The organism is Acinetobacter sp. AND/436 (assembly GCF_049546925.1).
GTDB classification, from domain to species: Bacteria; Pseudomonadota; Gammaproteobacteria; order Pseudomonadales; family Moraxellaceae; genus Acinetobacter; species Acinetobacter indicus.
In genome coordinates, this window is sequence record NZ_JBMXBO010000001.1 from 115344 (window position 1) to 230686 (window position 115343).

Genomic DNA, 115343 nt, shown 5'->3' on the forward strand with positions numbered 1-115343 from the left:
TTGATAAGCAATATTCAGAGGCATCCAAAGATTTTGCTACGTTTCATCGATGAGGCGTAGCACCTCCTCCAACTGTAATATATTTCTTCTCGCTTTCACTGATACATAACGCTGTAAACTCCCCCAAGAATCGTGCAAACTTACTTTCTGAATTTCAGGAATAGTAAAACTCTGTTCAGCTAATCGAGTACAGCCTTCATGTCTCAAGTCATGAAATCGTAAATCTTCAATCCCCAAAATTTTACAAGCTTCTCTAAACTCTTTACCCAAACTTTTGGGATTCAAAGGCAATAACAAATTTTCATTATGTCCAAGCTTTAGCATCCGGTCACGGACTTCTGAATGCTTTAATCTCTTAATTATTTCCTTAGAAGAATCAAGAACATCAAATGATTTGTGATTGCCTTTAGAGCCATTCGGATTCTTTAGATCATGCACTTTCCACGTTGAATGATGTGGGTCATAATCTCGAAGATACAATCGTGTTAATTCAGCTTCACGTCTGCATGAGAAAATTGCAAACCACATAATCAAATGCATTGGGTATTTAGAGCCATAACGATTTAACTTCCATCGTTCTGCAAAATACTTCGTCAATGCAATCAATTCATCTCTTGAAGGCAGTCGGTCTCTTTTTTGACTGGAGGATATTTGACGTGTTTTTCTTAACTGAGCAGTAGCCTTATCAAAGCTATTTAAATCAATATCCATTTCCCACATAACAGCAGCATGAGAAAGAACACCTCTGATATGTAAAAGCTCATGTTGCAGTGTACTAGTCGCAATAGGTTCAAGCTCGAGGTACGGAATTCCACCCTTCCTTAAAGCCACATGCTCGGCCAAATGTACTGATTTTATTTTTGTGATAATATTGCGCGCAATTGGTAGCTTCTTAATTAAGAGCAGAGAATAGCGTTTCGTCCTTCCGTACTCGCTCCCGACTTCATCCAAATATTTATCTATGGCATCTGATAAGGTCAGATCAATCAACTTTTCTTTGCCAAGCAAAATATCAGGATTTTCTTGAATTTCGACTTCTCGTTTCTTAATCCAGTTTTCAGCTAATTTCTTTGAGTGAAATGTTTTACTTTCAGAAAAAGCAGGAAAGCCCTTTCGAGTGATTCGAATCGCAGCACGATAGTTAACTTTACCATCTGCACCTTTCCTTGCTGTAATTGACCCCATAATTTACACCAAAAGCTATTTTTCCTATTATGGTGTAAAATTTGGTGTAAATGCAAACGGATTCACCCACCTAAACACAGGTTCAAACAGATTCTCGCAGGTTGCAGAATATAGATTAAAGGTATGATTTTTAATGACTATTAACAAAAACATTGAAAACACTCAATCTCCGAGAATCAGTGTTGCCCCGATGATGGACTGGACCACCCGGGATTATCGTTTCTTTGCGCGTCTGTTTAATCCAAACGTGATTTTATACACAGAAATGGTCACCACCGGCGCCATTATTCATGGCGATGCCAAACGCCATCTGGAGTTTAATCAGGAAGAACATCCAATTGTGCTGCAACTCGGCGGCTCCAATCCTCAAGATCTGGCCACCTGTAGCAAAATGGCGCAAGACTGGGGCTATGATGAAGTTAACCTGAATGTCGGCTGCCCAAGCGACCGCGTGCAGAACAATAAAATTGGCGCCTGCCTGATGGCCGAGCCTGATCTGGTGGCAGAATGTATCGCAGCAATGCGTCATGCGGTGGATATTCCAGTGACGGTTAAACACCGGATCGGGATTGATGACATGCATTCGTATGAAGAAATGCTGCATTTTGTCGATACCGTTGCCAAAACCGGCTGCAATAATTTTATCGTGCATGCCCGGATTGCACTGTTACAAGGCCTATCACCCAAAGAAAACCGTGAAGTGCCGCCTTTACGCTATGAAGATGTTTACCGTTTAAAGCAGGATCGCCCGGAGCTGATCATTGAAATTAATGGCGGCATTAAAACCCTGGCAGAAACACAGGCACATTTACAGCATGTCGATGGGGTGATGATTGGCCGCGAAGCCTATCACAATCCGTATTTACTGGCCGAACTGGGACATTTCTGGAATCTGCCCCTCCCGGACCGTTTCGAGATTATGCAGCAGATGATGCCATATATCGCACAGCGCGTGGCTGAAGGTGCACCGCTGTCGATTATCACCCGTCATATTCTGGGCCTGTTCCAGAACTTGCCAGGCGCACGCAAATGGCGTCAGGCCTTAAGTGGCGGCAATGCCAAAACCTTAAAAGATGTGGAAGTGGCCATTCAGAATATTCAGGCCGCGATGCAGCGTACTGAAAACTATCTGCAGGAACACGCTGTTCAGCCTTAAAAGATCAACAAAAAGCCCTCAATTGAGGGCTTTTTTTAGAATCAGATCGTAACCGGATTATGCCTGTTTGGCTTTTAGCTGATCGAGTTTTTTCAGAACTTCGGCCACGGCCACCATCGCAAAACTGGAAGTAACCACTACCGCCGAACCATAGCCACCACAGCGCAGCCCGGCACTGGCACAGACATCAGCACTGGAAAACGGATTATCAATTGAATAGATGCAGGTAATCCCGAACTTCTCTTTCGGCTTTTTACAGATGCCTTTGCTACGCAACTGGGCACGCAGTTTGGCCAGCATCGGGTCCTGTTCGGTTTTAGATAAATCAGCCACACGAATTTTCAGCGGATCGAGTTTACCGCCGGCACCGCCGGACACAATCAGCGGCACTTTATTAAAGCGGCAATACAGCATCAGCGCCAGCTTGGCTTTGACATCATCAATACAGTCCAGCACCACATCGGGCGTATGCGCCAGCAGGTCTTTGACATTGTCCGGGGTCAGGTAATCATCAATCAGGTTGATCTTGATGCGTGGATTAATAGCACGGCAACGCTCGGCCATAATTTCAATTTTTTCATGGCCCAAAGTGCTGCTCATGGCCGGTAATTGCCGGTTGATGTTGGAAGCGGCCACCACATCCATATCCACCAGGGTCAGCTCACCAATACCAGTTCGTGCCAAGGCTTCAACCGCCCAGGAACCGACCCCGCCGATACCAATCACCATGACATGACTGTTGGCATAATACTGAAAGCTGTCCTCACCATAAATTTTGGCAACACCGGCAAAACGGCGGTCATATTCATCATCTTGGAGCAGTTCAGTCATTGCACAATCAAATCTTATACAGGAGGGCTTATTTTAACGGTTTTTTCACATGGCGTGTGAGATTGGAGGATTTTTGCACGGCGCAACATCAGCGAGAGATTTAAATTTTAGGCCAGATGTAAAGCCTGTAACGAATTCTGCCAGATCATCTCAGCCAGTGCTGTCTGCTCCATCTGCAGGCTTTGCGCCAGTCCTTCAAGTACATAAGGCAAATTGGCCGGCGTATTGCGGGTGCGCTGCTCGGTCGAGGACTGGCAGCACAGCGGTGTCATATCCGGACAATCGGTTTCAAGCACCAGATGTTCTGGGCCTAATTCCTGCACCACCCGATGCAGTTTCTTGGCATTCGGATTGGTAATTTGTCCGGTCACGCCAATTTTAAAACCCAGTTTGACAAAGGCTTTGGCTTCTTCAACACCACCGCTAAAGGCATGGGCAATTCCGCCATAGCTAAAATTCTGCTGTTTTAGCAGCGCCAGCACATCGGCATGGGATTTACGAATATGTAGCAATACCGGACGCTGAAACTGGTGTGCCAGCTCCAGCTGGGCGGTAAAATACTTTTGCTGTTTCTGATACAGCTCGGGCTGTTTATGCTGCTTTAAAAAGGTATCCAGGCCAATTTCACCAACCGCAACACAGTCCTGTTTACGCAATAACTGTTCTACATCCAGCAGATGTTGCGGCTGATGCTGCTCGATATAAAACGGATGTAATCCCGGTGCCAGATGGCTTCGCGGCGCCTGGCTTAAACGGTTCAGCCATTGATGGGTATTCAGTAACTGCTGAAAACGCGACTGCACAAAGCCAATTAAAATCAGCTGTTCGACACCCGCCTGCTTCGCCTGATAGGCCAGTTGCTCCCGATCGGCATCAAAATCCGCCACATCAAAGTGGGTATGGGTATCAAACAGTGCCAATGCCATTAGATGGTTTTCGCGTCAGCGCTGGACGCAGCTGCTGTAGTGGCTTCGCTGGCTGGCGCTTCGGGTGCCGGCAAATACGGTTTTTTCAATACCTGCTGTAGCTCTGTATAAGGAATCATCAGCCGTGGCAAACCGACCACATACGGACCAATTTCATATTCAGCATATTGCAGAATCAGGCCCTGCTGCCCCAGATAGAAATTATCCGACAGCTTGAATTTCCAGGCCTGCTCGTACTCGGCAACATTATTGGCCAGTTTGCTGTCTACCACCCATTGCTTAAAGGCTTCATAGGCGGCAGCTTCCAAAGCGGCTCGTTGCTTCGGCTGCAAGATGTCAGCCAGTTTGACCTGCTTTTTCTGCTCCAGATCAAAATTAAAATAGGTTTGCGCAGTAGCGCCATGTGCACCGCCCAGATAGCTGCTGCTATTTACTACCACGGTGGCCAGCGGCCCTTCCGAGTTTAAAATTTTTGGTTTAATCATCAGGCTAATCTGATGATTGGCACTCAGCGCCTTGATTTCCTGATCCAGACTTAAGAAGGCCGCAATAAAGGGCTGCACCTGCTGTTCCAGTTTCTGTTTTGGCGTTGGAATTTGCGTTAGTGCCTGTGCCGAGGAAGCTGGCTCTGCCGCAGAGGCTGGTGCTTCAACATTCAGAGGTTTATCTGCCGGAGCAATTTCTAGGGTCTGGTTCAGTTCTTTAAGAATGTACTGATCAATCTGCTCATCAACAAAAGGCTGGTTACTCTGCAAACGCTCAACAGAAAGCTCGGGGCAGTTTTTACCTTCACATTCCGGCAAGTTCAGCTGCAGCTTTTCCGGCTCGCCAATCAGTTTTAGCGCCTGCTGTTCAACTTCTGCAGCCTGCGCCTGCTGTTCCTGTTTCGGTTCATTATTTTTGGGCTGACATGCGGTCAATGCCATGGACACGGCCAAGACACTCATCACCCATGCTGTTTTTTGCTTTAACATTGAATAACCTTTATTGCCTTTTGTGCATCTCAGATTCAAAGCGGATGTTCTGATTATTAAAACATGCGCGAATAAATTTCAGCTTTTACAACTTGTTGAGTTTGTGCTTTCGTTAAGTAAATATCAAGCTGCGTTCCATCTTTCACAATTTCATGAGTGCGATAATGCAGCCCCATGCCTTCATGATCAAAGAACCAGTCGGCCTGTCCCCAATATAAGGTTTTCGGTGCGGTATTTTGCACCTCTGTACTCTGTTCTTTCAGCCATTGCTGATAGGCCTGCTGCACGATTGCATGCATCGCGGTTTGCTGCTCGGGCTGAATAATATCCAGTGCGGTTAAAGCCTGCTGCTGTTGACGATCAGCCACGAAAAAATAATAACGCTCTTTAACTTTTACTGTTTCCTGATGGCTATCCACCCCAATCTGCAATAACACATACTGGTTGCGCTGATAGGCTAGCCGGGTATACAGCGCCAGTTCATAGGCCGGATTTTTGGCAAACTCGGCCTGCCAGGCATCAGATTTTTTTACATAGGCATTCACCGCCTGCTGCAGGCTCATGTCCTGTTTCAGCCCGATCTGGTCCTGAATCACCTTGGCCTGACTTTTGGCAATCCACTGGTTCAGCCATGGATCCTGCGTCTGAATAGTTTGAATATCCAGATCAATACAGTTTTTCTTTTCACAAAATGGCAAAGCAATCTCTGCCGGCTGCTGCTTAATCTGCAGGAATGGCAGCACCTCGGCTTTTTCCTGTTGGAAGATATTGTTTTCAGGACGCGCATCTTCAGCCGATTCATTGTTCTGGGAAGATGAGTCGCAGCCCCCCAAAGACAGTGCCAGCACGGCACAAGCGATAAAACTGATTTTTGTTTGCATTGTGGTTCTCTCTTCCTGAAATTTTCCCCATCCTAGAAAAACAGCTTCACGAAGAAGCTGTTTTAACGGCGATGACCATTTAGTGTTCGCGGGTGTTACTGAACACGATGTCCGGATAACGCTCCTGCATCAACTGCAAGTTGACGCGGCTTGGCGCCAGATAAGTCAGATGACCACCACCATCCACCGATAACTGGTCATGGGCTTTTTTCTTGAACTCGTTGAATTTCTTCTCATCTTCACAAGAGACCCAACGTACCGTGTTGATGCTGACCGGCTCGTAAATACAATCGACCTTGTATTCTTCTTTCAGACGATAGGCCACCACTTCAAACTGCAGCACACCGACCGCACCCACGATCAGGTCATTGCTGTTTTGCGGCATAAATACCTGGGTCGCACCTTCTTCCGACAGCTCTTTTAAGCCTTTTTGCAGCTGCTTCGATTTTAGCGGATCTTTTAAACGTACACGGCGGAACATTTCCGGTGCGAAGTGCGGAATACCGGTAAACTGCAGGTTTTCACCTGAGGTGAAGGTATCACCAATCTGGATGGTACCGTGGTTGTGCAGACCAATAATATCGCCCGGCCATGCTTCTTCCAGATGCTGACGGTCACCGGCCAGGAAGGTTAAAGCATCTGAAATACGCACGTCTTTACCAATACGCACATGCTTCATCTTCAGGCCTTTTTCATATTTGCCTGAGCAGATCCGCATAAAGGCAATCCGGTCACGGTGTTTCGGGTCCATATTGGCTTGGATTTTAAAGACAAAGCCCGTGAAACCTTCTTCAGTCGCTTCGACCACACGGTCCTGAGTCGGATGTGCTTTTGGTGGTGGCGCATAGTCGCTAAAAGCATTCAGGACATGGTCAACACCAAAGTTACCTAGTGCAGTTCCAAACAGTACCGGGGTTTGACGACCTGCCAGGAATTCTGCACGATCTAACGGTTCATTGGCCATTTGCACCAGTTCTAAAGATTCTTCAAATGCCGCCCAGGCCAGTTCACCGACTTTTTCACGCAGGTCAGCATGGTCATAGCCATCACGCACTTCAATTTCAGGAATAGTCGAGCCAAAACCGGCTTTATAGACGTAAAATTTTTCTTCCAGCAGGTTAAACACGCCAGCAAAATCACGCCCGGTGCCCAGCGGCCAGGTAATCGGTACACATTTAATTTTCAGGACGTTTTCAATTTCATCCAGCAGCTCTAAAGGCTCACGGATTTCACGGTCCATTTTGTTGACAAAAGAGATAATTGGCGTGTCACGCATACGACACACCTCCATCAGTTTGATGGTCCGGTCTTCGACACCTTTGGCCCCGTCAATCACCATAAGTGCCGAGTCTACTGCGGTTAAGGTCCGGTAGGTATCTTCCGAGAAGTCTTCGTGCCCCGGGGTATCGAGCAGGTTGATCATCTTGTCTTTATACGGGAACTGCATGACCGAGGTGGTAATCGAAATCCCACGCTCTTTCTCCATTTCCATCCAGTCCGAGGTCGCCGCCCGATCCGATTTACGGCTTTTCACCATTCCCGCCACCTGAATCGCCTGCCCCCATAACAGCAGTTTTTCTGTCATGGTGGTTTTACCGGCATCGGGGTGGGAAATAATCGCAAAGGTCCTGCGCGCCGCGACTTCTTTCGCGAGTTGATCTTTAAACATAAGGGAAATCTTCAATATATACACAGTTTGCGACACACATTTTCATGTGAATCCAAGCCGTGAAGGGATAACTTAAAATTGGCGCAATTGTAGCAGATTTCAGCCAACAATCATTAGAGCACTTGGGCCGGAATCGGTTTAAATTTTAAGTGGAAAATAAAAGTATCTTGAGATCATCACTTTGCGATAAAAACAAACAAGCCCCGCATCTGTTTCACTTTAAAAGACTTAGGCTTTTCACCGCAGAACAGAACTCCCCATATTTCTTTATCATTTGGAAAAATCAGGGAAAATCAGCATCCTCTCTGCGGATATTTTTGATTTAAATATCTCATTAAAGCCAATTAAATAATAATTATTATCAATAGAGAGTGATATTCAATATCATTTACAACGGACTGTTTATTCCCCACACTGCATGCACTTTTTTCGGGGTCCATCCAGAGCATGTTATGAAATCTTCTCTTTTTTTTGCTGTCTTCACTCAGCTTGATGACAGCGCAAGCCTATGCCAACGAAACAGCCAGTACTGTGACTTTACCCACACTCAACTCTTCGGCACAGGCAAGCCTTAGCCTGAAAACGCAAGTAGAGCAAGCCTCCACCGCCAGCAAAGGTATGGCACCACTGAAAGATATTCCTCAGATTGTGAATGTGGTTCCGCAACAAGTCTTAAAAGAACAGAATGTGACCTCCCTTCAAGGCGCATTGCAGAATGTAACAGGCTTAAGTTTTAGCGTCGGAGATGGCCAGCGTGATCAGGTCATGATTCGCGGCTTTTCGGCGATTTCCGATCAGTATGTCGATGGGGTACGCGATGACGCGCTGTATTATCGTGATCTGTCAAATGTAGAACGGGTGGAAGTGCTAAAAGGGCCGGGATCGGTGTTATATGGCCGGGGTTCAGCAGGTGGTCTGATCAACCGGATCAATAAAAAACCCCTGGATGAAGCACTGCATGAAATCAGCCTGATCGGCAGCAGCCTGGGGCAAAAACGTGCCGAACTTGATTTTGCCGATGCTCTCAATGACCAGCTCAAAGTCCGCCTGACCGGTGCGCTTGAACACTCAGATGGCTATCGCAATCAGAGTTTCGTCAATCGGGAAACTGTAGCACCGTCTGTGCAATGGGATATTTCAGATCAAACCACTCTGCTGCTGCAAGCCGATTACCTGCACGATGACCGTTTGGCTGATCAGGGCTTTCCCATGGACCCACTGACCGGCAAACCGGTACGTACCAATCCAAAAACATTCTATGGCGCCTCCAACGCAAAAGATGTGGGCAATGTCGATACTGAAGTGTCCAGCCAGACGGTTACACTAGAACATCAGTTTAATGATCAGCTAAAATATCGCGGTGTCGCCCGGCATTATAATTATGCCTTGGACCGGGAATACAGCAACGCCAGTCCAGCAGCAGATCAGGTCACGCTCAGCCAGATTAAACGCATGCGCGATGAAGATGGCATCTTCTTGCAAAATGAACTGTCCGGCGTCTTTCATACTGGCCAGATCAAACACGATACCTTAATCGGCACGGAATACAGCCAGCAGCACAAAGATGAAATATTCTGGTTAGGGTCAAAAGCCACGACCGATTTGTATGATCCGGTCTTGCCGCACTGGTCACCGGTCGATACCTCTGCCATTCCAAGAGTCAATACCGCCAGCGAATTTGAAAATTATGCCGTCTATGTACAAGACCTGATCAGCCTGAATGAACAGCTCAAGGTTTTGGCCGGGGTACGTTATGATCATCTTTCCCAATACAGGCATGATCAGAAAAATAACAGCAGCATCCAGCGCGATGACCAGACCCTCTCCCCTCGCCTGGGCGTGGTCTATCAACCGACCAAAAATTTATCCTTATATGCCGCCTATAATCAGTCGTTTCAGCCACTTGCAGATTCATTCGTGTTTTATAGCAACAGTGCCGACCTGAAACCAACCAAAACCAGAAACCTGGAAGTCGGGACCAAATGGGACATCAATGATCGGCTGAATATGACCCTGGCCGTATTTGAAATGACGCAGAGCAATATCCAAAATAAAATTCCGGACAGTAATCCGCCGCTGGCGATGCTGGCTGGGGAACAAAGCACGCAAGGCGTTGAAGTGTCCTTGACCGGTCAGCTCAGCGATCAATTATCCCTGTTGGCGGGTTATGCCTATATGGATGGAAAAATTGAAAAATCGACCATCGGTCTGGCCGGCAAACAGGCCGCATTAACGCCCAAAAACAGCGCCAATCTCTGGTTAAAGTATCAACTGGATGAACACTGGTTTGCTGCCGTGGGTGGTCGGGCAGAATCCTCCCGCTTTAGTGCGCCGGACAATAAAAATGTCTTGCCAGGCTATGCGGTTTTCAATGCCGCGCTGGGTTATCAGACCGCGCAGTATGATGTAACACTAAATCTGAATAACCTGTTTGACCGTGATTATTTTGTCTCAGGACATGGTGAGGGGAACGATTCCAATATGATGGGCGACCCACTGAATGCACAGCTCGCGCTTCGTTATCGTTTTTAATATGTGAGGTAAATAGATGTCATCTGGCATCCATTTTTAAACCATTTTTTCTTGCAACATCGACCGTGATTTTTTAAACATCTGGCTATCTAAAAACAGTACCTTAATCAGACCCGATAATTTCATTTTGTACTTGCGGCAAGTCTTCCAAACGCTCGACCTCAACCGGCATCGACAGCAAATAACCTTGTAATTGCTGACAACCCAAACGCGCCAGAATTTCGGCCTGTAATGGCGTTTCCACCCCTTCTGCGGTAACCGTCAATCCCAGTTTGGTCGCCAGCTGGATAATACTTTCCAGAATCATTTCTTCTTTGGAATCGCGATACAGGTCTTTAATAAATGCGCGGTCAATTTTTAGCTCATCCACCGGCAGGTCTTTTAAATACAGGAAACTGGAATGGCCCGTGCCAAAATCATCAATCGCCAGTTTCACGCCCATTTCTCTTAAGCGCCTAAAACTGCGAATACTCGATTCCACATGATGCATGGCAGTGGTTTCGGTAATTTCAATCATGAGATGACTCGGGTCAATCGCATAACGGCAGAATAAGGTTTCCAAGGTACTAAACAAATGTTTATGCTCGAACTGCACCGCCGACAGATTGACTGCCAATGGAAACAGGTTCAGCCCCTGCTGTTCCCATTGCTGAATCTGTTTGCAGGCCTGCTCGAGGGCCCAATAGCCCATCTGGATAATCAGGCCGGACTTCTCCGCACCTTTAATAAACATATTCGGGGTCAGCAGACCATGCACCGGATGCATCCAGCGAATTAATGCTTCAACGCCACAAATCTGCTGGGTGCTGGTGGTAAATTTGGGCTGGTAAAACAGAATAAACTGCTGTTCATCGACAGCTTTATATAAATCATTTAACAGCTTGGTCTGGCTTTTGGTTTCCTGCTGGTCAATGCTGTAATTAAACACCGAATAGGTGTTACGGCCCTGATATTTTGAAGTCAGCATGGCGGCATCGGCATTCATCAGTACATCTTGCAGGTTGTTGCCGTGCTCCGGGTACATAGCAATACCAATACTGGCCGAAATATTAATACTCTTGCCGGCAATCAGGAAACTGTCCTGTACACTGTGCAGCACATTTTCTGCCGCCTGAATCGCATCCTCAACCGTGGCCTGCTCCAGCACCAGCAAGAATTCATCACCGCCGATTCTTAATAATTTTTCCTGTGATTTCAGCTGCTGATGCAGTCGTGTGGTCAGCTGAATCAGCAACTGATCACCAACATGATGGCCAAATACATCATTCACCGCCTTAAAACGGTCCAGATCAATATATAAAAACGCGACATTCTGCTGATTGATGCGCTGGGCGCTAAACAGCAAATGCGCATATTCAGCCAGATATAAACGGTTGGGTAATTTGGTCAGATTGTCCTGCACCGCCTGATTGGCCAGCTCACGGTTAACCAGCGACAGCTGGCGGTTACGTTCTTCCAGACGCTGCTCCAGCACGGCCACACTAAAGGCGGCAACCATCACCAGACTGGTCACAAAAATCACGGTAAACAGCAAGATGCCATTACCGGTTTTATAGATCGCATCCAGACGTTCTGTATCAATCGGATAGTAAGACACCGAGGCCATGCCGGTATAATGCATCCCGACAATGGCCAGCGACATCATAATGGCAATCATCACCTTATAGTGACGATGGTAAAGCAAGGTATTTTTAAAACGAAACGCCAGCCAGAAGGTCAGGCCGGAACCACTAATGGCAATGAGCACCGAAAACACCACCAGTAGCGGATCATAATAGGTCCGATGATTCTCTACGACCATGCCCAGCATACCGGTATAGTGCATGCCGGAAATGCCGAGTCCCATTAACACCGCCCCAATCACCAGACGGGCAAAAGGCAGGGTGGGTTTGGTGGTCAGCCAGATGGCAAAGGTGGAAGCAATAAAGGCAATAACACCAGAAAAAATGGTTAGCGGCAGATTAAACGCGTAATTGGCTGGTAACTGGCAAGCCAGCATCCCGACAAAATGCATGCCCCAAATAGCAACGCCAAGGCATAGGCCACTGAGCAAGAGCATGGCTTTTTCAGATTTCTGGCGGATTCCCCCGAGCAGGAACTGCTGGGTTGAAATAGCCAGATAACTGGCCAGAATTGCAACCGCAATTGAACCTACCACCAGGCTAAAGTCATAGTGAATATGAACCATAAAAAGCTTCCGTATAGGTTATTTTTTTGTTGTTACTATACTCAACGCTAAATACTCATGAATTTTCCGCTTTAAAAGATAACAATAAAACAAGGAATTAAAACTCAAACTAGAATCTTATACTATCGCATTGAGGTCAAGCCTAAATGCGGTTTTTCCGCCCTGAAAACCGTCATTTTTCATGTTGATTTGCCGGCTCATCTGCCTTTTGAGCCATTCAACTCAAGCGCATCAAAAAAGGCCAGTACATCTACCGGCCTTTTTCTCACACCCAAGGTCTTATTTGGCTGTGCCTGATTGTAACTGACTATAATCCAGTAACACATTGGCCGCTTCGCTCACAAAGACTTCTTCTTCCGGCAGTGGTGGACGCTGGTTGGCTTTCATTTTGGCCCGTGACTCGGCTTGCGCTTCCAGTGAGGCCTGATAGCTTTCCCAGTTTGGATACGGCGCCAAACCGGTCGCCTGACGACGCATGTTTTCAGCAGCTAAGGTTTTTCGTTCCAGCTCAATCAGCTCGGCACGGCGCTGATCTAAATCCAGTACCGCCGTTTTGCGCTCTTCGGCCTGTTTGGCAATACTTTTACGCTCAGTCAGATACTTGAACTGCGGATCAATACTGACCCGGGTCTGCGAAGATTTGGCCAGTTGCGGCACATAAGACTGCACCACGCCCTCACGTTTAAATGGTGCGGTGGCAATGGTATCCCACTTCAGCGCATTCTTGGCCTTACGCTCACCAAATTCTTCATTGTAGATATCTACCAGTTTAATGTCCGGAATCACCCCTTTGTTCTGGGTACTGCCGCCGGTAATCCGGTAGAACTTACGCTGGGTGAGCGTGGCCTGACCATAGGCCAAGGTATCCAGCTGCACCTGTGCTGTCCCTTTACCGGTGGTTGTGCTACCAATCACAATACCGCGCTCATAATCCTGAATCGCGGCTGAATAAATCTCGCTGGCAGAAGCCGAAGCCAGGTTAATCAGGACTGCTAGCGGGCCAGCATAGGTCTGTTCACCGCCATCATTGTCTTCAAACACGCTCACGTTGCCATTGCCATCACGGATTTGTACTACCGGACCCGATTTAATCACCTGACCCAGCATACGTGCCACCTCTTCAAGTGAGCCGCCCGGGTTATTGCGTAAATCGACAATAATCCCGTCGACATTTTTGGCAGCCAGCGTTTTCAAGGCATTGTTGGTGTCTTCCGATACCGAACGGTATTCCACTCCGGCACGGCGCGCCCGATAGTTCAGATAAAATGATGGAATTTCAATCACGCCATAGGTATAGGTTTTGCCATCACGTTGAATTTGCACGGTTCGGTTACGCACCCCGGCATCTTCTTCCTGAATAATGTCACGTACCAACGTCACGGTACGTGCCTGACTCATCGAGGCACCCGGACCGAGTAAACGCAAGGTCACTTTGGTGCCACGTTTACCGCGAATCAGACCGACCACTTCATTGCTTGGCCAGCCAATCACATCCACAATTTTCTCGCCATCCTGACCGACACCAATAATCCGGTCGCCAGATTTGACCTGACCAGATTTACTCGCCGGTCCGCCTTCAACAATGGTTTCAATCTTGGTGTAATCTTCATTGCTGCGATCCGGACGAATCGACACCCCAATCCCTTCCAGCTGCAAGGTGGTCTGACGGTTCAGCTCCATTGCATCAACAGGCGGGAAATAGTTGCTGTGCGGATCATAGGTCAGCATCATCGCATTTAAGGTTTTGTCCAGCACATCGTCGCTTTTCAGACGGCTCATGCGTTCCAGCTGACGAGTATAACGCTTGGTCAGGGTTTCCACCGGCGTCATATCTTCCGGGCCGGATAAATCTTGCCCATTGGCCAGTTCTGGATTTTCCTTGAGGGCTTTTTGTTTGGCCTGCTCTTCTTCTTTGCTGATGGTCAGGTTAATCAGCTGGGACACCAGCATTTTTTGCCAGTGGGCTCGCTGCTCGGCCTGGGTCTTAAAGAACGGTGCTTTTTCACGGTCCAGCTCAATGGTGACATTCGGCTGTTTTAAATTCTGCGGTTTTTTCAACTCGGCCAGCATAAACTGATAAAAGGCCTGCATGCGTTCACGATAATGCGCATGAATCTGATACGGGCCCGATAAATCACCGGCTTTTAAGGCGGCTCCAAAATTGGCGCCATATTTTTTCTTGTACTGTTCGACTTCATCGGCCAGGAACAAGGTGTGCTCCGGGTCCAGACTATCGATGTAAAAATCAAAAATGCGATTGGAGGTGTTGCTGTCTAAACGCTGGTTCAGGTAATGCTGACGGTCAACCAAGGTCGCTAACTGGCGTGACACCAAGGCCTGTTCCCGGGTTGGAACAATGGTATTGGAAACAGCAGCAGTATTATTGGCAGCAATGGCTTCGTTGATTGCGTGACTAAAGAAGAATCCCCCAGTTGCCACGGCAACTGCACAAGCTATCGTTTGAAGTTTCATAAATAATGTGTATTTCCTTGGTTTTCGACCAGTAGTACAAGGTTGCTTAGCGACGAATCAAGCAGATTCAAAATCTTAAACAACTTAATCTGTTTATGTCGTGTAGTTTTATCATATTCTGTGCTGACAAAATGTAGCAAATCATTGCAGAATTCAGGTATTGTTTTTCGATAAAAATTTGAATCCGGAACCGATATGATTGGCGCATTGATGCTCGACATCGCTGGCACAGCACTTACTCAAGAAGATATTCAACTCTTACAAGCTCCGCAAGTCGGTGGCGTCATTTTATTTGGTCGAAATATCGAATCACCGCGGCAGGTACGCGCCCTGACCGATCATATGCGTCAGGTACGTCCGGATATTTTAATTGCAGTCGATCAGGAAGGCGGCCGGGTGCAGCGTTTAAAACAGGGTTTCACCCTACTGCCGGCCATGGGCCGTTTTGGCGAGCTGTATCAGCAGCAGCCGGAACTGGCGGTCGAGCTGGCTGAACAGTGCGGCTGGCTGATGGCCACCGAAGTATTAGCGGTCGGTATTGATTTCAGTTTTGCCCCGGTGCTGGATTTAAATGACATCAGCGATGTCATTGGCGACCGCAGTTTTGCCCGCAATATGGACGATATTATCGTACTGGCACGCGCCTTCTTAAGTGGCATGCAGCGCGCTGGTATGGCCACCACCGGCAAGCATTTCCCCGGTCATGGCTCGGTCAAGGCCGATTCGCATGTGGCTGCTGCGATTGATTCACGTTCTTATGCAGAGATTCAGCAAAAAGACATGCAAAGCTTTATCCAGCTGCAAGCCCAACTGGATGCCCTAATGCCTGCGCATGTAATTTATGATCAGGTCGATCCGAACCCGGCCGGTTTCTCTCCGTACTGGATTCAGACCGTGCTACGTCAACAGCTGAATTTTGATGGCGTGCTGTTCTCGGATGATTTAAGCATGCAGGCCGCCTGTGTGGCAGGTGGTGCCGATGCCCGCATTCAAGCGGCCTTAAACGCCGGTTGTGATATGGGACTGGTCTGTAATGACCGTGCCGCCGCCTGTCTGGCACTGGACGGCATTCAGGATTTACCGTTACCAAATCAGGCCCGTTTAGCCCGTATGCGTGGCCAGATTCCAGAAATTCAGATCGGTGATGTACTCGAGCTCGGCCCGGAATGGCAAGCAGTACGCGACCGTATTGTCCGCTTTAAAGACAGCGGCCAGTAATACCGACAAAGGAACAGGACAAGCTGTTCCTTTTTCTTTATGATGCAAATACATAAATCCACCCCGAATAAATAAAAAGAATAGAGGACCTTGCATGAGCCAACCGCTTTCCGAACATCGCCATATATCCTTTACTGCCCACTATACCGGCTATATCTGGTTTCAAATGGGCATCTCGCATCCGGTATTTGCTACTTCAAAAGGCAAGTTTCTGGCCAAATTGGTCCATCCGCTGGAAAGCTGGGCCGAAAAATATGTCGGTGGCAGTATGCGCACCACCCTGAAAGAACGCCACACCATTATTGACCAGCAACTGACCGAGCTGATTGCCCGCAATCCTCGTACCCAGGTGCTGGAAATTGCCTGCGGCCTGTCCCCACGGAGCTGGAATTTCCGCCAGAAATATCCGGAACTGAATTACCGCGAGCTGGATTTACCGGATATGGCCAGGGTGAAAACCGCCGCCTTGCAACAACTGGACCAGCAGGCACCGGAAGTCTTGAGTGCCGATATTTTCAGTGAAGAATTTGCCCAGATTTTTCAGCATTTTGACCCGCAGCAACCGCTGGTAATTATTAGTGAAGGCTTAATCAATTATTTCGACAAGCCGATGCTCAGCAAACTGCTGCATGGGATTTATCAATATGGACAACATTTTCAGGAACTGCATTACTTGAGTGATATTTATCCTGAACCGGTGAAAAACAAACTGGCCAGCTTTATGTGGACCAGCAGTAAATTACTGAAAGTCATGTCTCGCAGCGCCTTTAGTTTTCATTTTCAAAGTCCGGGTGAAGTCCGTGACTTTGTTAAAGCCAGCGGTTTTGAGCGGGTCGATATTCTGCAGCCGCAGCACTATTTCCACACTCCGGACCTGCCCGCCCCTGAAGAACATTTGGGTGATATTGTCTGGGTGCTGCACGCCTGCCATAAACAGCCCAGTGCCTAAAAGAGAGTTCTGAGCCTCATCAGCCCATAAAAAAACAGCGCCTTTGCGCTGTTTTATTTTTAGATACCTCAATTTAGGCAATTGCTGCCAGACAACCTTTTTGACGCTGGATATAACGCAGCAAACGCTCGGCAATATCAAAGCTGCCATGTTTTAATAAAGCGCGAATCTGCTGATCCTGCACTTCAAAAATCAGGCACTCAATCTGGAAACTACCCTCTTCATCTTGGAGTGTCAGGGCCAAATCACGCTCATACTGCGCAGCCCGTTCTGCCTGTCCGTCTTCAAAACGTAGCAATACGCCAAAAAAGTTCAGATCGACAATTTCCGTGGCAAAGCTTAAATCGGAATGACGGTGCGTTAACTGACTAAATGGCTGTTGTACAGCAATGCGTTCTTCTCCACGGCGCTCCATGGTCAAGAGCTGGGCACGGGTCATGGGGATAATACCTTCTAGCGACTGAATTGGTTCATCTCTTAAGAAGGTGGCAAACAGGCGCATGGTTTCTTTACGGCGCTGCAACTGCGGCACATGGTCGGCATTGGCAATCATGGCAAATTCCATGTCCGGACATTGCAAGGCAAAATTGGCATTTTCATGTGGCAAGGTAAAACTGTCATACTGACCACAGGCCACCAGCACCTTGCACTGCGGAATAGGAACGTGAGTCAGGCGCAGCAGACGATTACAATTGATATCATAGCGTTCCTGTTCGGTGGCGGTGAATTCGGCCATCTGCCGGAAGAACAGCCGCTTGGCGGTTGGCGACATGCGGGTCGCTTCCAGCTTGGCATGATTGACTAGATATAAAATTACCGCCTGACCAAACTCATCCATGCGCTGCTCTTTCATTAAATGCAGCGATTCTTCCAGCAGCATACGCCAGCTTTTCCGGGTCTTTTGCATGACACCCATCAGAATCATGCGGTCTATCAGTTCCGGACGCTGATGCGCCAGGCAAGAGGCCACCACCGAACCGAGGGACATGCCCAATACCGCGACCTGACTCAAGCCAACAATATCCAGCCAGCGACCGAGCATGGCTGCCAGATCTTCCAGCTCCAGCGTACCGGCAGATATGCCAGTATCGACATTGCTGATTTGCTGGTTGGCGCCCATGGAAGGTAAATCAATCAGGATAATCGGGCCGGCATCAAACAGTTGTTCAACACAGTATTTATAGGAGTTAAAATTCTGAAAAGCGCCCCCGATAATCACCATCGGCGTCATGTGCAAGGTGTCTGGGCGAGCAATCGCCATGTATTCAATCTTCCAACCGTCAATCCAGGTTGTACGCGCTGGCTGTTTGAAACTGTGCTTATCGTAAAGATCAAAAAAACCAAAGTGAGCACTTGACTGCCCGACTTCCGAGTCCATTTGGATAATGGAATTCATATTCCTTTCCTCCATTCTCGCGCTTATTTTTATTGTGCAAGAGATGATTTCTAAAATTGAGCAAAAATCGCATCCTGCTCTTTCATTGTTATTTGTATGACTTCAATGTCCATCGTGTTTCATTCTATACAGGTGTCGTTTTGACACGCAACCTCTTCTGCAACCACTTGTCTGCTTTTAAACAGGAAACAATTTCAAAATGTTTAGCGCTTTTCCGGCTTTCCTGCGGAAAATTCCATCAAACTGCTTCATTGTCCCGACCTAGACTGTTAATATCGAGGAGAAATTTCTAAGTGATCAAACCGCTATGCACGAGTCTATTGAACAATATATGCAAACGGTAGGACAACAAGCGCGCCAAGCTTCCGCAGTTCTGGCAAGTGCTTCTACCCAAACAAAAAACCATGCTTTATCTGCTATTTACACTGCGCTTGAAAACAGTGAAACAGCAATTTTAGCTGCCAACCAGATTGATATGACCAAAGGTCGCAACAACAATCTGGATAGCGCCCTGCTTGATCGCTTAGAACTGACTCCCCCGCGCTTTAAAGGCATGTTACAGGGCCTGAAAGATGTGATTGGCCTGCTTGACCCAATTGGTGAAATTACCGATATGGCCTATCGTCCGTCGGGTATTCAGATTGGCAAAATGCGTGTGCCTTTAGGCGTGGTCGGCATGATTTATGAATCCCGTCCGAACGTGACCTTAGAAGCAGCTTCGCTGGCGCTAAAATCAGGCAATGCCATTATTTTACGTGGTGGTTCAGAAGCGCTGGAATCGAATAAAGCCATTGCCGAAGCCATTCAGCACGGTCTGAAAACCGCAGGCTTGCCAGAAACGGCGGTACAGGTCATCAATACCCCAGATCGTGCCGCTGTAGGCCAGTTAATTACCATGTCGGAATATGTCGATGTGATTGTGCCACGTGGCGGCAAAGGCTTAATCGAGCGCATCACCAATGAAGCCCGTATTCCGGTAATTAAACATCTGGATGGTAACTGTCATGTCTTTGTCGAAGCACAGGCTGACTTGCAAAAAGCCCTACCGATTGCCCTGAATGCCAAAACCCATCGTTATGGCGTCTGTAATGCCATGGAAACCTTGTTGGTGGATGAAGCCATTGCAGATGAGTTTTTACCGCGCATTGCCGAGCTGTATGCGGAAAAACAGGTCGAGCTCCGTGGCTGCGCCGAAACCCAGCGTATTTTAGGCGACAGCGTTCAAACGGCTACCGAAGACGACTGGTATACCGAATATCTTGGTCCGGTTCTGGCCATTAAAGTGGTGTCGGGTCTGGATGAAGCGATTACCCATATCAATAAATATGGCTCACACCATACCGATGCCATTATTACTGAAAACTTCAGTCTGGCGCGTCAGTTCCTGGCCCGTGTTGATTCCAGTTCAGTGATGATTAACGCCTCTACCCGCTTTGCCGATGGCTTTGAATACGGTTTAGGGGCTGAAATTGGTATTTCTACCGATAAAATCCACACCCGCGGCCCAGTCGGTCTGGAAGGTCTGACCTCGCAAAAATGGGTCGTGTTTGGAGATGGCCAGATTCGCCAATAACTCACTTTTCTAAAGATATGAATGTTCAGCCTTTGCGGAGGCTGAACATTTTTATGCTGTTTTCCCTGTCTATTCCACCGTACACTGTCTTAAGAATGAGAATAAGAGGTGGACAATGTTCTATTATTTAATTGTGACCACATTTGTTCTGGCACTGCTGGTGTCATTTGTGGTGATGCGTATTTTTTCCAGTTCCATTAACCGTATTCTGGCGCGTATTATTCATGATCCGATTCATGAAGCCTGGGCCAGATATACCAAATTTGCCGGCATGGTGGTCGGGACTTCCTCCGGAATCCGGATTTATGACATGGAAAAATACATTACCCCGCTCACCTATAGCGAAAACGACCAGAAAATTATTATTGAACTGACGCAGGAACGCTGGTTTCTGGAAATTTACCGCACCTTAATTGAAACCCTGCAAGGCTTGGCCTGGATGATGCTGGTATTTTTTATGGTGGCGCTATTTGCCTATGTGATTGTGCGCTGGTCGGAAATGAAGTATCAGAAACCTTAAATATGAAGGAATAAGAAATATTTTCAAACAGTTCTGTCACATGCTTTGATTCAAGGCGTGTTATGGTAAACAGAAGAACAACGCGACTGGACATGACTACTATTTTATTAATAAATGAAATCTATCAACCGATAAATTTTAGTTATTATTCCCAAAAGGGTCGATAGTGCTTAAGTCTAATCTCCTAAAGTCTATCTAGAAGCGATACCCATCCCATGATAAAAATTAGTTATTGATCAAGATTGCACCGTGTTGGAACAGGTGCAGATCAATACGGGATACAAATATTTCAATTAGAATTCGGGTAAAACAACGTGTCTACAACTGTATTAGTAATTAACTGCGGATCTTCTTCAATTAAATACGCGCTTGTTTCTGAACGTCGCGAAGACCGTATTTTTGGTTTGGCTGAAAATTTAGGATCTGCCGAGGCACGTATTAAAGGGATCACTGTCGGAGGTGAACCGCTCGAACTTTCTATTCCGCATGCAGATCATGAAAAAGCCTTAGAAACTATTTTATCGCGCTTGTCACAATACAATCCTCAAGCGATTGGCCACCGTGTGGTACATGGCGGCAGCTTGACCAAAGCCGAGCGCTTAACCCCAGAAATTATTCAACGCATTCGTGAAGCAACCCCACTGGCACCGTTACATAACCCGGCGCACCTGGTAGGCATTGAAGCGACCATGCGTTTATTCCCTGAATTACCTCAGGTTGCTGTATTTGATACCGCATTCCACCAGACCATGCCAGCACATGCTTATCGTTATGCTGTGCCAAAATTCCTGTACACCGATCATAACGTACGTCGTTACGGCTTCCACGGCACCAGCCATGCCTATGTTTCTGAACGTGGTTCAGAACTTGCCGGCAGCCTGAAACAAGGCGGCTGGTTAACAGCGCACCTGGGCAATGGTAGCTCGACCTGTGCCATCTGGAACGGTGAAAGTGTAGATACGTCTATGGGCCTTACCCCACTTGAAGGTCTGGTGATGGGTACCCGTAGTGGTGATGTAGATCCATCTTTACACACTTTCCTGGCCAGCAACCTGGGTTGGGATATCTACAAAATTGACAAGATGCTGAACAGCCAAAGCGGTCTACTCGGTTTATCTGGCCTCTCTAACGATATGCGTACCCTGATTGAAGCTTCTGAACAAGGCAATGAAGATGCAACCCTGGCCATTGAAGTATTCTGCTACCGTTTAGCGAAATCTTTAGCAGCCTTAAGCTGTGGCTTACCGCGTCTAGATGGCCTGTTCTTCACAGGTGGTATTGGTGAAAACTCGGCTTATATCCGTGAAAAAACCCTGTCTTACTTACCACACTTCGGCTTTAACTTTAGCAAAGAGAAGAATGACAGCCTGAAACGTGGCACCGAAGGTCGTATCGATAACGGTACCGGTCCACAAATCTGGGTAGTTCCAACCGATGAAGAAGGCCGTATCGCCAAAGAAACCAGCGCGGTGGTGGAGTCTGAGTTGGGAGCAACTCCGGCAAAAAAGTCTGAATTAGAAACTGCGATTGCTTAAGCAATCGCAGTTTTACCCTGTTTACTTTTGGCTGATTTGAATAATACCTTATGAAAACAATTCTACTTGTCCCAACTGGAGAAGGTGTTGGTCTAACATCTGCATGTTTAGGTCTGGTGTATGCTTTGGAATGCCAGGGCATTAAACCCGGTTTCGTCAAACCTTTCTCTCAAGAATTACAGCCTGAAAACGAACGGACGACAGCGCTGTTTGAGCATGTCTCTAAAACCAAAACGGTTCAACCCATTCCTTATGCACAGGTGGTGCATCAACTAAGCCATGACCAGCAAGATGAATTGCTGGAAGAAGCGGTTCGCTTACACCGCCAAGTGGCCAAACAGCATGACCTGATTATTGTCGAAGGCCTGTTACCGAATTTCCGTGACAGCTTCGCAGATGACCTGAATGCCCTGCTGGCTCAAGCCCTAGATGCACAGGTAGTGATTGTCAGCGGTGCCGACATCAACAATCCGCTTCGTTCTGCTGAACGAATTGAACACCAGATTCGTAACTTCGGTGGTGCAGAATCGAACCGTTTACGCGGTGTGCTGTTTATGCGTACCAAAGGTTTGCCAGAAGATTCTGCGCAAATTCCTGTGACGATTGATCCAAACCTGCGTTTACTGTCAGATACCAGCAAGTTTGTGGCCAGCATTCAGCAAACTTATAGCTACATTGGCACAGAAAAACTGCCAGTGATTGGTTTGGTACCATTTAGTAATACCCTGAGCGTGCCGCGCCTGTCTGATCTGGCGGCGCATATTTCTGCCCAGTGGATTCATGAAGGCGAAGCCAATACACGTCGTGTTTTACACAGCAGCCTGATTACTTCGAATATCGAGCATGAACTGCACAAATTTGTGGCCGGCGAACTGATTATTACCGCAGCTGACCGTACCGATGTGCTTCTAGCCAGCAGCCTGGCCAACAGCAACGGTATTCCTTTAGCAGGCTTAGTCTTAACCGAGCAGCATCAACCGAATGAGCAGGCCTTAAATTTCTGTCAAACTGCCATCAAGCAAGGTTTGCCAGTATTACATACCCCTTTAACCACCTTTGAAACGGCGCAACAGCTCTCGACTTTCGGTAACGAAATTCCGGTCGATGATATTGAACGCGCCGAACAGGTGACCCGTTTTGTGTCCAGCCATATTGATCCGCAATGGTTAAACTCGCTGATTAGCGGTGCGCATAGCCCACGTTTATCGCCTTCTGCCTTCCGTCATGAGCTTGTACAAAAATCAATTGCAGCGAAAAAACGCATTGTTTTACCTGAAGGTGATGAGCCACGTACAGTTCAGGCTGCGGCCATCTGCCAATCGCGTGGTATTGCGCACTGTATCTTGCTGGCCAAACCTGAAGCCGTAGTTGAAGTGGCCAAAGCCCGTGGTATTGAATTGCCGCATGACTTAGAAATTATTGATCCGGATCTGATTCGCGAAAACTATGTCGAGAAAATGGTTGAGCTGCGTAAAGGCAAACTTAACGAATTACAGGCACGCGAACAGCTTCAGGATACGGTGGTTTTAGGTACCATGATGCTGGCACTGGATCAGGTTGATGGCTTAGTTTCAGGTGCAGTACATACCACGGCCAATACCGTACGTCCGGCCTTCCAGCTGATTAAAACTGCACCTGAATATTCACTGGTATCTTCAGTGTTCTTTATGCTGCTGCCAGATGAAGTTTATGTGTATGGTGACTGTGCGATTAACCCGGACCCGGATGCAGAACAACTGGCTGAAATTGCCATTCAATCTGCTGACTCGGCCAAAGCCTTTGGTATTGACCCGCGTATTGCCATGATCTCTTACTCAACCGGAACTTCAGGTGCCGGTGCCGATGTAGAAAAAGTAGCGCAAGCGACTGAAATTGCCAGACAGCGCCGTCCAGACCTGCTGATTGATGGCCCGCTGCAATACGATGCTGCATCGGTTGAAAGCGTTGGTCGTTCTAAAGCGCCAAACTCTCAGGTGGCTGGTCGTGCCAATGTGTTTATTTTCCCTGATCTGAACACGGGTAATACCACTTATAAAGCAGTACAACGCTCTGCCAATGTGGTGAGTGTTGGCCCAATGTTGCAAGGTTTGAACAAGCCGGTAAATGACCTGTCACGCGGTGCATTGGTCGATGATATTGTGTTTACCATTGCACTCACTGCAATTCAGGCTGAACAGCAGTCTGCTTAAACAACTGTTTTTAACAAGCTCCGCTTCACCCACCCTGTCGAAAGATAGGGTGGTTTTTTAATTTAGACCAGACGTATCAAATACATCTCATTTTCCGTATAGGTTAGGTGGTAATCACATGCCTTTAACATTAAAAAATAACAACGAAGTTTTTAAACAGATCTTTGAAATCGCCAATCAATTTGACAAAGAGCAAGAAAATTATCTCATTGCGTATTCCCATTTTTTAAATTATTTCAAAAAAACAGATGTACTCACCCTGGATGACATTGTTATCGGCATCAGCTTTACCTATTCGTGGATGCCGACTATTTTGAAAAAAATTGATTTAACTGCAGCAGATGATCTGATCAAAATATTTAACAAAGCAAAACAAGGTCATCAATTAACAGTACCAGAACTTCAAACACTCAAAAGTGCATTCAATAACTCTCTTGTCGGTGTATCTAAATTGTTGCACTTTATTCATCCTGAACACTATGCGATTTGGGATAGCCGTGTATTTAGATTCTTAAGCGGCAACGAACCCCATAACTTCGCATTTAAACGTCCTGAAACTTATCTGGAATATCTAACGCTTCTGGACGAATTAAAAAATGAGGCGGTTTTTGAAAGTTTTTATCGTTTAATGCAAGACAAAGTGGGTTATCAGATTTCAGCATATCGAGCTTTAGAACTTGCCTTCTTTAAAGGAGGATAAAGCAAAGCTATAAACAAATTTTGAGAATTGAGAATTGAGAATTGAGAATTGAGAATTGAGAATTGAGAAAAATATTATTTTTATCAGCCTAAAATGAAAAAAGAAGATAAAGCTTAAGCTTGATCTTCTTTTTGGCCATACATCCAAGTTGCAGCGATATATACACAAAAGCCCGCAACCATCAAAATACCTGTTGTCATCTTTAAGGTCTCGTTTTTGGATGTGACAATTATGCGAAAGTTTTATGACAGTTATATGACAAAGTTGAAATATTTAAATTTTATTAAATAATTAAAATTCAACAACTTAATAAAATTTTATCTAAATTTAAGCTGTAATATGACATTAATTTCAGCTCAAATATGACAAAACCACCCGCCAAATACAGTAAAAATCACCCAAAATCCCGTGTAAAAGCACCACTATAAACTTTCGGCCAATCCACTTCTAAAACGCCCACAATGCCGTCATTTTGTCTTATAATTTAGCCCGCTAGCTATCAGCCCGCTCAAGAGAATTTTGATATGACAACTATTATCAAGCAAGATGACTTGATCACATCGGTTAAAGATGCGCTTCAGTTCATTTCTTACTATCACCCACAAGATTTCATCCAAGCGATGAGCCGTGCGTATGACCGTGAAGAAAACAAAGCTGCAAAAGATGCGATTGCACAAATCTTAATTAACTCTCGTATGTGTGCAGAGGGTCACCGCCCAATCTGTCAAGATACCGGTATCGTCAACGTATTCGTTGAAGTGGGCATGGATGTTAAATTTGATTTAACAATGAGCTTAGACGACGCGATTAATGAAGGTGTGCGTCAAGGTTACCTAGAAAACTCAAACGTCCTTCGTGCATCTGTACTTGCTGACCCTGCATTTGGTCGTAAGAACACCAAAGACAACACCCCTGCGGTGATCTACCACAAACTGGTTCCAGGCAACAAAGTCGACATTACTGTTGCAGCCAAAGGTGGCGGTTCAGAAAACAAATCTAAACTGGCAATGCTTAACCCATCTGACTCTATCGTAGACTGGGTACTGAAAACTGTTCCAACCATGGGTGCAGGCTGGTGTCCACCAGGTATGCTCGGTATCGGGATCGGTGGTACTGCCGAAAAAGCCATGATGCTGGCCAAAGAAGCACTCATGGAAGAGATCAACATGGACGAACTGCTTCGTCGTGGTCCACAAAATAAACTTGAAGAACTTCGTATTGAAATCTTCGAAAAAGTAAACGCGCTGGGTATTGGTGCACAAGGTCTGGGCGGTTTAACCACTGTACTTGACATCAAGATTAAAGATTACCCTTGTCACGCTGCGGGCAAACCAGTCGGTATGATTCCAAACTGTGCTGCAACGCGTCACGCACACTTCACTTTAAATGGTTCAGGCGTTGCCCATATTCAGGCACCACGTCTTGAAGATTATCCTGAAGTTACTTGGGACTCATCTTCGTCTAAACGTGTTGACCTCGACAACATCACCCAAGAAGAAATGAACTCTTGGCAGCCAGGCGATACACTGCTGCTAAACGGTACCATCTATACCGGCCGTGATGCTGCACACAAACGTATGGTTGACATGCTCAACAATGGTGAAGAATTACCGGTTGATTTAAAAGGCAAGTTCATCTACTACGTAGGTCCTGTTGATCCAGTGGGTGATGAAGTGGTTGGTCCTGCAGGTCCAACAACAGCGACTCGTATGGACAAGTTCACTCGTCAGGTGTTAGAAGCGACTGGCCTTTATGGCATGATTGGTAAAGCAGACCGTGGTCCTGCGGCTATTGAAGCGATTAAAGACAACAAAGCAACGTACCTGATGGCTGTCGGTGGTGCTGCGTACCTGGTATCTAAAGCAATCCGCGAAGCTGAAGTAGTTGCTTTTGAAGACTTGGGTATGGAAGCGATCTACAAGTTTGTAGTAAAAGACATGCCTGTATCTGTCGCAGTTGACGTAAACGGTACTTCTGTACACGCGACTGCACCAAAAATCTGGCAAGCTAAAATTGGCAAGATTCCAGTGGTTGATGCCGCTGCTGGCTAATGAATGCTGTTGAAGCGATTAAAAAAGCACCCAAATCTGGGTGCTTTTTTTTATTTCTCGATTCAAGCATTTTTACCAGGTGCGTGGGTCCCACAATTTAAATGGCTTAGTCAACTGCACATCGCTGGCCGGGTCATAATCGGCATGTTTGATTTTTTGTGCCTTAGAGCGAATTTTACCGGTGCTCTGGTCTTCAGCCACAAAATTATAACTGTGCGATTTCAATTGAGTAAAAGCAATTTCATTGAGGCCTACCGTTTCCGGCATCATGATTAAGGGACCAGAAATCGTGCGGCGGGTACTGCTATTTTCTTCATCATATTTAATAAAATAGGACTTGCCTGCTTCAACGGAAAAATCCAGATACTTCGGCTTTTGGAAATGCTGCACACCTAAAGGACGGCTGGTAGATAAACGATAATCCCCGGCAGGCAATTCAATCCAGTAATAATGATTATGCAGCAGGCTTGGAATGCGTTCGCTATTGATAAATAGGCTGGAGGCTACAATTTCCTGACGGTTCCAGCGTGAATCCGGACGATATAAATACACCACGGCGGCCTGATCATGCTGCGGCTGAATGGCTTGAAAGCGCTGGCCTAATTTCTGATTGACCCAACCGCCAATGGTAAACATGCCAAAGCGGTACTGTTCCAGCAAACTCAGCTTTTCGTTCTGATCAATAGCTTTTAACGTAGAGGTGGGCGGCAGTTGCGCCTCGGTTGACGACTTCCCATGACAGCCAGCCAATGCGACAGCCAGAAATACGATTGATATAGCACGCATGAACATCCCTCATTCCTTCGTTTTTATTTTTACACTTAACACTTTTTCAATATTTTTATTGGGTTGGGCATCCAGGCCCTGATGCAGAGATTAGCACTCTGTCTTATTTTTTCAAATAAAAAACGTGCGAAAACCGTTGATTTCCGCACGTTTCTGACGAATAGCGTCTTAAGCCGTTTTTGAATTCACGACTTTTAAATCGGCTTTCGGCTGTTCTACCACAGCTTCTTTGCTTTGACGTTCCGCTTTTAATTCTGGCTTGGCCTGACCATTAATCACTGCTTCAGTGATGATGACCGTGCCTACATCACTACGACTTGGCAAGTCATACATGATTTCAAGCAAGGCATTTTCCAGAATTGAACGCAGACCACGCGCACCTGTATTACGCTCCAAGGCTTTTTTCGCCACTGCACGTAATGCGGCATCATCAAAGATCAGGTCGACATTTTCCATCTCGAACAGATATTCGTATTGACGCGTCAAGGCATTCTTCGGCTCGGTCAGAATCTGCATTAATGCTTCTTCATCCAGCTCATCCAGCGTTGCAATGACTGGCAAACGGCCAATAAATTCCGGAATTAAACCGAATTTCACCAAATCTGTTGCTTCAACCTGACGGAACAGTTCAGACAGCTTTTTACTTTCATCCTTGTTACGTACTTCAGCGGTAAAGCCAATACCACCTTTTTCCTGACGTTGCTGCACAATTTTCTCTAGACCCGAGAATGCACCACCACAGATAAACAGGATGTTGGAAGTATCAATCTGGATAAATTCCTGCTGCGGATGCTTGCGGCCACCCTGCGGCGGAATAGACGCCACTGTGCCTTCAATCATTTTCAGCAAGGCCTGCTGCACACCCTCGCCCGATACATCACGGGTAATCGACGGGTTTTCAGACTTACGGGTAATCTTGTCGATTTCATCGATATAGATAATGCCTTTTTGCGCCTTTTCGACATCGTAATCGGCTTTTTGCAGCAGCTTCTGCACGATGTTTTCTACATCTTCCCCCACATAACCGGCTTCGGTTAAGGTGGTGGCATCGGCCATGGCAAATGGAACATCCAGCAAACGCGCTAAGGTCTGTGCCAATAAGGTTTTACCCGAACCGGTTGGACCCACCAGCAGGATATTACTTTTGGCAATTTCGACTGCATCATTGGTTTTCTGACCGTTATGCGTGACTTTCAAACGCTTATAGTGGTTATAAACTGCCACCGATAAGGTCTTTTTCGCCAGGTCCTGACCAATCACATATTGATCCAGTGCAGCGCGAATTTCATGCGGTTTTGGCAACGGACGGGCGGCCCAGTCACTCGACTCAACTTGTTGACTGGTCTGAACCAGATCCAGGCATACGTCCACACATTCATTACAGATATATGCGTCCTCGCCTGCAATCAGCTTCCCGACTTCAGACTGCGTTTTACCGCAAAATGAACAATGTTTTTGTCCTTGAGGATGTTCGGACATATTCTCTCCAATTTAAATCTTTAAAACTTATGGACGCTTAGATAACACTTCGTCCACTAAACCGTATTCTTTGGCCTGCTGTGCAGTCATAAAGTTATCACGGTCGGTATCTTTGGCCACTTTTTCATAGTCCTGGCCACTGTGCTCTGCCATCAAACGGTTCAAGCGCTCTTTAATGAGCAGGATTTCACGCGCATGAATTTCAATATCAGAAGCCTGACCACGGAAACCGCCTAAAGGCTGGTGAATCATGACCCGGGCATTTTCCAGGCAGTAACGTTTGCCTTTGGCACCGGCATTCAGCAGGAATGCACCCATGGACGCTGCCTGACCCATACAGTAAGTCACCACATCTGGCTTGATAAACTGCATGGTGTCATAAATCGCCATACCGGCTGTGACTGAGCCGCCTGGCGAGTTAATGTATAAATGAATATCCTTATCTGGGTTCTCTGCTTCTAAAAACAACATTTGCGCCACAATCAAGTTGGCCATGTTGTCTTCAACCTCACCCGTTAAAAAAATCACCCGTTCACGCAAAAGACGTGAATAAATATCAAAAGAACGCTCACCACGAGATGATTGCTCAACGACTACTGGAACCAATGCGTTATCAATTGATGGAACATACATACGTTTATTTATTCCTAAATTCTTGTGAGTTCACCCATGATCACAATATGAGGGATAATCATCTAAATTGCAAAATATTCACCCACAATTCATGGATATTTTTTGCATAAGCTTTGTAAACTTTAAAACCATCCAAGTTTTTATATTATATAAAAAAGGCGCCTTAGGCGCCTTTTTTACTTCAGCTGAAATTAGCCTTGTTGACGAGCTTGTTGCTCTTTCAATAAGTCTTCGTAGCTGACTTGTTTGTCAGTCACTTTTGCAGCTGCAAGAATGTGATCAACCACCTGGTCTTCTAACACAACTGCTTCAATTTGAGCACGTTGCTGTTTGTCATTTTTGAAGTATTCAATTACTTCGTTTGGATCTTCATAAGAAGATGCCATGTCTTCGATGTAAGCATCAACACGTGCAGCATCCACTTCAAGTTTCGCGTCTGCTAAAACTTTGCTCACCAATACGCCAAGTTTTACAGATTTTTCAGCTTGTTCTTTGAACAGTTCGTCTGGAAGCATGCTTGAGTCAAATGCTTTCGCACCTTGCGCACCAAACTGCTGCGTGAACTGTTGGATCATTTGTTGACGTTGACGGTCAATTTCTTGCTTAACCATAGATTCTGGAACTTCGATTTCGTTCGCAGCAACCAGCGCATCAAACGTTGCACCTTTCACCTGGTTACGAAGACCGTTTTTCACTTCACGTTCCATGTTTTTACGAACGTCAGCTTTTAACTTTTCAACGCCTTCTTCTTCAGTTAAACCGAAGATTTTTAAGAATTCAGCATCAACTTCTGGAAGCTTTTGTTTTTCAACCAGTTTTACATTGATTTTGAACTGAGCTGCTTTACCTGCCAGCTGTTCAGCTTGGTAGTCTTCCGGGAAAGTTACATCAATAACTTTCTCTTCACCTTTTTTCATGCCCACGATGCCGTCTTCAAAGCCCGGAATCATACGGCCAGAACCTAATACCAGTTTGAAGTCTTCAGCAGAACCGCCTTCAAATTTCTCGCCATCTACTGTGCCTTCGAAATCAAAAGTCACTTGCATGTCTTTTTTCGCCATGCCTTTGGTTTCAGCCCAAGTTGCGCGCTGCTTTTGCAGGTTTTCGATCATTTGATCTACATCTTTGTCGCTAACTTCAGATGCTTTACGCTCAACTTCCAGACCTTCGAATTTCACTTCAACTTCTGGATAAACTTCAACAGTCGCTTCATATACTAAAGCGTCGTCTTTCATTTCAGTTTTTTCAATATTTGGCATACCAACAGCATTGATTTTTTCTTGTTGGATTGCTTCAAATACGGTGTCACGAATGATGTCGTTTACAACTTCTTGATAGATACCCGCGCCATATTCACGACGTACAACGTTTACAGGCACTTTACCTGGACGGAAGCCGTTAATCTTCGCAGTTTTAGCTGTGCGTTTTAAGCGAGCTTCGAACTGCTCGTTAATACGGCTCGTCGGTACAGATACATTTAAACGACGGGCAACGCCCGAAACCGCTTCAGAAGTTACTTGCATGGCTTCCTCGATATTTAGTAATAACAGTTTTTAAAAAAGTGCCATATTATATGACAACATTTAAAGATATACAAAATAACAAGCGATCAGAACAATTTTTCGGCTTAAATTCTTCATATTCCCTTCGCTATTTTTATCTATTGTCTAATATTTGTTGCAAATGATAAGTACTATCATTAATATTCAATGGTTTTTAACTCATATTTTTAACTATTCTTCTTATATCCCAATACTGGAATTCGGTTATGCGCACCTTTAACCTTCGCCCGCTTTCGCTCGCGATTCTTGGAATTTCTGCTAGTTCCGCATTTGCAAATACAACCACTGAAACAACAGCCGACCCGACACATCAATTATCTACGATTGTGGTCTCTGCGGCGGGTTTTGAACAAGATATTAAAAATGCACCTGCTTCTATTAGTGTGGTCACAAAAGAAGATATTGAAAAGAAAAATGCCACCAGTATTGCTGATTTGTTAGTTGATGTACCTGGTATTGATATTCGTGATGGTGTAGGCAAAACCTCCGGCTTAAATATTAAAATGCGCGGTTTAGGTAACGAATATTCTTTGATTTTAATTGATGGACGTCGCCAAACCACCTCTTCTGATGTTGCGCCTAATGGTTTTGGTGAATCATCAAATGGTTACTTACCGCCTCTTTCATCAATTGAACGTATTGAGGTCATCCGTGGACCAATGGCAACCCGCTATGGCTCAGAAGCGATGGGTGGTGTAATCAACATCATCACCAAAAAAGTCAGTAATGAATGGAATGGCAATGTCACGGTTAGTGGCAATGCAATGGAACATAATGGTGAAGCTGATTCCTGGAAAACTAGCGTTGTTGTTAATGGTCCGATTATCAATGATCGACTTGGTATGCAACTACGTGGCTCATATTTAGACCGTCAACGTTCAGAGCGAGTACCTGGCTCAACAGGTCGTGATCCACGCCCAAGTAAAGCAGACAATTATGATGCAGGTGCTAAGCTTACTTACCAGTTAAATGATACAAATACTTTATGGATAGACGGCTTCCATTCCAGTCAAAAATATAAAAATGAAGACAACCGTTTAGGTAATATTGATAAACCTAACAAAGCAAATGGCTATAAAGATGAATTAGAGTTTAACCGTACACAAGTTTCTGTAGGACATGATGGTGACTATAGTTTTGGTCAATGGAAAACTTATGTTAGCCATACTGAAACAGAAACTATAGGCCGTACGATTCCTAATGGCACCTTCCCAAACAATGCATATGAAGGCCAAGATCGTACTTTAGAAAATACAGACTTAGTTGTTGACTCACACATTGTCATGCCTTTGGCAAATCACACCGTGACTGCAGGTGCTGAATATAAAGATGCAACAGTTGCTGATGATATTGCAGGTATTGGCCAAGAATTCTCTAAAGATTCTTGGTCGTTATACGCAGAAGATGAGTGGGCATTACGAGATAATCTCCGTTTTACCTTTGGGGGACGTTACGAAGATCACTCAGGTTTTGGTGGACAATTTAGTCCACGTGCTTACTTAGTTTGGAACACCAACGATATCTTCACTGTGAAAGGTGGTGTGAGTACAGGTTATAAAGTTCCATCTCCAAAAGCTTTACATGACGGAATTATTAACTACAGCGGACAAGGTGAAACTCCGACTTTAGGCAACTCAAACTTAAAGCCTGAAACTTCGATTAACTATGAATTAGGTTTTAATTTCCAACCTAGTGATCAATTAAATCTAACTGCAACAGCTTTCTTTAACCAAATTGAAGACAAAATTATATCTTCACGATTCAACTGCCCGGCCTCTCCTGAATGTGCCAATTTAGCTACAGGTGTGACCGAATACACACAAAGTGCCAATGCAGATGAAGCTGAAACAAAGGGTTTAGAAGTTAGCCTAAATTATTCAATATTGCCAGAATGGGATATTAAAACAGCCTATACGCTGATGGAAACTGAGATCACCAAAGGTAAAAATAAAGGCGCTTACTTCAGCAACGTACCAAAACACGCGCTGAATACGACCTCGACTTGGCATATTAACCCTGCTTTAGATATCTGGTTACAACACGAATATCGTTCAAGTAAAGACCGATTCCAGACCCAACCCAAAACACCAGCATCTGGACTTGGTTCTTCAGACTATCAAGAGTCTTTGATTTTTGGAGATAAATTTGCAGGCTATAACGTGTTTAACTTAGGTGCAAGTTATACAGTGAATGATCAGATCCGAATTAATATGGCGGTAAATAACTTATTAGACAAAGATTTTACTGAAGACAATCAAACCTACCAATATGATTCAACTGATAAGAACGGTAATCCAATTATCGCCAGCGCAACTGCTTACAAATACTTAGACATTGCCTCTGGTATGTCTGGTACTTACCTCCCAGGCCGCAACTACTGGTTATCTATCTCTTATGACTTCTAATCCAGATTTCACATAAGAACCCAAAACCCTGCCCCGGCAGGGTTTTTTAATTCTTAAAACCGATCAAATTAAATCAAAAATACGATTATTCAAATATTCTTATTGATTTATTTCATTAAATGCGAGCAATCCATAAATATTTTCTTGATTGTTTAGCTTGTTTTAACCAACTTCCATATTGTTACTGAGAATTATTATCACTAAAATTCGCATTACTTATTGAACGCATACAACATACAATAAGTCCATCATTACTCTGCATTTGAACTGCGCACTCAAATCATTGTGGTAAGGGAATTTTGTCATTCATATCAGGAAATACACCACCATGGCACAGATTAAGAGCCGTAAACATCAACGCACTGCATCATTCGTTGCCCTTGCAGCCACCCTGCCGCTCATGGCACATGCAACCACAGCAACCGAAGAAGTCACCCAGCTTCCTGAAATCACGGTGAAATCTCAGGCTGAAAATAAATATAAAACCAATCAGCTCAGCTCCGCGAAACAGACCCAGCCACTGGTCGATACCCCACAAACAGTTTCTGTTATTAATCAAACCTTATTAAAAGAACAAGGCGCGACGTCACTGGTCGAAGCGCTACGCAATACCCCGGGCATTACCTTACAAATGGGTGAGAACGGCAATACCAGCGCTGGTGATACCTTCCAGATGCGTGGTTTCTCTACCCAAACCTCTACCTATGTCGATGGCATCCGTGATTTGGGCGCAGTCAGCCGCGATGTATTTAACCTGGAACAGGTTGAAGTCGTGAAAGGCCCGGCCGGTGCCGAAGCCGGTCGTGGTTCGGCATCCGGTTATATCAACCTGGTCAGCAAACTGCCACATCTGCAAAACAGCAGCGAAGTCTCTGCCAGCTACAATACCGCAGAAAATGCCCGCCTCTCGGCCGATATCAACCAGGCCATCAATGACAATACCGCTTTTCGTCTCAATGTCATGGGACAAGAAGGCGGCGTGCAAGGCCGTGATGTGCTCGAAAACAACAGTTATGCCATTGCCCCATCTGTTGCCTTTGGCCTGAATACTCCGACCCGCCTGTATTTATATTCACAACACGTCCGTCAGCGTAATATTCCAGACGGCGGTATTCCAACCATTGGTATGGAAGGCTTCTGGAATGCCAATCCGGATATTGCCCAAGCTGGCAAGGTTAATCGTGAAAACTATTATGGCCATGTAAATGACTACGAAGATGTCGATGCCGACATGTTCACCGCGAAAATTGAAAGTGATCTGGCAGATAATCTAAAACTGACTAATATCACCCGTTTGGGTCAAACCCAGATGAACCGAGTCCTGACCGGGATTAACACCATTTCTGCACATGATTCGACCAATCCAGCCGACTGGACCATCAGCCGTTCACGTCAGGGGGTTGATCAGGAAAATAAAATTCTGGCCAACCAGACCACTTTAAATTTGAACCTGAAAACCGGTGCTATTGAACATGATGTGGTAGCTGGCCTGGAATTTTTAAAAGAGCAGCAATACACCCGCAATCTGGCCACCCAAATGCCGGATGAGCCTGCAGTATCCACCACTGAAGCCAACCTGTATAACCCAAACCCCAATGATCCAATGGCCGACCTGATCTATAACGGTGCTTATAGCGATGGTGAAACCCAGACGGCTGCGGCTTATCTGTTTGATACCTTAAAGTTTGGCGAACGCTTCCAGTTAAACGGTGGAGTACGGGTAGATTATTACGAAACCGACTATCAAGGCTTATCTTTACCTCGCGGCACAAATGCCCTTGTAGCTTCAGATATCAGCGCGCATGACACCCTGCTGAGCTGGAAACTTGGCGGTCTGTACAAACCAACTGCTTACAGCAGCGTTTATGCCTCTTATGGCAAATCCTTAACCCCACCGGGCAGCGCCAACTTTGTAATGTCTGAGTCGGGCATTAACAGTGCAGCGGCAGAACCGCAAGAAACCCATCATTATGAACTGGGTAGCAAATGGGATCTGCTTGATGGTCGTCTAGCCCTGAATGCCGCAGTCTATCGCACGGAAAATGAAAACCAGTTTACCCAGGATGCGATTACCCAGGAATCCATCCAGGAAGGTAAAACTATTGTCGATGGGGTTGAGCTGAGTGCAGTCGGCCAGATTACCGATGCCTGGAATATTTCTGCCGGTGTGGCGCATATGAAAACCAAACAGGAAGATCAGCAAAGTTTCCGTGACAATGTCATGACCCGTACCGATAGCGTGCGCTGGTCACCGGAATGGACCGCCTCATTATGGACCACCTATGACATTGCCGGCTTTAAACTGGGTCTGGGTGCACGTTATGTCGATGAGCAAAAACGTGTCGTCACCGACAGCACTGCTCCAGCCAATATGCCAAGCATTCCAAGCTATGTGGTATTTGATGCCATGGCCGGTTATCAGTTCAATGAAAATGCCTCACTGAACCTGAATGTCTATAACCTGGCAGATGAAGAATACATCAGCACCTTGAACAACGGCGGTTCGCGTATGACGCTTGGTCAGGAGCGCAGTGCCAGCCTGACCTTTAACTATAAGTTCTAAGTTTTATTTTGTTCTGTTGAAGCAGCATTTATCTGAAATGCTGCTTCATTTTTTATTTGGCTTTATGATGACAGACAGCGCTCTGCCTGAAGGATGATTCAAGTCTCATGATGCTGCATGTTCCTCAAGTTCTCAGTAAAGCGGCCGTGGCTGACATCCGTCAGCAGCTCGACCAGCACACCGCCTGGATTGATGGCCAGCACAGTGCCGGGCCACAGGCCAAGAAAAGCAAACACAATCTGCAATTTGACCCGCAGCATCCGGTGTATCCAGCGCTGGCTGAACAGATTGAACAGGCACTGAGACAGCATCCGCTGGTACAATCTGCGACCTTAGCCAAACATATTCTACGGCCGATGTTTAACTGCTATCAGCAGCAAGGGACGTATGGCAATCATGTCGACAGCGCCGTGCATTATTCGGCTGCACATCAGCAGCTGATTCGTACTGATGTTTCCATGACCTTATTTTTGTCTGAACCGGAAGAATATCAGGGCGGTGAACTGGTGATTGAAGACACTTACGGGGCTCATGAAGTCAAGCTGGATGCCGGTGATGTGATTCTCTATCCCGCCACCAGCCTGCACCGGGTAGAACCGGTCACTGCCGGGCGGCGCATTGCCGCCTTTACCTGGGCACAAAGCATGATTCGCGATGACTGGCAGCGCAGCATGCTGTTTAATCTGGATATGACCATTGGCCAACTGCGTCAGCAACTTGGCGATAATGAACAAGTGCTGCAACTGACCGCGCATTATCATAATCTGCTGCGTCAATGGGGCGAACTATGACATCTGCCCAGCCACTGCCGCCACTTACCCAGATTCCAGCCTATCTGCAAACCATTGCTGACTATGAAGCTCAGGCCAGCAAACATTTAACGCCGGCCACCTGGCACTATTTACAAGGCGGCGCCATGGATGAGCGCAGCCTGCAACAGAATCTGGACCAGTTTCAGCAGCTGCAACTGCTGCCCAGAATGCTGCGTGACCTAAGCCAAGGCCATACCCGCTGCGAACTGTTCGGGCAGGAATTTCCCCATCCAATTTTTCTCGCCCCGGTTGGCCATCAGCAACTGTTTCATCCACAGGGTGAACTAGCCACTGCCCTCGCAGCAGAAGCAGTGGGCAGTAATCTGGTCCTGAGTCATTTAAGTACTACCGATCTGCGTGAAGTTGCGCCAACAACCTCTCTTAAATGGTTTCAGCTGTATTGGCAAGGCAATCGCGAACAATCGCTGGCACTGGTGCAACTGGCAGAGCAACAACAGTTTAAAGCCATTGTGGTGACCGTCGATTCACCGCATAGCGGCGTTCGTGACCGTGAACGTCGGGCCGGTTTTCAAGTGCCGGCGCATCTGCCTCATCCGCATCTATCTTCCTTTACATCCCCCATCCTCAGGCCAGAGCAACATCCCCTGTTTGATGGTCTGATGCAACAGGCACCGACCTGGGAAGATATCGCCTGGCTGGTACAGCAAACGTCTTTACCGGTGCTGCTCAAAGGCATTGTGCATCCTGAAGATGCTCAACTGGCATTGCAATACGGTGTACAGGGACTGGTCATTTCCAATCATGGTGGCCGGGTGCTAGATGACTGCATTAGCCCACTGACAGCTCTACAGATGATACGCGCACAACTGCCGGCAAATTTTCCCTTAGTGCTGGATGGTGGCATCCGCCGCGGCTCCGATATTTTTAAGGCGCTGGCCTTGGGCGCATCCGCCGTGCTGATTGGCCGGCCGTATATTTATGGTCTGGCAGTAGCCGGTGCGTTAGGTGTGGCGCATGTGATTAAAATTTTGCGGGAAGAACTGGAAGTGACCATGGCTTTAATGGGAACGGCGCGCCTGCAAGAGATCAATAATCGCTATATTTTTCACAAAAACCAGATCCAGTGAAATTTTTTATCTCCACAACCTTTAATGATGCAGATTAAGAGAATAATTTCCACTTCAGTTGGCTTATATTTATCTTAGGAATTTGCAAGACCGCGAACGGTACCAGCCAGGTAGCAACTCTTTCTGAGAATGTGGACTGATCCTAATATTTTCCGGAAATACGCTTGTAAATTGATACCATAGATACCATCTATATAAGTAGTACGTTGCTTTTTTATAAGCTTAAGCAACCCATGCTTCACAAGGAGTTACCTCATGATGTTGGCTGATCCAAGTAAAAAATATCGTCGCATGTATCAACGTGTTGACTTGCCAGACCGTCAATGGCCGAATAACGAAATTACAAAAGCGCCTATCTGGATGAGCACCGACCTGCGTGATGGTAACCAGGCAATTTTCGAACCAATGAGCATTGAACAGAAGTTCAAAATGTTCCAGATGTTGGTGAAAATTGGCTTTAAGCATATTGAAATTGGCTTCCCGTCTGCTTCACAAATTGACTTCGATTTCACCCGTAAATTGATTGAAGAAAACCACATTCCAGATGATGTGTATATCGAGGTTTTGGTTCAGGCACGTGACCATTTGATTCAGCGTACCTTTGAAGCATTGGAAGGTGCAAAACGCGCGATTGTACATATCTATAACTCCAACTCGCCAACCTTCCGTCAAAAAGTCTTGAATGTTGATGTCGCGGGTGCCAAACAGTTGGCCATTAACGCTGCTGAAAAAGTGAAAGAATACGCAGCGCAATATCCTGAAACGGACTGGATTTTCCAGTACAGCCCGGAATGTTTCACCGCAACCGAATTGGAAGTGGCTAAAGATGTCTGTGACGCCGTGACTGAAATCTGGGAAGCTTCTCCTGAAAACAAAGTCATCTTAAACTTGCCTGCGACTGTAGAAGTTTCGACTCCAAACGTATATGCCGACCAGGTCGAGTGGATGCACCGCAACATCAAACGTCGTGACGGGGTGATCATCTCTGTTCACTGTCATAACGACCGTGGCTGTGGTATTGCTGCCTCTGAATTGGCGATTATGGCCGGTGCTGACCGTGTTGAAGGTTGTGTGTTTGGTAACGGCGAGCGTACCGGTAACGTTGACGTGGCAGCAATTGCCTTGAACATGTACACCCAGGGCGTGGCACCAGAATTGGATTTCTCTAACATCAACGAAATTATTGCGACCGTAGAAGAATGTACCGGTTTACCTGTGCATCCACGTCATCCATATGCCGGTGATTTGGTGTTCACGGCGTTCTCGGGTTCACACCAGGATGCGATTAAAAAAGGCTTTGAATACCAGAAAAACGAAGAAATCTGGGATATGCCTTACTTGCCAATCGATCCGAAAGACTTGGGCCGTGACTATGATGCCGTGATTCGGGTGAACTCGCAGTCAGGTAAAGGCGGGATTGCTTACTTGTTAGAATCGAACTACAACGTGGTGTTGCCGCGTCGTGTACAAATCGAGTTCTCGCAAGTGGTGCAGCAAGTGACCGATGAAGAAGGCACTGAAATTTCAGCACAGCAAATCTGGTCATTGTTCCAGCAAACCTATGTCGATGCCAAAGATTCACATTATTCTGCCAAGAGCTATAAATTGTCTGATGACAATGGCAAACAGGTAATTGAACTTGAAGTGGTGGTGAATGGCTCGACACAGCAGTTGCGCGGTGAAGGTAACGGTCCGATCTCGGCCATTTTGGATGCCTTGCAGTTACCAATTGATGTCTTGAACTATGAAGAACGCGGCATCAGCTCGGGTGCCAATGCCAAAGCCTTGGCCTTGGTTGAGTTGCAGGTGAAAGGTACCGGTAAATCTGCCTTTGGTGCCGGGGTGCATGACAACATTGTGACTTCATCCATTGAAGCCATTATTGCCAGCACTAACCGTCTGATTGATCAGGGCGTATTAAGCAAAGAACAATTGGTTGCTGCTGCCGTTTAAGCACATAAAGTACTTTAGAAAGGATACCCCAAGTGGTATCCTTTTTATTTATTCATTCTAAAGATTCTAAGGCGAATTATTCCTGTGTCTTTCCCTGCTAACTCTGTGGGTGTCGTAACGCCACAACAGTTTCAATTTGAAGAGCCGTTAGAGCTGGAATGTGGACGCATTCTGCCACGTTTTGAACTGATGGTTGAAACTTACGGAAGCTTGAATGCCGACAAATCCAATGCCATTTTAATCTGCCATGCCCTGTCCGGGCATCATCATGCGGCGGGCTATCATCATGAAGATGATAAAAAGTCTGGCTGGTGGGACAGCTGTATTGGTCCGGGCAAAGCCATTGATACCTCTAAATTCTTTGTGGTCGCACTGAATAATATTGGCGGCTGTCATGGCTCGACTGGCCCGACCTCACCCAACCCGGAAAATGAAAACCGCCCTTATGGTCCAGATTTCCCGCTGGTGACGGTGCGTGACTGGGTCAAAACCCAGGCCATGCTGTCAGACCGCTTAGGCATTCAAAAATGGTATGCAGTGATTGGTGGCTCTTTGGGGGGCATGCAGGCCTTGCAATGGTCGGTTGATTATCCCGACCGTCTGGAAAAATGTGTGATTATTGCCAGTGCGCCAAAACTGTCGGCACAGAATATTGCCTTTAATGAAGTCGCGCGTCAGTCGATTCTTTCTGATCCTGATTTTCATCATGGCCGTTATCTGGAACATGACAGCTATCCAAAACGTGGCCTGATTCTGGCGCGGATGGTCGGACACATCACCTATCTGTCTGAAGAAGCCATGAAGCAGAAATTTGGCCGTGACCTGAAACTGGGCAAATTCATGTACGGTTTCGATGTCGAGTTTCAGGTGGAAAGCTATTTGCGCTATCAAGGTGAACAGTTCAGCCGTAACTTTGATGCCAACACCTATTTAATTATGACCAAGGCGCTGGATTATTTTGATCCGTCGCGTGAATACGAACAGTCGCTGGTACAGGCCATGGCCCATACCCAATGCCAGTTCCTGGTGATTTCGTTTACCACCGACTGGCGTTTCTCGCCTTCGCGTTCGCAGGAAATTGTCGATGCGCTGATTAGCAACCATAAACCGGTCAGCTATTTAGATATTGATGCCGAACAGGGCCATGACTCCTTCCTGTTCCCGATTCCTTTATATGTCAAATCTTTAAGAGCATTTTTGGGAGGTGCAGAACACCTCAAGGCAACCCCGCAGGAGGCTGTGTAATGCGTATTGATCAGCAACTTGCCGAAAAGTGGATTAAGCCCGGTTCCCGCGTTTTAGACCTCGGTTGTGGTGATGGTGAACTGCTGGCCCACATGAGTAAAAAGCACAATATTCGTGCTTACGGCCTGGAAATTGACCAAGAAAAGATTGCAATTGCCGTCAGTCGGGGGTTAAATATCATCCAACAAGACTTAAACCTCGGTTTAAGCCGCTTTGCCGACCAGTCTTTTGACTATGTGGTCATGGCACAAGCCTTGCAAGCTGTAGATGCACCTGACGTATTATTGCGCGATATGGTGCGTGTCGGAAAACAGGCGATTATTACCTTTCCGAACTTTGCCCACTGGAGGACCCGTTCTTTCCTGGCACTGAAAGGAAAAATGCCGGTTTCAGAAGCTTTGCCGTATATGTGGTACAACACCCCGAACATCCACCTCTGTACTTTCCGTGATTTCGAAGCACTCTGTGCTGAAAACAATATCCGTATTATTAATCGACTCGCTGTGAATGGGGATCAACAAGTTAGTTTACTCAGTAAACATATCCCGAATCTGTTTGGTGAAGTCGCAATTTATCGAGTGAGCGCTCTATGAAAAAATTATTATTAAGCACGACGCTACTGGTTGGACTTTTTAGCCTGCAGGCGCATGCAGATTACGTGGCGCCAGGCAGCTCGGTGTCGAGCCAGGCCGCCCAGTATTCGGTGATGGACATTCAGGGTCTGATTAAAGCCGCCAAAGCCGGTCAGGCCGGTGCGCAGTTCTATCTAGCAACCAAATATCTGCATGGCCAAGATGTCGCTAAAGATGAACGTCAGGCTTTTGCCTGGTATAAAGCCGCTGCCGATCAGGGACTGTCTTCAGCCCAATTGAACGTGGGTCGTATGCTGGCTGATGGCATTGGCACCAAAAAAGATGAAGTCCTGGCCCGTCAGTATTTTGAAAAAGCGGCCAGCCGCGGTGATAACCGTGCCAGCTTTAACCTGGCGATGATGGAAGAGAAAAAGAAAAACTATATGGGCGCTTATCAGTGGTATGAGCTGTCTACCCGTGATGGCATGCTCGACAATAAAGTGATTTCTTTATCTGAAGGCAAAAAAACGGCCTTGGCCGCCAACCTGACCCAGGAACAGATTCGTCAGGCACGTGACCGTGCCGACAAATGGATTCAGGCACAATAAGCCAGGTTCAAAAACACTAGCACCTTCGGGTGCTTTTTTCATGCCTGCTGTCTAGCGGTTTTCGGTTAAACTAGCCCGCATATTTTCAATCATGAGTAATTCGAGATGACTGCACCTGCTTGGCTCTCTCAAGGCACCCTGGTTCTGGCCAGCAATAACAAAGGCAAAATTGCGGAATTTGAAAAACTATTTGCAGAACTGAATTTACCGGTTGATGTCATCCCGCAAGGCCAGCTCAATATTGAAGATGCCATTGAAGATGGTCTGAGCTTTGTTGAAAATGCGATTATTAAAGCGCGTCATGCCTCTAAAATTTCTGGCAAGCCTGCGATTGCTGATGATTCCGGGATTTGCGTACCGGCACTGGACGGCGCACCGGGAATTTACTCTGCCCGTTATGCTGGCGCACATGGCAATGATGCCGCCAATAATGAAAAACTGCTGGCAGACTTACAGCCTTTACGCAAAGATGGAACAGCGATTGAAGGCATGTTTGTTTGTGTGCTGGCCCTGGTGCAGCATGCCGAAGATCCTTTACCACAAATTTTCCAGGGCATCTGGCAAGGTGAAATTCTGGATGCACCACGTGGTGAAAATGGTTTTGGTTATGATCCACTGTTCTGGTTACCGGAGCTGGGTATTTCCAGCGCCGAGATGAGCAAGGAAGAAAAAAATAAGATCAGCCATCGAGGTCAGGCGATGCAGCTGTTTAAAGCGAGTTTGGAGAAGTAACATCCTTTTAAAACTCCTCCCTTTGAAAAAGGGAGGCTGGGAGAGATTCTTCTATACATCTTTCTTCTGACGCTAAAATATTGCTCATTTCTACAAAGGGTTTCCGTAAATCCCCCTCTTTAATAAAGAGGGACTTTCAAAAACTTTTATACCCTCTCTCTAACTCTCTCCCAAAGGGAGAGAGAACTTTTTGATTTATAAACCCGGCACCACCGCATGCACCACCACGCCATATACGCCAATCAAAATCGCACTGGCAATCGTTCCTGAGGCAATATATTTGGCAGAATCACCGGTGCCCTGATAATGGGTTTCTAGTGCCACAATATTGGCAGCCGGTGGCAGCAGGAAAAACATCAGCATGACGGCATAAATCAAGGTCTGCTGCGGAATGGGTAAACACCAGTACGCCACAGCACATAGCAACAAGGCCAGCGGAATACGTGCGACCAGTAAACCCAGGCTACGCTTTAAGTCAGCCCAGCCAATCCGAACTTTACTCAGCCACATCCCCAGCACGCACATGCCGGCAAAGGTCACCAGTACTTTATTGCTTTGGTAAATCACTTGTACCCAGGTCTGATGTTCAAACTTGCTCACATCCCAAAAAGATAGAATACCCGCCAGACTCAGGGCAATCACCGGCGGTGAAAGCAGCACATTTTTAACAATAAACTTTAATTCTTGCCGGGTTTGGCTCACCGCCATCACCGCACAGACATTGCCAAATAAGGATCCGCCAATATACAGCGCCACAATAATACTGCTGGCCGCAGGTCCAAACAGGGCCAAGGCAAAGGGAAAACCCAGCCAGGCCCCATTTAAATAACTGAAGCACAGTGCGATCAGTTTATCTTTTTGCAAGACATAAAAGACTGCAAAGAAAAGGATGGAACTGACCAGACTAAAACCAATCAGCCACAAGCTGCCGTCCTGATAAAACACCATGTTGTAGATAATCAGTAACGGAATAAACAGCCGGGCCAGTAACATCGCTAGCACCGGACGCAACGGCTTTAAATACGCGACCCCGAAGTATCCAATCAGAAATGAAATTAACGGAAGCAGCAGCGCCATGCGGGTACACAGGAAGGCAGAAAAGTGGTGATTATCCTAACATAATTGATGGCACAACATGCTTTTAGCCCATCTGCTGTCTTTGAATCGCAATATTCCTGTCACCTCGCTGTCATCTAGACCTGTTGAGATATGTCTTGAATTAAAAAGAGGTAAATATTATGGCTGGTTTATCGATCTGGCACGTTCTGATTTTTGCAATTGTGGTGATTCTTCTGTTTGGTACATCTAAACTGAAAAACTTAGGCAAAGATGTGGGCGGTGCGGTTAAAGACTTTAAAAAATCAATTAAAGATGATGAAACGACCACTGCGGCCCTAAACGAGCCACGTACCATTGAACATCAAGCGACATCATCTGATGTTAACACGACTGTAAAACAATAATTTTTCAGGTAATTTTGTTATGCTCAATATTGGAATGACGGAACTGCTGTTTTTCGGCATCATTGCATTATTGGTGCTGGGTCCAGAAAAGCTGCCTGAAGCTGCACGTTTTGTTGGAAAGTGGTACGGCAAAATTAAACGTACCATCAGCAATGTGCAAAATGATATTGATCGGGAACTTCGACTTTCTGAACTGCGTGAACAGATGCAACAGGAAATGGCACGTATTCAGGAACTTGAGCAAAAAATGCAATCTCAGATGCATGAGCTAAAACAACAAAAAATATTCGCGGAAGAACAACCGAACCAGACCGCTGCAACGGATAATAAAAATTTGCCGATGCGCTATACCTTTATTGCCCCGCAACCTTCGCTGTTGCTGCGTCCTCAGCATCAACCGCTAAATTCGGCTGAAGCTATTCCTCCGACCACGTCACAATTTACCGATTATAAGGTGGCTGTATGAGTCAAAGTTCTCCTTCTCAATTGCCAGCGGCGACAGTGGGCGAGCAGGCTGCTTTAGAAGAAATGCCGATCACCAAACATCTGGTGATTCTACGCAAGCATCTATTTAAAATTGTGGGTTTGGTTATTGCACTGTTTTTCTGCTTATTGCCTTTTGCCAATCGCACCTATCAGATTTTATCTGAGCCGCTGCGTGCGCAGTTGCCGACCTCATCGACCATGATTGCTACCGATGTCACGGCCACCTTTATGGCACCGTTTAAGCTAAATTTTTTTGTGGCATTGATGATTGCGATGCCGTTTATTATTTATCAGCTGTGGGCTTTCGTAAAACCGGCCTTATATGAAAAAGAGAAAAGTCTGGCGCTGCCATTGCTCATAAGCAGTATTGCCCTGTTCTATATTGGGATTTCATTTGCTTACTTTATTGCACTGCCGTCAATTTTGCACTTTTTCATCAGTGTGTCGCCGGAAACGGTTGCCCCGATGACGGATATTAATAGCTATCTGACCTTTTGTTTGAAGCTGTTTTTGGTGTTCGGGTTTACCTTTGAAATTCCAATTATTACCCTATTGCTGATTTTAATTGGTGTGGTTAGTACCCAGCAGCTGGTCGAAAAACGTCGCTTTATTATTGTCGGCTGTTTCTTTGTTTCGATGTTTGTTACCCCACCGGATGCGCTGTCGATGATTATGCTGGCCATTCCAATGTGGATGTTATTCGAATTGGGCTTATTTGCAGGCAAGCTGATTGAGAAGCGTCGGCTGACTGCAGAATAAGTTTTTACAAACCCGATTAAAAAAGAGCAGCTCCGGCTGCTCTTTTTTATTTTAGTAAACCATTGTTATTATTTAACTTTTTTGAAATATTTTCTTCAAGGTACTGTCATATTGACTCGCTAAGTTGTTAGCAACTTTAAAACAACTCAGCTAATTTTGCTAGGGAACAACATGACTGATCAACATTACCTTGATGAAAATTATGATATGAACGATTCGGGGAACCCAGAATTCTTTGAATTATTAAACAAACAAATGAATCGTCGCGATTTAATTAAAAAGACTGCAGGTGGGGCTGTCGCAATGACACTGGCTGCAAGCTTAACAGGTTGTGGTAGTGATGATAACGATAATAACAATAGTGTACCTCCAGCGACAGAAACACCGAATCCGGATGTAGATTTAACGACGCGTCCTTCATCACTTTCGTTTACGCCAGTTGAAAAACATACTCGCAGTGAATTTACAGTACCTGATGGGTATGATTTTAAAATTCTTCATGCGGTAGGCGATCCACTGAATTCACGTCTTCCAGTCTGGGATGAAAACAGAATTCCAAGCGGGATCTCTTATGACCGCCGTGTAGGTGATAACCATGACGGTATGACCTTCTTTGGTATGAATCCATCTACCTTAAAATATGATGCCAATGAATCAAACCAAGGTTTATTGGTTATGAATCATGAGTATATCCAGCGTTCTGACCTTCACCCTCGCGGTTCAAGCTTCAGTGCTTCAAGCATTACTGAAGATGAAGTATTCCGTGAAGTGAATGCGCATGGTGTATCTATTGTTGCAATCAATAAAAACCCGGTAACCCAAGCAATTAGTGTAGATTTAGACTCACCATTTAACCGCCGTATTACTGCCGCAACTGTAATTGATTTTGCCGGTCCAGTACGTGGTACTGATCTGGTAAAAACTGCATTTAGTACTGATGGTACATCGACACGCGGTACAATTAATAACTGTGGTAATGGTTATACACCTTGGGGAACTTACCTGACCACAGAAGAAAACTTCAACCAATATATCGCTCGTCAAGGCGATGTACGTGATGCTGAAACTGAATATGCAATTGGTACCCGTTACCGTATGGGTTCAAATGCTTCAGGTTATAACTGGCAAAGTATTACTGATCCGCTGACCGCAGACAAAACGTTATTCAGTCGCTGGAACAGTATCGTCAGTGGCACCAGTGCAACACGTGACTTCCGTAACACAGTCAATACTTTTGGCTGGATTGTAGAAATCGATCCATTTGACAACCGTCAACGTCCAGTAAAACGTACTGCTTTAGGTCGTTTTGCGCATGAAGACTGCCGTGTCAGCCGCGCGATTCCTGGCCAGCCACTTGCTTTCTATATGGGTGATGACTCTACTGGCGAATATATCTATAAATTCGTATCAGATGAAGTATGGGATCCTAAAGATGTCAACCGTGGTTATGAAGCTGGCGACAAATATATGAACAGGGGTAAATTCTACGTTGCTAAATTTGACTTTAATGAAGCAACGGGGGAAGCCACGGGTGAATGGTTAGAACTTTCTATGTCTAACCCAAGTATCACGGCTTATGACCGTTATAAGTTTAAAGACCAAGCTGACATTTTAGTTCACGCACGTATTGCTGCCGATGCTGCTGGTGCAACCAAAATGGACCGTCCGGAATGGGTTGCAGTAAATCCAGAAAATGGCGAAGTTTATGTTACTCTGACCAATAACTCTTCACGTGGCAGCAGCTATCCAACAGATGCAGCAAACCCACGCCGTTATGCCGATGATGATGATGCATCAGGTCGCTTACGTGGCAATATCAATGGTCACATCATTCGTTTCCGTGAACCGGATGCTGATGTTACCGCAACAACATTCACTTGGGATATCTACCTGTTCGGTGCAGAGTCTGACTCTATCGAAGGCGTTAACCTTTCTGGCTTAACTGATGCCAATGACTTCTCTAGTCCGGATGGTATGTGGTTTGACCCACGTGGTGTGCTTTGGATTCAGACTGATGATGGTGCTTATACAGATACTACAAACTGTATGATGCTGGCATCGTTACCAGGTGCTGTGGGTGATGGTTCTGTACAGAATGCCAAGTCTGGAGATGGAACTCAAAAAACACCTACAGGTGCCATTTTAGATGATTCAAAATTACGCCGCTTCCTGGTTGGGCCTAAAGGCTGTGAAATTACCGGGGTAACCATGACACCTGACTACAAAGCGATCTTTGTCAACGTACAGCACCCAGGCGGTACTTGGCCTGCAAACCAGCCGGGTCATCTGATCAGTACCGGCCGAGGTTCACGACCACGTTCTGCAACAGTTGTAATCACACGTAAAGATGGTGGTGTCATTGCAGGTGAAACTTTAGAACCATCTAAAGCTTAATCCTTCTTACACTTAAAAATACCGGCTTGATGCCGGTATTTTTTATTTATGTAATGGAATATTCAGCTCCACGATCTGTCCGGCGGTTTCACCCTGCTGGCTTTTCTCTAACCAGTGCCATTGCTGAGCATTTAATCTTAAAATATTGGAACAGCGTGTACCATACGCCGGACTCTGAATAAAGGTCGACGACAATAACTCTTCCAGCTCGACAGGAATGCCGGTTTCTGGCAATAAATCTGCAATCACCTTGCGTTCATCTTCCAGAATATCCCAGGCAGCATGCTGCAGATCTGCTTCTGGCATCTGGGCTTGCTGTAACATCGGTAAAAATTCCTGGGTAAAGCGTTTACGCAAATGGCCAGTTTTTTCCCAGTGCTCGCCCATTAAGCCATTGGACACTACATATACCCCTTTGGCCAGCACTTGCGGCGCCTCCCCTCGGTTGCTCATATACACCGCCTGTTCCCGGTCGCCGACAAATAAATTAAAGCCGGCATAATCGCACTGGCGCGGCTCCAATGCTTGTGCAAAGCGAATTGGACTTAATTCAGATTCCAGAAAATCCTGAATCAGATGGCCGCGTGAGGTCGGATAATTGTGCTGATCCTGTCCATTACGAAAATTGGTAACAATGGCCCAGCGGCCTCTGGCGGTCACGCCCATCCAGGTGCCACCCGACTGCAAGTCCTGTCCGGCATAAATCGGGCTATTTTCCCAGGCATGCAACGCCGCAGTCGGACGCTGATAAAACTCATCACGGTTTGAAATTAAACATAAAGGCAGCTCATCCAGAACCTGCCAGGCAAAGGCCACAATACACATAATTTCCTGCTCGCTATCTTTACACATTGAATGTACAACATTTTTCATCTTATTCAGCTAAAATCTGTGCAAAACAGAATGACAAGGAACAGGAATGCTGACCTATCCAAATATTGATCCGGTGGCGATATCGCTGGGTCCCTTACAAGTCCACTGGTATGGACTGATGTATTTACTGGCCTTTTTATTTGCCTGGGGTCTGGCCACCTATCGCGCCAAGCAACGTGGCTGGACGCCGGACATGGTTTCGGACCTGATCTTTTACGGCGCGCTGGGTGTAGTCATTGGCGGCCGTGTCGGTTATGTGTTCTTTTATGGCTTTGAGCAGTTTCTGGCCAACCCGGTGTGGCTGTTTCAGGTCTGGACCGGGGGCATGAGTTTCCACGGTGGTTTCCTGGGGGTCATGCTGGCCATGCTGTTCTGGTGCAAAAAATACCAGATGACCTGGTTCCAAACCCTGGACTTTATTGCACCTTGTGTCCCGACCGGGCTGATGTTTGGACGCATCGGCAACTTTATTGGTGGCGAGTTATATGGCCGTCCGGTCAGTGATCCAAACTTTGCACTGGGCATGATTTTCCCGACCGATCCACTACAGCTGGTACGTCATCCATCACAGTTGTATCAGGCGCTGTTTGAAGGGCTGCTGTTATTTATTCTGCTGTGGTGGTTCAGTTCCAAACCGCGTCCACGTATGGCGGTTTCGGCACTGTTCCTGATTGGTTATGGTCTGGCGCGTTTTGTGGTGGAATTCTTCCGCGAACCGGACAATGGTCAGCTATTTATTGCCTGGATGAGTAAAGGCCAATTCCTGAGTCTGCCAATGATTCTGGTCGGTCTCTGGATGATGTGGTACGCCTACCAGAAAAAAATCTATGACTGGGGCCCACAGAAAAATAGTTAAACCGGAGCGAGGCATTGGCCTCGCTTTTTTTATACCATTTTTGCTAAAGTGCATGCACCCTTGCACAATTCATCTGGTGGGCTATGCTCGAATTCTGGTTTAATCCCAACGTATCCGTACTGCAAAAACTCATGCTGTTTATTCTGATTGCAGTGGTCACCGGCGTTTTATACTGGATGCAACCGCTGGCCTATGATGCCATCCTGATGTTTATGGGCACCGGAATTATTTTTCTGATTTGCCGTTACTGCAAAATTCATTTTGCGGCACAACGTCCCACCGGTTTACTGTATCGCCTGCTGACCTGGATTCCGATTGCCCTGCTGTTGGCACTAATTTTCATGAATATGCAACAGGGTGAAATTTTATTACCGGGCGCACAAGGACTTGGCTTTATGGCTCTGGCAATTTGTCTGTTCTCGCCACTGTCATTGCTGCATCAACATCAGGATCAGGCATAAATGCTCAGTTTCTGGTATTCCGCGCGTTGTCATCGTCAGCTCAAACTGATGATCTGTATTGGTACCTGTCTGCTGATTTATCTGGCCTCGACGCAGGCACAGCTGCCACCGTTTTGGGTCATCCTCAGTCTGATTCTGGGCATGGGCTTACATCTGCTGTATCAATGGAGCAATCGTCGTTCCTGGCCAGAACATCAGCGCAGACTGATGTACGGGGGATTGAATCTGGCACCGCTGCTCCTGCTGGCCGTATTGCTGCTGTTTCTACCGAAAATGCAACTTTGGGCCATGGCCTTGCAAGCACTCGGCTTTATCTTTGTAGGCCTGTTTATGGTGTCGATCTACCAGCAACGTGCCAAACGGTTTGACTCCTAAGCTTTATTTTCCTGTCCAATTTTTTGCATTTTAATAACCTGTGTAGCAGTTGCTGCACAGAAAACCGGGCTGAATTTACACTGCATACATGCCGAAACAGGAGCGCTAACAACAATAACCCGAATCCCGTTCAGCCTGCTTAGAATAACTGCAGTCTTTATGAAAATAATTCAGGAAGTTGTTTATGAATTCAGAACTGAACACCATTTCCGGTTTTAACCTGCAACGTTATTTGGGCACCTGGTACGAAATTGCCCGTTTGCCAATGCGCCATGAACCCGAAGACAGTACCGATATTTCCGCCACCTACAGCCTGAATGAAGATAGCAAAGTGCGTGTGCAAAACCGCCGTCTGGATGGTCAGGGCCAACTAGATGAATCGATTGGTGAAGCCACCCCGGTCGATGCTGAACATGGCAAGCTGGAAGTCAGCTTCTTGCCAGAAGGCCTGCGCTGGATTCCGTTTACCAAAGGTGATTACTGGATTTTAAAACTTGATCCGGAGTATCAGACCGCACTGGTCGGTGACCCGAGCCGCAAATACTTATGGTTGCTGCATCGTCATCCACAGCTGGATGAAGCCACACAAAATGAATATCTGGCGCAGGCCAAAAGTCTGGGTTATGACCTGAGTGATCTGATTTACACCCCGCACACCGGCCGGCCAACCGCATAAGCTGCCACTATTTTGCTGAGGCATCTTTTTTAAGATGCCTTTTTTAATGATGATGAATATTCATCTCGGCCCGGCATCAATGTTATGATGGCTGCACTTTTATGTGCTCATTTAAAGCCAAGATCTTCAACACAGCCAGCCTTTTGCGCTGCAATGAAGGTCGACACAGGAGCCACATCACTATTTGATTGAGAGAATTTCATGCGCCAATATCTTGACCTGTTACAACATATCCTTGACCACGGCGGCGACAAAGGCGACCGTACCGGCACGGGAACCCGTTCTGTATTCGGTCATCAGATGCGCTTTGATCTGTCTCAGGGTTTTCCGCTGTTAACCACCAAAAAAGTGCATTTCCGTTCAATTGTGATTGAACTGTTATGGTTCCTGAAAGGTGATACCAACGTTCAGTATCTGCAGGACAACAAAGTTACGATTTGGGATGAATGGTCAACGGCAGAACAGACGGCGCGTTTCGGCCGTCCTGAAGGCGAGCTTGGTCCGGTATATGGCCATCAGTGGCGTAACTTTGGCGCCAGCAAAAATGCCGATAACAGCTATAATCAGGATGGTTTTGACCAGATTTCCTGGCTAATCAACGAGATTAAAACCAACCCGAATTCACGCCGTTTAATTGTATCGGGCTGGAATCCGCAGGAAGCCGGTCAGGTGGCATTACCACCTTGTCATACCCTGTTCCAGTTTTTTGTTCATAACGGCAAACTCTCTTGCCAGCTGTATCAGCGTAGTGCCGATGTCTTCCTGGGTGTACCATTCAATATTGCTAGCTATGCGCTGCTGACCCATATGATTGCCCAGGTATGTGATCTAGAGGTTGGTGATTTTGTCTGGACCGGCGGCGATACCCATTTATATGCCAACCATTTTGAACAGGCACAACTGCAACTCAGTCGTGAACCGCTGGGGCTGTGCCAGCTGAAACTGAACCCGGACGTCAAAGATCTGTTCGCGTTTAAATTTGAAGATATTGAAATTGTCGGTTATGAGTCACATCCGGCAATTAAGGCCCCGGTAGCGGTTTAAAGCCAATTAATTCCGGACAAATGCCCCATCCCCCTTTCATCGAGGGGGATTTTACATTTTAATAGGGTTAATTTTTCGCATGAGATATGGATGAAACAGCATGGCATTTCAAGGTTTAGAAGTTGTACACGTGGTGGCCATGGATCAGCAGCGCTGTATTGGAAAAGCCAATGATTTGCCATGGCATATTTCTGCCGACTTAAAACATTTTAAGGAAATTACCCAGGGCGGCGTGGTAGTGATGGGCCGTAAAACCCTGGAATCAATGGGTCGTGCCTTACCGAAACGTGTCAATTGGGTGATTACCCGAGATCCAAATTGGGCCTTTGAGGGCACCAAAGTCGCCTATTCAATTGAAGAAGCTTTAACTCAGGCCGTGGCTGATGTGCAGGCTTCAGAAAAGCCGGACAGTATTTTTATTATTGGCGGTGGTGAAATCTTTAAACAGACCATGGATATTGCCGACCGTCTGGAACTGACCCATGTCGAGCTGGATGTGCAGGGCGATGCACATTATCCGGAAATTCCGGCAGCGTTCCAGAAAGTCAGTGCCGAGCAACATTTGGATGACAAAACTGGCATTGCATTTGAGTTTGCCAGCTACCGAAAATAAATCTTATTTTTCTGAATGAATTCATCAGCATGCAGACACCCCAACAGCCCGAACTGGCACAGCGTTTGATTCAAGGCAGTTTGCATGGCCTGTTTAGCCTGTTTGTAATTGGCAGCTCGATCTGGCTGGTGCTGATCCTGTGGTTTCAGCAGCCGTTTGGACTGCTGTTTAGCCGGATCCTGATTGGCCTGTGGATTGCCTTTGCCATGAGCATTCTGGGCATCTATATCAGCCGGCATCTGATTAGCCGTAAACTGGATGTGCTGATTTATCTGCTGGTGTTTCTGTGCAGCCAGCTCTGGTATTTTGGCCTGCCACCTCGCCAGGACCGCGACTGGAATCCCGAAGTGGCGCAGCTGTTACATTCCGAGCGTCACGGCGATCAGGTCATTCTGCACAATGTGCGTAACTTTAACTGGCACAGCGATGGTTCCTACGAGCAGCGCTGGGAAAGTCGCCATTATGACCTGAACCAGATTCGGGGCGTCAACATCATCACTTCCTACTGGATGGGACCACAAATTGCCCACACCCTGGTCAGTTTCGATTTTGCCAATGCCGCACCGCTGACTTTTTCGATTGAAATCCGCAAAGAACGCCATGAAGAATTTTCTTCGCTGGGCGGATTCTTCCGCAAATATGAACTGAGTCTGGTGGCGGCGGATGAAAAAGATATTATCTATACCCGCAGTAATATTCGCGGTGAACAGGTCTATTTTTTCCCGCTGAAGATGCCGCAAGAAATGCAAAAAGCCCTGTTTCTGGAATATCTGACCAAAGCCGATGAACTGGCACAACAGCCCAAATGGTATAACACCCTGACCAGTAACTGCACTACCCTGGTCTTTGACATGGTGCAGGCAGTATCCAACCAGACCTTGCCCACCGATTATCGCCTGCTAGCTTCGGGTTATTTACCCAATTATTTGTATGATTTACAGGCGCTTGATCAGAGCTTGAGCATTGAAAGCTGGTATCAGCGCGCTTATATCAATCCGCGTGTGGAACAGCCGGGCCAGCTGGATAGTGCACAATTTTCAGCACTAATCCGGCAGGGTTTGCCCGCGCCATCCGCTCCTGGCGCTCCGTCAAATCAATGATACAATTTTAACTGGCGATCAAATTTAAAATTGGTTTAGATACATCCATCAGCTTTAAAATAAAGAGAAATCCATATGCTTAAACATCTTGCTGCCGTTGCCCTTTTAGGTTCAGCCCTAGTTTTTAGCGGCTGTGAAACTTTACCAACCCCGGGTGCTACCGTTGAAACTGCCAATCTTGTCCAGCTGCAAAACCGCACTTGGATTGTGACCCAGATTGGCAATACCGCGGTTCGCACCGAACCGACTGCCCACAATATTCCAAGCCTGCAATTTGATAGCGCCACCCAACGCGTTAGCGGTGCCGATGGCTGTAACCGGATTATGGGCAGCTACAGCGCCGGCCGTGACACGCTAACGCTAAGCCAAATGGCTGGCACCCGTATGGCCTGCCTCAACAGCAATGGCATTGATCAGAAATTCAATGAAGCACTGGCCAAAGTGACCCATTATCAGGTCTTTGGTAAAACCCTGAAACTGCTGGATCGTTATGGCAATTTGCTGATTCAGCTGGAAAGTGCCGTACAACCGCGTTAATACCGCACCGGCCTGCACCTTTGCAGGCCTTTTTTATGAACGATTGAAAACAGAAGGCTGACCCTATGCAACAGGCAATTTTTGGTGGTGGATGTTTCTGGTGTACCGAAGCGGTATTTCTCCAACTGCGCGGTGTGGCCAAAGTGGTGAGTGGCTATGCCGGCGGCCAGATGGACAATCCAAATTATGAAGCGGTGTGCAATGGTGATACCGGCCATGCTGAAGTCATTCTGATTGATTTCGATGACAGTCAAATCAGCTATACCCAGCTGTTAAATGTGTTCTTTGCCACCCATGACCCGACCACGCTTAACCGTCAGGGCAATGATGTCGGCAGCCAGTATCGTTCGGTGATTTATTATTTAAATCCGGAGCAGCAGCAACAGGCCGAACAGATGATCCAGCAGCTCAAAGCCGAGGGCATTGCTGTGGTCACCGAAGTGACCGCTGCACCGCGTTTTTATCCGGCAGAGGCCTATCATCAGAACTTCTTTGCCAATAACCCGACGCAAGGCTATTGCAACTTTGTAATTCCACCCAAACTGATGAAGCTGCATAGCAAGTTTCAGGATTTACTCAAAGACTGAAACCAGGAAGGCTCGAAAAGCGCCATAAAAAAGGACTGCAATTGCAGTCCTCGTCGTCTGGGGAGTCGGTTAAGCCTGAACAAAAGTGCTCCAGACAAATTCCCGGGTTTTGCCCTGCAAACGCATACTTAACTGGTCATTGGCCTTTAAGGCACCCACCCCGGCCGGAGTACCGGTCATTACCACATCGCCCGGCTCCAAACTAAAACTGTGGCTAATTTCAGCCAGTAGCGCACCAATTTCAAAAATCAGCAGCGCGGTATGCCCCTGCTGACGCAGTTCGTCATTAATATGCAGCGTATAGTGCACATCTTTCCAGTCATTAATTTCTGCAACATCGACCCAGTCTGCCAGTACACAAGCCCCATCAAAGGCTTTGGCTCGTTCCCATGGATGGCCTTTCTGTTTCAGTTCATCCTGCAAGTCACGCAAAGTGAGGTCCAGCCCCAAAGTCACCGCCCCCACGGCCTGCAAGGCTTTTTGCGGATCGGTTTCTGCCTTTAAGGGCTGGTCAATACGCAGGCTGAGTTCACATTCATAATGACAGCTGCCCCAGGCCGGATTCCAGGCAATCCCGGCAGATAACGGACGCAGGCTGCTCGGCGGTTTGATAAACAGCACCGGACGATCAGGAACCGCATTGCCCAGTTCTTTGGCATGATCCGCATAACTGCGACCCACACAGACAATTTTCGATGGACGTGTATTCATGATCTTCCCTCTTATGATGTGATGGTTTTAACAGGCTTATTTTTTAAAGGTATTTTCAAACAGGGTCTGATCGGCTGTGCTTTCAAACACGCGTTTTGGCACAATAATCACCATGCGGTTTTTCAGCTCAATCATATAGGTCAGCTTGCCTGAAGCAAAATTCTGCACTTCGTTATAATGCACCACTTTGTCACGGCCATTGGCAGAAATCTCGGCATAATCCTGATACAGCGCAATGCCCTGTTCGCTTTTTCCAAACTGGTATTTGACAAACTGACGCTTAAACATCATCGGCAGGAACCAGTAGCGCATCAGCATCTGTAGCACCAGAAAAAATACCCCCAGCGCCAGATAGTAACGACCTACACCATCGAGGCCCAAATAAATGCCCCAGGCAATAATCCCGACACTGATTAACGGGGTAATAAAACGGGTAAACTGTTTTTTACCAAAGGTGGCCAGAGCAAAGCCATCCTGAGATTCTTCCAGATTTAAAAAATAACGTAGCGACAAGGCAGGCTTGAGTTCCGACATCGGCTCATCATCAAATCAGTTAAATTACGCTAAATATTACACCAGAATAGGTGATTTCCTTATTCTTTTTCTCGCCAGTGCTGTCATGATGCTGCTGCAACCACCATTCAAAAAATACCCCTATTCAAAACGGGATGATTCGCTCACCTCCACAGCAAAAACAGGATGTTTTATGCCACAGACGCACACCCGATTGATCGCCCTGCTTTGCAGTCTGCTGCTGCCGGTTTCTGCCTGGGCCAGTTTAGTTCGCTGGACAGGAAAAATGCCAGGCAGTTTACAAGGCTATGGCAGCAGTGCCGAGCAGCTGGCCGCGCTGACCGGAGATGGAATTCTGATTTATGCGCATGCCGCGCAACCGATTCAGCTGCCAACTTTCGCATCCACAAAACGGGGTAAATTTTATAGTGCTGCGGTGGTGCTGCCAGTGCCCAGTCACAAAGTTGCGGCGCTGCTCAGTGATTATTCAGGCTATGCCCAGCTGTTTCCGACCTTAAAAAGCGCCAAGATGCTGGAGCAGCGCCAGCACATCAGTCAGGTCAAATACCGGATTCATATTCCCACGCCCATTCCGGTGCTGAACTTTAAAGACGATGTGATTCTGCAACATCAGCGCACCGACAACAGTATTGAAACCCTGGTGATTGACGCACCCATTCCGTATGGCGCCGGAAAAATAGAATGGTTTGCCTTGTCGGCCCATCAGACGCTGGTCACGGTCACGCACTGGGGAGATTTGGCGCAGCCCAAAGGCTTTTTATTTCGTACCATCCTGAATGCCCTGCCCGATGCCAAACTGGGCCTGCCGGCCGGCACCAATGCCTTTATTCTGGAAGCACTGCAACGTAAATTTAAAAGCACCACACCCCGAGCCTTACCCGCCGGCGACGTACCAGCCCCTGAATTAAGTGTCAGCCAGATGAACAAAATCCGGCAGATCAGCCAGAAATCACAAGAACCCGTATCCTTTATTTTACCGGCCTATCAGGTGTCCTATGGTGCAAAGCAGGAAATCATGCGTTTTAGCAGCAGCTATCAGTACTATGCCCAGCCGGCCAGCAAGCTAAAACCCTGGCTTGAACCGCAGGCCTACCAGCACCTGTTTCCACGGCAAATTAAAAAAGTTCATATTCAGCAGCCCTCTGCCCGGCAGCTGGATGCCGACTATACAATTTCGGTCGGACTGGGCGTGATTCAGATTCCGTTTGATTTTAAACTGCGTTTTCAGGCACAAGGCGCTCTGGAGCAGCAGTTTCAGGCGGTGGGTGGAGATTTACGCTATGTGCAAGGCGGCATGCAGATTTTGCCGCAAGCCGAGGGCAGTTTACTGAATGTGACCAGCGCCATGAACATTGATGCGCAGGCACCGTTTTTATTACGCGCCATGCGCAGTATGCCGTATCACGAGCTGCTGCCGGCATTGGGTGGCAATACCGTGCTGACCTTAAAGATTCAACAGAAGATCAAATAATGCGGGAATGTTTTAGTAAATTATAGACACAAAAAAAACCGCAACATGTGCGGTTTTTTCAGAATTCTTTATCAAGATTGGTGCGCTCAGAGAGATTCGAACTCCCGACCCCTTAGTTCGTAGCCAAGTGCTCTATCCAGCTGAGCTATGAGCGCGACGTCTTGATGGGGTGCATTATACGGGCTTTTCGGTATTTGTTAAGTCTTATTTCATAAAAATGCAACCAAATGGATAGATATTGGACAAATCATGTATTTGTACGCTGATTTTATACAAATTTTAAATTGCAGTTGAAATTGTAACAAATAAGGAAGCCGGCTGATGCAGCTGAGTAGCCAAATTGCAGGCACAAAAAAACCGCAACATGTGCGGTTAATTGTTCAAGTTGGTGCGCTCAGAGAGATTCGAACTCCCGACCCCTTAGTTCGTAGCCAAGTGCTCTATCCAGCTGAGCTATGAGCGCGTCACTTGTGTCGTCTATATTAGACTACGTTATTTCCCAGTTTACTTATTGGTGCGCTCAGAGAGATTCGAACTCCCGACCCCTTAGTTCGTAGCCAAGTGCTCTATCCAGCTGAGCTATGAGCGCGACATAAGTAAAGTGGCGGTGAGAGAGGGATTCGAACCCTCGATACAGTTGCCCGTATGCGTCCTTAGCAGGGACGTGGTTTCAGCCACTCACCCATCTCACCGTAACGTGCCGCCATAATACAAATTTAACTGTAGCACTGCAAGCGCAGTCACTCTATTTTTTGCAGTTTTTTGCTCAATTAAATATTTTTTAAACAATTTATTGCTTCTAGCCTGGCATTTTCTGCAAATTTATGGGGAATGTGATTTTATCTACTCGCAATCATCTTAAAATAAAGACTTAAAAACACATTATTGCAATCATTTACGTGCAGTCTGACGCTGCATGACTTATGCTAAACCTATCTTCTGACTTGAAGCCAAAGACATGATGAAAAACTGGGTCGATCCTGAAGCAAAAGCTGAAGCCGAACGTTACGATAATCCAATTCCAAGTCGCACACTGATTCTTGAAAGTATTGAAAAACTGCAACAGGCCCAGTCGCATGCCGACTTGGTTGAATATTTTGAAATTGCCGATCAGAAAAGTATTGATGCCCTGAGCCACCGCTTAATTGCCATGGTGCGTGATGGCCAGCTCATGAAAGACGGATTCAAGTTCCAGCTTGCCGCCGAGCAGCCTACCCATGAAGCCACGGTCTACATTAATAGCAAGGGTCTGGGTTCTGCCCATATTGACGGACAAAATGACATCCTGCTACCCGAGCGTGAATTGCGTCTGGTGTTTAATGGCGACCGCGTCAAAGTGCGCCAGACCTCGGTCGATCGCAAAGGCAAAGCCTGGGGCTTTATTACCGAAGTCCAGCAGCGCCGTGTGAAACAGATCATTGGCAAACTGTCGATGTATGACGGTGAATATTTTATTCAGCCGGGCAATCCGAACAGCCATCAGCCGGTGACTTTAGAAAAAGAACTGGTTGAACATGCCAAACTGAACCTGGGCGATTCAGTGCGCGTCGCCATTGATGACTATCCAAGCCGTGAAGAATTTGCCACCGGCCATGTGGTGCAGTCGATGGCCGATAAAGCCGACACCGAAATCATCATTCCCCAAACCATTTTAGAGTTTGGTTTGCCGTATGAATTTCCGGACAATGTCTTAAAAGATGCCGACAGTTTTAAAGAACCGTCAGCCAAAGACCGTGAAGGCCGGGTCGATTTACGTGATTTAGCTCTGGTCACCATTGACGGTGAAGATGCCCGCGACTTTGATGATGCAGTGTATGCAGAAAAACGTCCAGGTGGCGGCTACCGTGTAGTGGTCGCGATTGCTGATGTCAGCCACTATGTCCGCACGGGCAAACCACTGGATGATGAAGCCCAGGCACGCGGCACTTCGGTCTATTTCCCGCATTTTGTCTTGCCGATGTTGCCTGAAGCCTTATCAAATGGCTTATGTTCGCTAAATCCGCAGGTAGATCGTCTGTGTATGGTCTGTGACCTGAACCTGTCCCGTGCCGGCCGGGTAACCAAATTCGAATTCTATCCCGCGGTAATGCATTCCAAAGCCCGTCTGACCTATACCCAGGTGGCGCAATATTTTGATGGTGACAGCGCTGCCATTCCGGAAGACCGGGATGTACGCAAATCGCTGAATACCCTGTTCCAGCTGTATCAGGTACTTAAAGGTTTACGTGCCCAGCGTCATGCCATGGAATTTGAAACCGTCGAAACCTATATGACCTTCGACGAACTCGGCGGAATTCAGGAAATCCTGCCACGAACCCGTAATGATGCGCATAAACTGATTGAAGAGTGCATGTTGCTGGCCAACGTGGCGGCGGCAGAATTTGCGCTCAAAAATGATATTCCGATGCTGTACCGTGTGCATGAACCACCTGAGTTTTCACGGATTCAGAAAGTTCGTGAATTTGTAAAACTGCTGGGACTGAATTTCCCGGAACAGCCAACCCAGGCCGATTATCAGGCCGTGATTGATGCCACCAAAGACCGCATTGATGCGCCAAGTATTCATGCGGTGCTATTACGCTCGATGATGCAGGCCTATTACGGCGCGGCCAATGCCGGCCACTATGGTCTGGCCTATGAAGCCTATACTCACTTCACCTCGCCAATTCGCCGTTATCCGGATCTACTCTTGCACCGTGCCATTAAAGCGCATCTGGCCCAGAAACCATATCCGATTTCGGGTGCCGCGCTGGATGATGCCGGTGAGCATTTCTCGCAAACCGAACGTCGTGCCGATGAAGCTTCCCGCTCTGTGACCATGTGGCTGAAATGTCATTATATGCAGCAGCATTTAGGCGAAGAATTTGTCGGGGTGATTTCTGCCGTGACCGAATTTGGTCTGTTTGTCACGCTGAAAGATCTGTATGTCGATGGCATGATTCACGTCAGCCAGCTGGGCGATGACTTCTTTATGTTTGATCAGGCCAGCCAGTCACTGGTCGGTCAGTCACGCGGTCAGACCTTTAGTCTGGGCGATGAAGTCAAAGTCAAGGTGGCCGGAGTCAACCTGGAAGAACGCAAGATTGATTTCGAGCTGGTCAAACAATTGACCCATGCCGGTCGTGCGATCCGCAGCCGTGCACCACGCGTGGCCAAAGCCGCGCCGCGTGCTGAAGCCACCGAAGAAATCTTTCATGATCGTCCAGTCAAGCTTGCCGTGAGTGAAGATGGCGAACAGCCGTTGAAGAAGAAAAAGGCCAAATCCAAGCCGAGTTCTTATGGCAAAAAGCCGGCGAAAAAAGTCACCACCAAGGCCGAAAGCAAAGACAAAGTCAAGAAAAAAGCCAAAGTGAAAAAGAAAAAGTCCAATGCCAAGTCCAAGCTGGACTAAGCAACCCGATCAGAAACAGAGCGCCACGGCGCTCTTTTTTGTATGAAGTTGAGCAATTCTGTATAGACTGCTTGATTTCCCACGCTGGAGGCCCTACATCTATTGCTAAGACAGGACTTCAACATGGAAAAAGAAATGACATTAGAACAGGCAACCCTGCCAGTACCCCAGTTTGACCAGATTACGCTGCCCCAATTAAAACAACAGGTTGAACAGACCATCACCCAAGGGCAGGCCTTTTTACAGCAACTCCAAGACATTCCGGCCAGTAGCGATGCACAGTTGCAGGTTCTGGCGCAGGTCGATCATCTGGAAAACCAGATGAGCGAAAGCTGGGGCGTACTCTCGCACCTGAATGCGGTGATGAACAATGCCGAAACCCGTGAAGTCTATCAGGCACTGTTACCTGGCCTGAGCGAATACTATACCCAGCTCGGTCAGCACACGGTGCTGTATCAGACCTATCAGCAGGTTCATGATGCAGTGACGTTTAATGACTTACCCGCAGCGCAACAAAGCGCAATTAAACTGGCGCTGCGTGACTTTAAATTGTCAGGTGTGGCCTTGGAAGGTGAAGCGAAAAAACGCTATGCGGAAATTTCAGCGCGCCTGTCGCAGCTGTCCTCTGACTTTTCCAACCATGTACTGGATGCAACACAGGCTTACTTTAAACCGCTCACAGAAGCACAACTAGCCGGCCTGCCTGCCAGCAGTGTGGAATTACTCAAGCAGTATGGCCAGCAACGTGAGCTGGAGCAGCCGGTTGCGACGCTGGATTTCCCTTCTTATCTGGCCATTATGACCTATGCTGAAGATCGCAGCCTGCGTGAAGAATTATATAAAGCCTACACCACCCGTGCTTCCGACCAGTCTGCCGATCAGGCCTTTGACAATACCGCGGTGATGGAAGAAATTTTAAGCCTGCGTCAGGAAATGGCCCAGCTGCTCGGCTTTAACCACTATGTCGAACTGTCATTAGCCAGCAAAATGGCACCAAGTGTCGAAGCAGTTGAGCAGTTTCTGGTTGAGCTGGCCGAACATGCCCGTCAGCCGGCTGAACAGGAAATTGCCGAACTGAAAGCCATTGCCGCAGCAGATGGTATTCAGCAGCTGCAACCGTGGGATACCAGTTTCTATTCAGAAAAGCTGAAACTAGCCCAGTTCAATCTGTCTCAGGAAGCACTGAAACCGTATTTCCCGGCGCCAAAAGTGGTTGATGGCTTATTTAGCATCGTTAAACGTCTATACGATGTGGATATTATCGAGCGTGAAGCACCAGTCTGGCATCCAGACGCCCGTTATTTTGAACTGCAAGATCAGGGTCAGGTAATTGGCGGTTTCTATTTTGACCTGTATGCCCGTCAGGGCAAACGCGGCGGCGCCTGGATGAGCGGTTTCCGTTCGCGCATGCAGCAAAGCCAGGGCCTGCAACAGCCAATTTGCTATATGGTCTGTAACTTCACCCCGCCCGTGGGGGATCAGCCGGCCTTACTGACCCATGATGAAGTACTGACCTTATTCCATGAATTTGGGCATGGCCTGCATCATATGCTGACGGAAGTCGACAACATTGCGGTGGCCGGCACTCACGGCGTAGCCTGGGATGCTGTGGAACTGCCAAGCCAGTTTATGGAATTCTGGGCTTGGGACAAAGAAAGCCTGGATGTACTCAGTCAGCATATCGACACACAGGCCACCCTGCCGGATGATTTACTGCAGGCGCTGCTGAATGCGCGCTTCTTCCAGTCCGGCATGCAGACCTTACGCCAGCTGGAATTTGCCCTGTTTGACCTGAATATTCACTGCATGACTCCGGCCTTGACCGCCAGCCAGATTCAGGATGTGCTGAATGAAATCCGGTATAAATATGCGGTGGTGCCAACCACCGATTACAACCGCTTCCAGCATAGCTTCAGTCACATCTTCGCCGGGGGCTATGCGGCCGGTTATTATTCCTATAAATGGGCCGAAGTTTTGGCCAGCGATGCCTTCGATCGCTTCGAAAATGAAGGGGTATTTAACACCGAGACCGGAAAGCAGTTCAGGCAGTTTATTCTAGCAGTTGGCGGAAAAGATTCAGCACTTGACGCGTTTATCAATTTCCGAGGACGCGAGCCAAAAATAGATGCATTATTGCGTCATCAAGGTTGGACGAAGCCAATTAAAAACGCTTAAACTAGGGCCTTAATTTGAACACAGGATCAGTATGATGACCATCAAACGTCGTTTCATTGCAGGCGCAAAATGTCCAAAATGCCAGGCTATGGATCGGGTGGTCATGCTGACCTCAGGTGATGATGAATGGATTGAATGTATCGACTGTGGCTATAGCGAAAATCGCCCAACCCATGTCGATGAACCTCAGCCACCGGCAGCGCCTGATGAAGTGGGTGTGATTCAATTTAAACCACGTCATCCTAAGTAAAAAAATTAAGGTTCATTTATTCATGACGCTTGATCAGAGAAATAGCTCAAAACTATTATGGGCCATTATTGGGGGCCTGATCGTAATCGTACTTGTGGTGCTGTCTTATCAATGGATGAGCCAAAACCAGAGTGCAGAGGTAACACCTGAAGCCGAGCTGCTAAGTCAGCCGGCCGCACCTGCGGCTAAAGCCAAAGCAGAACCAGCGGTGCAGCTGGAAGAAGTACCACAGCAACTGGTGAGTGAAGATATTCTGAAACAGCCGGTTGCTACCAACGCGACCCTGGCCAAAGAAGAAATGGCCAAACTGGAAGATCTGCAGGCACAGCTAGATGATCAGGCCGCGCTGCTCAATGCCCAGCACGCCGATGCTGATGAACTGATTCGCCTGAAAGAAGAACAGATTCAGCTGCTCGAAGCCCAGCTCAAACAGCAATAATTATGACCGGCAGTCTGCGTTAAATCGGCTAGAATACATCCTTATTCCTCGCCCGGGTTGATGATGACTGCCTCCACGCCTCAGCATGATCTGATCAAAGCCATTGGCTTACTCACCCTCTCTGCTTTTCTGTTTTCGCTGATGGGCGTGTGTATCCGCTACGCCTCGTATACAGTCGACAATGCCACTATTGTGTTCTTCCGTAATTTTATTGGCCTGTTTATTTTTCTGCCGCTGCTGTTCAATAAAGGCCTCGGCTTTTTTTAAAACCCGGCGTCTGTGGATGCATACCTGGCGTAGTGTGGTCGGTCTGCTGGCGATGTATGGCTTTTTCTATGCCATTGCCCAGCTTAAACTGTCCAATGCGATGGTGTTTACCTATTCTTCCCCGATCTTTATTCCGCTCATTGCCTGGTTATTCCTGAAAGAAAAAGTCAGTGCAGCCATGCTGATCGCCGCCCTGTTTGGTCTAATGGGCGTACTCTGTGTGGCCAAACCAGATGCCGGCCTGTTCAATCATCTGTCGATCATTGGTCTGGGCGCCAGTTTTCTGGCCGCAATGGCCTTTGTCACTGTGCGCGCCCTGACGCAAACCGAACCACCAGAACGGATTGTGTTTTATTTCTGCCTGATTGGCACCCTGATTTCAGTCATTCCAATGTTCTGGCTATGGCGAAGCTATCAATGGAGTGAACTGGGCCTGCTGATCAGTGCCGGGGTGCTGGCCAATATCAGCCAGATTTTTATGTCGCGGGCCTATAGTCTGGCACCTGCTGGTCAGATTGGGCCGGTAAATTATATTGCGATTATTTTTGCCGGCATCTGGGGCTTTTTGTTCTGGCAGGAATTGCCAGATCTGTCTAGCCTGCTCGGCTTTGGCCTGATTTTAATTGCGATTTTACTGTGCAGCCCGCTGTTTAAAAAAGCCAGTCCTACACAGGCGCCATAAAAATACCCTGACCTTTCGCAAAAGATCAGGGTATGGTCATCATCACGGTTGAACGGCTGGCTTACTGATACCAGCCAAACAGTTTAAAGAAGTATGGTACATAGGCAATGATCAGCATCGCTGGCAGCATCACCAGAATCGGCAGAATCCAGCGCTCAAAACGATAGTAGAAGGATTTGTGGCGCACTTCGGCATCTGCCGCCGCCACTTCTTCATCGCCAATCGACTGCCTCGCCAGCAAGTGGTTCAGCGCGACCGGCGGGGTGATATAGCCCATTTCAAAGCCAATCAGGGTAATCATCCAGAAATGCACCGGTTCAATCCCATACTGGTAGGCCACCGGTGCCACCGTGGCAGAAATCAGGATGACCGCACCAAACGGGTCCATAATCATGCCGACCAGTACCATCACCAGTACAATCAGGCTAATCACAATAAAGGTACTACTGATATCAGTCGGGAAAGCCTCCATGATTTCAATCCGTTCCAGGAAGCCGCCGACACTGACCGATAAGGCCATCAGAATCACCAGCGCGCCAATATGCCCCACGGTTTCACTAATGGAAATGTGCATCGACTTCCAGAAGCCAACCTCACGCTCCGGCTCGGACACCGCCACGCTATGATCCGCCGACATGCCAGTATCCTCAGTTGCAGTATGTACGCCATCGCGGTATTCCACACCACTGACTGCACTGGCGGTCGCCAGCGCCGGTTGCGATGAATCGGTATATTTTGCTGTCAGGCTTTCATCCCAATGACCTACTGGTGGAATTGGCGCCGGTTCATGCCGCAATTTATCAAACAGGACAATTAACAGCAGAATCACAGGCATCATCACCGGCGCGGTAAATTCGTTCAGGTTGGTGTCCAGCGCATATTTGTAGAACATCCAGATCAGCACGAAAATAATCACATACGGCACCACCGCACCCATGGCACGTAAAGATCGTGGTGCAGCCACAGTTGGTGAAGCAATCCGGAACTTACTTTCAGCAAAGAACAGCGATACCACCAGGAAAATTGTTGTAGTCAGCAGGAATACATACACGCCATAGTGGTACAGCACATCGGTGGTGACTTCCTTGTTTAAAGAGGCAACAACCACAATCAGCAGACATGGACGTAAGACTACCCCCATCGAACCAGATAAAGCCGTTGCTGCCAGGGCAAACTGACGGCGCCCGCCGGCATTCCAGACTTCTTTATAAATGATGGCACCGGCCGCGATCACAAAAATCCCCGAGGCACCGGTATAGGCTGTCGGTAATGCCGCACCAATCAGGATTAACCAGGTCAGGGTTTCGGGTGCCAGATTCCATGGCCGCATGATGTTCAGGAATTTATCCACCACACGGGTCTGTTTCAGCAGCATACCGGCCCAGATAAACAACGCCAGATTCAGGAAGATGCTGGAGAATTCCACCAGCTGGCCCAGGTAAATCCCCTGCCCCATTGGATAATCCATGAAGAAGGTAAAGGCAATACCGGTAATAATGGCCATATAGGCATACAGCGGTACACTCAGGAAAGCCAGACCTAGACTGCCGCCTTCTCGCGTTGGTGCAGGCGGACGAACAAACTGCCATAAACTGATGAGGGTCAGCGCACTAAACAGGATCATCCACAACCAGTAAATGATCTGCATTTCACCGGTCATCGGCACCCCGGAATTCAGCACCGAACGATACTGGCTATAGGCCGAGAACGCCAGAAAGGCATTGGCCACGGTCATGCAGGTGGTATATATCCGATAATCAATTCGTGTGGCAGGCCCACGCAAACCAATATGATGGGTTTTTAAAGTGGCACTAATCGCGGCAAACACCACCATCAACACCAGCAGCAAGGCACGGTTTTCAGTACCAAATTTAAAGATGCCAAAGAAGGTGGTTTCTACACTGCGATAGGTGCGTAAACTTGGATGCGCCTGCATATGCTGCACAGCCTGATCATAAAACACATATTTTTCTTCACAGACCTGCTGCGCGGCCATAATTGAGGCACGCACATCCGATTCAGACGGGGTTCCAAAAATATCAGCAAATTCATCGGCCGCATTGGCTTTCATTTGTGCCTGCACCTGGCCGTCAATATCCGGGTTGCGGTCACAGTCAGGGGCACTTGGTTCAGCGCGCAAGAATGAATACTGCATACCGGTGGCAGGATCACCGTATAGACGTTCGCCCATACGCAACAGCTGGCCGTGAATCATCTCACCGGTTCCAATGATCAGCGTCAGCAGCAGCAGCACCAGAATCACAAAGGCAGAAATCCATTCTGTCCATATATATCTGAGCAGATCCAGTCCGGATCTGCGTTGTCCTTGATTTGACATATTTTTTCCTGTTTTTTTATTTTCGGAAACGGCAACAGGGCCGTATTTCGCGCATCCTGTAGCAAGCAGCCATCCTGCTGCTATTCAAATCTTGTTGTCATTCTTTTCGAATGTGCATCAAAGTACATTCATTTAAAATGACAATATTCATTTTCTTTTTGGTAGAAATGGTCAACCGGATCACTTTTTCAAGCTGTAGGTATAGATCAGGTAGACCATCGCCAATCCCGCACCCCAGATCACGCCCAGCAAATGTGCCTCGACCAGTACCGGGCTACCAATCAGCTCGGCCGTTTCCTTACTGCCAAAGGTATTTTCCCACAGCAGTTTGGCCAGAATCAGCAGCAATACCAGCGCAGCAAACCGGCGTTCTTGAGCATCAAGCAGATGCACTACTGCCACCGCCATATAGGCTCCATGCAGCACCCCAGACAGGCCGGCATAGGCTTCAATATGTGGAAACAGGACATAGAAACTGAAACTGATGGCCGGAGGTAATAGTAATAACAGGCTGACAAAATGCCAGGTTTTGACCCGCGGAAAAATAAAAGGCAAACAGGCAAAGGCCAGAATATTCAGCAGATAATGCACCCAGCCCACATGCACCCAATGCGCTGTCCACAAGCGCCAGAATTCTTGTAACAGAGCAGGACGCCAATAAATAAAATGATCCGCAAACACCTGCAAACAGGCCGCCAGCGACATAAACACGGCAATAAAAATAATTTTCTTACTGAAAAAATGAAGTGTCATGTCGTTGTCCCTGTTGAATCTTTTAAGTATAAAGCGTCCTCCTCGTAGCGACTATTTACAGATTGTTGAGTTCCGTATCTGGATCAGCGCTTGTATCTTCACCAAATAAATCATCCAGTTCAGACGCATTGTCCTGCTCATCCCAGAAACGGCTCATGCCATCATCGGCAGTACGTACCCCGGTATTTTCAGTCCAGTAACGGTCAGAAATCCCCTGCACCATGGTGGCGGCCATACTGTCAATTAACTTGAATTGCGGGTTAATTGGTTTTTCTTCGGTGCGTGCAGCCGCAAATGATTTTAGCGCATCACGAATTTTGGCATCATCGCCGCTGGCCTGCGCGGCCACTGCATACAGAGCATGCGACAGGCGCACGCCTTTCTGCTCGCCAATTTGCATCGACTGTTTCAGGGTCTGATACGGCTCCGGTTTGCCCTCTCCCGCACCTGGCAACAAGGTCCAGATCACGGCACGGGTGGCTTGTGGTGCACCCCAGAACTTTTCGTTGTTCAGACAGGTCATGCCACGCTCGACCACGGCAGCAATATCTTTGGGCACATGCACCGCACCGCCCGAGTTAATGTCATTGGTCATGGCCTGTAAACCACTGATCATGCCAAGCAAATATACGGTCTGATCAATATCGCTATTCATTTTCGGGCAGCCTTCACCCAGTGGTTTTCTGTATTTCTTTTCCCAGCGATTCTGGAATAACTGATAACCGGTATATTGGCGCTGTGCCGCAATGGCCGCCCAGCGTTTCTGTTCAATCCGGGCATCTTGCGCTTCACTGACCTGTCCGGCTTTTGAAGCACGCAAATAACGCAGCTCGGCATCCAGGGCACGGTTTTCCGCACAGATACCGGCGGCTGAATACATTAGCACCGCAACCCGGGTCGGGTCTGCACCCATATCTTTGGTGGCCATAATTGCAGGAGTCAGGGAATTACCACTGCTACAGACCATTTCGGCATCATCCATGGCCAGAATGGGAGGAACAATATGTTTTTCTGTAAAACCTAAAGCCACATTGGCACCGGTTTTCACCACTTGTGAACAGCCGGAAAGAAGTGTTGTTGTGAATGCAATAACCGCCACACCCTGGCAGATTTTTTGGACTTGCGACATTTTCCTGTCCTCTATAATTGTGTTTATGTCCATGGCAACAAACATATCAGATGCATTATCTGAATAAAAGAGCATTTACTCTAATCTGAGAGCTGTACTTTGACATGAAAAGCGGGCAAGAAAATTGACTGAATTTGCAGGAAAGCCAAATTTTAGGCAAAAAAAAGTAGCATTGCGACGGTTCAGCACATGCTACTTATTAACTGGAACCCAATTACGGGCATTTTATTGGTGCAATTCGTTCCTTCAGCAAGCTTCCTCATCATCCAGCCACAATTGAACACAATTGCGATGACCAGAAACATTCACGTGGCGATCACCCTGGCGATTTCCCTGTTTGCTGTTGGTGTCTTTAATATATCTGGATAATTTTCAAACACAAGAGGCTTTTGTCCAACAATCGGTATTTTTTGCCAATTTACCGTGACTGTGTAGGACAAATAAAATGATAGACTTTATAAATTTATTTAAAATCAATACCTTATTTTTATATTAAAATATACAACTGTCTGACAATTAGATGGTTTTTGCCAATGTTTTTAAGGCTTTCCACTCTGCAAACGAAACTTGGTCACGCCAGATGACTGCAGATTTGACCGGTGCATGATGAAAATACAGCACCAGATACAGCTGATGATCCAGAATATGCTCGAGCAGACCGCGTTGAATCTTGGAGCCAGAATTAAACTGCAGACTCCACTCTGCCCCATCTAAATGCGCCAAGGCGGTTAATTGGGAGCGTCGCTGAAACCCGTAATAACTGACAGCCGCCAGGAGCAGACCTAGCAGCCAAAGCAGCGGATGTAATAATTGAAAACTTAAAACAGAAAATAGAATCAGCAGGCTCAGCTGAAACAGCAGCGCCAGACGGCTCGGTTTCAGCTGAAAGTCGCGCTTAGCCGTGGACATAGTGTTTTAATTTACGGATCAGCTCGCGCATTTCCGGGCGTGGCGGTTCAGACACTTCCATAAACCAGTCCAGTAAATCCGGATCTTCCTGTTCAACCAGCGCCGCAAACGTGGCTTTTTCTTCCGGATCAGCGGTTAAATAATAGTTTTTCACATAAGGATCAAAGTAGACATCAATTTCCTTTAAACCGCGACGGGCACGATAAATCACTTTACGCTCTTCTAAGCTAATGTCTTCACTCATGGTTTGGTCCACATCATATTGATATCGCAATTAGTTTAACCCAGCCCAGAAAAAGTTTCGATGAATTTATCGGACTGACCAAAACCGCCAGCAAAAAGCCAGAAATGATGTTTCTGCACATTGTACTGCCGGCTCTGTTTGCTTTAGTTTCAAGGCATAAAAATAAGTGAAGGAACTCTAACCATGCAATCTGCTGCAATTCGCCCACTCAACAACATGTTGCCACGAAAATTATTTCAGAGTGAGCATGAGGCATTCCGTGATACAGTGCGCAAGTTTTATGAAAAGGAAGTTTTGCCGAATACGGAAAAATATGAACAGCAACAGCATGTAGACCGCGATTTATGGAACAAGGCCGGTGAACTGGGACTGCTGTGTACCACCATGCCAGAGCAGTATGGTGGCTCTGGAGTAGATCGCCTCTACAGCATGATCCTGATTGAAGAACAGGCCTATGCCGGCGACTCGGCCACCGGCTTCTCGCTGCATTCCGATATTGTCGCCAACTATATTCATAATTTTGGCAACGAACAGCAAAAACAGCACTGGTTGCCGAAAATGGCGACAGGTGAAGTGGTCACCGCCATTGCCATGACCGAACCGGGCACAGGCTCAGATTTACAGGCAGTACGCACCACGGCAGTTTTAGAGGGCGATGAATACGTCATTAACGGCTCTAAAATTTTTATTACCAATGGCTATTTATGCGATATGGCGATTGTGGTGTGTAAAACTGGCAATAGTGACAAAGGTTCTGCCAACCTGTCGCTGATTATGGTCGAGGCAGATCGTGCCGGTTTTAGCAAAGGTAAACCGCTGAATAAAATTGGCATGAAAGGTCAGGACACCTGCGAGCTGTTTTTTGACAATGTCCGGGTACCCAAAGAAAACCTGCTCGGCATGGAAGGCATGGGCTTTATCATGCTGATGAAAGAGCTGGCCTGGGAACGCATGATTGTGGCGATTATCTGCCAGGCTGGTGCCGAAGCAGCCTTTGCGCATACCCTGCAATACACCAAAGAACGTAAAGCCTTTGGCAAACCGATTGGCGCCTTTCAGAATACCCGCTTTAAACTGGCGGAAATGCGCACTGAAATTGATTTCTGCCGCGCCTATCTGGACCGGTGTATGGAACTGCAGCTCGAAGATCAGCTAAGTGTTGATGCAGCAGCGGCGGCCAAATACAAAATCTCGGAGCTGTTTTCCAAAGTGGTGGATGAATGTCTGCAATTGCATGGCGGCTATGGCTATATGCTGGAATATCCGATTGCCCGTGCGTATTTAGACAATCGCGCCAACCGGATTTATGCCGGTACCAATGAAATTATGAAAGAGCTGATTTCCCGCTCCCTATAACGCATTACAAGCGTAGAACCCGATATAAACAACAAGGAAGCTCAATTGAGCTTCCTTTGTTCATTGCACGATCATGATGATGTGTGCTTAAGACACCAGTTTAGGTTTACGTGCAGACTCACTGACTGCTTTACGGAACTTCAGCACCGGATCAGCAAATGAAGCCTGTTTTAAATCCTTACGGTCTTTCAGGTAATTATTGCTCACCCGCCAAGGCGCATGTTTACCCTGCTTTGGCATCACATTCGCGGCACGGGCAATATAACCCGAAGTTAAACTACCCATCACAGTGTCTTCCATCAACTCTGAAGGATCACCTTCCGCAATCACTTCGGTATAGCCTTGCTGATCCATATGATTAATCAGACGGCAGATATAATCCGCAGCAATATCAACTTTTAAAGTCCAGGAGGCATTGATATAGCCAATAATCATGGCCATATTCGGCACATCGCTGACCATCACACCCTGATACAGCATATGTTTCGAGGTATCCAAAGGCTGATGATCAATGGTGGCTTTAACCCCGCCTAAAATCTGAATTTGCAGACCGGTAGCCGACACAATCACATCTGCGTCGAGATGTTTGCCAGATTTTAACTGGATGCCCTGTTCGGTAAAGGCTTCAATCTGGTCGGTTTCAACACTGGCCTGCCCTTCACGCAGCACTTTAAACAAATCTCCATCTGGCACCACACACAGACGCTGATCCCATGGATTATAGCTCGGGCTAAAGTGTTTCATATCCACTTTGCCTTTCAGCTGCATCTCAATTGACTTTAATAAAAATTTACGCAGCAGCTTCGGCTGTTTCTGTGCCAGCGCATACACACCGCGTTGCATACCAATATTTCGTGCCCGCGTCAGCTTATAAGCCAGCTCCTCCGGCAACACCTTGCGCATATTGTTATAGATAAAATCTACCGATGGAATGGAAGCAATATAGGTCGGTGAGCGCTGCAGCATGGTGACATGCGCTGCACCGCCTTTGACCATTGCAGGCACCAAGGTAATAGCGGTAGCACCACTGCCAATAATCACCACTTTTTTACCAGAATAATCGAAGTTTTCCGGCCAATGCTGTGGATGAATAAAAGTACCTTTAAATGCCGACTGATTCGGGAAATCCGGCTGGAAGCCCTGATCATAATTGTAATAACCGGTACACCCCAGAACAAAATTGGCGATCCAGGTCTGTTTTTTGCCCTGTGCATTTTCAATCACGACAGACCATTTCTGGGTCTGGCTATCATAATTGGCAGACAGCACCCGATGCTGGAAATGAATTTTGGATTTCAGTTGATACTCTGCAATCACTTCTGACAGATAGTTCTTAATTGAAGCGCCATCAGCCAGAATGCTGTCTTGCGTCCAGGGCTTAAAATTAAAGCCAAAGGTCGACATATCCGAATCGGAACGAATACCCGGATATTTAAATAAATCCCAAGTGCCCCCAAAGCTCTCACGACGCTCGATAATTTCAAAGGTGCGCTGCGGGCAGTGTTTGGAAAGATGCGCGGCCAGACCAATACCAGAGATGCCCGCACCCACAATCAGAATATCAACATGCTTGTCCATTTTGTTTTTATACCTGTTCAACGTTCTGTTTTTATTAAAGCACAGATTTGACAATACTCAATGTCAAGTTTGATAAAAAGCGATAAAATTTATATCAATTCGGGACACAACAGAAAAATTGTCTGACAACTAGCCATAAAAAAAAGGCCGGTTTAAAAAACCGACCTTTTTTAGAACAACTGAACTGCTCTTGCGAAATTATTTAACTTCGCGATCTACAAGTTCAACGTAAGCCATCGGTGCAGCATCACCTGCACGGAAGCCCGCTTTAAGAACACGTAGATAACCGCCGTTACGTTCTTTGTAACGAGGGCCAAGAACGGTAAATAATTTACCAACAGTTGCTGCATTACGAGTACGAGCAAACGCCAAACGACGGTTTGCAACTGTATCGTTTTTAGCTAAAGTGATTAAAGGCTCAGCAACGCGGCGAAGTTCTTTCGCTTTAGGCAAAGTTGTTTTAATTAACTCGTGCTCAACTAAAGCATTGGTTAAGTTTTGGAACAACGCCTTACGGTGGCTGCTGGTACGGCCTAATTTCACACCACTATTACGATGACGCATGGTGAATAGTCCTACTTAATTAACGGCTACGATAAGCGAAGCGGTCGTCCATGCGGAGACTAGCTGGTGGCCAGTTCTCTAAACGCATGCCGAGCTGCAAGCCTTTCGATGCCAGAACATCTTTGATCTCAGTAAGCGATTTTTTACCCAGGTTAGGTGTTTTAAGTAACTCAACCTCGGTGCGCTGTACAAGATCACCAATGTAGTAAATATTTTCTGCTTTCAAACAGTTAGCAGAACGAACAGTAAGCTCTAGATCATCTACTGGACGAAGCAAAATTGGGTCAACTTCTTCACGAGGTTCTTGAGCCACAGGTGCCTGATCTTTCTGAAGGTCAACAAAGATTGCAATTTGTTGTTGCAAGATTGTTGCCGCTTTGCGGATTGCTTCTTCAGGATCAACAGTACCGTTGGTTTCAAGATCAATGATCAGCTTGTCAAGGTCAGTACGTTGTTCTACACGCGCATTTTCTACGATGTAAGACACACGTTTGATCGGGCTATAAGAAGCATCTAACTGTAAACGACCCACTGGGCGAGTTTCGCCTTCTGGGAAACGTGAGTCAGATGTTTCATAACCACGGCCTTGAGCCACTTTCAAACGCATTTTTAACGCGCCTGATGCACTTAGAGTGCCGATCAAGTGTTCAGGGTTAACCACTTCAACATTGTGCGGTAAACGAAGGTCAGCTGCAGTAACGTCACCTGGACCTTGTTTTTCCAATGTCAAATAAGCTTCATTTTGATCGAATAGCTTAATAGACAATCCTTTCAGGTTCAGCAAGAGCTCGACGATGTCCTGCTGCAAGCCTTCTAAGGTACTGTACTCGTGCTCAACACCCTCAATTTCAACTTCAACCACAGCTGCGCCAGGTAAAGAAGAAAGAAGGATGCGACGTAAAGCATTACCAAGAGTATGACCAAAGCCACGCTCTAATGGTTCCAGAATAACTTTTGCCGAGGTCCCGCTAACCGCTTCGACCTTGATCGCTTGCGGAGTTAGAAACTCATTTGCAGTACGCGTCATTATTGCTACCTCAAGGATTATTTAGAATACAATTCTACAATCAAGCTTTCGTTGATTTCAGCAGGTAAATCAGAACGATCTGGTGCAGCTTTGAACGTACCTTCTAATTTAGCGTGATCAACTTCCATCCAAGAAGGGATACCACGTTGAGCAGCTAATTCAATTGCGTTTTTGATACGTAATTGTTGTTTAGCACCTTCGTGAACTGCGATCACGTCACCAGCTTTAACTTGGATAGACGCGATGTTAACACGACGGCCATTCAAAGTAATGCTACGGTGAGATACAAGCTGACGAGCTTCTGCACGTGTAGAACCAAAACCCATGCGATAAACGACGTTATCAAGACGGCTTTCAAGCAATTTCAACAAGTTTTCACCTGTTGCGCCTTTAACACGAGCTGCTTCTTTATAGTAATTACTAAATTGACGCTCTAAAACACCGTACATACGACGTACTTTTTGTTTTTCACGTAATTGTAGTGAATACTCAGATTGTTTGCCGCGCGCTTGGCCATGTTGACCAGGAGCTTTAGCGTGTTTTTTAGTTTTGACGTCAAATGGTTTAACGCCAGATTTTAGTTGCAGGTCTGTCCCTTCGCGGCGAGAGAGTTTGCATTTTGGACCAATATAACGAGCCATGAATGTTTCTCCTTACACGCGACGTTTTTTAGGTGGACGGCAACCGTTGTGAGGAATTGGAGTCACATCGGTAATGCTGTTAATTTTATAACCCACTGCACCTAATGCACGAACCGCAGACTCACGACCTGGACCAGGACCTTTTACAAGGACGTCCAAGTTTTTCAAACCGTAATCTAAAGCAGCTTTACCAGCAACTTCAGCAGCTACCTGAGCAGCAAACGGAGTTGATTTACGTGATCCACGGAAGCCTTGTCCACCTGAAGTGGCCCAAGCCAGTGCATTACCTTGACGATCGGTAATAGTCACAATGGTGTTATTAAAAGAAGCGTGAATGTGTGCAACACCTTCAGAGACGGTACGGGTGACCTTCTTGCGTGTGCGAGTATCTTTAGCCATCTTTTAGCTTCCAGAAATCTTATTTCTTAATTGGTTTGCGCGGACCTTTACGGGTACGTGCGTTAGTTTTGGTGCGTTGACCACGGACAGGCAAGCTGCGACGATGACGAAGACCGCGGTAGCAGCCTAAATCCATTAAACGTTTAATGTTCATGGAAATTTCGCGACGTAAGTCACCTTCGGTCGGAACCTTAGCAACTTCTGCACGAATCGCATCAAGCTGAGCGTCATCTAATTCACGGATCTTAGTGGTAGTAGCGATACCAGCAGCAGCTAAGATGTTCTTAGCAGTGTGGCGACCAATACCAAAGATGTACGTTAGAGAGATAACAGCATGCTTGTTATCCGGAATGTTTACACCGGCAATACGAGCCATTCAATTTTCTCCAAAAAGGCAGTTAAGATAATCAACCGCCCCACAAAAATCTTGAGGGGCGGATAATAACCTAATTAGCCTACTGAAATCAACAGGTCTTGATCAGATTAACCTTGACGCTGCTTATGACGAGGTTCTGCGCTGCAAATTACGCGGATAACCCCATTACGACGGATAACTTTACAGCTACCACAAATTTTCTTTACAGAAGCTTGTACTTTCATGATGAAACCTCTAAGTGCGCTTATCCCTTAGGATGAGCAGTCGTTTTTCTCATTAACGTTTGATTATCGTACTGGTGCGAGGTGAGATGTGCTTGAAGCTGAGCCATAAAGTCCATCACGACTACCACAACGATCAATAATGAGGTACCACCCAAATAGAATGGAATACCAAACGAGCTCTGCAATACCATCGGCATCAAGCAGACCACTGTGATATAAATCGAACCAATAAAGGTCAAACGATTGAGAATATGATCTAAGTAACGAGCAGTTTGCTCACCTGGGCGAATACCAGGCACATAAGCTCCGCTGCGTTTCAAGTTCTCTGACACTTCTTTCGGACTAAAAACTAGCGCGGTATAGAAATAACAGAAAAAGATAATTAACGCACCAAAGAGCACCAAATACAATGGCTGTCCAGGCGATAATACGAGTGCCAGATCTTGCAAGCTACGCTTGATAATCCCTGCATCAGGATCCGCACTTCCTACCCATTGACCCAGACTGGCCGGGAACAACAGCAGAGAGCTGGCAAAAATTGCCGGAATCACACCTGCCATATTAATTTTTAATGGCAAATGGGTTTGCTGTGCAGTAAATACACGACGACCTTGCTGTTTTTGAGCATAGTTTACCGGAATACGACGTTGCGCTTTCTCGATAAACACAATGGCTGCCAGTACCGCCAGTGACAACAGACCAAAAATCACCAGACCAATCAGGCTGGTTTGACCATTATCGACTGAAGATAGCGATTGCAAAATCAGATTTGGCAATCCGGCAACGATACCGGCGAAGATGATCATGGAAATACCATTGCCCACCCCACGTTCGGTAATCTGTTCACCCAACCACATCAGGAACATTGTACCCGCCACCAGCGAGGTGACTGCCGGAACGTAAAACGCAAGACCTGACGTTAAGGTAATCCCTTGACTGATCAGACCTGCACACATCCCGATTGCCTGTACTAAGGCAAGGAACAAGGTACCTTGGCGCGTATATTGATTAATCTTACGCTTGCCCTGCTCGCCTTCTTTCTTTAAAGCTTCCAGCGAAGGAACCACGGTTGACATCAGCTGCACGATAATCGACGCAGAGATGTAGGGCATGATCCCGAGAGCAAGAATCGACATTCGCTCTAATGCACCACCCGAAAACATGTTAAACAAACCCAGGATAGTACCTGAGTTTGCATTAAAAAGATTTTCAAGTGCGGCATTATTAATGCCTGGTACTGGAATATGCGCTCCTAGTCGAAATACCAATAACGCACCAATGAGAAACATCATTCGGCGAATAATTTCACGATATTTCACGTGAAATGGTTGGCCTTTCATCATATGTACATGACCTGAAGAACTAGGAGACATAGACACTGGAGATTACTCCTCGACTTTACCGCCAGCAGCTTCAACAGCAGCTTTAGCGCCTTTAGTCAATGCAACACCTTGAACAGTGAAAGCACGAGTAATTTCACCAGAAAGTACGATACGCGCACGGATCATGTCTTTACGCACAACGTTCGCCGCTTTTAAAGTTTCTAGGCTAACGATGTCGCCTTCAACTTTAGCAAGCTCAGATAAACGTACTTCAGCAGTTTTTAAAGCGATTTGGCTAGTGAAACCGAATTTAGGTAAACGACGATATAACGCAGTTTGACCACCTTCGAAACCTGGACGTACGCCACCGCTCTTACGTGATTTTTGACCTTTGACACCACGGCCACCAGTCTTACCTACGCCAGAACCGATACCACGGCCCAGACGACGGTTTTCACGTTTAGCACCTTCTGCAGGTGCAAGTTCATTTAAACGCAGAGTCATGGCTTATTCCTCTACACTAACCATATAGTAGACTTGGTTGATCATACCACGGTTAGAAGGCGTATCTTGCACTTCTACAGTATGACCAATACGACGCAGACCTAAACCTTTCAGGCAAAGCTTGTGATTTTTCAAGCGGTGCGATGCAGATTTAGTCTGGGTAACTTTAATCGTTTTCATGATTGATTACCCTTGAATTTGTTCTACAGTCAGACCACGTTTCGCAGCGACTTTCTCAGGAGAAGTCATATCACGCAGACCGTTGAAAGTCGCGTTTACTACGTTCGCAGCATTTGTAGAGCCATAACATTTTGTTAATACGTTACGCACGCCAACAGCCTCTAGAACTGCACGCATAGCGCCACCAGCAATTACACCAGTACCTTCAGAAGCAGGTTGCATGTAAACGCGGCTTGCACCGTGACGAGCATGAATAGGATGCTGAACAGTACCGTCAACAAGGTCAACAGTAATCATGTTGCGACGAGCAGCTTCAAGTGCTTTAGAAATAGCAGCTGGAACTTCACGCGCTTTACCACGACCAAAACCTACGCGACCATTACCGTCACCCACAACAGTTAATGCTGTGAAAGAGAAGATACGACCACCCTTAACAACTTTGGCAACACGATCAACGGCTACCAGCTTTTCAACAAGACCTTCGTTTTGTTCAACTTTAGCCATGATTAGAACTCCAAGCCGTTTTCACGAGCAGCATCAGCCAAGGCTTTGATACGACCATGATATTTAAAACCAGAACGGTCAAATGCAACTTTAGTTACACCAGCTGCTTTCGCACGTTCTGCGATTAAAGCACCAACTTTCTTGGCAGCTTCAACGTTACCAGTTGTACCAGCACGTAAAGTAGCATCTAAAGTAGAAGCTTGCGCTAAAACTTTGCCACCATCTGCTGAGATAACTTGAGCATAGATGTGACGCGGAGTGCGGTTTACACACAAACGAGTCGCACCCAATGCACGGATGTGCAAGCGTGTGCTTTTCGCACGACGCAAACGGGATTGTTTCTTTTCGTTCATAAGAACCTCGCGCCTTATTTCTTCTTAGCTTCTTTACGAAGTACAACTTCGTCAGAATAACGAACACCTTTACCTTTATATGGCTCTGGTGGACGGTAACCACGGATCTCAGCTGCTACCTGACCTAATAATTGCTTGTTAGCAGATTTCAGGATGATTTCAGTTGCAGTAGGAGTTTCTGCAGTTACACCTTCAGGAAGGCTGTAATCGATTGGATGAGAGAAACCAAGGTTAAGGTTAACAACAGTACCTTTAACCGCAGCTTTATAACCAACACCGATCAGTTGTAACTTACGTTCGAAACCTTCGTTCACACCTTTTACAAGGTTGTTTAATACAGCGCGAGCAGTACCAGCTTGCATCCAAGCGTCTTTCGACTCTTTTACTGGAGCAACTTGAAGAGTACCATCTTCCTGTTTTAGCTCGACCAGCGCATGCAGGTTGAAAGACAATGTACCTTTGCTGCCTTTCACTTCGACCTGCCGGCCGTTCTGAGTAACTGTTACACCGTTAGGTACAGTTACTGGGGCTTTAGCCACACGAGACATGAGGAATCACCTATTAAGAAACAAAAGCAATAACTTCACCACCAACGCCCGCAGCACGTGCAGCGCGATCAGTCATGATGCCTTTGCTTGTAGAAACAATTGCAATACCTAAACCTTGCTTAACGCTTGGAAGTGCATCTTTACCGCGATACTGACGTAGACCAGGACGGCTTACGCGTTTCACAGTTTCGATAACTGGTTTGCCTTCGAAATACTTTAATGTCAAAGTAAGAGTTGCTTTGCCTTCAACGTCAGCAACTTCTACATTGGCAATGTAACCTTCTTGTTGAAGTACGTTTGCAATCGCAACTTTCAACTTAGAGTTAGGCATAGAAACAGTTTGTTTCTTCGCCATTTGTGCGTTACGAACACGAGTTAACATGTCGGCAACGGTATCTTGCATACTCATTCTAGTCGCTCCTTACCAGCTTGCCTTAACAACGCCAGGTACATCACCTTGCATTACTGTGTCACGTAATTTGTTACGGCTTAAACCGAACTTACGGAAGTAACCATGAGGACGACCAGTTAAACCACAACGGTTACGAAGACGCACTGGAGACGCATTACGTGGTAATGCTTGTAACTTCATCATCGCTTCGAAACGCTCTTCGTCGCTTGCATTTACGTTTGCAATAACAGCTTTTAATTCAGCACGTTTTGCAGCGTATTTAGCAACAGTAGCTTCGCGTTTCAATTCGCGATTAATCATACTTTTCTTAGCCATATCGACCTCTTATTTGAACGGGAAGCCGAATGCACGCATAAGCGCACGGCCTTCGTCATCGGTGCGAGCAGTCGTAGTGATGGTAATATCCATACCACGAATACGATCAATCTTATCGAAATCGATTTCAGGGAAAACGATTTGTTCTTTAAGACCCATAGAGTAGTTACCACGACCATCAAATGATTTCGCAGAGAAACCACGGAAGTCACGGATACGAGGGATCGCGATAGAGATCAAACGGTCTAAGAATTCGTACATGCGTTCGCCGCGTAAAGTAACTTTACAACCAATCGGCCAACCATCACGGATTTTAAAACCTGCGATAGATTTACGAGCTAACGTAAGAACTGGTTTTTGACCAGCGATAGCTTGCATATCAGAAAGAGCACCATCAAGGAGTTTCTTGTCAGCTGCAGCTGCACCGACACCCATGTTGATAGTGATTTTAGTGATGCGAGGGATCTCCATCACATTCTTAATGCCCAATTGTTCTTGTAATTGAGCTTTAAGTTCGTCGTTGTAACGTGTTTTAAGTCTGGCCATTGCCTATTTCAACCTATTACTTCGCTACCGCCACTGATTCACCATTTGATTTGTAAACGCGAGTTTTCACGCCGTCAATCGTTTGGTAACCAACACGGTCAGCCTTTTGGGTTGTAGCATTAAAAATTGCCACGTTTGAAATATGAAGCGAAGCTTCCTGAGTTACGATGCCGCCTTCAGCGCCAGTAACACGGTTCGGCTTTTGATGCTTCTTAACCAGGTTAAGGCCTTCAACCTTAACGCGGTCATTAGAAACTGACAAAACAGTACCCTGTTTGCCTTTTTCTTTACCTGCGATCACGATTACTTGATCGCCTTTTTTAATCTTAGCCATGATTGCCTCTTATAGAACTTCAGGAGCCAATGAAATAATTTTCATGAACTGTTCAGTACGAAGTTCACGAGTCACTGGTCCGAAAATACGAGTAGCAATCGGCGCTTTGTTGTTGTTCAAAATAACGGCTGCGTTATCGTCGAAACGAATCACAGAACCATCTGGACGACGGATACCGAATTTTGTACGTACAACTACAGCATTCATCACGTCACCTTTTTTAACACGTGCGCGTGGAATTGCTTCTTTTACAGTAACTTTAATAATGTCGCCAACAGAAGCATAACGACGATGTGAACCACCAAGTACTTTAATACATTGTACGCGGCGAGCACCACTGTTGTCTGCTACGTCGAGCATCGTTTCGGTTTGAATCATTGCCCTACTCCAAAACCGAGCATCACCGGTCACAATTTCGAAAGGCTCAAAGAGTACTCGAAATTGACCGATGATGCAACAAGAACGTTAATTACTCAGCAGCTGCTTCAACAACTTCAACTAGAGTCCAAGACTTAGTTTTAGAAATTGGGCGGCTTTCTTTGATGGTTACAACATCACCGATTTTAGCGGTATTGTTCTCATCATGAGCATGTAATTTTGTTGAACGGCGGATTGATTTGCCATACAACGGGTGTTGAACACGACGTTCAATAAGCACAACAATAGACTTGTCCATTTTGTCGCTTACGACTTTGCCGGTTAACGTGCGGACTGTTTTATCACTCATTGTCCGTTCCCCTGTTTTTCGGTAAGGAGTGTCTTAATACGAGCAATAGTTTTACGAGCGACTTGCACTTCGTGCGATTTGCCCAATTGACCAGTTGCTTTCGCCATACGAAGACGGAATTGGTTAAGCTGTTGCTCATCAAGCAAAGCTTTCAACTCTTCTACCGACTTTTCACGTAGATCTTTAGTTTTCATTACATTACCGTCCGAGTCACGATAGTGGTTTTAAACGGAAGTTTAGCAGCAGCAAGCTTGAATGCTTCAGTTGCTAATTCATCGTTCACACCTTCCATTTCGTACAGGATCTTACCTGGTTTGATTTCGCAAACCCAGTATTCCACGTTACCTTTACCGTTACCCATACGAACTTCTAATGGTTTTTCAGTAATTGGTTTGTCCGGGAATACACGGATAAAGATCTTACCACCACGTTTAACACGACGGCTGATTGTACGACGCGCAGCTTCGATCTGACGCGCAGTCATACGACCACGTTCAGTCGCTTTAAGTGCGATAGAACCGAAAGATACAGTGCTACCACGGTGCGCTAGACCAGTGTTACGGCCTTTTTGAACCTTACGGAACTTAGTACGTTTAGGTTGCAACATGGATTATTCTCCTTTTTCAGCAGAACGATCATTGCGACGACCACGACGCTCTTGACCTTCACCACGACCGCGACCGCGTTTAGCTGGACGTTCTTCAGCTGGAGCTGGGTTCATGACTTGTTTCATGCCGCCCAAGATCTCACCACGGAAGATCCAAACTTTAACACCAATCGTACCGTAAGTCGTTTCAGCACGCATAGTCGCGTAGTCGATGTCCGCACGAAGTGTATGTAGAGGTACACGACCTTCACGATACCATTCTGTACGAGCGATCTCAGCACCGCCTAAACGGCCAGAAACTTCAACTTTGATACCTTTGGCACCAGCACGCATAGTGTTTTGAACCGCACGCTTCATAGCACGACGGAACATTACACGCTTTTCTAATTGAGAAGCGATTGCTTCAGCAACCAGACGTGCGTCTAAGTCTGGACGATCGATTTCGTTGATGCTTACTTGCGCTGGAACACCCATAATGTTGGTAAGTTCGCGCTGTAATTTCTCAATGTCTTCGCCTTTTTTACCGATAACGATACCAGGACGAGCAGTGCTAATAGTTACTTTAGCAGCGCCTGTCGGACGTTCGATAAGAATATTGCTTACCATTGCGTTCTTAAGTTTTTTAGTTAAAAACTCACGAACTTGAAGGTCTTTAAGCAAGTATTCAGCGTATTGTTTCGGATTCGCATACCAGTTAGCGTTATGACGTTTCACAACACCTAGGCGGATACCGATTGGATGAACCTTCTGACCCATATCAAACCCCTACCTTAACGGTGATGTGACAAGTACGCTTAGTAATACGATCTGCACGGCCTTTAGCACGTGGCATAATACGTTTCAGGCTCATGCCTTCATCAACGTAGATCGTAGAAACTTTAAGGTCGTCTACATCTAAACTGTTATTGTGTTCAGCATTTGCAATTGCAGATTCCAACGCTTTTTTAACCAGTACAGCAGCTTTTTTGTTGCTGAAGTTCAGGATGTTAAGCGCATGCGCAACAGATTTGCCGCGAATAAGGTCTGCAACCAAACGTGCCTTTTGTGCCGAGATAGCGGCACCGCGTAATTTAGCAGTTACTTCCATCATAGCACCTATTAACGTTTAGACTTCTTGTCAACACCGTGACCACGATAGGTACGAGTTGGCGCGAATTCACCTAGTTTATGGCCAACCATGTGTTCAGTAACGATTACTGGAACGTGGTTACGACCATTGTGTACAGAAATTGTTAGACCAACAAAATCCGGAAGAATCATCGAACGACGCGACCAAGTTTTGATCGGCTTACGAGAGTTGCTCGCAACAGCCGCTTCAACCTTAGCGAACAAGTGCGCATCGACGAATGGGCCTTTTTTCAATGAACGAGGCATTAGTCAGATTCCTTTACTTGTTACTTAACGCGACGGTCGCGAATAATCATCTTAGTCGTACGCTTGTTGGTACGTGTCTTGTACCCTTTAGCTTTTTGACCCCATGGGCTTACAGGTTGAATACCTTTGTTACGCCCTTCACCACCACCGTGTGGGTGGTCAACCGGGTTCATCGCCATACCACGTACGGTAGGACGAACGCCACGCCAGCGTGAAGCACCTGCTTTACCAAGTGAACGCAAGTTGCTTTCTGAGTTAGAAACTTCACCCAATACAGCACGACATTCAACGTGTACTTTACGCATTTCACCAGAACGTAAACGAACGATAGCGTAAGAACCGTCACGACCCAACAACTGAACTGAAGTACCAGCTGAACGAGCTAACTGCGCGCCTTTACCGATTTTAAGTTCGATGTTATGAAGTGTAGAACCGATAGGCATGTTGCGAAGTGGCAAGCAGTTACCTGGACGAATTGGAGCATCGTTACCAGACTGTACTTTATCACCAGCACGTAAGCCTTTAGGCGCAATAATATAACGACGCTCACCGTCAGCATACTTCAGCAGTGCGATGTGTGCAGTACGGTTAGGATCGTATTCAATACGCTCAACTACAGCAGGAACGCCGTCTTTGTTACGTTTGAAGTCAACGATACGGTAGTGCTGTTTGTGGCCACCACCAACGTGACGAGTCGTAATGTGACCGTTGTTGTTACGACCACCAGTACGTTTTTTAGCTTCTACCAACGGAGCATATGGCGCGCCTTTGTGAAGGTGATCATGAACCACTTTCTCTACAAAGCGACGTCCTGGAGACGTTGGCTTACATTTTTGAATAGGCATAATTTTCGTCCTTATTCCGCTGCGGTTTCAGCGGTATCGCCCAAGTCAGCCATTTCAACATCTTGGCCAGCTTTCAGGGTGACGTATGCTTTTTTAACATCAGAACGACGTCCGATAGTTTTACCAAAGCGTTTAGTCTTACCTTTAGTGATAGTCGTGTTAACTTTAACAACTTCTACACCAAATAATTGTTCCACTGCTTTTTTGATTTCAAGCTTGTTTGCATTTAATGCAACCTTGAACACTTGAACACCAGCAGTTTCACCTAAAACTTGTGCTTTTTCTGAGAATACAGGTCCTTGTAGGACTTGATATAAACGTTCGTTGTTCATCCGAGTTCTACCTCAATTTTCTTAGCAGCAGCAACAGACATTACAACTTTATCGAACGCGATCAAGCTAACAGGATCGATTGCAGTAGCGTCAACCACATCAACGTGTGGAAGGTTGCGAGCTGCAAGGTATAGATTCTCATCTACAGCTTCAGTAACGATCAATGCGCGAGTTGCATTCAAGTCGTTCAGTTTTGCAAGCAATGCTTTAGTTTTAGGCGCTTCAACAGCAAACTCTTCAACTAATACAAGACGATCTTGGCGAACAAGTTCAGCTAAGATACATTGCATTGCACCGCGGTACATCTTACGGTTCACTTTTTGAGACCAGTCTTGTGGACGAGCAGCAAAAGTTTTACCACCGCCAACCCAGATTGGGCTACGAATAGAACCAGCACGAGCGCGGCCAGTACCTTTTTGACGGAATGGTTTTTTACCACCGCCAGAAACGTCTGCACGTGACTTCTGAGCTTTAGAACCTTGACGACCACCAGCTAAGTAAGCTGTAACAACTTGGTGTACAAGCGCTTCGTTAAATTCACGGCCGAAAGCTACTTCAGACAATTCAACAGCAGAGCCGGAAACAGTTTTTAAATTCACGTTATTTCCCCTCAGGCCTTGATAGTAGGACGAACAGTTACGTCGCCACCAGTAGCACCAGGAACCGCGCCTTTAACAACTAGAACTGAACGCTCTGTGTCGATTGCAACGATTTCAAGACCCTGTGTAGTTACGCGTTCAGCACCTAAATGGCCAGCCATTTTTTTGCCTTTGAATACGCGACCAGGAGTCTGGTTTTGACCTGTAGAACCTAGAACACGGTGAGAAACAGAGTTACCGTGAGTAGCGTCTTGAGTACGGAAGTTCCAACGCTTAACACCACCTTGGAAACCTTTACCTTTAGATGTGCCAGTTACGTCAACGATTTGACCAACTGTGAACAAATCTACAGTAAGCGTACCACCAACTTCACGACCTTCAAGCTCAGCTTCTGTAACGCGGAATTCTTGAACCAGACGACCAGCAGCAACACCCGCTTTCGCAAAGTGACCTTTCTGAGCGTTAGTTACGCGAGATTCGCGACGTTCACCAGTAGTGATTTGAATCGCTTGATAACCATCAGTTTCAAGCGTTTTGATTTGTGTGATGCGGTTAGGATCAACCTCAATCACTGTAACAGGTACAGAAACACCAGCATCTGTAAAGATACGGGTCATACCGCACTTGCGACCGACTAAACCAATAGCCATGTGCATAAACCTCTAAAAAAGCGGCTTAATTAACTTAGAGCGTTAATTAACCGAAAGCCTTAACCCAATGCGATCTGAACATCAACACCAGCTGCAAGATCTAATTTCATCAATGCATCTACAGTTTTGTCTGTAGGTTGAACGATATCGATCAAACGTTTGTAAGTGCGGATCTCATATTGGTCACGCGCATCTTTGTAAACGTGCGGTGATGTAAGAACGTTGAAGCGTTCGATGCGAGTAGGCATCGGGATTGGACCACACACTTGTGCGCCAGTACGCTTAGCGGTTTCTACGATCTCTTGAGCAGATTGATCAATTAAACGGTGATCAAAAGACTTAAGACGGATACGAATTCTCTGGTTAGACATACCAGTTAACTCCAAGCCAAAATATATAAAGAATCACTCTTGACGCATCTCACCCCACTAATAAAGGCAAGTGTCAAGAGCAGTGAAATATCACTAAGGTCGTGATCGATGCCACGACTGTAACGATAGTTAACCACTTTCTTTGCGGTTAACCCCCTTAATATCAAAGGGTCGCCCATTATAACGATTGTTTAATGCATAAGCAAATCCTTTTGTGGCTTTTTACATCATTTTTCAAATATTTCGACAAATCAATTGTTTAATAATTATACAGCCCGCCGCTGCGCTGCAGTTTGCTGTAACACATAATCTATCGCCTGATTTAATATCTGATTTCCTTGAATAAATTTATTTTTATTGGCGCGCTGCAGCTGCTCTACCGATTGCACATAAGGTCCCTGAAACAGGGCCAGCTCTTCTTCATCTTCCAGGAATAACTGCAGGCTTTCTGGCGTGGTTTCCGGGTGAAACTGAAAGCCCAGTACATTTTTGCCAATCTGATACATCTGATTGCGACAGGCATCATTTTCGGCCAGATGCACAGCCCCTTTGGGAATCTCGAAGCTTTCACTGTGCCACTGCATGACATTAAACTGCTCCGGCAACTGAAAATAGTCTGCTGGCACATGCCTGACCTTGCGTACCTCGTGCCAGCCCAGCTCCTGTACAGGATTGCGACTGACGGCCGCGCCCAGCGCATTGGCGATCAGTTGCCCACCCAGACACAGACCAATGGCCGGTTTTCCCATGGCCAAATAACGCCTGAGCCAGCGTTTTTCCATTTTTAACCAGGGGAAATTGGCTTCATCATTAACGCTCATGGTGCCGCCCATGACAATTAACAAATCAACCTCCTCAATCTGCGGTAGCGCTTCAATATCCAGTGCTGAATCAACCGGCAAGGCAAAAAATTCTGTGGCACTGATCTCTGCATTTAACCGTTTTAAATGCGTATAACAACTTCCAAATCCTTCACCAGCAATATGCTGAAAATAATGTACTTTTAAATGCGACGCCATGCGCTGAAACCTGTTGTTGTAGCTATGCTTTTAGGTTTTGCAAAAATGAAGCCAACTTTAGCGCCGAGTGTTCAAAGTCAAATAAATACAGCCAGATATGGCACAACTGATCCTTTTCTCTTAAGCTAAATTCAATTAATTGTCCTGATTTGAGCGAAGTCGTGAAAAAAAATCCGCAAACCGAACTGATTCATGCACCACGAAAAGCCCCTCAACTGATTTCTACGGTTCAACCTCCCCTCTATCGTGCATCGACGATTATTTTTAACAACACCGATGCACTGTTTAATCGCCACTGGACCGATGTCTATGACTATAGTTATGGCACGCACGGCACGCCGACGACCTTTACGTTAGGTGATCACATCGCGCAGATCGAAGGCGGTCTGTATCACCTGCTGGCGCCGAGCGGCCTCTCTGCGATTAATCTGGTCAATTCCTGCTTGTTAAGCCAGGGTGATGAGGTCTGGGTTCCGGATAATATTTATGGCCCGAATATGGAGCATCTGCGTAATCTGCAGCAGCGTTATGGCATTGCCGTCAAGGTCTATAACCCGGTGGAGGTAGAAAGCTTTAACCCAAGCGATAAAGCCAAACTGTTATGGCTCGAAGCGGCTGGTTCGGTGACACTGGAGTTTCCGGACTTAATTGGTCTGGTAAAAAAAGCCCAAGCCCATAATATTTTGACTGCGCTGGACAATACCTGGGGCGCAGGACTGGCCTTTAATGCCTTTGATTTTGGCGAGGACCACTTAAGCGTAGATCTGACCGTGCATGCGCTAACCAAATATCCAAGCGGGGGTGGCGATATTTTAATGGGCTCGGTGGTGACGCGTGACCAGAAGCTCCATCATCAATTATTCCGGATGCATGCCATTCAGGGGATTTGTGTCAGCGGAGATGATACGGCGCAAATCCAGCGCAGTCTGGCCTCCATGCAGCTGCGTTACCAGCAACAGTCACAATCAGCACTGACCTTGCTGAACTGGCTAAAACAGCAAAAAGAGCTGGTTCAGGTCCTGCATCCGGCTGATCCGGACAGTGCCGGTCATGCATATTGGAAGGACATCTGCAAAGACGGTCACAGCGCCGGACTGGTTAGTGTGATTTTTGATGCGCAATACAATTTAAACGATATTCGGGCATTCTGTGATGCATTAACCCTGTTCAAGCTGGGCTTTAGCTGGGGCGGGCCGGTCAGCCTGGTAATGCTGTATAACCTTAAAGAGATGCGTGTGCTTGAGCATCAACACCTAAAACAAGGTTTGCTGGTGCGTTTCTGTATAGGACTGGAACATCCGGATGATTTAATTCAAGATATAGCGCAAGCACTACAACATTTAAAGCAGCATAAAAACGAATAACAACGAGGATCAGTACAGTATGGGTACACCAATTACCATTGCCAAAAAAACCCATGATACCACACAAGCGATAGTCTTACATTCCCAGTTTGCCAACCGGCATGGCCTGATTGCCGGTGCAACCGGTACCGGTAAAACCGTGACCTTAAAAGTCTTGGCAGAAAGTTTTTCCCGCATTGGTGTCCCAGTCTTTCTGGCCGATGCCAAAGGCGATGTTTCCAGTCTGGCGCAGGCTGGTTCCAGCAATCCCAAATTTGATGAACGGATTAAAAGCCTGGGTATTGACAGTATTCCCTTTGCTGCCTCGCCGGTGGTGTTCTGGGATTTATTTGGTGAACAGGGCCATCCAATTCGCACCACCATCTCCGAAATCGGACCGCTACTGCTAGCCCGGATGCTGAATTTAAATGACACCCAGGAAGGTGTACTGTCGGCAGTGTTTCGGATTGCCGATGATCAGGGCCTCCTGCTGATTGACTTTAAAGACCTGAAAGCCATGCTCAGCTATGTCAGCGAACATGCGGCAGAGTTAAAGGCCGACTATGGCAATTTATCTCCAGCCAGTCTGGGCGCGATTCAGCGCAATTTACTGGCACTGGCCGATCAGGGCGGTGATCTGTTTTTTGGCGAGCCCAGCCTGAATATTCTGGATTTCATGCAGACCGATGCCCAGGGACACGGCAACATCAACCTGCTGGCTGCAGACAAGTTGATGCACACCCCGAAACTGTATGCGACCTTTTTATTGTGGATGCTATCAGAGCTGTTTGAACAGTTGCCGGAAGTTGGTGATATGGACAAACCCAAGCTGGTGTTCTTCTTTGATGAAGCGCATTTACTGTTTGACAATGCCAGCCCGGCCCTGCAGGAGAAAATTGAGCAGGTAGTCCGCCTGATTCGCTCCAAAGGTGTCGGAATTTATTTTGTCACCCAGAATCCGCTGGATTTGCCTGAAAGTGTACTGGGACAGCTCGGCAACCGGGTGCAACATGCCTTACGCGCCTTTACCCCGAAAGATCAGAAAGCGGTCAAAACCGCTGCCGAGACCTTCCGTGCCAATCCGGAGTTTCAGGTAGAACAGGCCATTACCGAACTGGCCGTCGGTGAAGCCCTAATTAGCTGTCTGGATGAACAAGGCACGCCGCAGATTGTAGAGCGCGGCTGGGTGATGCCGCCCTACTCCTCGTTTAGCCCGATTAGCCCTGAACAGCGCAAGGCACTGATGAGCCAGAGTATTGTCGCCGATGTATATGAGCAGAGTCTGGACCGGGACAGTGCCTATGAAATGCTGCAACAGAAAGTAGCGGAACGCCAGCAACAGGCTGAACAGGCCGCGCTAGAACAGCAACGCGCCAAAGAACAGGAAGCTTTAGCCAAGCAGCAAGCCAAAGAACAGGCTGCTTTGGCCAAACAGCAGGCGCGGGAACAGGAACGTCTGGCCCGCGAACAGCAAAAAGAAGCTGAACGCGCTGCACGACAGCGTGAAAAGCTGACTCAGGATATTGTCGGCACCTTTGCCAAGAGTGCAGCCCGCACCTTAGGCGGCAGCACCGGACAGAAAATTGTCCGCGGATTATTAGGCTCCCTGTTTGGCCGAAAATAATCAAAAAACCGATAGGAACAGCTTTCATTATGGGATATTTTTATATCCCATAATTTTTTTATGGTTTTTTAAAAACAGTGCTTGCACTGGCGTTTTATAAAATGTATTTTAAATGCATCTTATAAATAACCAGCCATGAGAGATCAGCCATGACTCCACAGCAAATTGACCTTGTAAAAGCAACTGTTCCTGTTCTACGTGAAAATGGTGTGGCCCTGACCAGCTATTTCTATAACCGCATGTTGGGGAATAATCCGGACCTTAAAGAAACCTTTAACCTGGGTCATCAACGCAGTGGTGCGCAGGCGCAGGCACTGGCAGGTGCGGTACTGGCCTATGCAGAAAATATTGAAGATCCATCAGTACTGGCGCCAGTAATTGAACTGGTCGCACACAAGCATGTCAGTCTGAATATTCAAGCTCCGGACTATAATATTGTCGGTGAAAACCTGCTGCACTCCATCAGCGAAGTGCTGAATATTTCCATGGATGATCCACTGATTGATGCCTGGGCCGCCGCGTATGGCCAGCTTGCAGAAGTGTTTATTAATACCGAACGTGCCATTTACGAGCAGCATCAGCAAACTCAAGGCAGCTGGTTAGGCTGGCGTAATTTCAAAATCGCCAAGAAAGTGGTAGAAAGCGACGAAATTACCTCGTTCTACTTTGAACCGGTCGATGGTGGTGCCTTACCAAAATATGAAGCCGGCCAATACATTTCAGTACGTGTCTTTGTCCCTGAGCTGGACCTGAAACAACCACGTCAATACACGCTGTCAACCAGCCCGCAGCAAGACTACTTACGTATTTCAGTGAAACGCGAACCGGGTAATGGCGCCGACAAGATTGCAGGCTGGGTATCTAATGCGCTGCATCAGCTGCCAGAAGGTGCAGAACTTGAAATTTCAGCGCCAACCGGAAACTTCTACCTGATCGACAGCAACAAACGTAATGTGTTCATTAGTGGTGGTGTTGGCTTAACCCCAATGATTGCGATGCTGAACCAGCTGGTCACTTTAGATGTGCCACAACCGGTGACCTTCATTCATGCCTGCCGCAGCAAACAGGTACATGCCATGAAACAGCATATTCAGGACATCAAGGCGAAGTATCCACGTATTCATACCTTTACAGCCTATGAATTCCCGAATACCGAAGATGTGTTAGGTCAGGATTATGATGTGGCCGGTCGTCTGGACCTGAGCACCATGGATGCTGCCTTATTACCGGAAAATGCTGATTACTACCTGTGTGGCCCAATGCCATTCATGGCCGAGCAGCAAAAAGCCTTACTGGCACGTGGTATTAAAGCCGAACAGATTCACAGTGAAGCGTTTGGTACGGGTGGTGTACGTCACTAAAACCCCACACGTGTAAAACATAGGAGGGCTAGTCTGCTTATGGTAGACTAGCCTTCTTGTATTTCAACTTTGAAAAAAATATTTGTGCGATCATGCAATTAAATAAATTCACCGACTATGCATTACGTATTCTGCTGTATATCTCCCCACCGCGAGATCTGCCGTATACGATTGCGGAAATTGCGCAGGATTTGCATGTTTCCCAAAACCATCTGGTTAAAATTGTGCATTTCATGGGCAAACAGGAATGGCTGATTACCACCCGCGGTAAAGGGGGCGGCCTGCGTTTAAATCCGGATGCACGGGCACTGAAGCTGGGCCAGATCGTGCGTATTTTGCAACGTGAAACCCAGATTGTGGAATGTAATACCCCGCCGTGCGTGCTGCGCAGTCGCTGTGGTTTAAAGGGCATTTTAGATCAGGCACTGGAACAGTTTTATCAGAGTCTGGACCAGTACACCCTGTCCGACGTGTTAGATACTCCTGCACCGGCACAGTGGAGCACACAATCGCCAATTCAGCTGATCAATCTCTGAGTCAGATAACTTTTGCACACGGCTACAGCAAAGTTCGCGTGTCTGCGCGAGTTGATCTATAATACCGCTTTGTAAAAGCAGTGATGAAGTTAAGTTATGCACCATAGCAGAGGAAAATCGAAAAACACTAAGGCCGCTAATGCGCCGAAGCAAAAGATTAGCTATGAGAAAAAGGCTGATCCTGCGATTACCGAATATGCCGTTCGTGCCCTGAACTGGCTACGTAAAGCCGAATTCCTGATGAGTGCACCAAAGCTGAATCTCTGTGTAGAAGATAGCGGCTATGAGGTGGCCTTTGCCGGACGTTCCAATGCTGGCAAATCCAGTGCGATTAACGCCCTAACCAACCAGAAACAGCTGGCACGTGCCTCGAAAAAACCTGGCCGTACCCAGATGATCAACTTCTTTAGTCTGGGCAATCCGGAGCAGCGTCTGGTCGATTTACCGGGTTATGGTTATGCTGCGGTACCCGAATCGATGAAAATTGTCTGGCAAAAAGAACTGGAAAACTACCTGATTCATCGCAAGAGCTTACAGGGTCTGGTCTTGCTAATGGATATTCGCCATCCACTGCAGCATTTTGATGTGATGATGCTGGAATGGGCTTATTCCCGTCATCTGTTTGTACATGTTCTGCTAACCAAATCCGACAAGCTGAATCGTGGCCCGGCCAATAAAGTTCTGCTGGAAGTGAAACAACAGCTGAAAAAGATGAAGCTGGATTTCTCGATTCAACTGTTCTCCTCACTCAATCGTCAGGGTCTGGAAGAACTGGCCAGTGTAATGGCCGGTCGTCTGAACTTTACCCTGGAACAATCGCAGCAGTTTGATCTGGCCAGCATTCCGGAAGCCACGGCAGATGAACTGGAAGCAGAAGAGCTGCCGGATACAGAAGCTGTTGAACAGCTGACTGAAACGGCCGCCAAAGAGCCATAAGCTTTGCAACAACTCAAAACTGTCTGACAATAATTTACATCTATTGATATTGGAATGTCCCCTATTGCTAGTTTCAATGGGGGATATTTTTTTCATACTCATGCTGAGCATAATTTGAACCGCATCACATTTTAGAGGTGCAATACAGCATGAAAAAACTCCTCGCACGTTTTCGCCGTGCTGCCCGTGGCTCATCCATTGGCTACTTTATTCAACCGCGTAAAGTCCGCTTTGAATGGCAGGACACTCCCATCGACTGGATTCCGCAGCAGCCTTTTGCCAGTTATTTTATTAACGAAATTAACATGATTCTGCCGGCCGGCGAGTTCTGGTTTTGCCGGCTGTACAACAAGGTTTTGCCGCAGATTCAGGATGAAAAACTAAAACAGGATGTGCAGGCCTTTATCCGCCAGGAAGCCATGCACGCCCAGGCGCATAACTCGGCCAACAAGGATTATTTAAGCGAACGCCAGATTGATATTCAGCGCAATATCAGCCTGATGAACGGACTGTTTAACCAGTTACTGGCCGATCGGCCTTTAGGTCTGCAATTGCCACAATGGAGCGAACGGCACTGGGATCTGTTCCGTTTAGGTATTGTTGCTACGGTAGAACACATGACCTGCGTGCTGGGTAAATATGCGCTGTATAACCGCGAATGGCAGCGTCAGGGCGCCGACCCGGCCATGCTGGATCTGGTCAAATGGCACGGCGCAGAAGAAATCGAGCATCGCACCGTAGCCTTTGACCTGTACCGGCATTTGGGTGGCAGTTATCTGGCCCGTTATTATCTGAGCCTGCTGGTGATTGCCGGGGTAATTGGCCTCTGGATTGATGGCGCGGCGCATATTATGCGGCAGGACCCGCGTTATGCATCAATCCGGCCGGCTCTGTATAAACCGTGGATCTGGCGGGAATGGTACCGCACTGCACAGGCCAATAACGGCTTATTGCCCTCACCGTTCTGGCTGGTATCGCAGCAGTTGGGCTATTTAATGCCGTGGTATGACCCGCTGCATGAAGCCAAAACCGAAGATGCGCTGGCCTATCTGCAAGCCTCCCCGGCGGCACAGCGCGCCCAGCTTAAAGTCGCGTAAAGCATCCACCTGGTGCAGAATTGCAGAGATACAATTGCCCGACACAGGCAGCACTGTGTCGAGCCAGATTTCCGCTAAGATAAAAATCAGACTTGAATGAAAAGGCAGGAACAATGCGCGCATCTTTGAGTGTGATCACGCTGGCTGTGCAGGATTTAGACGCAGCTTTGCGCTTTTATCAGCAAGGTTTGGGCTGGCAGAGTGAAGGTATCGTCGGGCAGGAATTTGAACAGGGCGCAGTGGCGTTTATCACGCTGGATTCAGGCCTGACACTGGCACTGTGGCCGCAGGCTGCCTTGGCGCAAGATTCAGGCCTGCCCCTGAGCCGTTTTTGCCCGACCCAAATCAGTCTGGGGCATAATGTGCATAGTCCGCTGGACGTAGATCAGGTGATGCAGCAGGCCGAGCGTGCCGGTGCCACCATTGTCAAACCGGCACAAGCCACCTTTTATGGCGGTTATGCCGGTTATTTTCAGGACCCCGATGGCCATCTTTGGGAAGTGGTCTGGAATCCGTGCTGGGAAGATACTCAGGATTGAGTTGCGATCTGATCGTCGCGGGTATAACGGTCAACCACCACACTAATCATCATATCACCCTGGACATTGACTACGGTACGTACGGTATCCAGCAAACGGTCAATCGGCAGTAAAATGGCAATTGCTTCTGCCGGCAGACCGACCGATTGCAGCACCATAATCATGGTGACCATGCCGGCACTTGGAATTCCCGGCGCGCCCAAGGAGGCAATCATGGCGGTGGCACAGACCACCAACTGCTGGCCCAAGGTCAAATCCAGTCCCATTAAATTGGCAATAAACAGCGCCGCAGCGGCTTCATATAAGGCCGTGCCATCCATATTCAGCTGTGTACCGAGCGGAATTACAAAGCCAGCTGTTTGCGGACGCACCTTCAGATTTTCCTGGGCGCATTTCATCGAAAGTGGCATGGTGGCCGAACTGGAACTGGTGGCAAATGCAGTAATTAAAGCAGCGCGGGTTCCTTTAAAGAAGGTCACCGGATTCATTTTTCCAAATAGCCATAGCAGTAGCGGCAGTACCACCAGACCATGAAAAATCGTGGTGCCGGTTACCACTACGGCAAACTCAGCCAGACGGCTGAGCACGGTCACATCTTCGGTGGCAATCAGCTTGGCCAATAGCGCAAAAATCCCCAGCGGTGCCAGTTTCATCACCCAGCCGATCATCAGCATCATGATGTCAAAAAACTGATGACTAAGCCGGCGCACAGTCCGGAACTGCTCACCGCCTTTGACCAGCGCCACCCCGACAAATAAGGCAAACACCACCACCGCCAGCACATTGCCCTCGGCAAAGGCCTTAAACGGATTAATCAGGGTGTTTTGAATAAAATTGGTGAAGAAAGACGACGGCGTTAAGGTATCTGGCGTCTGATGCTGGCTCATCGCGTCCTGGAATAAACGCACATCTACACCTTTGCCGACTTCAAACAGATGCGCACAGGCCAGACCTAAAATGAGTGCCAATGTGGTGGTGGTCACACAGCACAGCAAGGTAATTTTCCAGACCCGGCTCAGCTGGCCAGAAGCCTGCAGGTTGGATACCCCGACTACAATCGAACTGAAAATCAGGGGAATCAGCAGCATTTTCAGCAGGCCGATAAAAATACTGCTGGCAATACTCAGGCCATATAAGCTGCCGTCATAAAATGCGCTGCCCGGCAACAGGTTCAACAAAAACCCGAATAGAACCCCTAAAATTGCGGCCACCAGAATTTGTGTATTTAAGCTCATGGGTGCATATATTGTGATGTCATCTTGCTTGGCACTATGCCATGCGAGCTGCGCTGAATCGAGCATTATTTTGTCAAAAGCAAATCCAGCTCAGCAAAAAAGCCCGGTGCCAGAAAAACTGGCATAAGATGTGCTTTATCAGTGCATTACCTTGTTTTTAAGACTAAAAGAGTAACCTCATGAAAAAACTCGCCCTTATTCTTGCACTCATTTGTAGCACTACGCAGGTTTTTGCCCATTCTTCGGGCAACAGCAAGGCACAAGGCTGCCATAAACATGCACCAAGTGAGCTGCCGCATTGCCATTGACGGCAGGATAAAAAAAGCCGAATCGGTTGATTCAGCTTTTTTATTGAGGTGAGCTTATTGGGTTTCAATTTCGCGTAAGCGAATTAAACCTTCCTGCGTGGTGCTACAGACCAGCTCGCCGTTTTGCCACATACGGCCAAAGTTCAGGCCACGCGAACTGTTGCTGATGGTGGCTTCCATGTCATACAGCATCCAGTCATCGACCCGGAATGGCTTATGGAAATACATGGCATGGTCGATACTGGCACATTGCAGACTTGGCGACAGATAACTCAGGCCATGCGGACGCAGCGCGGTGGTCATCAGGGTAAAGTCTGAATAAAAGGCAGCAATGGCCTGATGCAGGGCAATTTCATCCTGCTCCGCTGCAATCGGGCTATGTGTACGGATATAATGCGCATAAGACGGCGCTTCCGGCTGCGGCTGAAACGGATTGCTTGGATTCACCGGGCGGATTTCCACATGACGGTCACGGGTAAAGCTGGCGCGAACGTTTTCTGGAATAAATTCGACAATGCTCTGTACCAGTTCTGCTTCATTTTTTAACTGTTCCGGTGCCGGATATTCAGGCTCGGAAATCTGGTAATTCAGCCCTTCTTCTGGCGCAGCAAAAGACACCATACACATAAAGATGGTCCGGCCATGCTGGATGGCTCGCACCTGACGACTAACAAAGCTCTTGCCTTCACGAATCCGGTCCACTTCATAAATAATCGGTGCGTTGACATCGCCGCCAAACAGGAAGTAGGCATGTAAGGAATGCGCCGGACGGTCGGTGGTATACGAGGCTGCACGCAGTGCCTGGCCCAGTACCTGTCCACCGAACACGCGCTTACCGACCAGATTGCGGCTGATGCCTCGGTAGATATTTTCTTCAAGTTTTTCCAGGCTAAGCAGTTCAACCAGTTCCTGAGTCAGTGCATTCATGCGGGGAAACCTATGTCGGGATATTTAAAAATCAAAACAAGCAAAATAGAAACAGCTCAATCTTGCCTATTTTGCCATATTTGTCGACTAAAACACTAAAGTTTAACTGACTGCCCTGTCACGGCTCCCGTATAATGCGCCGCACTAAAAATACGATTTTTAACGATAAAATTGAGCACTAAAGATAGAATTTGTCAGAAAATGTCAGGCTATTTTTCGCTACAATTAGATTCATTATTTTTCCCTCAGATAATCTGCGGTACTGGTCATTGATTTAGGAGTTGGTATGTCCAAGAGTGGTTTTGGTCAAATTTATCGTCAGCTTTCAAGCAAACTGCTTGATCTGGTGGTAAGCCCGCATGTACTGGGCGAGGTTCCTGCCGAAGCAGCAGCGACAGACCATTCAGAACAGCCGACCCAGAAAATTGTCTGCTATGTGTTGCAGAACCATTCCCGCAGCAATGCCCTGGTCCTTGATGGTGAAACACGCCGCTTAAAGCTGCCGCCAGCATTAGACCCGATGCAGATTGGCCAGCACAAGGAAAAAGCTTCGATTCTGTTTTTACAGCACTATGATGAAAACAATCTGCTAAATCCGCCGCCGCACGCCTTTCCGCCGCGTTTGCTGCGTCTGATTGAGCTGCTGGAACAGCACCCGGAACTGGATATTGAGCTGATTCCGGTCACGGTCCTCTGGGGCCGCGCGCCAGATAAAGAAGATTCCTGGCTCAAACTGCTCCTGACCGATACCTGGGCTACGCCGGGTACCGTCAAGCAGCTGGTCAATATTGGCCTGCATGGTCGCCAGTCCTATCTGGAGTTTCATGAGGCACAGTCTTTAAGAGCGATGGTGCAGACCGCCAAGATTCAGGCCCCGAACCTGTCGCCAGCGACCTGTATTATTAATACCTTAAATAATTATTTAGACAGCCAGCGCGAAGTGGTATTAGGTCCCGATTTATCGGACCGCCGTAACGTCATGCATAGCCTGATTAAAGCGCCGGATGTACAAGAAGCCATTCGCCGCGAAAGCATCCGCAGTAAAATCAGCATGATTGAAGCCGAGCGCCGTGCCATTGGCTATTTAAATGAAATCGTGTCGGACTATTCCTATGCCGCCATCCGCTTTGCTGAAACGGCGCTAACCCGTTTATGGACCCAGCTCTATGATGGCGTCGAGGTGCATAATTTCAGCACCGTGCGTGAACTGGCCAAAGACTACGAAATTATTTATACCCCGTGCCATCGCAGTCATATCGACTATTTATTGCTGTCTTATGTGATTTATAAACGCGGCATGATGGTGCCGTATATTGCGGCTGGCGATAACCTGAACATGCCCTTTGTCGGTCAGTTATTACGCGGTGGCGGGGCCTTCTTTATTCGCCGGACTTTCCGTGGCAATGGCCTGTACACCACCGTATTTAAGGAATATCTGTACAGCATTCTGTCGCGTAACACGCCGCTGGAATACTTTATTGAAGGCGGCCGTTCGCGTACCGGCCGCTTGTTGCCACCAAAAACCGGCATGCTGGCCATGACCGTACATGGACATTTACGTGGCCGCGCCAAACCAATTGCCTTTGTGCCAACCTATATTGGCTATGAACGCCTGATGGAAGGTTCGACCTATGTCGGTGAAATGCAGGGTAAACCGAAAGAAGCCGAATCCATTGTCGGCATTCTGAAAACCTTGAGAAAAATCGAGCGTATTTTTGGCAAGGTGCATGTGAATTTCGGCGAGCCAGTCTTTTTAGATGACATGCTGAAACAGCATGGCGCCGAGCAGATCAGTATCGAAAAAAATGATGACCCGATTCCGCAGGAAGTCTCCGATGCGGTAAACAGCTCAGCCTATGCGATTCTGGAAAATATTAACCGCGCTGTGGTGATTAATCCGGTATCGTTGTTATCGCTGATTTTGCTGGCCACGCCAAAACACACCCTGGATGAAGCGATCTGTATCAAGCAGCTGGATACCTATCGTGACCTGCTCACTGCCCTGCCTTACGATGAGCGCACCCACATTACCCCGCTTTCAGGCAAGGAAATTATTGCCTACGGTCTGAAGCTGAAACTGATTAAACGTGTGCAGCACGTTCTGGGCGATATTATTGCCATTGAAGACAATCAGGCGGTGTTGCTAACCTATTTCCGTAACAATATTCTGCATGCCTTTGTCCTGCCATCTCTGGTGGCGGCACTGGTGGAGCACAATGGTTCAATCAAGCGTGGCGATCTGATTAATGTAATTCGTACGCTGTATCCGTTCCTGAAAGCCGAGCTGTTCCTGAAATGGAATGAAGCAGAACTGAAACAGCAGATCTGTGCCTATGCTGATGGGCTAATTCAGGCCAAGCTGATTAGTGAAGATGCTGAAGGGAATCTGCTTTCTCCGGCACCGAACAGTGAAGATCATAACCAGTTGGTAGTATTGGCTGCGCCGGTAATGCAAAGTCTGGAACGCTACTACATGACCCTGGCGCTGATTACCCAGCGTGGTTCGGGCAATATTTCCGCCCGTCAGGTTGAAGAACTGAGCCATCTGGTGGGTCAGCGTTTATCGGTGCTGTATGAGTTCAACTCACCGGAATTCTTCGATAAGGCCCTGTTCCAGAGCTTTATTAAAGTGCTGACCCAGCAAGGCTATATCAGCACCAACAGCGACAATGCCATTGTCTTTGATGAGAACTTTAGCAATGTGGCGCAGTATGCCAATCTGGTGCTGGATGATGTAACCCTGCAAATGCTGCAACACATCACCACCTTTAGCGATGAAGAACTGAAAGATGCACTAGATGCACTAGCCGCACAGCAAGCCAAACGTCGCTTAAAACGTAAAAAGAAATAAAAAAACCGTCCATAACCCGTATCTTTGCCTTCGTGCAAAGGTGCGGGAAATATCAGCCATCCTCAATAAAATTAAAAATTCTTAGTTCACATCCGCTTGCTGTAACAGGGCCAGATAATCCTGAAAACAGTCATCATGCTGTAACTTAAAACCACTGTCCTGCATCCGTTTCGGTCGAATCCGCTTGCCGGTTTCGTACTCGCTGGTCAGGGTTAATAACGGCCGATGTAGCTGCTGCTGAAACCATTGCACCACTTCATGCAGCAGTTGCGGCTGACCATTACTGACAATATAACTCTCCTGCAGATGTTCCACGTGAATCATCTGTGCCAGAAAACGCGCCAGATCATCAATATGAATCCGGTTAGACCAGTGCCGGTTTGGATATTCAGTGAGCGTGTGCGCCAGCTTGACCATCCTTGCGATTGAGGTGCCATAAATACCGCTGGGCCGGATAATGGTGCAACGCTCCGGATAAGCGCTTAAATAGGCCTGCTCCATCTTGAGCAGAATGTCTGCCTGCGTATCTGGCGGCTGAAGCAGTGTGGTATCCTCAATCCATTCCCCGGCATTTTGTCCATACACCCGGGTCGATGACACCACCACCATGCGCCGCACCGGATGCGCTGCCAGCGCCGTTACAATTGGTTGCACCGAATCCAGATAGGTCTGCTGATAGGCCTCCGGCGTACTCTGCCCCGGACTGAGCAGCACATAGACCCAGTCAATGGGCGCCAGCTGGCTTAAATCCAGCTGCTGCACATCCTGAATCAGATGCGTTGCATGCACATCACTTTTCCGGCTGCGGCTAATTGTGGTAATTTGGTGGCCGGCTTGAAATAGTTGTTTAGCCACACGTGCAGATGTTTTACCATAACCGATAAATAAAATATGCATAACCCACTTGCTCATTACCATTGTTGAGGGGACATGGCCGCAGTCCATCAATTACAAGGCGTTGGCGCTGCTGCTGCCGCGTTACTGGAAAAACTGAATATTTTCACCACAGATGACCTACTGTTTCATCTGCCGCGTGATTATGAAGATCGTAGCACGATCATTCCGATGAACCAATTGAACGTCGGCCGCAGCTATTTACTGGAAGGCATTGTCAAAGGGGTCGATTTCCCACCCGGCAAACGCAAGTCGATGGCAATTCTGCTGGATGATGACAGCGCCAAAGTCACCTTACGTTTTTATCATATTTATAAAGGCCTAACCGACCGTGCCAAAGTCGGCAACCGCCTGCGCGTGTTTGGTGAAGTCCGGGTCGGCGCACGTGGTCTGGAAATGTATCATCCGGAAATCCAGCTGATCAGCGAGCATACTCCGCTACCGAAAACCCAGCTCACGGCGATTTACCCAAGCACCGAAGGGCTGACCCAGCCCAAACTGCGCGACTATGTCAAACAGGCGCTGAAACAGCACAGTGATGATCTGCCGGAACTGTTGCCGGAAAAATTTACCAACGGCTATGCACTGAAACAGGCGCTAGAATATATCCATGAGCCGCCAACCAGTGCCAATATGCTGCAGCTTGGTCAGGGTTCGCATCCGGCCCAGCAGCGGCTGATTTTTGAGGAACTGGTGGCACATCAGGTCAGTTTATTGACCCGCCGCGCTTATATCCAGCAGATTGAAGCGCCAGCTTTTGCGCCCAGCCAACGTCTGGCCAAGCAGTTACTGGCCGGTTTACCGTTTAGCATGACCGGCGCACAAAAACGGGTGTCCAAGGAAATTATCCAGGACCTGAAACAAAACAAGCCGATGCTGCGACTGGTACAAGGCGATGTCGGCGCCGGCAAAACGCTGGTGGCGGCGGTGGCGGCCTGTCATGCACTGGAAGAAGGCTGGCAGGTGGCGCTGATGGCACCGACTGAGATTCTGGCTGAACAACATTATTTAAACTTTAAACGCTGGTTTGAACCTTTGGGACTGACCGTATCCTGGCTCTCTGGCAAACAGAAAGGCAAGGCCCGCGCCAGCGCCGAACAGATTATTCAGGATGGCAGCGCCCAGCTGGTGGTCGGCACCCATGCGCTGTTTCAGGACAATGTCGAATTTGCCAAGCTGGGACTGGTGATTATTGATGAGCAGCACCGCTTTGGGGTCGATCAGCGGCTGGCCTTAAGAAACAAGGGCCTGAATCACATGACTCCGCATCAGCTGGTGATGACCGCCACCCCAATTCCACGTACGCTGGCGATGTCCGCCTATGGCGATCTGGACACTTCCATTATTGATGAGCTGCCGCCGGGCCGTACCCCGATTCAGACCGTGACCATTCCACTGGACCGGCGCGAACAGGTACTACAGCGTATTGCCAGCAACTGTGCCGAAGGCAAACAGGCCTATTGGGTCTGCACCCTGGTCGAACAGTCAGAAACGTTGGATGCGCAAGCTGCCGAAGCGACTTTTGCTGAAATCAAGGAACGCTTTCCGGAACTGAATATTGGTCTGGTGCATGGCAAAATGAAGGCTGATGACAAACAGGCGGTGATGCAGCAGTTTAAAGACAACCAGCTACAATTGCTGATTGCCACCACCGTGATTGAAGTCGGCGTCGATGTCCCGAATGCTTCAATTATGGTGATTGAAAATGCCGAGCGTTTAGGGCTGTCGCAATTGCATCAGCTGCGTGGCCGGGTCGGTCGGGGCGCCAAAGCCAGTTTCTGTGCCCTGCTGTATAAGCATCCGCTGTCGCAAAACGGCCAGGAACGGCTGCGGATTTTAAGAGAAAGCAATGATGGCTTTGTGATTGCCGAAAAAGATCTGGAACTGCGCGGCCCCGGGGAGTTGCTGGGCACCAAACAAACCGGCGATATGGGCTTTCGGGTGGCCAAGCTGGAACGCGATGATCATCTACTGAATCAGGCACATTATGTGGCCCAGCAGATGCTGAAAGATTATCCCGAGCAGGCCGAGGCCCTGCTCAAACGCTGGCTGCCGGAAGCACCACGTTATGCCTATGTTTAAGCTGCTGGCGCATAGCCGTACGCTATTACAAAAATTACTGCCCTGCCAGCTCTGTGGCAGTGCGGCCCAGCAGCAGTACCGGGTCTGTGCAGATTGCTTGCAGCAACTGCCATGGTTAAAAGCAAACGTCTACCGGCAGGAAACCGAGATTCAGGTGGCCTGTCATTATCGTTATCCAGTCGACCGGATGATTCAGCAATTCAAATATGAGCAGCAATTGCATTATCAGCCTTTACTGGCGGGCAGCCTGTGTGAATTGGCCTATCCACGGGTACAGGCCATTGTCCCGATGCCGGTGGCAACCGAGCGACTGGCAGAGCGTGGCTATCATCATACCCTGCTGCTGGCTCAGGTGCTGGCACGCCATTTACAGCTACCAATCTGGCAACCGGTTGTACGGCGCCATCAACACAGTCAAAAAGGCTTAAGCCGCTTGGAACGACTGGAAAATCTGGACCAGCAATTCCAGCTGCGACCCGATGCCGGCCGGCCCTATCGCCGGGTATTAATTGTTGATGATGTGGTCACCACCGGCAGCTCAATTCGTGCACTGAAACAGCAGCTGGAGCAACTTGGCTGTCACAAGGTCTATGCGGTGTGTATTGCCAGTGCCGACGGATAAATCATTTCAAAAAGACAGCCAGCCTTAAGCCGACTGTAACAGCTGCTGTTTCACCCAGGGAATCACCACTTCTGTGGTTAACGGTGCCAGACGTGTCGTCTTATCCTCCAGTTCAATCCATTTCATTTCCGCAATTTCCGCCTGAACCTGCGGGTCCTGATCGAGCTGCACATAATAAACATAACTGACCAGACGATGATCCGGCTCATTGGCCGTAGCGGTTTCAAAACGGCCAACAAACTGTTTAATCTGGGCCTGACAGCCAATTTCCTCCGCAATTTCCCGGCAGATGGTCTGCTCCGGTGGCTCATTGCTTTCCAGCTTGCCACCGACCTGCATAAAGCATTCGGTGTGCTGTTTGCGTACCAGCAGCAATTGCTGCTGCTCATTCAGAATAATGGCCGCAGCTACGGTAATGGTGTTCATATTTATTTCACCAAGGCTTGACGGTCAGCCATGCCCCATTTCGGTTCAGGCGCCTGAAAACGTTCAAACTGGCTTAAAATCTCATCCATAGAATCGGACACAATTAATGCCTCGGTAAAACGTGCATGGGTAAAGCCCTTGTCAGTGGTCATGCGAATAAAGCGCAGCAGATCATCATAAAAACCTTCAACATTTAAAAAGGCATTCGGTTTTAAATGAATTCCCAGCTGGGCCCAGGTCCACTGCTCAAAAATTTCTTCCAGCGTACCGGCACCGCCCGGCATGGCAATAAAGGCATCGGACAGTTCTGACATTTTGGTTTTACGCTCATGCATATTTTTTACCACATGCAGCTCGGTTAAACCGGGATGGGCCAGCTCGCGATCAACCAGCGGCTCCGGAATCACGCCAATTACGGCACCACCGGCCTGCAAGGCACTGTCTGCGACCACGCCCATTAACCCGGAGCGACCACCACCATAGACCAGGGTTTTGCCCTGTTTTGCAATCGTTTGCCCGACCAGCTGCGCCGTGTCCACAAAAACCGCATCGGAACCTAAAGCCGAGCCACAGAAGACTGCAATTGAATTTGTCATTTTTTCACCATGTTCAGCGGCTATGATGCCGCAAATATACCCTTGAGCTGGTTTTTTAAATAAATTAGCACTTCAAACAGTGTTTTTAATCAAATCCTTGTCTAAAATACACCCATCAATAAAACCCATACTGCGCAAGGGAGAAAAGACTAATGCTTGAAGCCTTTTACGCCACAGAGCGCGGTAGTCTGGAAGATGCCACCATCAACGGCGGCTTCGACCTGCATCCAGAACTGGTCTGGATTGACCTGATCGCCCCTTCACAAGAAGAACAACAGTGGGTCATGGACGCCTACCGGCAGGATTTACCCACCTTAAAGTCCCTGGAAGACATTTCCTCATCTGCCCGATTTTACCGTGATGATGATGGGGTTTTACACATCAGCACCTATTTTTTAACGAAAAATAAAAACTATCAGGTCGATGATGAATCGGAAGAAAATTCCAGTATTCTCGCCACGGTACAAACCGTTGCCTTTATTTTAAACCGGGACCGCCTGCTAACCCTGCGCGGTGAAAAACTGGTGGCCTTTCGTGCCTTTCGTGCCCGTGCACGGCGCAATGATTATGAAATTGATTATAAAGACCCGACCTGGGTGCTGCTCGGTCTGTTAGAAGCCAAGCTGGATGAGCTTGCGGATATCTTGGAAGATATCCACAAGGACCTGGAAAAATACTCCACCGAAGTGCTGAATAACCGCCACCGGGAAATGATTTTAGACCTTGATGACATGATTACCCGGCTGGCTCAACTGGAAGATATGCTTGGAAAAGCCCAGCTCTGTCTGATTGATTTACGCCGTGTGCTGACCTTTTTAGCGCGTCCACGTGCCTTGGGCAGTCATATTTATGATGCCGATATCCGTGAACTGAGTGAAGATGTACGCTCGCTGGTCGAACACGACGCCTTCCTGTTCCAGAAAGTACGCTTCCTGCTCGATACTACTTCGGGTTTCATTAACACCGAACAGAATGACACCATCCGTCGCTTCTCGATTTTACCAAGTATGCTGGCACCGCCAATGCTGGTGGCCAGTGTTTATGGCATGAACACCGACGTACTGCCTTTTGCCAAAGGCACCACCAGTTTTATTATTGTCAGTATTATCCTGATTGGCTTCTTTATCGGGCCGCTGATTTACTTCAGATGGAAGAAATGGATTTAATGCGACACGTCCTCTCTCCCTGAGGGAGAGAGTTAGAGAGAGGGCTGGTTTCGCTAATCTTCCATCCCTCCTCACCTCCCTTGAGTCAAGCGAGAAACTTAATGCCATAAAAAAAGCACCTCGGTTGAGGTGCTTTTTGTTTAAGCGCTGAGCTGTAAATCATCCTGCAAATGACAGGATTGAATAATCTTCATCATTTTTTCCGGGACGGCTTTAAAGACCAGCCCTTGCGCATCCGGGCTCTGTCTTAACCAGCGTACCAGCACGGCCAGTGCCAGGGTACTACCCTGCTCAAGTTCGGCCAGATTCACCACCACCGGGGTGGGCTGCTGTTGAATCAGCTGCAAGCCCTGCTGGTAATACTGCTCGGCATTGTTAAAGTCAATTTTCCCGGAAACTCGCAGTTCCTGATTTACATATTCAATCACAGCACGTCCTATTATTTTTTATCAACCGCAGCTTCTGCATCTGGTTTAAAGGTCGCAATCGCTTTATCAATATTGCCGCCATTACGTTTGACGTTGGCTGCAAACTGGTTACGGAACTGCAGACCTAAATCAATCCCGGATACGTTGATGTTACGGATTTTCCACTGATTGCCTTTATCGACCAGCTGGAACGATACCGGAATTTTCTCGCCTTTGTTGTTAAAGTCGATGGTCACTACCGGGTTCTTGCTGTTGCTGGCTTTATACGGACGTAAGGTATAAGTCTGGTTGCTGAATTTCGCAAAGGCTGAACCGTAGTTTTCAATCAGGGTTTCACGGAAATTCTTTTCAAACTGGGCACGCTGGGCAGCCGAACTGTACTGATTGGTCGCATAGGTTCCCATCACAATACGGGTAAAGGCTTGCGAATCGATATACGGATCAAGGTTCTGGCGCACAATGGTTTTCACCAAGGCCGGATTATTTTGCAGTTTGGCATGATCGGCTTTTAAACGCGAAATCAGGCCATCCGCCACTTTCTTGATAAATGCGGGAGGAGTTTCGGTTGGTGCAGCAAATGCACTACCTGCCACCAGCGTGGCCAAAACACTTGCGGTCAAGGTTTGTTTGAACAATGTCTTCACTAAAATTTCTCCTCTCAATTACTCAACAAATGACACTTCTGCATCTGTTGTTTCAGCGGATGTCTCATCTGCCGGGTTATCGGATGATGACTTGTTGCCTGCGCCACCGGTCACAAACTTGGTCACAAGGTCTTCAATTTCCATGGTGCTTTGGGTATTACTGATTTGATCACCACGTTTTAAATAATTCAGACCACCACCCGGTACAATCTTCAGGTACTTCTCACCCAAAAGACCATTGGTTGCTACCATTATGTAAGCATCTTCATCGATATTGGTGATGGAGGTCATGTTATCCAACAGTTGCTTTTCCATTGCTTTTTGTTGCGCAGGATCGGCTTCGCTGTATTCGCTGCTGTAACGCAACTCTTCCAGGGCATATTGTTGCACCTGTTGTAACTGTTCCTGATTAAAGGTGGTCAGCTCACCATCCAGAATCATGGTCACAGTGGCCAGACGCGTCACCGGGTCTAAAGTAATGGATTCGACCTGCCCGACTTTAACCCCGCTTAAGGCCACTTTGGCACGCGGCTTGATCCCGTTAATATTGTCAAACGTTGCGGTCATGGAATAACTGTCCTGAATGGTGGTGCCCACCAGACCACTGACCCGCATCGCCAGGAAGAATAAAGCAATACCAAACAGAATGACAAAAACACCGACGGCCAGCTCACTAGTACGTGATTTCATTAAACACCTCCGAACATGACCGCAGTCAATACGAAATCAAAACCTAAAACACAAAGCGATGAATACACCACGGTACGCGTGGTAGATGTCGCGATACCTTCAGACGTAGGCTCGCAGGCATAGCCTTGGTAGACCGCAATCCAGGTACAAATTAATGCAAAAACAAAACTTTTAATAATGGTGCCGTTAAAGATATCTTTATAGAACTGTACGGTGCTTTCCATACCGCTCCAGTAAGAGCCTTCATCGGCGCCTAAAAAATCTACCCCAACGAATTTACCACCCATAATGCCGACTGCCGCAAAAATCACGGATAGCATTGGCAAGCTGAAAATACCGGCCCATAAACGCGGCGAGATGACCCGTTTTAAAGGATCGACCCCGATCATTTCCATACTGGACAATTGTTCGGTGGCTTTCATCAGGCCAATTTCAGCAGTTAAGGCAGAACCGGCACGGCCAGCAAATAACAGGGCCGCAACCACTGGTGCCAGTTCACGCAGCAAGGTTAAGGCAACCGCGGTGCCCAGCATGGCTTCACTGCCAAAGGTCACCAGAATGCTGTACATTTGCAGGCCCAGCACCGCACCAATAAATAAGCCCGAGACCACAATAATCAGCAGTGACATCACCCCGACGCGGTACATCTGGTAAATAAACAGTTTCACGCCAATCCAGGTTGGCATAGAAAATAAAATCTGGAGCAGCATTAATGTGGCAACGCCTATACCACGTACCCGCTCAATCACACGGCGTCCTAATGCAGCAATCGCATTCATGCTGAATGCACCTCATGACTTAAATAGGGTTGATGGCTAAACTGATAGTCGACCGGGCCTTCAACTGAACCGGTTAAGAACTGACGTACAAAAGGCGAGGCATGCTGTTTTAATTGTTCTGGGGTGCCTTCACCCTGCACTTTCCCTTCCGCCACCACATAAATATAATCGGCAATGGATAGGGTTTCGGCCACATCATGCGACACAATAATGGTGGTTAAATCCAGTGCTTCACGCAATGAACGGATTAAACGGGTCAATACGCCCATCACAATCGGGTCCTGACCGGCAAAAGGTTCATCGTACATAATCAGTTCCGGGTCCAGCGCAATGGCACGCGCCAAAGCCACACGACGGTTCATCCCGCCAGACAGTTCAGACGGCATGAGCTGCTCGGCACCACGCAAACCCACCGATTCCAGCTTTAAAGCCACCAGTTCGGCAATAAGATGTTCGGGTAAACGGGTATGTGCACGAATCGGGAAGGCCACGTTTTCATAAACCGTCATATCGGTAAACAAGGCACCGCTTTGAAACAGCATGCCCATTCGCGCCCGTGCTGCAAACAGCTCCTGACGTGACATTTTCCCAATATTCTTACCATCGAGCAGCACTTCACCCTGATCCGGAGTGAGCTGCCCGCCAATTAAACGCAGCAAGGTGGTTTTACCCGTGCCTGACGGTCCCATAATTGCAGTAATCTGCCCACGTCGAATTTTTAAGCTGACATTGTCGTAAATGACCCGCTCCCCTCGTTTAAAGCTCAGGTGATTGACTTCAATCAGTGCTGGCGCCTGTAGAGGTGTCTGATTATTCATAGCTGAGGATTTTCCTGCATTTTTTCAGCATGCATACTATAAAGGATTGGAGAACAAATTGTTATCTATGAAATTCTTTTAAACTGTGTACAAGTTGTACAATTTTATTATGGTCTAATTTGAGTGTAGAAACAAAGAGATGCAGCTTAGGCAAAAGTTCTGTAAATAAAAAAGATGAGGTTACAGAGCAGCAAAACCCAAAAAATATATGGCATAAGCACCTCTTTCATAGATGACACACCGGGCAGTTTGTGCGAATGATAATGAGACATCGCTTAATATATTCTTAAATAAACTTGAACCAGTATACATTTTCCTCATCAAAATTCAAATTTTCTCGCATAAAAAACCGGTGCAAGCACCGGTTTTCTGAATTCGCTCAGTTCAATTTAGTCGTTGAATTTACGACGACGGTCACCACCTTCACGGCGTGGACGGTCGCTGTTGAACTCGCGACGTGGACGGTCATCGAAAGAACGCGCTGGACGGTCGCCAAAATCACGCTTAGGACGGTCACCGAAAGCACCTTCACGACGTGGTTTGTAGTCTACGCGGTTGCCGCGGTTGTCATCATTGCTGTCAAAACGTGGACGCTCGTTGAAACCACCTTCGCGACGCGGACGGTCACTGTTGAATTCACGGCGTGGACGGTCATCGAAAGAACGTTGTGGACGGTCGCCAAAGCCACCTTCACGACGTGGACGATCGCTGTTGAATTCGCGACGTGGACGGTCATCGAAAGAACGCTGTGGACGGTCGCCAAAGCCACCTTCACGACGCGGACGATCGCTGTTGAATTCACGACGTGGACGATCTTCGCCAAATGGACGCTCGCCACGTGGTTTGTCATCGAAGCTGCGACGTGGACGGTCATCACCGCCTTCACGACGTTTGAAGTTGCTTTCGCCTTCAAAACGACGGCCACCGCCGAAACCACCACGGCCACCGCGACCACCGTCACGTTTACCACCACGACCGCCGTCACGACGTGGACGTGCTGGAGGTGGAGATGGCTCTAAACCTTCAATTTCAGATACTTCTAAACGTGCATCTAAGTAATCTTCAAGCGCACGAATTTTACCGCGTTCACGGTAAGTCGCCAAAGTAATCGCTTTACCAGTACGACCGGCACGACCAGTACGGCCAATACGGTGTACATAGTCTTCGTTCTTCATTGGCAGACCGAAGTTAATCACGTGAGAAATAGTCGGTACGTCCAGACCACGCGCTGCAACGTCAGTTGCAACTAAAATCTTGGCACGACCTTCACGAATGCTGCGTAAACGGCGGTTACGAACGGTTTGTGGCATTGCACCATGCAGCGCAACAACTGAGTGACCTGCTTCAGCCAGTTCTTCAGCCAGCATATCGGTATCTTCTTGGGTAGAAGCGAATACAACGGCCTGATCAAGATCCTGTTCGCTCAACCAGTGCGTCAACAGTTTTTTCTTGTGCTCGAAGCCATCAGTCCAGTGTAAAGTCTGAGTAATGTCCGTATTGGTAGAGTGACCGGTTTCGATCGCAATACGTTCTGGCTCATTCATCATACGTTCAGCAAGCGTGATGATACGTGGTGCAAATGTCGCAGAGAACATTAAAGTCTGTTCGCGGTTTGCAGCCAAATCACTGATTGCTTCCAGATCTTCAGAGAAACCCAGGTCCAGCATACGGTCAGCTTCGTCAACGATTAACGCATTAACTTTGTCGAGTTTGATTTGACGACGGTTCACAAGGTCAAGTAGACGACCTGGCGTCGCTACAACCACTTGTGCACCTTTTAACTGTTGAATTTGTTTACCAAAAGGCATACCACCCATGATCGCAGCAATACGAACACCTTTCATGTGACGTACAAATGCAATCGCGTCCTGGCTCACCTGTTGAGCAAGTTCACGTGTTGGGCAAAGTACTAGAATAGATGGCTGAGTAATGGCTTTCATACGTTCTTTAAACGGAACGAATGTGTCCTGGTTTGCAAGTGCGTTCAGCGTTGGGAGAAGGAACGCTGCAGTTTTACCCGAACCGGTTTGGCTTGATACAAGAAGATCTTTACCTTCTAATGCCGCAGGAATTGACTGTTCCTGTACAGGCGTAGGCGCAGTAAAGCCAAGAGCGTCTAACGCTTGTTGTAAAGTTTCGTGTAGAGGAAAATCAGCAAAAGTTTTGCTCATAGAGTATTTCACCCGAGAATTGGGTGCTCCATAATAATAAAGTCAAATGGACATCGGCAAAAAGCGGCACAGCATTGAACGCTGAAAATTTAAGAATTCAGCGGCGATCCGAGTAACGACGATGTTGATATAACGCACGCATGATTACGGCTTAACCTGAAGGAATCGCTTTAGCGATTGGGGCGCGAGATATCGTCCTCTCTTTGGACCGCACGCGCATACACAATGATTAGAAGAGAAATGTTCAGGTAATGAACGGAAATTAAGTGCGTGGGCGGATTATAGCAGGATTATTTTAAAAGTCATCTAATTTAATCAACTTTTGCGTTAATTTCTGTACCAGTCGTTAAACTTGAATTAAATCAAGCACAAATAACAGGCAAAAAAACAGCCCGACTGGGCGGGCTGTTTTTTAGGGCTTGGGAGCAAGCCTTGTCATTTCACTCAATGCGTCTATTATTTTGCCGCGTCGCCCCAGGCAGGTACTACTGCCTTCATTAAAGGCTTCAGCATTTTCATAGAACACGCAAGTACCTGACCATTGTCCATAGAATCGCTGCCACCACGTGCATCCACTACAGTACCACCAGCTTCTTTGACGATTAACTCACCCGCTGCGATATCCCACGGTTTTAGGCCCAGCTCGAAATAGCCATCTAAACGACCAGCTGCCACATAAGCCAGATCCAGCGCAGCAGAACCTGCACGGCGATATTGCGCACCGGCTTCAGTCACGTTCAATAATGATTCGAAATGGTTTTTGGCATACGACACCACTTCACCATTACGTTTGGCGCGGTAAGCATGACCCACAGCCAGGAACGTATTCTCCAGGCTGTCTTTAACATTCACGCGGATACGGCGCTGATTAAGCATGGCACCACGACCACGGCTGGCAGAGAACAATTCGTCTTTGACTGGATCATAGATCACGCCGTGCTGAGTCACGCCTTTGTGCTGAACAGCAATAGAGATACAGAAATGCGGAAAACCGTTGATGAAGTTAAGCGTACCGTCTAAAGGATCGATCACCCAGCACCAATCGGCGTCATGACCTTTACCTTCTTGCAGACCGAACTCTTCACCCAAGAAACTGTGATTTTTATAGCTTTTACGTAGGGTATCGATGGTCAACTGTTCCAGGTAACGGTCAACACGCGTTACTGGACCATCAATTCCTTTTTCTTCGACTTGTAGATCGAGTTTATGACGATTCTGATGCGCTTTTAAAAGCTCTTGACCAACTGTTTGAGCCGCACGCGCAGCCATCACCACCATAGGTTCCATTGAACACCCACTACAAATTTGAAGATACTGATAAAGAATAATGCATAAAAGCCCCAACATTTTAGCAAATATTGGGGCTTTTGGGGAATAAATGTTTCTAAAATTTATTGCTTCAGGATGAAACGCTCTCGGTCAGCTTGTTCCAGGCCTGGGTCATGGCCTGCTCGATACCGGCGGCATCAAGACCGGCCTGCTGCAACATCTGGCTATGTGTGGCCTGTTGCATAAAGCTGTCATCCAGGCCTAAGTGAATAATAGGCTTGACCAGCTGAGCCTTGGCCAGATATTCACTGACGGCACTGCCCGCGCCGCCCATCACTGCATGTTCTTCTACGGTTACAAACAGCTGGGTGTTTTCAGCCAGGCGTTCAATCATGGCTTCATCCAGCGGTTTCACAAAACGCATGTTCACCACTTGCACGGCAATGTCATGCCGGGCTGCAAATGCCTGTGCTGCTTCAATGGCCGGATAGACCCGGCTACCAAAGGCCAAAATGGCAATCTGCTCATCCGACTGTTCATTAAAACGCGCCACAATTTCTGCCTGACCGATCTCCATCAGGTTCAATTGCTGCTGAATTTCGACTCCAACGCCATTACCACGTGGATAACGCACCGCTGCCGGCCCCGGATAATGATAAGCCGTGTGTAGCATCTGGCGGCATTCATTTTCATCTTTCGGCGCCATGATCACCATATTCGGTACGGTGCGCATGTAGGCATAGTCATAGGCTCCGGCATGGGTTGGACCATCTTCACCGACCAGACCGGCCCGGTCGATACCGAAGGTGACATCCAGATTTTGCAGCGCCACATCATGAATCAGCTGATCATAACCACGTTGCAGGAAAGTCGAATAAATTGCGACCACAGGTTTTAAACCTTCACAAGCCATTCCGGCCGCCAAGGTCACGGCATGCTGCTCAGCAATGGCTACATCAAAGAAACGCTCCGGATATTGCTTGGCAAACTGCACCATGCCCGAACCTTCGCACATGGCCGGGGTAATCGCCAGCAGACGTGAATCTTGTGCAGCTTCATCAGATAGCCATTGGCCAAAAACATCGGAATATTTAGGTGCCGCTGCTGCAGACGCGCTGCTGTTGATTTTACTAATTGCGTGATATTTAATCTGGTCCGCTTCTGCCGGGGCAAAGCCTTTGCCCTTTTTGGTATAAACGTGGATTAAACGCGGGCCTTTACGCTTTTTCAGTGCCTGGAATACATTGACCAGCTGATCAACATCATGGCCATCAAAAGGACCAAAATAATCAAAACCAATCGCTTTAAATAAATTATCAGCCGCATCGGTTGCAGCACAATGCAAACGTGAGGTGTAGTTCCACTCGGGATGTGGCTGGATATAGGCCTCGCCA

General features: G+C 47.3%; 113 protein-coding genes, 4 tRNA genes and 3 pseudogenes (1 of these 120 only partly in view). 51 read left to right on the plus strand and 69 right to left on the minus strand.

The window, feature by feature from the left end:
- Positions 1-36 precede the first annotated feature (36 nt).
- Positions 37-1185: a site-specific integrase gene (locus ACPEPR_RS00530; RefSeq protein WP_019838434.1), complete on the minus strand. Its 1149-nt coding sequence runs from the start codon at positions 1183-1185 to the stop codon at positions 37-39.
- Between the two features lie 133 nt (positions 1186-1318).
- On the opposite strand from ACPEPR_RS00530, the gene dusA reads away from it, so the two are divergent.
- The gene (gene dusA / locus ACPEPR_RS00535) at positions 1319-2341 is read left to right on the plus strand and encodes a tRNA dihydrouridine(20/20a) synthase DusA (RefSeq protein WP_216075302.1); all 1023 of its coding nucleotides are present in this window, start codon (positions 1319-1321) and stop codon (positions 2339-2341) included.
- Between the two features lie 57 nt (positions 2342-2398).
- On the opposite strand, the gene ACPEPR_RS00540 is transcribed toward dusA, so the two are convergent.
- From ACPEPR_RS00540 to ACPEPR_RS00560, 5 genes are all read right to left on the minus strand, one after another.
- The gene (locus ACPEPR_RS00540; protein ID WP_005180122.1) at positions 2399-3172 is read right to left on the minus strand and encodes a tRNA threonylcarbamoyladenosine dehydratase; all 774 of its coding nucleotides are present in this window, start codon (positions 3170-3172) and stop codon (positions 2399-2401) included.
- A gap of 107 nt (positions 3173-3279) precedes the next feature.
- Positions 3280-4098 carry a TatD family hydrolase gene (locus ACPEPR_RS00545; RefSeq protein ID WP_160255460.1) on the minus strand — a complete coding sequence of 273 codons (819 nt, stop codon included), beginning with the start codon at positions 4096-4098 and terminating at the stop codon, positions 3280-3282.
- Positions 4098-5072, minus strand: a complete 975-nt coding sequence (locus ACPEPR_RS00550) for an RsiV family protein (RefSeq protein ID WP_168382350.1) — start codon at positions 5070-5072, stop codon at positions 4098-4100. The genes ACPEPR_RS00545 and ACPEPR_RS00550 overlap by 1 nt, the downstream gene beginning before the upstream one ends.
- A gap of 56 nt (positions 5073-5128) precedes the next feature.
- Complete coding sequence (locus ACPEPR_RS00555) at positions 5129-5953, minus strand: hypothetical protein (protein ID WP_423561799.1); 825 nt, start codon at positions 5951-5953, stop codon at positions 5129-5131.
- Positions 5954-6032: 79 nt separating this feature from the next.
- Entirely contained in the window at positions 6033-7622 is a 1590-nt protein-coding gene (locus ACPEPR_RS00560) for a peptide chain release factor 3 (RefSeq protein ID WP_160240962.1), read from the minus strand.
- A gap of 452 nt (positions 7623-8074) precedes the next feature.
- Here ACPEPR_RS00560 and ACPEPR_RS00565 point away from each other — a divergent pair.
- Positions 8075-10154 (plus strand): annotated as a pseudogene (locus ACPEPR_RS00565) (TonB-dependent receptor).
- Positions 10155-10257: 103 nt separating this feature from the next.
- Here ACPEPR_RS00565 and ACPEPR_RS00570 read toward each other — a convergent pair.
- Together ACPEPR_RS00570 and ACPEPR_RS00575 are read right to left on the minus strand one after the other, a co-directional pair.
- On the minus strand, positions 10258-12342 hold the full coding sequence (locus ACPEPR_RS00570) for a putative bifunctional diguanylate cyclase/phosphodiesterase (protein ID WP_160240961.1): 2085 nt from the start codon (positions 12340-12342) through the stop codon (positions 10258-10260).
- Between the two features lie 279 nt (positions 12343-12621).
- Positions 12622-14814: a carboxy terminal-processing peptidase gene (locus tag ACPEPR_RS00575; RefSeq protein ID WP_423561800.1), complete on the minus strand. Its 2193-nt coding sequence runs from the start codon at positions 14812-14814 to the stop codon at positions 12622-12624.
- Positions 14815-15009: 195 nt separating this feature from the next.
- Between ACPEPR_RS00575 and nagZ the strand changes: the two genes are divergently transcribed.
- Positions 15010-16032 (plus strand): beta-N-acetylhexosaminidase, encoded by a 1023-nt coding sequence (gene nagZ, locus ACPEPR_RS00580; RefSeq protein ID WP_016658574.1) that lies wholly within the window; start codon positions 15010-15012, stop codon positions 16030-16032.
- A gap of 94 nt (positions 16033-16126) precedes the next feature.
- Positions 16127-16981: a class I SAM-dependent methyltransferase gene (locus ACPEPR_RS00585; RefSeq protein ID WP_423561801.1), complete on the plus strand. Its 855-nt coding sequence runs from the start codon at positions 16127-16129 to the stop codon at positions 16979-16981.
- Between the two features lie 73 nt (positions 16982-17054).
- On the opposite strand, the gene ACPEPR_RS00590 is transcribed toward ACPEPR_RS00585, so the two are convergent.
- Positions 17055-18377, minus strand: coding sequence for an alpha/beta fold hydrolase (locus ACPEPR_RS00590; RefSeq protein ID WP_160240959.1), 1323 nt, complete (start codon positions 18375-18377; stop codon positions 17055-17057).
- Positions 18378-18684: 307 nt separating this feature from the next.
- Here ACPEPR_RS00590 and ACPEPR_RS00595 point away from each other — a divergent pair, with 307 nt between their 5' ends.
- The 6 genes from ACPEPR_RS00595 to ACPEPR_RS00620 all read left to right on the plus strand — a co-directional run bounded on the left by ACPEPR_RS00595 (position 18685) and on the right by ACPEPR_RS00620 (position 26945).
- Complete coding sequence (locus ACPEPR_RS00595; RefSeq protein ID WP_075167437.1) at positions 18685-19950, plus strand: glutamate-5-semialdehyde dehydrogenase; 1266 nt, start codon at positions 18685-18687, stop codon at positions 19948-19950.
- A gap of 115 nt (positions 19951-20065) precedes the next feature.
- Positions 20066-20470: a hypothetical protein gene (locus tag ACPEPR_RS00600; protein WP_005180148.1), complete on the plus strand. Its 405-nt coding sequence runs from the start codon at positions 20066-20068 to the stop codon at positions 20468-20470.
- A gap of 314 nt (positions 20471-20784) precedes the next feature.
- Positions 20785-22005 carry an acetate/propionate family kinase gene (locus ACPEPR_RS00605; RefSeq protein WP_075167436.1) on the plus strand — a complete coding sequence of 407 codons (1221 nt, stop codon included), beginning with the start codon at positions 20785-20787 and terminating at the stop codon, positions 22003-22005.
- 50 nt (positions 22006-22055) lie between these two features.
- On the plus strand, positions 22056-24194 hold the full coding sequence (gene pta, locus ACPEPR_RS00610) for a phosphate acetyltransferase (RefSeq protein ID WP_168397478.1): 2139 nt from the start codon (positions 22056-22058) through the stop codon (positions 24192-24194).
- A gap of 118 nt (positions 24195-24312) precedes the next feature.
- A complete protein-coding gene (locus ACPEPR_RS00615; protein ID WP_005180155.1) occupies positions 24313-24894 on the plus strand; it encodes a hypothetical protein in 582 nt (193 codons plus the stop codon).
- Between the two features lie 524 nt (positions 24895-25418).
- Positions 25419-26945, plus strand: a complete 1527-nt coding sequence (locus ACPEPR_RS00620; RefSeq protein WP_423561802.1) for a fumarate hydratase — start codon at positions 25419-25421, stop codon at positions 26943-26945.
- Positions 26946-27017: 72 nt separating this feature from the next.
- Here the strand turns inward: ACPEPR_RS00620 and ACPEPR_RS00625 are convergent, their stop codons facing one another.
- The 4 genes from ACPEPR_RS00625 to tig form a co-directional block, all read right to left on the minus strand.
- Positions 27018-27731 (minus strand): DUF2846 domain-containing protein, encoded by a 714-nt coding sequence (locus ACPEPR_RS00625; RefSeq protein ID WP_423561803.1) that lies wholly within the window; start codon positions 27729-27731, stop codon positions 27018-27020.
- Between the two features lie 168 nt (positions 27732-27899).
- A complete protein-coding gene (gene clpX / locus ACPEPR_RS00630; protein WP_127800438.1) occupies positions 27900-29210 on the minus strand; it encodes an ATP-dependent protease ATP-binding subunit ClpX in 1311 nt (436 codons plus the stop codon).
- Between the two features lie 27 nt (positions 29211-29237).
- Positions 29238-29843, minus strand: coding sequence for an ATP-dependent Clp endopeptidase proteolytic subunit ClpP (clpP, locus tag ACPEPR_RS00635; protein WP_423561805.1), 606 nt, complete (start codon positions 29841-29843; stop codon positions 29238-29240).
- Positions 29844-30034: 191 nt separating this feature from the next.
- On the minus strand, positions 30035-31366 hold the full coding sequence (gene tig, locus ACPEPR_RS00640) for a trigger factor (protein WP_075167430.1): 1332 nt from the start codon (positions 31364-31366) through the stop codon (positions 30035-30037).
- A gap of 245 nt (positions 31367-31611) precedes the next feature.
- Between tig and ACPEPR_RS00645 the strand changes: the two genes are divergently transcribed.
- The 9 genes from ACPEPR_RS00645 to rdgB all read left to right on the plus strand — a co-directional run bounded on the left by ACPEPR_RS00645 (position 31612) and on the right by rdgB (position 43383).
- Positions 31612-33810 (plus strand): TonB-dependent receptor domain-containing protein, encoded by a 2199-nt coding sequence (locus ACPEPR_RS00645; protein ID WP_104471602.1) that lies wholly within the window; start codon positions 31612-31614, stop codon positions 33808-33810.
- A 328-nt stretch (positions 33811-34138) separates the two neighbouring features.
- Positions 34139-36373, plus strand: coding sequence for a catecholate siderophore receptor Fiu (locus ACPEPR_RS00650; RefSeq protein ID WP_168395469.1), 2235 nt, complete (start codon positions 34139-34141; stop codon positions 36371-36373).
- Positions 36374-36480: 107 nt separating this feature from the next.
- Positions 36481-37164: a Fe2+-dependent dioxygenase gene (locus ACPEPR_RS00655; protein ID WP_127800432.1), complete on the plus strand. Its 684-nt coding sequence runs from the start codon at positions 36481-36483 to the stop codon at positions 37162-37164.
- Positions 37161-38273, plus strand: a complete 1113-nt coding sequence (locus ACPEPR_RS00660; protein WP_423561806.1) for an alpha-hydroxy acid oxidase — start codon at positions 37161-37163, stop codon at positions 38271-38273. Before ACPEPR_RS00655 ends, ACPEPR_RS00660 begins: the two co-directional genes overlap by 4 nt.
- Before the next feature lie 255 nt (positions 38274-38528).
- Positions 38529-40226 carry a 2-isopropylmalate synthase gene (gene leuA, locus ACPEPR_RS00665; protein WP_005180175.1) on the plus strand — a complete coding sequence of 566 codons (1698 nt, stop codon included), beginning with the start codon at positions 38529-38531 and terminating at the stop codon, positions 40224-40226.
- A gap of 84 nt (positions 40227-40310) precedes the next feature.
- Complete coding sequence (gene metX / locus ACPEPR_RS00670; protein WP_005180176.1) at positions 40311-41471, plus strand: homoserine O-succinyltransferase MetX; 1161 nt, start codon at positions 40311-40313, stop codon at positions 41469-41471.
- Positions 41471-42064, plus strand: coding sequence for a methionine biosynthesis protein MetW (metW, locus tag ACPEPR_RS00675; RefSeq protein WP_005180178.1), 594 nt, complete (start codon positions 41471-41473; stop codon positions 42062-42064). The genes metX and metW overlap by 1 nt, the downstream gene beginning before the upstream one ends.
- Positions 42061-42651: a tetratricopeptide repeat protein gene (locus ACPEPR_RS00680; RefSeq protein ID WP_005180179.1), complete on the plus strand. Its 591-nt coding sequence runs from the start codon at positions 42061-42063 to the stop codon at positions 42649-42651. Before metW ends, ACPEPR_RS00680 begins: the two co-directional genes overlap by 4 nt.
- 105 nt (positions 42652-42756) lie before the next feature.
- Positions 42757-43383 carry an RdgB/HAM1 family non-canonical purine NTP pyrophosphatase gene (gene rdgB / locus ACPEPR_RS00685; protein ID WP_104498068.1) on the plus strand — a complete coding sequence of 209 codons (627 nt, stop codon included), beginning with the start codon at positions 42757-42759 and terminating at the stop codon, positions 43381-43383.
- A gap of 195 nt (positions 43384-43578) precedes the next feature.
- Here rdgB and ACPEPR_RS00690 read toward each other — a convergent pair whose 3' ends face one another.
- The gene (locus tag ACPEPR_RS00690) at positions 43579-44460 is read right to left on the minus strand and encodes a permease (protein WP_423561807.1); all 882 of its coding nucleotides are present in this window, start codon (positions 44458-44460) and stop codon (positions 43579-43581) included.
- Between the two features lie 161 nt (positions 44461-44621).
- On the opposite strand from ACPEPR_RS00690, the gene tatA reads away from it, so the two are divergent.
- The 4 genes from tatA to ACPEPR_RS00710 all read left to right on the plus strand — a co-directional run bounded on the left by tatA (position 44622) and on the right by ACPEPR_RS00710 (position 48485).
- A complete protein-coding gene (gene tatA, locus ACPEPR_RS00695) occupies positions 44622-44846 on the plus strand; it encodes a Sec-independent protein translocase subunit TatA (protein ID WP_005180185.1) in 225 nt (74 codons plus the stop codon).
- 19 nt (positions 44847-44865) lie between these two features.
- Complete coding sequence (gene tatB, locus ACPEPR_RS00700) at positions 44866-45312, plus strand: Sec-independent protein translocase protein TatB (protein WP_075167421.1); 447 nt, start codon at positions 44866-44868, stop codon at positions 45310-45312.
- A complete protein-coding gene (gene tatC / locus ACPEPR_RS00705) occupies positions 45309-46091 on the plus strand; it encodes a twin-arginine translocase subunit TatC (protein WP_005180188.1) in 783 nt (260 codons plus the stop codon). Before tatB ends, tatC begins: the two co-directional genes overlap by 4 nt.
- Before the next feature lie 171 nt (positions 46092-46262).
- The gene (locus ACPEPR_RS00710) at positions 46263-48485 is read left to right on the plus strand and encodes a PhoX family protein (RefSeq protein ID WP_423561808.1); all 2223 of its coding nucleotides are present in this window, start codon (positions 46263-46265) and stop codon (positions 48483-48485) included.
- A 42-nt stretch (positions 48486-48527) separates the two neighbouring features.
- Here ACPEPR_RS00710 and ACPEPR_RS00715 read toward each other — a convergent pair whose 3' ends face one another.
- Positions 48528-49310, minus strand: coding sequence for an NRDE family protein (locus tag ACPEPR_RS00715; RefSeq protein ID WP_160243679.1), 783 nt, complete (start codon positions 49308-49310; stop codon positions 48528-48530).
- A gap of 94 nt (positions 49311-49404) precedes the next feature.
- Between ACPEPR_RS00715 and lgt the strand changes: the two genes are divergently transcribed.
- From lgt to msrA, 9 genes are all read left to right on the plus strand, one after another.
- The gene (gene lgt, locus ACPEPR_RS00720) at positions 49405-50214 is read left to right on the plus strand and encodes a prolipoprotein diacylglyceryl transferase (protein WP_005180193.1); all 810 of its coding nucleotides are present in this window, start codon (positions 49405-49407) and stop codon (positions 50212-50214) included.
- Between the two features lie 83 nt (positions 50215-50297).
- Positions 50298-50675: a hypothetical protein gene (locus ACPEPR_RS00725; protein WP_016658550.1), complete on the plus strand. Its 378-nt coding sequence runs from the start codon at positions 50298-50300 to the stop codon at positions 50673-50675.
- Positions 50676-51050 (plus strand): hypothetical protein, encoded by a 375-nt coding sequence (locus tag ACPEPR_RS00730; RefSeq protein ID WP_411687744.1) that lies wholly within the window; start codon positions 50676-50678, stop codon positions 51048-51050.
- Positions 51051-51234: 184 nt separating this feature from the next.
- Entirely contained in the window at positions 51235-51726 is a 492-nt protein-coding gene (locus ACPEPR_RS00735; protein WP_005180198.1) for a lipocalin family protein, read from the plus strand.
- 201 nt (positions 51727-51927) lie between these two features.
- Positions 51928-52770, plus strand: a complete 843-nt coding sequence (gene thyA, locus ACPEPR_RS00740) for a thymidylate synthase (RefSeq protein WP_005180203.1) — start codon at positions 51928-51930, stop codon at positions 52768-52770.
- Between the two features lie 100 nt (positions 52771-52870).
- A complete protein-coding gene (locus tag ACPEPR_RS00745; RefSeq protein WP_016658548.1) occupies positions 52871-53383 on the plus strand; it encodes a dihydrofolate reductase in 513 nt (170 codons plus the stop codon).
- A gap of 29 nt (positions 53384-53412) precedes the next feature.
- Positions 53413-54483, plus strand: a complete 1071-nt coding sequence (locus ACPEPR_RS00750) for a DUF4105 domain-containing protein (RefSeq protein ID WP_160240947.1) — start codon at positions 53413-53415, stop codon at positions 54481-54483.
- A 75-nt stretch (positions 54484-54558) separates the two neighbouring features.
- Positions 54559-55020, plus strand: coding sequence for an META domain-containing protein (locus tag ACPEPR_RS00755; protein ID WP_005180208.1), 462 nt, complete (start codon positions 54559-54561; stop codon positions 55018-55020).
- A 65-nt stretch (positions 55021-55085) separates the two neighbouring features.
- Entirely contained in the window at positions 55086-55607 is a 522-nt protein-coding gene (gene msrA / locus ACPEPR_RS00760) for a peptide-methionine (S)-S-oxide reductase MsrA (RefSeq protein WP_016658546.1), read from the plus strand.
- A 69-nt stretch (positions 55608-55676) separates the two neighbouring features.
- Here msrA and ACPEPR_RS00765 read toward each other — a convergent pair whose 3' ends face one another.
- Both ACPEPR_RS00765 and ACPEPR_RS00770 read right to left on the minus strand, forming a co-directional pair.
- On the minus strand, positions 55677-56318 hold the full coding sequence (locus ACPEPR_RS00765) for a fumarylacetoacetate hydrolase family protein (protein WP_016658545.1): 642 nt from the start codon (positions 56316-56318) through the stop codon (positions 55677-55679).
- Positions 56319-56354: 36 nt separating this feature from the next.
- Positions 56355-56852 (minus strand): YcxB family protein, encoded by a 498-nt coding sequence (locus ACPEPR_RS00770; protein ID WP_005180217.1) that lies wholly within the window; start codon positions 56850-56852, stop codon positions 56355-56357.
- Between the two features lie 172 nt (positions 56853-57024).
- Here ACPEPR_RS00770 and ACPEPR_RS00775 point away from each other — a divergent pair, with 172 nt between their 5' ends.
- The gene (locus ACPEPR_RS00775; protein ID WP_423561809.1) at positions 57025-58323 is read left to right on the plus strand and encodes an SRPBCC family protein; all 1299 of its coding nucleotides are present in this window, start codon (positions 57025-57027) and stop codon (positions 58321-58323) included.
- A gap of 78 nt (positions 58324-58401) precedes the next feature.
- On the opposite strand, the gene ACPEPR_RS00780 is transcribed toward ACPEPR_RS00775, so the two are convergent.
- The 4 genes from ACPEPR_RS00780 to ACPEPR_RS00795 form a co-directional block, all read right to left on the minus strand.
- Positions 58402-58478: transfer RNA gene (locus ACPEPR_RS00780), tRNA-Arg, on the minus strand.
- Between the two features lie 231 nt (positions 58479-58709).
- Positions 58710-58786, minus strand: a tRNA-Arg gene (locus tag ACPEPR_RS00785).
- Positions 58787-58835: 49 nt separating this feature from the next.
- A tRNA-Arg gene (locus ACPEPR_RS00790) sits at positions 58836-58912 on the minus strand.
- A gap of 13 nt (positions 58913-58925) precedes the next feature.
- Positions 58926-59015: transfer RNA gene (locus ACPEPR_RS00795), tRNA-Ser, on the minus strand.
- A gap of 266 nt (positions 59016-59281) precedes the next feature.
- On the opposite strand from ACPEPR_RS00795, the gene rnr reads away from it, so the two are divergent.
- The 5 genes and pseudogenes from rnr to ACPEPR_RS00820 all read left to right on the plus strand — a co-directional run bounded on the left by rnr (position 59282) and on the right by ACPEPR_RS00820 (position 65527).
- Entirely contained in the window at positions 59282-61714 is a 2433-nt protein-coding gene (gene rnr / locus ACPEPR_RS00800; protein ID WP_423561810.1) for a ribonuclease R, read from the plus strand.
- Between the two features lie 135 nt (positions 61715-61849).
- The gene (locus ACPEPR_RS00805; RefSeq protein WP_423561855.1) at positions 61850-63889 is read left to right on the plus strand and encodes a M3 family metallopeptidase; all 2040 of its coding nucleotides are present in this window, start codon (positions 61850-61852) and stop codon (positions 63887-63889) included.
- A gap of 40 nt (positions 63890-63929) precedes the next feature.
- On the plus strand, positions 63930-64139 hold the full coding sequence (locus ACPEPR_RS00810; RefSeq protein WP_171065117.1) for a YheV family putative zinc ribbon protein: 210 nt from the start codon (positions 63930-63932) through the stop codon (positions 64137-64139).
- Positions 64140-64161: 22 nt separating this feature from the next.
- Positions 64162-64578, plus strand: a complete 417-nt coding sequence (locus ACPEPR_RS00815) for a hypothetical protein (RefSeq protein WP_075167410.1) — start codon at positions 64162-64164, stop codon at positions 64576-64578.
- Positions 64579-64638: 60 nt separating this feature from the next.
- Positions 64639-65527: pseudogene (locus tag ACPEPR_RS00820) on the plus strand (DMT family transporter).
- Between the two features lie 61 nt (positions 65528-65588).
- On the opposite strand, the gene ACPEPR_RS00825 reads toward ACPEPR_RS00820, so the two are convergent.
- The 3 genes from ACPEPR_RS00825 to ACPEPR_RS00835 all read right to left on the minus strand — a co-directional run bounded on the left by ACPEPR_RS00825 (position 65589) and on the right by ACPEPR_RS00835 (position 69747).
- Positions 65589-67865, minus strand: a complete 2277-nt coding sequence (locus ACPEPR_RS00825; RefSeq protein ID WP_423561811.1) for a TRAP transporter large permease subunit — start codon at positions 67863-67865, stop codon at positions 65589-65591.
- Positions 67866-68045: 180 nt separating this feature from the next.
- Positions 68046-68618 carry a rhombosortase gene (gene rrtA, locus ACPEPR_RS00830; RefSeq protein ID WP_168393915.1) on the minus strand — a complete coding sequence of 191 codons (573 nt, stop codon included), beginning with the start codon at positions 68616-68618 and terminating at the stop codon, positions 68046-68048.
- Between the two features lie 55 nt (positions 68619-68673).
- Positions 68674-69747 carry a hypothetical protein gene (locus tag ACPEPR_RS00835; protein WP_163145409.1) on the minus strand — a complete coding sequence of 358 codons (1074 nt, stop codon included), beginning with the start codon at positions 69745-69747 and terminating at the stop codon, positions 68674-68676.
- A 189-nt stretch (positions 69748-69936) separates the two neighbouring features.
- Here ACPEPR_RS00835 and ACPEPR_RS00840 point away from each other — a divergent pair, with 189 nt between their 5' ends.
- Positions 69937-70116 (plus strand): hypothetical protein, encoded by a 180-nt coding sequence (locus tag ACPEPR_RS00840; protein ID WP_127801044.1) that lies wholly within the window; start codon positions 69937-69939, stop codon positions 70114-70116.
- 147 nt (positions 70117-70263) lie between these two features.
- Here ACPEPR_RS00840 and ACPEPR_RS00845 read toward each other — a convergent pair whose 3' ends face one another.
- Together ACPEPR_RS00845 and ACPEPR_RS00850 are read right to left on the minus strand one after the other, a co-directional pair.
- A complete protein-coding gene (locus tag ACPEPR_RS00845; protein ID WP_005180237.1) occupies positions 70264-70656 on the minus strand; it encodes a hypothetical protein in 393 nt (130 codons plus the stop codon).
- Complete coding sequence (locus ACPEPR_RS00850; RefSeq protein WP_005180238.1) at positions 70643-70900, minus strand: succinate dehydrogenase assembly factor 2; 258 nt, start codon at positions 70898-70900, stop codon at positions 70643-70645. Before ACPEPR_RS00850 ends, ACPEPR_RS00845 begins: the two co-directional genes overlap by 14 nt.
- Before the next feature lie 183 nt (positions 70901-71083).
- On the opposite strand from ACPEPR_RS00850, the gene ACPEPR_RS00855 reads away from it, so the two are divergent.
- Positions 71084-72256 carry an acyl-CoA dehydrogenase family protein gene (locus ACPEPR_RS00855; protein WP_005180239.1) on the plus strand — a complete coding sequence of 391 codons (1173 nt, stop codon included), beginning with the start codon at positions 71084-71086 and terminating at the stop codon, positions 72254-72256.
- An 87-nt stretch (positions 72257-72343) separates the two neighbouring features.
- Here ACPEPR_RS00855 and ACPEPR_RS00860 read toward each other — a convergent pair whose 3' ends face one another.
- The 30 genes and pseudogenes from ACPEPR_RS00860 to ACPEPR_RS01005 form a co-directional block, all read right to left on the minus strand.
- Positions 72344-73834, minus strand: a complete 1491-nt coding sequence (locus tag ACPEPR_RS00860) for a flavin-containing monooxygenase (protein WP_005180241.1) — start codon at positions 73832-73834, stop codon at positions 72344-72346.
- A gap of 198 nt (positions 73835-74032) precedes the next feature.
- Complete coding sequence (gene rplQ / locus ACPEPR_RS00865) at positions 74033-74398, minus strand: 50S ribosomal protein L17 (protein WP_004754212.1); 366 nt, start codon at positions 74396-74398, stop codon at positions 74033-74035.
- Positions 74399-74417: 19 nt separating this feature from the next.
- Positions 74418-75425, minus strand: coding sequence for a DNA-directed RNA polymerase subunit alpha (locus ACPEPR_RS00870; protein ID WP_005180245.1), 1008 nt, complete (start codon positions 75423-75425; stop codon positions 74418-74420).
- 17 nt (positions 75426-75442) lie between these two features.
- Positions 75443-76066, minus strand: a complete 624-nt coding sequence (rpsD, locus tag ACPEPR_RS00875) for a 30S ribosomal protein S4 (protein WP_016658534.1) — start codon at positions 76064-76066, stop codon at positions 75443-75445.
- Positions 76067-76078: 12 nt separating this feature from the next.
- On the minus strand, positions 76079-76465 hold the full coding sequence (gene rpsK / locus ACPEPR_RS00880; protein ID WP_001040166.1) for a 30S ribosomal protein S11: 387 nt from the start codon (positions 76463-76465) through the stop codon (positions 76079-76081).
- Between the two features lie 19 nt (positions 76466-76484).
- Positions 76485-76841, minus strand: a complete 357-nt coding sequence (gene rpsM / locus ACPEPR_RS00885) for a 30S ribosomal protein S13 (RefSeq protein ID WP_005012957.1) — start codon at positions 76839-76841, stop codon at positions 76485-76487.
- A gap of 107 nt (positions 76842-76948) precedes the next feature.
- Complete coding sequence (rpmJ, locus tag ACPEPR_RS00890; protein WP_000867907.1) at positions 76949-77065, minus strand: 50S ribosomal protein L36; 117 nt, start codon at positions 77063-77065, stop codon at positions 76949-76951.
- Positions 77066-77085: 20 nt separating this feature from the next.
- Positions 77086-78405, minus strand: a complete 1320-nt coding sequence (gene secY, locus ACPEPR_RS00895; protein WP_171065119.1) for a preprotein translocase subunit SecY — start codon at positions 78403-78405, stop codon at positions 77086-77088.
- A gap of 45 nt (positions 78406-78450) precedes the next feature.
- A complete protein-coding gene (gene rplO / locus ACPEPR_RS00900; protein WP_005180254.1) occupies positions 78451-78891 on the minus strand; it encodes a 50S ribosomal protein L15 in 441 nt (146 codons plus the stop codon).
- Between the two features lie 3 nt (positions 78892-78894).
- Positions 78895-79071, minus strand: coding sequence for a 50S ribosomal protein L30 (gene rpmD / locus ACPEPR_RS00905; RefSeq protein ID WP_005180256.1), 177 nt, complete (start codon positions 79069-79071; stop codon positions 78895-78897).
- Between the two features lie 6 nt (positions 79072-79077).
- Positions 79078-79575 carry a 30S ribosomal protein S5 gene (gene rpsE, locus ACPEPR_RS00910; RefSeq protein ID WP_005180258.1) on the minus strand — a complete coding sequence of 166 codons (498 nt, stop codon included), beginning with the start codon at positions 79573-79575 and terminating at the stop codon, positions 79078-79080.
- Positions 79576-79577: 2 nt separating this feature from the next.
- Entirely contained in the window at positions 79578-79928 is a 351-nt protein-coding gene (gene rplR / locus ACPEPR_RS00915) for a 50S ribosomal protein L18 (protein WP_005180260.1), read from the minus strand.
- Positions 79929-79942: 14 nt separating this feature from the next.
- Positions 79943-80476, minus strand: a complete 534-nt coding sequence (rplF, locus tag ACPEPR_RS00920; protein WP_005180261.1) for a 50S ribosomal protein L6 — start codon at positions 80474-80476, stop codon at positions 79943-79945.
- A gap of 13 nt (positions 80477-80489) precedes the next feature.
- The gene (gene rpsH / locus ACPEPR_RS00925) at positions 80490-80885 is read right to left on the minus strand and encodes a 30S ribosomal protein S8 (RefSeq protein ID WP_005180264.1); all 396 of its coding nucleotides are present in this window, start codon (positions 80883-80885) and stop codon (positions 80490-80492) included.
- A 12-nt stretch (positions 80886-80897) separates the two neighbouring features.
- On the minus strand, positions 80898-81203 hold the full coding sequence (gene rpsN / locus ACPEPR_RS00930; protein ID WP_005180266.1) for a 30S ribosomal protein S14: 306 nt from the start codon (positions 81201-81203) through the stop codon (positions 80898-80900).
- Positions 81204-81212: 9 nt separating this feature from the next.
- Positions 81213-81749 carry a 50S ribosomal protein L5 gene (gene rplE / locus ACPEPR_RS00935; protein WP_005180272.1) on the minus strand — a complete coding sequence of 179 codons (537 nt, stop codon included), beginning with the start codon at positions 81747-81749 and terminating at the stop codon, positions 81213-81215.
- A 16-nt stretch (positions 81750-81765) separates the two neighbouring features.
- On the minus strand, positions 81766-82083 hold the full coding sequence (gene rplX, locus ACPEPR_RS00940; RefSeq protein WP_005180274.1) for a 50S ribosomal protein L24: 318 nt from the start codon (positions 82081-82083) through the stop codon (positions 81766-81768).
- Positions 82084-82092: 9 nt separating this feature from the next.
- Positions 82093-82461 (minus strand): 50S ribosomal protein L14, encoded by a 369-nt coding sequence (gene rplN, locus ACPEPR_RS00945; protein ID WP_001982634.1) that lies wholly within the window; start codon positions 82459-82461, stop codon positions 82093-82095.
- 91 nt (positions 82462-82552) lie between these two features.
- Positions 82553-82810 (minus strand): 30S ribosomal protein S17, encoded by a 258-nt coding sequence (gene rpsQ, locus ACPEPR_RS00950; RefSeq protein ID WP_005180277.1) that lies wholly within the window; start codon positions 82808-82810, stop codon positions 82553-82555.
- Entirely contained in the window at positions 82807-83004 is a 198-nt protein-coding gene (gene rpmC / locus ACPEPR_RS00955) for a 50S ribosomal protein L29 (protein ID WP_000849928.1), read from the minus strand. The genes rpsQ and rpmC overlap by 4 nt, the downstream gene beginning before the upstream one ends.
- Complete coding sequence (rplP, locus tag ACPEPR_RS00960; RefSeq protein ID WP_005180280.1) at positions 83004-83417, minus strand: 50S ribosomal protein L16; 414 nt, start codon at positions 83415-83417, stop codon at positions 83004-83006. The genes rpmC and rplP overlap by 1 nt, the downstream gene beginning before the upstream one ends.
- Positions 83357-84173: pseudogene (rpsC, locus tag ACPEPR_RS00965) on the minus strand (30S ribosomal protein S3). The gene rplP and the pseudogene rpsC overlap by 61 nt, the downstream one beginning before the upstream one ends.
- A 1-nt stretch (position 84174) precedes the next feature.
- Complete coding sequence (rplV, locus tag ACPEPR_RS00970; protein WP_001982638.1) at positions 84175-84504, minus strand: 50S ribosomal protein L22; 330 nt, start codon at positions 84502-84504, stop codon at positions 84175-84177.
- An 11-nt stretch (positions 84505-84515) separates the two neighbouring features.
- Positions 84516-84791 (minus strand): 30S ribosomal protein S19, encoded by a 276-nt coding sequence (rpsS, locus tag ACPEPR_RS00975; protein WP_001138119.1) that lies wholly within the window; start codon positions 84789-84791, stop codon positions 84516-84518.
- Positions 84792-84811: 20 nt separating this feature from the next.
- A complete protein-coding gene (gene rplB, locus ACPEPR_RS00980; RefSeq protein ID WP_127801047.1) occupies positions 84812-85636 on the minus strand; it encodes a 50S ribosomal protein L2 in 825 nt (274 codons plus the stop codon).
- Positions 85637-85647: 11 nt separating this feature from the next.
- Positions 85648-85968 (minus strand): 50S ribosomal protein L23, encoded by a 321-nt coding sequence (rplW, locus tag ACPEPR_RS00985; RefSeq protein WP_005180285.1) that lies wholly within the window; start codon positions 85966-85968, stop codon positions 85648-85650.
- On the minus strand, positions 85965-86567 hold the full coding sequence (rplD, locus tag ACPEPR_RS00990) for a 50S ribosomal protein L4 (protein WP_005180287.1): 603 nt from the start codon (positions 86565-86567) through the stop codon (positions 85965-85967). The genes rplW and rplD overlap by 4 nt, the downstream gene beginning before the upstream one ends.
- Before the next feature lie 11 nt (positions 86568-86578).
- The gene (gene rplC, locus ACPEPR_RS00995) at positions 86579-87217 is read right to left on the minus strand and encodes a 50S ribosomal protein L3 (protein WP_005180289.1); all 639 of its coding nucleotides are present in this window, start codon (positions 87215-87217) and stop codon (positions 86579-86581) included.
- A 59-nt stretch (positions 87218-87276) separates the two neighbouring features.
- A complete protein-coding gene (gene rpsJ / locus ACPEPR_RS01000) occupies positions 87277-87588 on the minus strand; it encodes a 30S ribosomal protein S10 (protein WP_005180291.1) in 312 nt (103 codons plus the stop codon).
- Between the two features lie 266 nt (positions 87589-87854).
- Positions 87855-88607 (minus strand): type 1 glutamine amidotransferase, encoded by a 753-nt coding sequence (locus ACPEPR_RS01005; RefSeq protein ID WP_075167399.1) that lies wholly within the window; start codon positions 88605-88607, stop codon positions 87855-87857.
- A gap of 161 nt (positions 88608-88768) precedes the next feature.
- Here ACPEPR_RS01005 and ACPEPR_RS01010 point away from each other — a divergent pair, with 161 nt between their 5' ends.
- From ACPEPR_RS01010 to ACPEPR_RS01040, 7 genes are all read left to right on the plus strand, one after another.
- Positions 88769-89971, plus strand: coding sequence for a PLP-dependent transferase (locus ACPEPR_RS01010; RefSeq protein ID WP_423561812.1), 1203 nt, complete (start codon positions 88769-88771; stop codon positions 89969-89971).
- Positions 89972-89990: 19 nt separating this feature from the next.
- Positions 89991-91574 (plus strand): helicase HerA-like domain-containing protein, encoded by a 1584-nt coding sequence (locus ACPEPR_RS01015; protein WP_423561813.1) that lies wholly within the window; start codon positions 89991-89993, stop codon positions 91572-91574.
- Between the two features lie 149 nt (positions 91575-91723).
- Positions 91724-92935, plus strand: coding sequence for an NO-inducible flavohemoprotein (hmpA, locus tag ACPEPR_RS01020; protein ID WP_005180299.1), 1212 nt, complete (start codon positions 91724-91726; stop codon positions 92933-92935).
- A 92-nt stretch (positions 92936-93027) separates the two neighbouring features.
- Positions 93028-93471: an RrF2 family transcriptional regulator gene (locus ACPEPR_RS01025; RefSeq protein ID WP_160240938.1), complete on the plus strand. Its 444-nt coding sequence runs from the start codon at positions 93028-93030 to the stop codon at positions 93469-93471.
- 96 nt (positions 93472-93567) lie between these two features.
- Positions 93568-94407 (plus strand): ribosome biogenesis GTP-binding protein YihA/YsxC, encoded by an 840-nt coding sequence (yihA, locus tag ACPEPR_RS01030; RefSeq protein WP_005180304.1) that lies wholly within the window; start codon positions 93568-93570, stop codon positions 94405-94407.
- 149 nt (positions 94408-94556) lie between these two features.
- Entirely contained in the window at positions 94557-95504 is a 948-nt protein-coding gene (locus ACPEPR_RS01035; protein WP_180006594.1) for a metal-dependent hydrolase, read from the plus strand.
- A 113-nt stretch (positions 95505-95617) separates the two neighbouring features.
- The gene (locus ACPEPR_RS01040; protein ID WP_127799321.1) at positions 95618-96043 is read left to right on the plus strand and encodes a VOC family protein; all 426 of its coding nucleotides are present in this window, start codon (positions 95618-95620) and stop codon (positions 96041-96043) included.
- On the opposite strand, the gene ACPEPR_RS01045 is transcribed toward ACPEPR_RS01040, so the two are convergent.
- Together ACPEPR_RS01045 and ACPEPR_RS01050 are read right to left on the minus strand one after the other, a co-directional pair.
- Positions 96034-97278: a dicarboxylate/amino acid:cation symporter gene (locus tag ACPEPR_RS01045; protein WP_160241786.1), complete on the minus strand. Its 1245-nt coding sequence runs from the start codon at positions 97276-97278 to the stop codon at positions 96034-96036. The two genes, ACPEPR_RS01040 and ACPEPR_RS01045, sit on opposite strands and share 10 nt — an antisense overlap.
- A gap of 362 nt (positions 97279-97640) precedes the next feature.
- A complete protein-coding gene (locus ACPEPR_RS01050) occupies positions 97641-98513 on the minus strand; it encodes an acyl-CoA thioesterase (protein ID WP_075167392.1) in 873 nt (290 codons plus the stop codon).
- Positions 98514-98799: 286 nt separating this feature from the next.
- On the opposite strand from ACPEPR_RS01050, the gene plsB reads away from it, so the two are divergent.
- On the plus strand, positions 98800-101364 hold the full coding sequence (plsB, locus tag ACPEPR_RS01055) for a glycerol-3-phosphate 1-O-acyltransferase PlsB (RefSeq protein ID WP_206862882.1): 2565 nt from the start codon (positions 98800-98802) through the stop codon (positions 101362-101364).
- A gap of 81 nt (positions 101365-101445) precedes the next feature.
- Here the strand turns inward: plsB and ACPEPR_RS01060 are convergent, their stop codons facing one another.
- Positions 101446-102261, minus strand: coding sequence for an NAD(P)H-binding protein (locus tag ACPEPR_RS01060; RefSeq protein ID WP_016658522.1), 816 nt, complete (start codon positions 102259-102261; stop codon positions 101446-101448).
- 33 nt (positions 102262-102294) lie between these two features.
- On the opposite strand from ACPEPR_RS01060, the gene recG reads away from it, so the two are divergent.
- The gene (gene recG, locus ACPEPR_RS01065) at positions 102295-104340 is read left to right on the plus strand and encodes an ATP-dependent DNA helicase RecG (protein ID WP_016658521.1); all 2046 of its coding nucleotides are present in this window, start codon (positions 102295-102297) and stop codon (positions 104338-104340) included.
- Positions 104327-104962, plus strand: a complete 636-nt coding sequence (locus ACPEPR_RS01070; RefSeq protein WP_104499964.1) for a ComF family protein — start codon at positions 104327-104329, stop codon at positions 104960-104962. Before recG ends, ACPEPR_RS01070 begins: the two co-directional genes overlap by 14 nt.
- A 24-nt stretch (positions 104963-104986) precedes the next feature.
- Here the strand turns inward: ACPEPR_RS01070 and ACPEPR_RS01075 are convergent, their stop codons facing one another.
- Together ACPEPR_RS01075 and ACPEPR_RS01080 are read right to left on the minus strand one after the other, a co-directional pair.
- On the minus strand, positions 104987-105388 hold the full coding sequence (locus tag ACPEPR_RS01075; RefSeq protein WP_104489521.1) for an NUDIX hydrolase: 402 nt from the start codon (positions 105386-105388) through the stop codon (positions 104987-104989).
- A 2-nt stretch (positions 105389-105390) separates the two neighbouring features.
- A complete protein-coding gene (locus ACPEPR_RS01080) occupies positions 105391-105984 on the minus strand; it encodes a TIGR00730 family Rossman fold protein (RefSeq protein WP_005180318.1) in 594 nt (197 codons plus the stop codon).
- A gap of 152 nt (positions 105985-106136) precedes the next feature.
- Between ACPEPR_RS01080 and ACPEPR_RS01085 the strand changes: the two genes are divergently transcribed.
- Positions 106137-107150: a CorA family divalent cation transporter gene (locus ACPEPR_RS01085; RefSeq protein ID WP_005180320.1), complete on the plus strand. Its 1014-nt coding sequence runs from the start codon at positions 106137-106139 to the stop codon at positions 107148-107150.
- Between the two features lie 140 nt (positions 107151-107290).
- Here ACPEPR_RS01085 and ACPEPR_RS01090 read toward each other — a convergent pair whose 3' ends face one another.
- The 8 genes from ACPEPR_RS01090 to dxs all read right to left on the minus strand — a co-directional run.
- Entirely contained in the window at positions 107291-107578 is a 288-nt protein-coding gene (locus tag ACPEPR_RS01090) for an STAS domain-containing protein (RefSeq protein WP_423561814.1), read from the minus strand.
- 11 nt (positions 107579-107589) lie between these two features.
- Positions 107590-108222, minus strand: a complete 633-nt coding sequence (locus tag ACPEPR_RS01095) for an MlaC/ttg2D family ABC transporter substrate-binding protein (protein WP_005180322.1) — start codon at positions 108220-108222, stop codon at positions 107590-107592.
- An 18-nt stretch (positions 108223-108240) separates the two neighbouring features.
- Positions 108241-108912 carry an outer membrane lipid asymmetry maintenance protein MlaD gene (locus tag ACPEPR_RS01100; protein ID WP_075168244.1) on the minus strand — a complete coding sequence of 224 codons (672 nt, stop codon included), beginning with the start codon at positions 108910-108912 and terminating at the stop codon, positions 108241-108243.
- Complete coding sequence (gene mlaE / locus ACPEPR_RS01105) at positions 108912-109691, minus strand: lipid asymmetry maintenance ABC transporter permease subunit MlaE (RefSeq protein ID WP_005180328.1); 780 nt, start codon at positions 109689-109691, stop codon at positions 108912-108914. Before mlaE ends, ACPEPR_RS01100 begins: the two co-directional genes overlap by 1 nt.
- Positions 109688-110509, minus strand: coding sequence for an ABC transporter ATP-binding protein (locus tag ACPEPR_RS01110; RefSeq protein ID WP_005180329.1), 822 nt, complete (start codon positions 110507-110509; stop codon positions 109688-109690). Before ACPEPR_RS01110 ends, mlaE begins: the two co-directional genes overlap by 4 nt.
- A 389-nt stretch (positions 110510-110898) precedes the next feature.
- Complete coding sequence (locus ACPEPR_RS01115) at positions 110899-112680, minus strand: DEAD/DEAH box helicase (protein WP_168397464.1); 1782 nt, start codon at positions 112678-112680, stop codon at positions 110899-110901.
- Between the two features lie 456 nt (positions 112681-113136).
- Positions 113137-113967 carry an inositol monophosphatase family protein gene (locus ACPEPR_RS01120; RefSeq protein ID WP_034597976.1) on the minus strand — a complete coding sequence of 277 codons (831 nt, stop codon included), beginning with the start codon at positions 113965-113967 and terminating at the stop codon, positions 113137-113139.
- A gap of 112 nt (positions 113968-114079) precedes the next feature.
- A protein-coding gene (gene dxs / locus ACPEPR_RS01125; RefSeq protein ID WP_005180334.1) for a 1-deoxy-D-xylulose-5-phosphate synthase crosses the window boundary here: on the minus strand, positions 114080-115343 show its 3' portion. 647 nt of this gene lie beyond the right edge of the window; only the last 1264 of its 1911 coding nucleotides appear in the window; the start codon falls outside the window, past its right edge; it ends in the stop codon at positions 114080-114082.

Coding starts and splice junctions, on each gene's coding strand:
- rplR (WP_005180260.1), bottom strand. CDS start 79,928: ATGAACGAAAAGAAACAATCCCGTTTGCGTCGTGCGAAAAGCACACGC.
- ACPEPR_RS01040 (WP_127799321.1), top strand. CDS start 95,618: ATGCGCGCATCTTTGAGTGTGATCACGCTGGCTGTGCAGGATTTAGAC.
- ACPEPR_RS00770 (WP_005180217.1), bottom strand. CDS start 56,852: ATGTCGGAACTCAAGCCTGCCTTGTCGCTACGTTATTTTTTAAATCTG.
- rpmJ (WP_000867907.1), bottom strand. CDS start 77,065: ATGAAAGTACAAGCTTCTGTAAAGAAAATTTGTGGTAGCTGTAAAGTT.
- ACPEPR_RS00755 (WP_005180208.1), top strand. CDS start 54,559: ATGCTTAAACATCTTGCTGCCGTTGCCCTTTTAGGTTCAGCCCTAGTT.
- ACPEPR_RS01035 (WP_180006594.1), top strand. CDS start 94,557: ATGAAAAAACTCCTCGCACGTTTTCGCCGTGCTGCCCGTGGCTCATCC.
- rplQ (WP_004754212.1), bottom strand. CDS start 74,398: ATGCGTCATCGTAATAGTGGTGTGAAATTAGGCCGTACCAGCAGCCAC.
- tig (WP_075167430.1), bottom strand. CDS start 31,366: ATGCAAGTAACTTCTGAAGCGGTTTCGGGCGTTGCCCGTCGTTTAAAT.
- clpP (WP_423561805.1), bottom strand. CDS start 29,843: ATGTATGTTCCATCAATTGATAACGCATTGGTTCCAGTAGTCGTTGAG.
- ACPEPR_RS01025 (WP_160240938.1), top strand. CDS start 93,028: ATGCAATTAAATAAATTCACCGACTATGCATTACGTATTCTGCTGTAT.
- rplB (WP_127801047.1), bottom strand. CDS start 85,636: ATGCCTATTCAAAAATGTAAGCCAACGTCTCCAGGACGTCGCTTTGTA.
- tatA (WP_005180185.1), top strand. CDS start 44,622: ATGGCTGGTTTATCGATCTGGCACGTTCTGATTTTTGCAATTGTGGTG.
- pta (WP_168397478.1), top strand. CDS start 22,056: ATGAAAACAATTCTACTTGTCCCAACTGGAGAAGGTGTTGGTCTAACA.
- ACPEPR_RS00615 (WP_005180155.1), top strand. CDS start 24,313: ATGCCTTTAACATTAAAAAATAACAACGAAGTTTTTAAACAGATCTTT.
- ACPEPR_RS01120 (WP_034597976.1), bottom strand. CDS start 113,967: ATGGAACCTATGGTGGTGATGGCTGCGCGTGCGGCTCAAACAGTTGGT.
- ACPEPR_RS00555 (WP_423561799.1), bottom strand. CDS start 5,953: ATGCAAACAAAAATCAGTTTTATCGCTTGTGCCGTGCTGGCACTGTCT.
- ACPEPR_RS00850 (WP_005180238.1), bottom strand. CDS start 70,900: ATGAGTGAAGACATTAGCTTAGAAGAGCGTAAAGTGATTTATCGTGCC.
- recG (WP_016658521.1), top strand. CDS start 102,295: ATGGCCGCAGTCCATCAATTACAAGGCGTTGGCGCTGCTGCTGCCGCG.
- clpX (WP_127800438.1), bottom strand. CDS start 29,210: ATGTCCGAACATCCTCAAGGACAAAAACATTGTTCATTTTGCGGTAAA.
- lgt (WP_005180193.1), top strand. CDS start 49,405: ATGCTGACCTATCCAAATATTGATCCGGTGGCGATATCGCTGGGTCCC.
- ACPEPR_RS00835 (WP_163145409.1), bottom strand. CDS start 69,747: ATGTCGCAAGTCCAAAAAATCTGCCAGGGTGTGGCGGTTATTGCATTC.
- rpsM (WP_005012957.1), bottom strand. CDS start 76,841: ATGGCTCGTATTGCCGGTGTAAACATTCCGGATAACAAGCATGCTGTT.
- ACPEPR_RS00680 (WP_005180179.1), top strand. CDS start 42,061: ATGAAAAAATTATTATTAAGCACGACGCTACTGGTTGGACTTTTTAGC.
- nagZ (WP_016658574.1), top strand. CDS start 15,010: ATGATTGGCGCATTGATGCTCGACATCGCTGGCACAGCACTTACTCAA.
- ACPEPR_RS00625 (WP_423561803.1), bottom strand. CDS start 27,731: ATGCGTGCTATATCAATCGTATTTCTGGCTGTCGCATTGGCTGGCTGT.
- thyA (WP_005180203.1), top strand. CDS start 51,928: ATGCGCCAATATCTTGACCTGTTACAACATATCCTTGACCACGGCGGC.
- msrA (WP_016658546.1), top strand. CDS start 55,086: ATGCAACAGGCAATTTTTGGTGGTGGATGTTTCTGGTGTACCGAAGCG.
- rpsK (WP_001040166.1), bottom strand. CDS start 76,465: ATGGCTAAAGATACTCGCACACGCAAGAAGGTCACCCGTACCGTCTCT.
- ACPEPR_RS00745 (WP_016658548.1), top strand. CDS start 52,871: ATGGCATTTCAAGGTTTAGAAGTTGTACACGTGGTGGCCATGGATCAG.
- rnr (WP_423561810.1), top strand. CDS start 59,282: ATGATGAAAAACTGGGTCGATCCTGAAGCAAAAGCTGAAGCCGAACGT.
- ACPEPR_RS00855 (WP_005180239.1), top strand. CDS start 71,084: ATGCAATCTGCTGCAATTCGCCCACTCAACAACATGTTGCCACGAAAA.
- dusA (WP_216075302.1), top strand. CDS start 1,319: ATGACTATTAACAAAAACATTGAAAACACTCAATCTCCGAGAATCAGT.
- ACPEPR_RS00710 (WP_423561808.1), top strand. CDS start 46,263: ATGACTGATCAACATTACCTTGATGAAAATTATGATATGAACGATTCG.
- rplF (WP_005180261.1), bottom strand. CDS start 80,476: ATGTCTCGTGTGGCTAAAGCCCCAGTAACTGTACCTAACGGTGTAACA.
- ACPEPR_RS01085 (WP_005180320.1), top strand. CDS start 106,137: ATGCTTGAAGCCTTTTACGCCACAGAGCGCGGTAGTCTGGAAGATGCC.
- rrtA (WP_168393915.1), bottom strand. CDS start 68,618: ATGACACTTCATTTTTTCAGTAAGAAAATTATTTTTATTGCCGTGTTT.
- ACPEPR_RS00825 (WP_423561811.1), bottom strand. CDS start 67,865: ATGTCAAATCAAGGACAACGCAGATCCGGACTGGATCTGCTCAGATAT.
- ACPEPR_RS01115 (WP_168397464.1), bottom strand. CDS start 112,680: ATGAGCAAAACTTTTGCTGATTTTCCTCTACACGAAACTTTACAACAA.
- yihA (WP_005180304.1), top strand. CDS start 93,568: ATGCACCATAGCAGAGGAAAATCGAAAAACACTAAGGCCGCTAATGCG.
- rplP (WP_005180280.1), bottom strand. CDS start 83,417: ATGTTGCAACCTAAACGTACTAAGTTCCGTAAGGTTCAAAAAGGCCGT.
- ACPEPR_RS00545 (WP_160255460.1), bottom strand. CDS start 4,098: ATGGCATTGGCACTGTTTGATACCCATACCCACTTTGATGTGGCGGAT.
- tatC (WP_005180188.1), top strand. CDS start 45,309: ATGAGTCAAAGTTCTCCTTCTCAATTGCCAGCGGCGACAGTGGGCGAG.
- rpmD (WP_005180256.1), bottom strand. CDS start 79,071: ATGAAAACGATTAAAGTTACCCAGACTAAATCTGCATCGCACCGCTTG.
- tatB (WP_075167421.1), top strand. CDS start 44,866: ATGCTCAATATTGGAATGACGGAACTGCTGTTTTTCGGCATCATTGCA.
- rpsD (WP_016658534.1), bottom strand. CDS start 76,066: ATGGCTCGTTATATTGGTCCAAAATGCAAACTCTCTCGCCGCGAAGGG.
- ACPEPR_RS01110 (WP_005180329.1), bottom strand. CDS start 110,509: ATGAATAATCAGACACCTCTACAGGCGCCAGCACTGATTGAAGTCAAT.
- rpsQ (WP_005180277.1), bottom strand. CDS start 82,810: ATGAGTGATAAAACAGTCCGCACGTTAACCGGCAAAGTCGTAAGCGAC.
- ACPEPR_RS00575 (WP_423561800.1), bottom strand. CDS start 14,814: ATGAAACTTCAAACGATAGCTTGTGCAGTTGCCGTGGCAACTGGGGGA.
- rplO (WP_005180254.1), bottom strand. CDS start 78,891: ATGACTCTGCGTTTAAATGAACTTGCACCTGCAGAAGGTGCTAAACGT.
- ACPEPR_RS00775 (WP_423561809.1), top strand. CDS start 57,025: ATGCCACAGACGCACACCCGATTGATCGCCCTGCTTTGCAGTCTGCTG.
- rplW (WP_005180285.1), bottom strand. CDS start 85,968: ATGAACAACGAACGTTTATATCAAGTCCTACAAGGACCTGTATTCTCA.
- rpsH (WP_005180264.1), bottom strand. CDS start 80,885: ATGAGTATGCAAGATACCGTTGCCGACATGTTAACTCGTGTTCGTAAC.
- rpsE (WP_005180258.1), bottom strand. CDS start 79,575: ATGGCTAAAGTTGAACAAAACGAAGGTCTTGTTGAAAAGCTGGTAGCC.
- ACPEPR_RS00530 (WP_019838434.1), bottom strand. CDS start 1,185: ATGGGGTCAATTACAGCAAGGAAAGGTGCAGATGGTAAAGTTAACTAT.
- ACPEPR_RS00560 (WP_160240962.1), bottom strand. CDS start 7,622: ATGTTTAAAGATCAACTCGCGAAAGAAGTCGCGGCGCGCAGGACCTTT.
- rplE (WP_005180272.1), bottom strand. CDS start 81,749: ATGGCCAGACTTAAAACACGTTACAACGACGAACTTAAAGCTCAATTA.
- ACPEPR_RS00765 (WP_016658545.1), bottom strand. CDS start 56,318: ATGAATACACGTCCATCGAAAATTGTCTGTGTGGGTCGCAGTTATGCG.
- hmpA (WP_005180299.1), top strand. CDS start 91,724: ATGACTCCACAGCAAATTGACCTTGTAAAAGCAACTGTTCCTGTTCTA.
- ACPEPR_RS00840 (WP_127801044.1), top strand. CDS start 69,937: ATGCTACTTATTAACTGGAACCCAATTACGGGCATTTTATTGGTGCAA.
- mlaE (WP_005180328.1), bottom strand. CDS start 109,691: ATGAATGCGATTGCTGCATTAGGACGCCGTGTGATTGAGCGGGTACGT.
- rplX (WP_005180274.1), bottom strand. CDS start 82,083: ATGGCTAAGATTAAAAAAGGCGATCAAGTAATCGTGATCGCAGGTAAA.
- ACPEPR_RS00725 (WP_016658550.1), top strand. CDS start 50,298: ATGCTCGAATTCTGGTTTAATCCCAACGTATCCGTACTGCAAAAACTC.
- ACPEPR_RS00645 (WP_104471602.1), top strand. CDS start 31,612: ATGCGCACCTTTAACCTTCGCCCGCTTTCGCTCGCGATTCTTGGAATT.
- ACPEPR_RS00620 (WP_423561802.1), top strand. CDS start 25,419: ATGACAACTATTATCAAGCAAGATGACTTGATCACATCGGTTAAAGAT.
- rdgB (WP_104498068.1), top strand. CDS start 42,757: ATGACTGCACCTGCTTGGCTCTCTCAAGGCACCCTGGTTCTGGCCAGC.
- ACPEPR_RS00660 (WP_423561806.1), top strand. CDS start 37,161: ATGACATCTGCCCAGCCACTGCCGCCACTTACCCAGATTCCAGCCTAT.
- rpsJ (WP_005180291.1), bottom strand. CDS start 87,588: ATGTCTAACCAGAGAATTCGTATCCGTCTTAAGTCTTTTGATCACCGT.
- ACPEPR_RS00585 (WP_423561801.1), top strand. CDS start 16,127: ATGAGCCAACCGCTTTCCGAACATCGCCATATATCCTTTACTGCCCAC.
- ACPEPR_RS00860 (WP_005180241.1), bottom strand. CDS start 73,834: ATGGACAAGCATGTTGATATTCTGATTGTGGGTGCGGGCATCTCTGGT.
- ACPEPR_RS01050 (WP_075167392.1), bottom strand. CDS start 98,513: ATGAATGCACTGACTCAGGAACTGGTTGAACTGCTTAGCCTGGAAAAA.
- metW (WP_005180178.1), top strand. CDS start 41,471: ATGCGTATTGATCAGCAACTTGCCGAAAAGTGGATTAAGCCCGGTTCC.
- ACPEPR_RS00570 (WP_160240961.1), bottom strand. CDS start 12,342: ATGGTTCATATTCACTATGACTTTAGCCTGGTGGTAGGTTCAATTGCG.
- ACPEPR_RS01015 (WP_423561813.1), top strand. CDS start 89,991: ATGGGTACACCAATTACCATTGCCAAAAAAACCCATGATACCACACAA.
- plsB (WP_206862882.1), top strand. CDS start 98,800: ATGTCCAAGAGTGGTTTTGGTCAAATTTATCGTCAGCTTTCAAGCAAA.
- leuA (WP_005180175.1), top strand. CDS start 38,529: ATGATGTTGGCTGATCCAAGTAAAAAATATCGTCGCATGTATCAACGT.
- ACPEPR_RS00550 (WP_168382350.1), bottom strand. CDS start 5,072: ATGTTAAAGCAAAAAACAGCATGGGTGATGAGTGTCTTGGCCGTGTCC.
- ACPEPR_RS00655 (WP_127800432.1), top strand. CDS start 36,481: ATGATGCTGCATGTTCCTCAAGTTCTCAGTAAAGCGGCCGTGGCTGAC.
- rplN (WP_001982634.1), bottom strand. CDS start 82,461: ATGATTCAAACCGAAACGATGCTCGACGTAGCAGACAACAGTGGTGCT.
- ACPEPR_RS01005 (WP_075167399.1), bottom strand. CDS start 88,607: ATGGCGTCGCATTTAAAAGTACATTATTTTCAGCATATTGCTGGTGAA.
- ACPEPR_RS00595 (WP_075167437.1), top strand. CDS start 18,685: ATGCACGAGTCTATTGAACAATATATGCAAACGGTAGGACAACAAGCG.
- secY (WP_171065119.1), bottom strand. CDS start 78,405: ATGAAAGGCCAACCATTTCACGTGAAATATCGTGAAATTATTCGCCGA.
- ACPEPR_RS00845 (WP_005180237.1), bottom strand. CDS start 70,656: ATGTCCACGGCTAAGCGCGACTTTCAGCTGAAACCGAGCCGTCTGGCG.
- ACPEPR_RS01080 (WP_005180318.1), bottom strand. CDS start 105,984: ATGACAAATTCAATTGCAGTCTTCTGTGGCTCGGCTTTAGGTTCCGAT.
- ACPEPR_RS01100 (WP_075168244.1), bottom strand. CDS start 108,912: ATGAAATCACGTACTAGTGAGCTGGCCGTCGGTGTTTTTGTCATTCTG.
- ACPEPR_RS00690 (WP_423561807.1), bottom strand. CDS start 44,460: ATGGCGCTGCTGCTTCCGTTAATTTCATTTCTGATTGGATACTTCGGG.
- ACPEPR_RS00805 (WP_423561855.1), top strand. CDS start 61,850: ATGACATTAGAACAGGCAACCCTGCCAGTACCCCAGTTTGACCAGATT.
- ACPEPR_RS01075 (WP_104489521.1), bottom strand. CDS start 105,388: ATGAACACCATTACCGTAGCTGCGGCCATTATTCTGAATGAGCAGCAG.
- ACPEPR_RS00730 (WP_411687744.1), top strand. CDS start 50,676: ATGCTCAGTTTCTGGTATTCCGCGCGTTGTCATCGTCAGCTCAAACTG.
- rplV (WP_001982638.1), bottom strand. CDS start 84,504: ATGGAAGTAACTGCTAAATTACGCGGTGCCGCTATCTCGGCACAAAAG.
- ACPEPR_RS00735 (WP_005180198.1), top strand. CDS start 51,235: ATGAATTCAGAACTGAACACCATTTCCGGTTTTAACCTGCAACGTTAT.
- ACPEPR_RS01045 (WP_160241786.1), bottom strand. CDS start 97,278: ATGAGCTTAAATACACAAATTCTGGTGGCCGCAATTTTAGGGGTTCTA.
- rpmC (WP_000849928.1), bottom strand. CDS start 83,004: ATGAAAACTAAAGATCTACGTGAAAAGTCGGTAGAAGAGTTGAAAGCT.
- rplC (WP_005180289.1), bottom strand. CDS start 87,217: ATGGCTATTGGTTTAGTCGGTCGCAAGTGCGGTATGACCCGTATCTTT.
- ACPEPR_RS00715 (WP_160243679.1), bottom strand. CDS start 49,310: ATGTGTATTGTGGCCTTTGCCTGGCAGGTTCTGGATGAGCTGCCTTTA.
- ACPEPR_RS00600 (WP_005180148.1), top strand. CDS start 20,066: ATGTTCTATTATTTAATTGTGACCACATTTGTTCTGGCACTGCTGGTG.
- ACPEPR_RS00590 (WP_160240959.1), bottom strand. CDS start 18,377: ATGAATTCCATTATCCAAATGGACTCGGAAGTCGGGCAGTCAAGTGCT.
- rpsS (WP_001138119.1), bottom strand. CDS start 84,791: ATGCCTCGTTCATTGAAAAAAGGCCCATTCGTCGATGCGCACTTGTTC.
- ACPEPR_RS00815 (WP_075167410.1), top strand. CDS start 64,162: ATGACGCTTGATCAGAGAAATAGCTCAAAACTATTATGGGCCATTATT.
- ACPEPR_RS00870 (WP_005180245.1), bottom strand. CDS start 75,425: ATGACGCGTACTGCAAATGAGTTTCTAACTCCGCAAGCGATCAAGGTC.
- rpsN (WP_005180266.1), bottom strand. CDS start 81,203: ATGGCTAAGAAAAGTATGATTAATCGCGAATTGAAACGCGAAGCTACT.
- ACPEPR_RS00540 (WP_005180122.1), bottom strand. CDS start 3,172: ATGACTGAACTGCTCCAAGATGATGAATATGACCGCCGTTTTGCCGGT.
- ACPEPR_RS00750 (WP_160240947.1), top strand. CDS start 53,413: ATGCAGACACCCCAACAGCCCGAACTGGCACAGCGTTTGATTCAAGGC.
- ACPEPR_RS01060 (WP_016658522.1), bottom strand. CDS start 102,261: ATGCATATTTTATTTATCGGTTATGGTAAAACATCTGCACGTGTGGCT.
- ACPEPR_RS00650 (WP_168395469.1), top strand. CDS start 34,139: ATGGCACAGATTAAGAGCCGTAAACATCAACGCACTGCATCATTCGTT.
- ACPEPR_RS01070 (WP_104499964.1), top strand. CDS start 104,327: ATGCCTATGTTTAAGCTGCTGGCGCATAGCCGTACGCTATTACAAAAA.